Origin of the sequence: Arsenophonus endosymbiont of Crataerina pallida (genome assembly GCF_964020125.1) — a bacterium.
Classification (GTDB): Bacteria; Pseudomonadota; Gammaproteobacteria; order Enterobacterales; family Enterobacteriaceae; genus Arsenophonus; species Arsenophonus nilaparvatae.
In genome coordinates, this window is record NZ_OZ026540.1 from 1,707,089 (window position 1) to 1,822,431 (window position 115,343).

General features: G+C 38.0%; 92 protein-coding genes, 1 other RNA gene, 7 pseudogenes and 1 other annotated feature (2 of these 101 running past the window's edge). Of the genes and pseudogenes, 67 read left to right on the top strand and 33 right to left on the bottom strand.

Annotation, left to right across the window (positions count from 1 at the left end; genetic code table 11):
• The 9 genes and pseudogenes from fliB to deoD all read left to right on the top strand — a co-directional run.
• Window positions 1–328, top strand: the final stretch of a protein-coding gene (gene fliB, locus AACL31_RS09210) for a flagellin lysine-N-methylase (RefSeq protein ID WP_339053954.1). Its footprint begins 575 nt before the window's first position; the window shows 328 of its 903 coding nt (coding positions 576–903); its start codon lies beyond the left edge, outside the window; the stop codon is at window positions 326–328.
• A 639-nt stretch (window positions 329–967) separates the two neighbouring features.
• Window positions 968–1,804, top strand: a complete 837-nt coding sequence (locus AACL31_RS09215) for a triacylglycerol lipase (RefSeq protein WP_310511449.1) — start codon at window positions 968–970, stop codon at window positions 1,802–1,804.
• Between the two features lie 410 nt (window positions 1,805–2,214).
• On the top strand, window positions 2,215–3,804 hold the full coding sequence (gene prfC, locus AACL31_RS09220) for a peptide chain release factor 3 (protein ID WP_310511450.1): 1,590 nt from the start codon (window positions 2,215–2,217) through the stop codon (window positions 3,802–3,804).
• Window positions 3,805–4,002: 198 nt separating this feature from the next.
• Window positions 4,003–5,072: pseudogene (locus tag AACL31_RS09225) on the top strand (patatin-like phospholipase family protein).
• On the top strand, window positions 5,062–5,856 hold the full coding sequence (locus AACL31_RS09230) for a TatD family hydrolase (protein WP_310511505.1): 795 nt from the start codon (window positions 5,062–5,064) through the stop codon (window positions 5,854–5,856). Before AACL31_RS09225 ends, AACL31_RS09230 begins: the two are co-directional and overlap by 11 nt.
• Window positions 5,857–6,103: 247 nt before the next feature.
• Entirely contained in the window at window positions 6,104–7,390 is a 1,287-nt protein-coding gene (locus AACL31_RS09235) for a NupC/NupG family nucleoside CNT transporter (protein ID WP_310511451.1), read from the top strand.
• Between the two features lie 78 nt (window positions 7,391–7,468).
• Window positions 7,469–8,248: a deoxyribose-phosphate aldolase gene (deoC, locus tag AACL31_RS09240; RefSeq protein WP_310511452.1), complete on the top strand. Its 780-nt coding sequence runs from the start codon at window positions 7,469–7,471 to the stop codon at window positions 8,246–8,248.
• A 252-nt stretch (window positions 8,249–8,500) separates the two neighbouring features.
• Entirely contained in the window at window positions 8,501–9,724 is a 1,224-nt protein-coding gene (deoB, locus tag AACL31_RS09245; RefSeq protein WP_310511453.1) for a phosphopentomutase, read from the top strand.
• A 65-nt stretch (window positions 9,725–9,789) separates the two neighbouring features.
• The gene (gene deoD, locus AACL31_RS09250; protein ID WP_310511454.1) at window positions 9,790–10,503 is read left to right on the top strand and encodes a purine-nucleoside phosphorylase; all 714 of its coding nucleotides are present in this window, start codon (window positions 9,790–9,792) and stop codon (window positions 10,501–10,503) included.
• Between the two features lie 66 nt (window positions 10,504–10,569).
• Here the strand turns inward: deoD and AACL31_RS09255 are convergent, their stop codons facing one another.
• Window positions 10,570–11,211 (bottom strand): AhpA/YtjB family protein, encoded by a 642-nt coding sequence (locus AACL31_RS09255; protein WP_310511455.1) that lies wholly within the window; start codon window positions 11,209–11,211, stop codon window positions 10,570–10,572.
• A 120-nt stretch (window positions 11,212–11,331) separates the two neighbouring features.
• Here AACL31_RS09255 and serB point away from each other — a divergent pair, with 120 nt between their 5' ends.
• The 3 genes and pseudogenes from serB to nadR all read left to right on the top strand — a co-directional run bounded on the left by serB (window position 11,332) and on the right by nadR (window position 14,983).
• Window positions 11,332–12,309, top strand: coding sequence for a phosphoserine phosphatase (gene serB, locus AACL31_RS09260; protein WP_310511456.1), 978 nt, complete (start codon window positions 11,332–11,334; stop codon window positions 12,307–12,309).
• 33 nt (window positions 12,310–12,342) lie between these two features.
• A complete protein-coding gene (gene radA / locus AACL31_RS09265) occupies window positions 12,343–13,725 on the top strand; it encodes a DNA repair protein RadA (protein ID WP_310511457.1) in 1,383 nt (460 codons plus the stop codon).
• Between the two features lie 11 nt (window positions 13,726–13,736).
• Window positions 13,737–14,983, top strand: a pseudogene (gene nadR, locus AACL31_RS09270) (multifunctional transcriptional regulator/nicotinamide-nucleotide adenylyltransferase/ribosylnicotinamide kinase NadR).
• Window positions 14,984–15,026: 43 nt separating this feature from the next.
• On the opposite strand, the gene ettA reads toward nadR, so the two are convergent.
• Window positions 15,027–16,694, bottom strand: coding sequence for an energy-dependent translational throttle protein EttA (ettA, locus tag AACL31_RS09275; RefSeq protein ID WP_310511458.1), 1,668 nt, complete (start codon window positions 16,692–16,694; stop codon window positions 15,027–15,029).
• A 436-nt stretch (window positions 16,695–17,130) separates the two neighbouring features.
• Here ettA and sltY point away from each other — a divergent pair, with 436 nt between their 5' ends.
• Together sltY and trpR are read left to right on the top strand one after the other, a co-directional pair.
• A complete protein-coding gene (gene sltY / locus AACL31_RS09280; protein ID WP_310511459.1) occupies window positions 17,131–19,053 on the top strand; it encodes a murein transglycosylase in 1,923 nt (640 codons plus the stop codon).
• Between the two features lie 73 nt (window positions 19,054–19,126).
• Window positions 19,127–19,447, top strand: a complete 321-nt coding sequence (trpR, locus tag AACL31_RS09285) for a trp operon repressor (protein WP_409013907.1) — start codon at window positions 19,127–19,129, stop codon at window positions 19,445–19,447.
• Between the two features lie 95 nt (window positions 19,448–19,542).
• On the opposite strand, the gene yjjX is transcribed toward trpR, so the two are convergent.
• Entirely contained in the window at window positions 19,543–20,058 is a 516-nt protein-coding gene (gene yjjX / locus AACL31_RS09290; RefSeq protein WP_310511460.1) for an inosine/xanthosine triphosphatase, read from the bottom strand.
• 51 nt (window positions 20,059–20,109) lie between these two features.
• Between yjjX and gpmB the strand changes: the two genes are divergently transcribed.
• Window positions 20,110–20,757, top strand: coding sequence for a 2,3-diphosphoglycerate-dependent phosphoglycerate mutase GpmB (gene gpmB / locus AACL31_RS09295; protein WP_310511461.1), 648 nt, complete (start codon window positions 20,110–20,112; stop codon window positions 20,755–20,757).
• A gap of 93 nt (window positions 20,758–20,850) precedes the next feature.
• On the opposite strand, the gene robA is transcribed toward gpmB, so the two are convergent.
• Window positions 20,851–21,756: an MDR efflux pump AcrAB transcriptional activator RobA gene (gene robA / locus AACL31_RS09300; RefSeq protein ID WP_310511462.1), complete on the bottom strand. Its 906-nt coding sequence runs from the start codon at window positions 21,754–21,756 to the stop codon at window positions 20,851–20,853.
• 167 nt (window positions 21,757–21,923) lie between these two features.
• On the opposite strand from robA, the gene creA reads away from it, so the two are divergent.
• Window positions 21,924–22,406 (top strand): protein CreA, encoded by a 483-nt coding sequence (gene creA / locus AACL31_RS09305; protein ID WP_310511463.1) that lies wholly within the window; start codon window positions 21,924–21,926, stop codon window positions 22,404–22,406.
• Window positions 22,407–22,458: 52 nt separating this feature from the next.
• On the opposite strand, the gene arcA is transcribed toward creA, so the two are convergent.
• Together arcA and AACL31_RS09315 are read right to left on the bottom strand one after the other, a co-directional pair.
• On the bottom strand, window positions 22,459–23,175 hold the full coding sequence (gene arcA, locus AACL31_RS09310; RefSeq protein ID WP_310511464.1) for a two-component system response regulator ArcA: 717 nt from the start codon (window positions 23,173–23,175) through the stop codon (window positions 22,459–22,461).
• Window positions 23,176–23,789: 614 nt separating this feature from the next.
• Window positions 23,790–23,942, bottom strand: coding sequence for a hypothetical protein (locus AACL31_RS09315; RefSeq protein ID WP_339053955.1), 153 nt, complete (start codon window positions 23,940–23,942; stop codon window positions 23,790–23,792).
• Window positions 23,854–23,981, top strand: a sequence feature (Thr leader region). Its footprint overlaps the gene before it by 89 nt.
• Window positions 23,982–24,006: 25 nt before the next feature.
• Here AACL31_RS09315 and thrA point away from each other — a divergent pair.
• The 3 genes and pseudogenes from thrA to thrC all read left to right on the top strand — a co-directional run bounded on the left by thrA (window position 24,007) and on the right by thrC (window position 28,696).
• Window positions 24,007–26,472, top strand: a pseudogene (gene thrA / locus AACL31_RS09320) (bifunctional aspartate kinase/homoserine dehydrogenase I).
• 1 nt (window position 26,473) lies between these two features.
• Complete coding sequence (gene thrB / locus AACL31_RS09325; protein ID WP_310511466.1) at window positions 26,474–27,403, top strand: homoserine kinase; 930 nt, start codon at window positions 26,474–26,476, stop codon at window positions 27,401–27,403.
• A 2-nt stretch (window positions 27,404–27,405) separates the two neighbouring features.
• Window positions 27,406–28,696 (top strand): annotated as a pseudogene (gene thrC, locus AACL31_RS09330) (threonine synthase).
• 37 nt (window positions 28,697–28,733) lie between these two features.
• Here thrC and yaaA read toward each other — a convergent pair.
• Complete coding sequence (gene yaaA, locus AACL31_RS09335; protein ID WP_310511467.1) at window positions 28,734–29,510, bottom strand: peroxide stress protein YaaA; 777 nt, start codon at window positions 29,508–29,510, stop codon at window positions 28,734–28,736.
• A 259-nt stretch (window positions 29,511–29,769) separates the two neighbouring features.
• Here yaaA and tal point away from each other — a divergent pair, with 259 nt between their 5' ends.
• Together tal and mog are read left to right on the top strand one after the other, a co-directional pair.
• Window positions 29,770–30,723: a transaldolase gene (tal, locus tag AACL31_RS09340; RefSeq protein ID WP_310511468.1), complete on the top strand. Its 954-nt coding sequence runs from the start codon at window positions 29,770–29,772 to the stop codon at window positions 30,721–30,723.
• A 185-nt stretch (window positions 30,724–30,908) separates the two neighbouring features.
• Window positions 30,909–31,484 (top strand): molybdopterin adenylyltransferase, encoded by a 576-nt coding sequence (gene mog, locus AACL31_RS09345; RefSeq protein WP_310511469.1) that lies wholly within the window; start codon window positions 30,909–30,911, stop codon window positions 31,482–31,484.
• A 192-nt stretch (window positions 31,485–31,676) separates the two neighbouring features.
• On the opposite strand, the gene satP is transcribed toward mog, so the two are convergent.
• Window positions 31,677–32,243, bottom strand: a complete 567-nt coding sequence (satP, locus tag AACL31_RS09350) for an acetate uptake transporter (protein ID WP_032115081.1) — start codon at window positions 32,241–32,243, stop codon at window positions 31,677–31,679.
• Between the two features lie 351 nt (window positions 32,244–32,594).
• Here satP and dnaK point away from each other — a divergent pair, with 351 nt between their 5' ends.
• The 5 genes from dnaK (at window position 32,595) to nhaR (ending at window position 39,485) form a co-directional block, all read left to right on the top strand.
• Window positions 32,595–34,520, top strand: coding sequence for a molecular chaperone DnaK (gene dnaK, locus AACL31_RS09355; protein WP_032115082.1), 1,926 nt, complete (start codon window positions 32,595–32,597; stop codon window positions 34,518–34,520).
• A 116-nt stretch (window positions 34,521–34,636) separates the two neighbouring features.
• A complete protein-coding gene (gene dnaJ, locus AACL31_RS09360) occupies window positions 34,637–35,773 on the top strand; it encodes a molecular chaperone DnaJ (RefSeq protein WP_310511470.1) in 1,137 nt (378 codons plus the stop codon).
• 353 nt (window positions 35,774–36,126) lie between these two features.
• On the top strand, window positions 36,127–37,035 hold the full coding sequence (locus tag AACL31_RS09365; RefSeq protein ID WP_310511471.1) for a hypothetical protein: 909 nt from the start codon (window positions 36,127–36,129) through the stop codon (window positions 37,033–37,035).
• 168 nt (window positions 37,036–37,203) lie between these two features.
• A complete protein-coding gene (gene nhaA, locus AACL31_RS09370) occupies window positions 37,204–38,397 on the top strand; it encodes a Na+/H+ antiporter NhaA (RefSeq protein ID WP_310511472.1) in 1,194 nt (397 codons plus the stop codon).
• A 176-nt stretch (window positions 38,398–38,573) separates the two neighbouring features.
• Complete coding sequence (gene nhaR, locus AACL31_RS09375; RefSeq protein ID WP_339053956.1) at window positions 38,574–39,485, top strand: transcriptional activator NhaR; 912 nt, start codon at window positions 38,574–38,576, stop codon at window positions 39,483–39,485.
• Window positions 39,486–39,550: 65 nt separating this feature from the next.
• On the opposite strand, the gene rpsT is transcribed toward nhaR, so the two are convergent.
• Window positions 39,551–39,811 (bottom strand): 30S ribosomal protein S20, encoded by a 261-nt coding sequence (rpsT, locus tag AACL31_RS09380; RefSeq protein ID WP_026821429.1) that lies wholly within the window; start codon window positions 39,809–39,811, stop codon window positions 39,551–39,553.
• A 336-nt stretch (window positions 39,812–40,147) separates the two neighbouring features.
• Here rpsT and ribF point away from each other — a divergent pair, with 336 nt between their 5' ends.
• From ribF to carB, 8 genes are all read left to right on the top strand, one after another.
• Window positions 40,148–41,077 carry a bifunctional riboflavin kinase/FAD synthetase gene (gene ribF, locus AACL31_RS09385; protein WP_310511474.1) on the top strand — a complete coding sequence of 310 codons (930 nt, stop codon included), beginning with the start codon at window positions 40,148–40,150 and terminating at the stop codon, window positions 41,075–41,077.
• A gap of 38 nt (window positions 41,078–41,115) precedes the next feature.
• On the top strand, window positions 41,116–43,932 hold the full coding sequence (gene ileS, locus AACL31_RS09390) for an isoleucine--tRNA ligase (RefSeq protein ID WP_310511475.1): 2,817 nt from the start codon (window positions 41,116–41,118) through the stop codon (window positions 43,930–43,932).
• Window positions 43,932–44,432, top strand: coding sequence for a signal peptidase II (lspA, locus tag AACL31_RS09395; protein WP_310511476.1), 501 nt, complete (start codon window positions 43,932–43,934; stop codon window positions 44,430–44,432). Before ileS ends, lspA begins: the two co-directional genes overlap by 1 nt.
• A 61-nt stretch (window positions 44,433–44,493) precedes the next feature.
• Window positions 44,494–44,964, top strand: a complete 471-nt coding sequence (gene fkpB / locus AACL31_RS09400) for an FKBP-type peptidyl-prolyl cis-trans isomerase (RefSeq protein ID WP_310510265.1) — start codon at window positions 44,494–44,496, stop codon at window positions 44,962–44,964.
• Window positions 44,945–45,895, top strand: a complete 951-nt coding sequence (gene ispH / locus AACL31_RS09405) for a 4-hydroxy-3-methylbut-2-enyl diphosphate reductase (protein ID WP_310511477.1) — start codon at window positions 44,945–44,947, stop codon at window positions 45,893–45,895. The genes fkpB and ispH overlap by 20 nt, the downstream gene beginning before the upstream one ends.
• Before the next feature lie 179 nt (window positions 45,896–46,074).
• Window positions 46,075–46,896, top strand: coding sequence for a 4-hydroxy-tetrahydrodipicolinate reductase (gene dapB, locus AACL31_RS09410; protein WP_310511478.1), 822 nt, complete (start codon window positions 46,075–46,077; stop codon window positions 46,894–46,896).
• Window positions 46,897–47,329: 433 nt separating this feature from the next.
• Entirely contained in the window at window positions 47,330–48,496 is a 1,167-nt protein-coding gene (gene carA / locus AACL31_RS09415) for a glutamine-hydrolyzing carbamoyl-phosphate synthase small subunit (protein ID WP_310511479.1), read from the top strand.
• 13 nt (window positions 48,497–48,509) lie between these two features.
• The gene (gene carB / locus AACL31_RS09420; RefSeq protein WP_310511480.1) at window positions 48,510–51,734 is read left to right on the top strand and encodes a carbamoyl-phosphate synthase large subunit; all 3,225 of its coding nucleotides are present in this window, start codon (window positions 48,510–48,512) and stop codon (window positions 51,732–51,734) included.
• A gap of 74 nt (window positions 51,735–51,808) precedes the next feature.
• Here the strand turns inward: carB and AACL31_RS09425 are convergent, their stop codons facing one another.
• Window positions 51,809–52,465 (bottom strand): DedA family protein, encoded by a 657-nt coding sequence (locus AACL31_RS09425; protein WP_032115093.1) that lies wholly within the window; start codon window positions 52,463–52,465, stop codon window positions 51,809–51,811.
• 407 nt (window positions 52,466–52,872) lie between these two features.
• Here AACL31_RS09425 and exbB point away from each other — a divergent pair, with 407 nt between their 5' ends.
• Window positions 52,873–53,811 (top strand): tonB-system energizer ExbB, encoded by a 939-nt coding sequence (exbB, locus tag AACL31_RS09430; protein ID WP_310511481.1) that lies wholly within the window; start codon window positions 52,873–52,875, stop codon window positions 53,809–53,811.
• Between the two features lie 6 nt (window positions 53,812–53,817).
• Window positions 53,818–54,246 (top strand): TonB system transport protein ExbD, encoded by a 429-nt coding sequence (exbD, locus tag AACL31_RS09435; protein WP_310511482.1) that lies wholly within the window; start codon window positions 53,818–53,820, stop codon window positions 54,244–54,246.
• A gap of 1,169 nt (window positions 54,247–55,415) precedes the next feature.
• Here exbD and rdgC read toward each other — a convergent pair.
• Window positions 55,416–56,324, bottom strand: coding sequence for a recombination-associated protein RdgC (gene rdgC / locus AACL31_RS09440; protein ID WP_310511483.1), 909 nt, complete (start codon window positions 56,322–56,324; stop codon window positions 55,416–55,418).
• A 637-nt stretch (window positions 56,325–56,961) separates the two neighbouring features.
• Between rdgC and AACL31_RS09445 the strand changes: the two genes are divergently transcribed.
• Window positions 56,962–57,921 carry a porin gene (locus AACL31_RS09445; protein WP_310511484.1) on the top strand — a complete coding sequence of 320 codons (960 nt, stop codon included), beginning with the start codon at window positions 56,962–56,964 and terminating at the stop codon, window positions 57,919–57,921.
• Window positions 57,922–58,382: 461 nt separating this feature from the next.
• Here the strand turns inward: AACL31_RS09445 and AACL31_RS09450 are convergent, their stop codons facing one another.
• On the bottom strand, window positions 58,383–58,979 hold the full coding sequence (locus AACL31_RS09450) for a nitroreductase family protein (protein ID WP_310511485.1): 597 nt from the start codon (window positions 58,977–58,979) through the stop codon (window positions 58,383–58,385).
• A gap of 283 nt (window positions 58,980–59,262) precedes the next feature.
• Here AACL31_RS09450 and phoB point away from each other — a divergent pair, with 283 nt between their 5' ends.
• The 3 genes and pseudogenes from phoB to brnQ all read left to right on the top strand — a co-directional run bounded on the left by phoB (window position 59,263) and on the right by brnQ (window position 62,967).
• A complete protein-coding gene (phoB, locus tag AACL31_RS09455; RefSeq protein WP_310511486.1) occupies window positions 59,263–59,952 on the top strand; it encodes a phosphate regulon transcriptional regulator PhoB in 690 nt (229 codons plus the stop codon).
• 25 nt (window positions 59,953–59,977) lie between these two features.
• Window positions 59,978–61,282, top strand: a pseudogene (gene phoR, locus AACL31_RS09460) (phosphate regulon sensor histidine kinase PhoR).
• A gap of 374 nt (window positions 61,283–61,656) precedes the next feature.
• Window positions 61,657–62,967 (top strand): branched-chain amino acid transport system II carrier protein, encoded by a 1,311-nt coding sequence (gene brnQ / locus AACL31_RS09465; RefSeq protein ID WP_310511487.1) that lies wholly within the window; start codon window positions 61,657–61,659, stop codon window positions 62,965–62,967.
• Between the two features lie 61 nt (window positions 62,968–63,028).
• Here the strand turns inward: brnQ and AACL31_RS09470 are convergent.
• Window positions 63,029–63,642: pseudogene (locus tag AACL31_RS09470) on the bottom strand (ACP phosphodiesterase).
• A gap of 106 nt (window positions 63,643–63,748) precedes the next feature.
• Here AACL31_RS09470 and queA point away from each other — a divergent pair.
• From queA to pgpA, 11 genes are all read left to right on the top strand, one after another.
• Window positions 63,749–64,819 carry a tRNA preQ1(34) S-adenosylmethionine ribosyltransferase-isomerase QueA gene (gene queA / locus AACL31_RS09475; protein WP_310510280.1) on the top strand — a complete coding sequence of 357 codons (1,071 nt, stop codon included), beginning with the start codon at window positions 63,749–63,751 and terminating at the stop codon, window positions 64,817–64,819.
• A gap of 89 nt (window positions 64,820–64,908) precedes the next feature.
• On the top strand, window positions 64,909–66,027 hold the full coding sequence (tgt, locus tag AACL31_RS09480; protein WP_310511488.1) for a tRNA guanosine(34) transglycosylase Tgt: 1,119 nt from the start codon (window positions 64,909–64,911) through the stop codon (window positions 66,025–66,027).
• A 107-nt stretch (window positions 66,028–66,134) separates the two neighbouring features.
• Window positions 66,135–66,467 (top strand): preprotein translocase subunit YajC, encoded by a 333-nt coding sequence (gene yajC, locus AACL31_RS09485; RefSeq protein ID WP_032115103.1) that lies wholly within the window; start codon window positions 66,135–66,137, stop codon window positions 66,465–66,467.
• A gap of 27 nt (window positions 66,468–66,494) precedes the next feature.
• On the top strand, window positions 66,495–68,342 hold the full coding sequence (secD, locus tag AACL31_RS09490) for a protein translocase subunit SecD (RefSeq protein WP_310511489.1): 1,848 nt from the start codon (window positions 66,495–66,497) through the stop codon (window positions 68,340–68,342).
• 11 nt (window positions 68,343–68,353) lie between these two features.
• Complete coding sequence (secF, locus tag AACL31_RS09495; protein ID WP_310511490.1) at window positions 68,354–69,322, top strand: protein translocase subunit SecF; 969 nt, start codon at window positions 68,354–68,356, stop codon at window positions 69,320–69,322.
• 105 nt (window positions 69,323–69,427) lie between these two features.
• On the top strand, window positions 69,428–69,877 hold the full coding sequence (nrdR, locus tag AACL31_RS09500; RefSeq protein WP_026821453.1) for a transcriptional regulator NrdR: 450 nt from the start codon (window positions 69,428–69,430) through the stop codon (window positions 69,875–69,877).
• An 8-nt stretch (window positions 69,878–69,885) separates the two neighbouring features.
• Entirely contained in the window at window positions 69,886–70,995 is a 1,110-nt protein-coding gene (ribD, locus tag AACL31_RS09505; RefSeq protein ID WP_310511491.1) for a bifunctional diaminohydroxyphosphoribosylaminopyrimidine deaminase/5-amino-6-(5-phosphoribosylamino)uracil reductase RibD, read from the top strand.
• 189 nt (window positions 70,996–71,184) lie between these two features.
• Window positions 71,185–71,655, top strand: a complete 471-nt coding sequence (gene ribE / locus AACL31_RS09510; RefSeq protein ID WP_032115107.1) for a 6,7-dimethyl-8-ribityllumazine synthase — start codon at window positions 71,185–71,187, stop codon at window positions 71,653–71,655.
• Between the two features lie 23 nt (window positions 71,656–71,678).
• Complete coding sequence (nusB, locus tag AACL31_RS09515; protein WP_310510285.1) at window positions 71,679–72,092, top strand: transcription antitermination factor NusB; 414 nt, start codon at window positions 71,679–71,681, stop codon at window positions 72,090–72,092.
• 98 nt (window positions 72,093–72,190) lie between these two features.
• Window positions 72,191–73,180, top strand: a complete 990-nt coding sequence (gene thiL, locus AACL31_RS09520; RefSeq protein WP_310511506.1) for a thiamine-phosphate kinase — start codon at window positions 72,191–72,193, stop codon at window positions 73,178–73,180.
• Complete coding sequence (gene pgpA / locus AACL31_RS09525) at window positions 73,173–73,664, top strand: phosphatidylglycerophosphatase A (protein ID WP_310511492.1); 492 nt, start codon at window positions 73,173–73,175, stop codon at window positions 73,662–73,664. The genes thiL and pgpA overlap by 8 nt, the downstream gene beginning before the upstream one ends.
• Before the next feature lie 71 nt (window positions 73,665–73,735).
• Here pgpA and dxs read toward each other — a convergent pair whose 3' ends face one another.
• The 3 genes from dxs to xseB form a co-directional block, all read right to left on the bottom strand.
• A complete protein-coding gene (gene dxs / locus AACL31_RS09530; protein ID WP_310511493.1) occupies window positions 73,736–75,601 on the bottom strand; it encodes a 1-deoxy-D-xylulose-5-phosphate synthase in 1,866 nt (621 codons plus the stop codon).
• Window positions 75,602–75,717: 116 nt separating this feature from the next.
• On the bottom strand, window positions 75,718–76,638 hold the full coding sequence (gene ispA, locus AACL31_RS09535) for a (2E,6E)-farnesyl diphosphate synthase (RefSeq protein WP_310511494.1): 921 nt from the start codon (window positions 76,636–76,638) through the stop codon (window positions 75,718–75,720).
• Between the two features lie 3 nt (window positions 76,639–76,641).
• Complete coding sequence (gene xseB, locus AACL31_RS09540; RefSeq protein WP_032115113.1) at window positions 76,642–76,896, bottom strand: exodeoxyribonuclease VII small subunit; 255 nt, start codon at window positions 76,894–76,896, stop codon at window positions 76,642–76,644.
• A gap of 211 nt (window positions 76,897–77,107) precedes the next feature.
• On the opposite strand from xseB, the gene thiI reads away from it, so the two are divergent.
• Complete coding sequence (thiI, locus tag AACL31_RS09545; protein WP_310511495.1) at window positions 77,108–78,556, top strand: tRNA uracil 4-sulfurtransferase ThiI; 1,449 nt, start codon at window positions 77,108–77,110, stop codon at window positions 78,554–78,556.
• A 74-nt stretch (window positions 78,557–78,630) separates the two neighbouring features.
• Here the strand turns inward: thiI and yajL are convergent, their stop codons facing one another.
• A complete protein-coding gene (yajL, locus tag AACL31_RS09550) occupies window positions 78,631–79,221 on the bottom strand; it encodes a protein deglycase YajL (RefSeq protein ID WP_339054001.1) in 591 nt (196 codons plus the stop codon).
• A gap of 220 nt (window positions 79,222–79,441) precedes the next feature.
• Here yajL and AACL31_RS09555 point away from each other — a divergent pair, with 220 nt between their 5' ends.
• A complete protein-coding gene (locus AACL31_RS09555) occupies window positions 79,442–79,885 on the top strand; it encodes a YajQ family cyclic di-GMP-binding protein (RefSeq protein WP_310511496.1) in 444 nt (147 codons plus the stop codon).
• Window positions 79,886–79,971: 86 nt separating this feature from the next.
• Here AACL31_RS09555 and AACL31_RS09560 read toward each other — a convergent pair whose 3' ends face one another.
• The 9 genes and pseudogenes from AACL31_RS09560 to AACL31_RS09600 all read right to left on the bottom strand — a co-directional run bounded on the left by AACL31_RS09560 (window position 79,972) and on the right by AACL31_RS09600 (window position 89,879).
• Entirely contained in the window at window positions 79,972–81,336 is a 1,365-nt protein-coding gene (locus AACL31_RS09560; protein ID WP_310511497.1) for an MFS transporter, read from the bottom strand.
• Window positions 81,337–81,513: 177 nt separating this feature from the next.
• Window positions 81,514–82,398, bottom strand: a complete 885-nt coding sequence (gene cyoE / locus AACL31_RS09565) for a heme o synthase (protein WP_310511498.1) — start codon at window positions 82,396–82,398, stop codon at window positions 81,514–81,516.
• A gap of 15 nt (window positions 82,399–82,413) precedes the next feature.
• A complete protein-coding gene (locus AACL31_RS09570; RefSeq protein ID WP_310511499.1) occupies window positions 82,414–82,746 on the bottom strand; it encodes a cytochrome o ubiquinol oxidase subunit IV in 333 nt (110 codons plus the stop codon).
• Window positions 82,743–83,360 carry a cytochrome o ubiquinol oxidase subunit III gene (locus AACL31_RS09575; RefSeq protein ID WP_310511500.1) on the bottom strand — a complete coding sequence of 206 codons (618 nt, stop codon included), beginning with the start codon at window positions 83,358–83,360 and terminating at the stop codon, window positions 82,743–82,745. The genes AACL31_RS09570 and AACL31_RS09575 overlap by 4 nt, the downstream gene beginning before the upstream one ends.
• A complete protein-coding gene (gene cyoB, locus AACL31_RS09580; RefSeq protein WP_310511501.1) occupies window positions 83,350–85,341 on the bottom strand; it encodes a cytochrome o ubiquinol oxidase subunit I in 1,992 nt (663 codons plus the stop codon). Before cyoB ends, AACL31_RS09575 begins: the two co-directional genes overlap by 11 nt.
• A gap of 5 nt (window positions 85,342–85,346) precedes the next feature.
• Entirely contained in the window at window positions 85,347–86,294 is a 948-nt protein-coding gene (cyoA, locus tag AACL31_RS09585) for a cytochrome o ubiquinol oxidase subunit II (protein WP_310510295.1), read from the bottom strand.
• 376 nt (window positions 86,295–86,670) lie between these two features.
• Window positions 86,671–87,402 carry an outer membrane protein OmpK gene (locus AACL31_RS09590; protein WP_339054002.1) on the bottom strand — a complete coding sequence of 244 codons (732 nt, stop codon included), beginning with the start codon at window positions 87,400–87,402 and terminating at the stop codon, window positions 86,671–86,673.
• A 278-nt stretch (window positions 87,403–87,680) separates the two neighbouring features.
• Window positions 87,681–89,218 (bottom strand): annotated as a pseudogene (locus tag AACL31_RS09595) (AmpG family muropeptide MFS transporter).
• 73 nt (window positions 89,219–89,291) lie between these two features.
• Window positions 89,292–89,879, bottom strand: a complete 588-nt coding sequence (locus AACL31_RS09600; protein ID WP_310511503.1) for a YajG family lipoprotein — start codon at window positions 89,877–89,879, stop codon at window positions 89,292–89,294.
• A gap of 293 nt (window positions 89,880–90,172) precedes the next feature.
• Between AACL31_RS09600 and bolA the strand changes: the two genes are divergently transcribed.
• Together bolA and tig are read left to right on the top strand one after the other, a co-directional pair.
• On the top strand, window positions 90,173–90,475 hold the full coding sequence (gene bolA, locus AACL31_RS09605) for a transcriptional regulator BolA (protein WP_310511508.1): 303 nt from the start codon (window positions 90,173–90,175) through the stop codon (window positions 90,473–90,475).
• 362 nt (window positions 90,476–90,837) lie between these two features.
• Window positions 90,838–92,142, top strand: coding sequence for a trigger factor (tig, locus tag AACL31_RS09610; RefSeq protein ID WP_310511504.1), 1,305 nt, complete (start codon window positions 90,838–90,840; stop codon window positions 92,140–92,142).
• 280 nt (window positions 92,143–92,422) lie between these two features.
• Here the strand turns inward: tig and AACL31_RS09615 are convergent, their stop codons facing one another.
• A complete protein-coding gene (locus AACL31_RS09615) occupies window positions 92,423–93,385 on the bottom strand; it encodes an IS110 family transposase (RefSeq protein WP_339053949.1) in 963 nt (320 codons plus the stop codon).
• A gap of 186 nt (window positions 93,386–93,571) precedes the next feature.
• Here AACL31_RS09615 and clpP point away from each other — a divergent pair, with 186 nt between their 5' ends.
• The 5 genes from clpP to ppiD all read left to right on the top strand — a co-directional run bounded on the left by clpP (window position 93,572) and on the right by ppiD (window position 100,699).
• Window positions 93,572–94,195, top strand: coding sequence for an ATP-dependent Clp endopeptidase proteolytic subunit ClpP (gene clpP, locus AACL31_RS09620; protein ID WP_310512948.1), 624 nt, complete (start codon window positions 93,572–93,574; stop codon window positions 94,193–94,195).
• Between the two features lie 116 nt (window positions 94,196–94,311).
• Window positions 94,312–95,598: an ATP-dependent protease ATP-binding subunit ClpX gene (clpX, locus tag AACL31_RS09625; protein WP_310512947.1), complete on the top strand. Its 1,287-nt coding sequence runs from the start codon at window positions 94,312–94,314 to the stop codon at window positions 95,596–95,598.
• A gap of 191 nt (window positions 95,599–95,789) precedes the next feature.
• Window positions 95,790–98,150 (top strand): endopeptidase La, encoded by a 2,361-nt coding sequence (lon, locus tag AACL31_RS09630; protein WP_310512946.1) that lies wholly within the window; start codon window positions 95,790–95,792, stop codon window positions 98,148–98,150.
• Window positions 98,151–98,380: 230 nt separating this feature from the next.
• Window positions 98,381–98,668 carry an HU family DNA-binding protein gene (locus AACL31_RS09635; RefSeq protein ID WP_409013959.1) on the top strand — a complete coding sequence of 96 codons (288 nt, stop codon included), beginning with the start codon at window positions 98,381–98,383 and terminating at the stop codon, window positions 98,666–98,668.
• A gap of 159 nt (window positions 98,669–98,827) precedes the next feature.
• Entirely contained in the window at window positions 98,828–100,699 is a 1,872-nt protein-coding gene (ppiD, locus tag AACL31_RS09640) for a peptidylprolyl isomerase (RefSeq protein ID WP_310512944.1), read from the top strand.
• A 231-nt stretch (window positions 100,700–100,930) separates the two neighbouring features.
• On the opposite strand, the gene AACL31_RS09645 is transcribed toward ppiD, so the two are convergent.
• Entirely contained in the window at window positions 100,931–101,899 is a 969-nt protein-coding gene (locus tag AACL31_RS09645; protein ID WP_339053957.1) for an IS110 family transposase, read from the bottom strand.
• A gap of 188 nt (window positions 101,900–102,087) precedes the next feature.
• On the opposite strand from AACL31_RS09645, the gene AACL31_RS09650 reads away from it, so the two are divergent.
• Complete coding sequence (locus AACL31_RS09650) at window positions 102,088–102,456, top strand: ComEA family DNA-binding protein (protein ID WP_310511895.1); 369 nt, start codon at window positions 102,088–102,090, stop codon at window positions 102,454–102,456.
• 200 nt (window positions 102,457–102,656) lie between these two features.
• On the opposite strand, the gene queC is transcribed toward AACL31_RS09650, so the two are convergent.
• The gene (gene queC / locus AACL31_RS09655) at window positions 102,657–103,358 is read right to left on the bottom strand and encodes a 7-cyano-7-deazaguanine synthase QueC (RefSeq protein WP_310511896.1); all 702 of its coding nucleotides are present in this window, start codon (window positions 103,356–103,358) and stop codon (window positions 102,657–102,659) included.
• Between the two features lie 487 nt (window positions 103,359–103,845).
• On the opposite strand from queC, the gene AACL31_RS09660 reads away from it, so the two are divergent.
• The 3 genes from AACL31_RS09660 (at window position 103,846) to ffs (ending at window position 107,782) form a co-directional block, all read left to right on the top strand.
• Window positions 103,846–105,594 (top strand): SmdA family multidrug ABC transporter permease/ATP-binding protein, encoded by a 1,749-nt coding sequence (locus tag AACL31_RS09660; RefSeq protein ID WP_339053958.1) that lies wholly within the window; start codon window positions 103,846–103,848, stop codon window positions 105,592–105,594.
• The gene (locus tag AACL31_RS09665; protein WP_310511898.1) at window positions 105,587–107,368 is read left to right on the top strand and encodes a SmdB family multidrug efflux ABC transporter permease/ATP-binding protein; all 1,782 of its coding nucleotides are present in this window, start codon (window positions 105,587–105,589) and stop codon (window positions 107,366–107,368) included. The genes AACL31_RS09660 and AACL31_RS09665 overlap by 8 nt, the downstream gene beginning before the upstream one ends.
• A gap of 317 nt (window positions 107,369–107,685) precedes the next feature.
• Window positions 107,686–107,782, top strand: an RNA gene (gene ffs, locus AACL31_RS09670) — signal recognition particle sRNA small type.
• Between the two features lie 546 nt (window positions 107,783–108,328).
• Here the strand turns inward: ffs and AACL31_RS09675 are convergent.
• The 4 genes from AACL31_RS09675 to AACL31_RS09690 all read right to left on the bottom strand — a co-directional run bounded on the left by AACL31_RS09675 (window position 108,329) and on the right by AACL31_RS09690 (window position 113,809).
• Window positions 108,329–108,532: an HHA domain-containing protein gene (locus AACL31_RS09675; RefSeq protein WP_032115134.1), complete on the bottom strand. Its 204-nt coding sequence runs from the start codon at window positions 108,530–108,532 to the stop codon at window positions 108,329–108,331.
• 56 nt (window positions 108,533–108,588) lie between these two features.
• The gene (gene tomB, locus AACL31_RS09680; protein ID WP_310511899.1) at window positions 108,589–108,957 is read right to left on the bottom strand and encodes an Hha toxicity modulator TomB; all 369 of its coding nucleotides are present in this window, start codon (window positions 108,955–108,957) and stop codon (window positions 108,589–108,591) included.
• Between the two features lie 520 nt (window positions 108,958–109,477).
• Window positions 109,478–112,597, bottom strand: a complete 3,120-nt coding sequence (locus AACL31_RS09685) for an efflux RND transporter permease subunit (RefSeq protein ID WP_310511900.1) — start codon at window positions 112,595–112,597, stop codon at window positions 109,478–109,480.
• A 48-nt stretch (window positions 112,598–112,645) separates the two neighbouring features.
• Window positions 112,646–113,809, bottom strand: coding sequence for an efflux RND transporter periplasmic adaptor subunit (locus AACL31_RS09690; protein WP_310511901.1), 1,164 nt, complete (start codon window positions 113,807–113,809; stop codon window positions 112,646–112,648).
• A gap of 136 nt (window positions 113,810–113,945) precedes the next feature.
• Between AACL31_RS09690 and acrR the strand changes: the two genes are divergently transcribed.
• The 3 genes from acrR to mscK form a co-directional block, all read left to right on the top strand.
• On the top strand, window positions 113,946–114,581 hold the full coding sequence (gene acrR, locus AACL31_RS09695) for a multidrug efflux transporter transcriptional repressor AcrR (RefSeq protein WP_310511902.1): 636 nt from the start codon (window positions 113,946–113,948) through the stop codon (window positions 114,579–114,581).
• Window positions 114,582–114,632: 51 nt separating this feature from the next.
• The gene (locus AACL31_RS09700; RefSeq protein WP_310511903.1) at window positions 114,633–114,974 is read left to right on the top strand and encodes a DsrE/DsrF/TusD sulfur relay family protein; all 342 of its coding nucleotides are present in this window, start codon (window positions 114,633–114,635) and stop codon (window positions 114,972–114,974) included.
• A gap of 89 nt (window positions 114,975–115,063) precedes the next feature.
• On the top strand, window positions 115,064–115,343 hold the start of the coding sequence (gene mscK, locus AACL31_RS09705; RefSeq protein WP_310511904.1) for a mechanosensitive channel MscK. Its footprint extends 3,149 nt past the window's final position; 280 of the gene's 3,429 nt are visible here — the first part of the coding sequence; its start codon is at window positions 115,064–115,066; its stop codon lies off the right edge, out of view.

Here is a 115,343-nt window from a genome sequence, read left to right on the forward strand (position 1 = left end):
TTATGCGCTTACGCAGTTTATTGTGTTTTTACAATCAATTGATTATCAAATAGAAGCAAATTATCCAAAAGTTGAAAATATATTTATGTCATTAGTGGAAGGATTAATTAATGGAGAAATATATCAACAGAGAAAACAGCTAACATCCTCAGTTAGGCATCAGTTAAAGTTTTCTTTATTATTGATTATGTCACGTTTTTTTACTACCACAGCTCGCTCTAAACATTATTTATTACCGGCTTTTAGCAAAACTATGCATTTTTTTGATTTAGAGTCAGAATCACTAAATGAAAATATGGCGGTTAATTGGGAAAAACTGGATAGTTAATGACAAAAAATTCTATCAACTAGTTGCTTAGCTGAACCATATGTATTAAAGAACTATTTTCTTTATCGAATATATAATGAAAAATTTGGTTTATATGATTTAAAAAAGAGTTTACGATCACTTTACTATTATATTGTTGATTATTTTTATATTAAAACATTATTGTCTGTCCAGTCAGCTTATGATATTGAGGTGTCAATGGAGAGTATTCAATTAATGTTTTGTCATTATTCGACCGTAACTCAGCATACTTTTAATTTACACCAACAGCTTGATGAGTTAATTGATAAACTTAATTATGGTGATGATTTATCTTGTTTGCTGTTATTAAATTAATTACCTTTTTTAGAAATGTTTTTTCAATGCCATCTTAAATTGATGGCATTTTTATATTATTTCATATTTTTATTAGGTAATGATTACATTTATATTATTCACTTTCATAAATAATATTAACTTATCAAATATTAATTTAAATTTTTATACCAGTGAGTTTAAGTTGCTTGTTATATAATATTATTTAGCTTACCTTTTATCAGCATAAATTGTCTAATGTGATAATCCTATTTTGTAATTAATTATTTTTATAAAGTATTAGAATCTATTTTTAATATTAAACTACCTTAATAAGGAGAGATTATGTCGACGAAATATCCTATTATTTTAGTTCATGGATTCTTTGGTTTCGATAGAATAGTTGGCTATCCATATTTTTTTTCTATTGAAAGTCGATTGCAAGAACAAGGTTATAATGTATATATACCTACGTTGTCTGGAGCTAATTCAAATGAAGTAAATGGAGAGCAACTTTGGGAATTCATCGATGAGATCAAAAGAAAAGCAGGCTGTGAAAAAGTCAATTTGATTGCTCATAGTCAAGGGGCTTTATATGCACGTTATGTTGCTGCAAATTATCCAGCCAATATTGCTTCAGTAACAACAATGAATGGAGTCAATTATGGTTCTGAAATCGCTGATCTGCTTAGAAAAATTTTGCTACCAGGCATGTTAGCAGAAAGATTGGTTACTACTACTGCTGAAGTATTTTTCAAATTTATTTCTCTTTTGTCATCGGGTACATTGAAACCGCAAGACGGTGTCAAGGCATTAGAATCATTGACGACAAAAGTGGTCAATGAATTTAATAAAAAATATCCGCAAGGTTTGCCAACAGTATGGGGAGGGGAAGGTGATGAGGTTGTTAATGGCGTGCATTACTATTCATACGGCAGTTTTATTAAAAATTCATTGCTTGATATAGGAATAAATATGTTTGATATTTCTCATCTACCATTGCGACAGTTGAATAAACTTTTTGTAAAAGAAAAAGATGGGCTTGTAGGACGTTATAGTATGCGGTTAGGTAAATTAATCCGTGATGATTATAATATGGATCATTTTGATATCGTTAATCAAATTGCTGGATTTGTTTCAAATAAATATGATGTCCCTCAAATTTATGTCAATCATGCATAAATATTAGCAAAAAGAGGCTTATAAAATAAAATAGTAAAGAACACCATTTGGTAATAATATTAATCGATTATTTATTAAATTTATTCTTAATAGCTATTAATCATATATATTATAAGAGTAATATGTTAATATCTGACATATTATGTAAAAAATTTTCATTTAATCGTCTTGTTTATTCTAATAAATATTTTAATTAGTGACTTTAATATAATCAGTAATAGATTTTCTGATTTAATTAAATAATCTATATTTAGTTAAAAACAATTTTCTTTACTTTTTTTATATTTAATTTTATCGGCTAACTAAAAAATATTTTTTAATGAGTTAGTAATTGTTTTCAAAATGGCTTTGTCAGTGTAGAATTTTTACCAATTTTTTATACATCATGTTGTGTATGTTGGGTAGTTATAATGAAAGAGAATAATTTTTGTCAGAAAATAGCGCGGCGCAGAACCTTTGCTATCATTTCTCACCCTGATGCAGGGAAAACCACGATCACAGAAAAAGTACTGTTGTTTGGCCAAGCTATTCAAAAAGCGGGCACAGTGAAGGGGCGTGGTTCGAATCAACATGCAAAATCTGACTGGATGGAAATGGAAAAACAGCGCGGGATCTCGATTACCACTTCGGTAATGCAATTTCCTTACCAAAATTGCTTGATTAATTTGCTTGATACCCCAGGGCATGAGGATTTTTCGGAAGATACTTATCGGACCTTAACGGCGGTCGATTGTTGTTTGATGGTGATTGATGCAGCTAAAGGCGTTGAAGATCGTACGCGTAAATTGATGGAAGTAACACGGTTACGTGATACACCTATTTTAACCTTTATGAACAAATTGGATCGCGATATTCGCGATCCAATGGAATTAATGGATGAGGTTGAAAGTGAATTGAGTATCGCTTGTAGCCCGATTACCTGGCCAATTGGTTGTGGCAAGTTATTTAAAGGGGTTTATCATCTTTATCGTGATGAAACTATTTTATACCAGAGTGGGCAAGGGCATGCTATTCAAGACGTTGTTGTTATTAAAGGATTAAATAATACCGAATTGGACAAAGTTATTGGAGACGATTTTGCTGCTCAGCTACGAGAAGAGCTTGAACTAGTAAAGGGTGCTTCTCATGAATTCAATTTAGACGCATTTTTACAAGGCAAGTTAACACCCGTCTTTTTTGGCACCGCTTTAGGTAACTTTGGTGTTGATCATATGTTAGATGGTTTGGTCAATTGGGCGCCAACTCCTATGCCTCGGCAGGCTGATAGTCGTATCGTTAATGCCGAGGAAGAAAAATTTTCTGGTTTTGTGTTCAAAATACAAGCCAATATGGATCCCAAACATCGTGATCGGGTGGCTTTTTTGCGGATTGTGTCAGGTTGTTATCAAAAGGGTATGAAACTTTATCAGGTACGAAATAAAAAAGAGGTGGTTATTTCAGATGCGCTTACTTTTATGGCCGGTGATCGTTCCCATGTTGAAGAAGCGTTTCCAGGTGATATCATTGGCTTGCATAATCATGGCACTATTCAGATTGGTGATACTTTTACCCAGGGAGAAGTGTTAAAATTTACCGGTATTCCTAATTTTGCGCCTGAACTATTCAAACGCATCCGTTTACGTGATCCGTTAAAGCAGAAACAGTTACTTAAAGGATTGGTTCAGTTATCCGAAGAGGGTGCGGTTCAGGTATTTCGTCCTTTAGCCAATAATGATCTTATTGTTGGTGCTGTTGGTGTGCTTCAGTTTGATGTGGTGGTAGCGCGCTTGAAGAGTGAATACAATGTTGAAGCTATTTATGAGCCAGTAAATGTGTCAACCGCACGTTGGATCGAATGTGATGACGTAAAAAAATTAGAAGAGTTCAAACGTAAAAATGAACAAAACCTGGCTTTAGATGGTGGCGATAACCTCAGTTATATTGCCCCAACGATGGTAAATCTTAATCTAACCCGCGAACGCTACCCTGAAATTCGGTTCTGCAAAACGCGAGAGCATTAATTTATGGCATATTGATTTTTTATTACATTACCCTCACTTGTTATTAGTGGGGGTATGACTATTTTTCAATTGCTGTATTTATTGGTTTCTCCCAAATTTTTAAGCCGCTAAAAATCTCACTATTAAACCCAATAGTAGATTTTGAATAGCAGATTGTATTTAGAGGGTCTACTATCAGTTTTAAGGGGGGAAAGCAATATGGGAAGACATATATCAGTCACATTGGGTAATATTGAGCCTTTAGCCTTCGAGGATAATGCATTTGATCTCGGTAAAATAGCATTAGTCTGTGAGGGGGGGTGGACAGCGTGGTATTTTTACTGCCGGTGTATTGGATGAATTTCTCCGTGTTGGTTTCAACCCATTTAACATCATGATAGGGACATCGGCCGGCGCACAAAATTTATCGGCCTATCTTTGCCAACAGCGTGGTTATGCCCGTAAGGTGATTACTGATTATACCACTAAATCTCAATTTTTTAATCCACTACGTTTTATTCGTGGTGGCCATATGATTGATTTAGATTGGCTAATTGATATTACCTCCCGTGAATTACCCCTTGATTTCTCTCTACTGGATTGTCTTACTTAGACAGCGGGCGTCAATTTTTAATCAGTGCATGTCGCTACGAGGATTTTAGTCCGGTTTATTTTCAACCAACACAAGATAGTTGGCTAGATATTATTCGGGCGTCAAGTGCTATCCCCGGCTTTTATCGCCAGGGAGCAGTATTTAATGGGGAGCTTTATCATGATGGTGGTATAACGGCTTCAATTCCTGTTGAAGAAGCTTATCGTCGTGGGGCAAAACAATTGTGGTAATTAGAACGGTTCCTTCGGGAATTTATTATACATCTGAATGGTTAAAGAGGATGACTCGCTGGTTGGAACACCGCAATATACGGCGGATGGCTAAGATGATAAAAGTACATATTAAAAGCTATCAACAGACACAAAAATTTATTGCTGCGCCACCACCAGGTATCCAAATTTTTGAAATTTATCCACCGAAACCTTTAATGAGTTGTGCATTAGGTAGCCGTGCTTCAACCTTAGAGACTGATTATCATATTGGGCGTCAATGTGGCAGCTATTTTTTAACTAGTTTAAAACACTATTTTTCTACTGATAATTTAGCATCTTACCCGTATTCTATTGAAAATAATCAGGTTGCTAATTCGGCATCTTTGTCTGCGGAGATAATTTCGAATCAACAAGATGAAGAACCAAAATCAGGTGATGAAGGATTAGCCATTGATGTTCGTTGACACCCATTGTCATTTTGATTTTCCTCCTTTTATCCATGATATTGAAGATAGTTTTTCACGCGCGGTGAAAGCTGGCGTGACTGATATCATTGTCCCGGCGGTTGGTATTGAGAATTTTGAGCGAGTATATTCACTGGCACAACAATATCCGCATTTGTATGCCGCATTAGGTTTTCATCCTTTGTATATCGCAGATTTTTTATCTGATCATTTTGCTAAATTAGTGGCATTATTGCAGCAAAACAGCAATAAATGTGTTGCTATTGGTGAAATAGGTTTAGATTATTTTGTTACTAATGCTGCGGTTAAGCAACAACAAGCATTGCTGATCCAGCAATTACAGCTGGCTAAACAGTATGATTTACCGGTTATTCTTCATTCGCGTAAAAGTCATGATCAACTAGCTGCTTTATTAAGACGATTTGACGTGCCGAAAAAGGGAGTCATTCATGGATTTGCAGGCAGTTTGTCGCAAGCGAATGCTTTTATCCGTTTAGGTTATTTTATCGGTATTGGTGGCGTTATCACCTATCAACGGGCTAAGAAAACCAGAGCAGTAGCTGCGCAATTGCCGCTGTCGTCATTAGTACTTGAAACTGATGCCCCTGATATGCCATTAGCTGGATTTCAGGGGCAGGTTAATCGTCCTGAAAGAATAGGTTTGGTATTTGAGGCACTATGTAACCTTCGGCAAGAGTCAGCAGAGGAAATTGCAACACAGCTTTATAACAATAGTTTGCAACTCTTTAATATTAAAAAAGAGCAGACTAATATGGCTAAATAATCATACCAATAAGTTATTTAATTATAATTATGGTATTTTTTAGATAATTTTTGCCGGCAATATCGCTTTTCGTAAGTGATATGTGTCGCAAAATTTATTTTTTCGTGATTTTTCGTTATGATTATTTGTGATACCGACTGTCAGTTATTAATGAGAAATCGTTATAATGTCTGCGCATTAAACTGGCAGTTTATTTTTTAAACTATATAAATTTTCATTTGTTATATAATACACAGGGATATTATTCATGCAACTCATTATGAGCCTGCTAGGGATGGTAGTATTGATTTTCATCGCTATCATTTTTTCCAGTAACCGTCGGGCAATTAAATTCCGTACCGTATTTGGTGCTTTTGTTATTCAAATGGCAATTGGCACATTTGTTCTTTATATCCCTGCCGGTCGCCGCACTTTGGAAACTGTATCAGATGCAGTCTCTAGTGTGATTGGTTATGGACAAGTTGGCATGGATTTTGTCTTTGGTGGTTTAGTCTCTAATAAAATGTTTGAACTGTTTGGCGGTGGTGGTTTTATTTTTGCCTTACGTGTCTTACCGGTCATTGTTTTCTTCTCGTCATTGATAGCCGTACTTTATTATCTTGGTATTATGCAGTTTTTTATCAAAATCTTAGGTGGACTTTTGCAATGGATATTAGGCACCTCACGTACTGAGTCACTATCAGCGACCGCTAATATTTTTGTCGGTCATACAGAGGCGCCTTTGGTTGTCAGACCCTATATTGCCACCATGACAAACTCTGAATTATTTGCTGTTATGTGTGGTGGATTAGCTTCGGTTGCTGGCTCGGTATTGGCCGGCTATGCGCAAATGGGGGTGCCAATGGAATATCTGATCGCAGCATCTTTTATGGCAGCACCGGGGGGATTGTTATTTGCCAAATTGATGGTACCGGAGACAGAGAAAACACACGATGCAGTGAATATGGTCAGTGTGGCGAGCGGCGAAGAACGCCCAGTTAACATTATTGATGCTGCCGCCACTGGCGCTTCTTCCGGCATGCAACTTGCTCTAAATGTCGGTGCGATGTTGCTGGCATTTGTTGCATTGATAGCGTTACTTAACGGTATTTTATCGGTGATTGGTGGCTGGATCCATATACCAGGCTTATCATTAGAATTGATTTTAGGCTGGATCTTTGCGCTAATTGCCTATTTGATTGGTATACCCTGGCATGAAGCGACAATTGCCGGTTCTTTTATTGGGCAAAAGTTAGTGGTCAATGAATTTGTTGCTTATATGAATTTTGGCGAATACTTAAAACCTGATAGTGAAGTTATTGCCGCTGGTAAGCAAGTACTTTCTGAACATACTAAAGCCATAATCTCTTTTGCATTGTGTGGTTTTGCTAATTTAGCGTCAGTAGCCATATTACTGGGTGGTTTAGGTGGAATTGCCCCGAACCGTCGTAAAGATGTTGCTCGATTAGGTTTGAAAGCGGTATTAGCCGGTTCGTTATCTAATTTGATGAGTGCCACTATTGCTGGCTTCTTTTTATCGTTAGCGACTATGTAACTTAATCTGCTTGGTATATTAAACATTGAACGATTGTTTAATCGCTAAAGCAATAATGTCAGTAGCTTTGAGAATTATATGATGGAATTAAAACTTGCTGCACAACGCACATTAAATTTGATGGATTTAACTCTGCTAAATGATGACGATACTGATGAAAAAGTGAAGATTTTATGCCATAAAGCCAAAACTGCACAAGGAAATACTGCCGCGATATGTATTTATCCTCGCTTTATTCCATTAGCACGTAAGATGCTAACCGAACAAAAAACCCCGAATATTCGTATTGCCACGGTAACTAATTTTCCATTTGGTGGCTATGATGTTGCGATTGCTACAGCTGAAACACAAGCTGCTATTGCTTATGGGGCAGACGAAGTTGATGTTGTTTTTCCCTATCGAGCATTAATAACCGGTAATAAGCAAATTGGTTTTGACCTGGTTAAAGCGTGTAAAGAAGTTTGTCTACCGAGAGGTGTCTTACTGAAAGTTATTATTGAAGCCGGTGAATTAAAACAGCCTGATCTTATTCGACAGGCAGCAGAAATTGCTATTGCTGCCGGCGCTGATTTTGTTAAGACATCAACGGGTAAGGTTGCGATAAATGCCACCCTAGAGAATGTTGAAATTATACTTAAAGTTATTCGAGATATGGACGTCGCTAGTCAGGTGGGTTGTAAGGTGGCAGGTGGCGTTCGTACGGTAGAAGAAGCTGCCCAATATCTGGTTTTAGCCGATCGAATCATGGGAAAAGAATGGGTAAATATTCGTCATTTTCGTTTTGGGGCGTCAAGCTTATTGTCTAGTCTATTAAATACATTAGGATGCCCAATAGATAATTTTACTGGCGACTATTAATTTTTATTGATCTTTTTATGCACTGTTTCAGTAATTATTGGCTGGCAGAAAAATGAAAATGTCTATTTTAATAATCTATGAAAATGATTGTTAATAAATGATCGTTAATAAAAGAAGTTTTTAGATAATAGCATCGATTAGTATTTTGTATTTATTGACGATAGTAAATAGTTATTATGAGCTCGAATTATGGAATGCGTTATTTTTTGTTTAATAATGGATTAATTGAATTTGGACTAACCAAGGGTAGTTATGAAACGTGTATTCATTATGGTGCTTGATTCTTTCGGTATTGGCGCTACGCAGGATGCGGATAGATTTGGTGATGCTGGGGCGAACACTTTAGGCCATATTGCGACCGCTTGTGCGCAAGGGAAGGCTGATAAGGGTCGTAAAGGTAAACTCTTTTTGCCCAATTTATCGCGTTTAGGGTTAGCAAAAGCCGCTGAGGGGTCATCAGGAACATTTCCAATCGGCCTGGATGAAGACGCTGAGATTATCGGTGCCTATGGTTATGCGAGTGAGTTATCTTCCGGCAAAGATACCCCATCAGGTCATTGGGAGATTGCCGGGGTACCGGTTTTATTTGAATGGGGATATTTTAAACAGCAAAAAAATAGTTTTCCGCAACAATTATTGGATAAGTTAGTTGAAGCGGCTAATTTGCCCGGTTATCTGGGAAATTGTCACTCGTCAGGCACCGTGATCTTGGATCAATTAGGTGAAGAGCATATGAAAACAGGTAAACCTATTTTCTATACTTCAGCCGATTCAGTCTTTCAGATAGCATGCCATGAAGAGACTTTTGAGGTTAAAAATCTTTATCAGCTTTGTGAAATAGCGAGAAAGACGCTAGATGAAGGTGCTTATAATATTGGACGTGTTATTGCTCGTCCTTTTATCGGCAATAAAGCTGGCTGTTTTCAGCGTACCGGTAATCGTCGAGATTATTCAGTTGAACCACCTGCACCAACCATCCTGCAAAAACTGGTTGAAGAAAAAGCCGGCCAGGTGGTTTCAATTGGCAAAATTGCAGATATTTATGCCAATGTCGGCATTACTAAGCAAGTGAAAGCAACCGGTATTGAAGCGCTATTTGCGGCAAGCCTTGAGGAGATCAAAAAAGCGGCCGACAATACCATTGTGTTTACTAATTTTGTTGATTTTGATTCTTCATATGGACATCGTCGTGATGTTGCGGGTTATGCGGCAGGATTAGAGTTATTTGATAGTCTTTTACCTGAAATGCTGGCATTAATTGAGAATGAGGATGTTTTGATTATTACCGCAGATCATGGTTGTGACCCGACCTGGCCAGGAACTGATCATACGCGGGAAAATATTCCTATTTTAATTTATGGTCCGAAAGTAAAACTTGGGGCACTAGGTCATCGACAGACCTTTGCTGATATTGGTCAAACCGTTGCGCAATACTTTGGTTTATCGCCAATGGCATATGGCAAAACGCTATTTTAAGTATGATGGGAAATATTTGTTCATATTCCCGATTTTATCGATAAGTAATAAAAGGAAATTTATTTATGGCCACCCCACATATTAATGCTGAGATGGGCGATTTTGCGGAAGTTATGCTGATGCCAGGCGATCCTCTACGCGCAAAACATATTGCAGAAAATTATTTGACCGACAGCCGTCAGGTAAATGATGTTCGTGGTATGTTAGGTTTTACTGGTAATTATCAAGGTCGTAGCATTTCTGTGATGGGGCATGGTATGGGGATCCCTTCCTGTTCAATTTACATGAAAGAGCTAATTAGTGACTTTGGTGTTAAAACAATAATACGAGTAGGATCCTGTGGTGCTATTAGCCATCAAGTAAAGTTACGCGATATTATTATCGGCCTGGGAGCATGCACCGATTCTAAAGTTAATCGACTAAAATTTGATGATAATGATTTTGCGGCTATTGCGGATTATCAGCTGGTTCATAATGCTGTAACTGCGGCTAAAGCAAAAAATCTCAACGTTCTGGTAGGTAATATTTTTTCTACTGATCTTTTTTATACGCCTCAAATGCAAGTGTTTGATACAATGGAAAAATATGGCATTTTGGGGGTGGAAATGGAAGCTGCTGGTATGTATAGCATTGCGGCGGAATATGGTGTCAAAGCACTAACTATTTGTACGGTTTCTGATCATATTCGTCGAGGTGAAAAGACAACTTCAGCAGAACGGCAAACGACATTTAATGAGATGGTTGAAATTGCGTTAGAATCAGTATTATTACTGGATTAAAAATAAATCATTAAATTTAAATCAAGCAAGAAAGCAGATTTTAATCTGCTTTCTTTTTAGCAATTTTTATTTCTTTTGCTGATTGTTTGCCGAGCGACTATTGCTTATTGATAAAAAAGGTAACTTTGGCCAGTGTATTGAAATTGATCTAGATAAAATATTAGCCAGAACAAAACCGATAGTGAGTGCTAAAAGTAACATAATCCTTAATAAATTAGCCATATTATCTATTTGTTTAGATCCTATACTAAATTGATGCGCATCAATGGTTAAACGTAAAAAGCCTTTTGGTTTTTTGGTATCGAAGATTGGAACAACCAATTGATAGTTAACATAGTTGTGGCATGGAGGGTGATTAAGGGATAATCGCTCTCGTAAAGCAACTTTTTCACCTGCATGCTGAATTTTGGTTCCATCATTAAGATAAACACTTGCATCGAGAATATGTTCATTAATAGTTAATTGATTAAGAATGGCCAGGATCTGTTTATTATTAAAATTCTTACCATCACTTTGTATATAATTGGATAAGCTAAAAGCAACTTGTTCAGCATGTGTATGAGCCAATTCTTTAAACTGCTCGACTCTGATTTTCTGATGTAACTGACTAAAATAACTAACCTTTTGGATTAGAATAATGAGTAAGAAGAGGCAAATTAAAATGATAACAGTTTTATGTAATCGAAACTTTAATTTCGTTTTAATCATAATCGGCTCTTTTAAACTTAGTTCATTATCATATTGCCAGAGGTTAAGATGATAGGATAGTTTGAAAAGCCGTTTTTTTGTTGGCTAATTGTCGTGATTGGATGACAGGAGTATGAATTAATGTCGACGAGTTTAACCTATTGTTATTTGCCTAATGAGATCCAAAAATGGCCTGGATTACCGCTTTCACTAAGTGGTGAAGAGGTTATGCCTTTGGATTATCGGGCTGGAGATAGTGGTTGGTTGCTTTATGGACGAGGACTGAATAAGCAACGTATCAGTCAATTTCAACAACGCTCTGGTAATGCGATTGTGATTGTTTCTTCTTGGCGTATTGATGATTATCAAGTCGTTCGTATCGCGGGTAGCTTAAGCGCAAAAATAAAGAAAATAGCTGAAGAGTGTGGTTTAGATGTTGTACCGCTGGGTAATATTCCCCGTTTACGTGCGCCAGGCTTGTTGGTGATGGATATGGATTCAACGGCAATTCAGATCGAATGTATTGATGAAATTGCTCGTTTGGCGGGAGTTGGCCAGCAGGTTGCTGAAATTACAGAACGCGCAATGCAAGGGGAAATTGATTTTAGTGAAAGTTTAAAAGCTCGGGTTAAGTTACTTGCTGGAGCCGACATGCAAATTTTGCAAAATGTATTAGAGCATATGCCACTGACACCAGGCTTAACCAGTCTTGTCCGTAAGTTGCAGGCATTTGATTGGCATGTTGTTATTGTTTCAGGTGGATTTAATTTTTTTACTAATTATTTGAAGGAAAAATTAAAATTAACCGCTGCGGTGGCTAACAAACTTGAAATTAAAGATAACAAATTGACCGGTAAGGTGAATGGCAACATTGTGGATGCTAAAGTCAAAGCACAAACCTTAATAAAATTAGCTAGACAATTCTCTATTCCAATCGAGCAAACCGTTGCTATTGGTGATGGCGCAAATGATGTAAAAATGATCCGTAAGGCGGGATTGGGTATTGCTTATCATGCTAAATCTAAAGTACAGGCCAGGGCAAAAGTAGCGATTCAACATGCAGATTTGATGGGTGTACTTTTTGCTTTAAGTGGTGGCTTAAAGCATGAAGAGCGTTAACGATCAAATCAATAAATAAAAGAGGCAATAACGGTGGCAAAAGCAATAAAAAGAGCATTTGTCTGTAATGAATGTGGTGCAGATTATCCACGCTGGCAAGGCCAATGTATCGCTTGTCATACCTGGAATACGATCACCGAGGTAAGATTAGCTGCCAGTTCTACCTCGCGAGCAGAACGCCTTAATGGTTATGCCGGTAGTGCTACAGATAACCAAGTACAGAAATTGTCTGCCATTAGTTTAGAAGCATTGCCACGTTTTTCTACTGATTTCAAAGAATTTGATCGTGTTCTCGGTGGTGGTGTGGTACCTGGTAGCGCGATTTTAATTGGTGGTAACCCAGGTGCTGGTAAAAGCACATTGCTTTTGCAAACTATATGTCGGCTTTCATCACAGATGAAAACTTTATACGTCACCGGTGAGGAGTCTTTACAGCAAGTGGCGATGCGAGCGCATCGATTAGGGTTACCGTCCGATAATCTCAATATGTTATCTGAAACCAGTATTGAGCAGATTTGTTTGGTTGCAGAGCAGGAACAGCCAAAATTGATGGTGATTGATTCTATTCAGGTCATGCATATCGCGGATATACAGTCATCACCTGGTAGTGTGGCACAAGTCCGAGAAACTGCGGCTTATCTTACCCGATTTGCCAAAACACGAGGGATCGCCATTATTATGGTAGGGCATGTCACAAAAGATGGTTCTTTGGCCGGCCCGAAAGTACTTGAACACTGCATTGACTGTTCGATAATGCTCGATGGTGAAGCAGATTCACGATTTCGTACCTTAAGAAGTCATAAAAATCGATTTGGTGCGGTTAATGAACTGGGTGTATTTGCCATGACAGAAAAAGGGTTAAAGGAAGTGAGTAACCCATCGGCTATTTTTCTCAGTAGAGCAGAAGAGATCACTTCGGGCAGCTCGGTGATGGTTGTTTGGGAAGGAACGCGACCATTGCTGGTGGAAATTCAGGCGTTAGTGGACTATTCAATGCTAGCTAATCCGCGACGCGTTGCTGTCGGTTTAGAGCAGAATCGATTAGCGATTTTGCTGGCTATTTTGCATCGGCATGGTGGATTACAGATGTCGGATCAAGATGTTTTTGTTAATGTTGTTGGTGGGGTTAAAGTGACGGAAACCAGTGCTGATCTTGCTTTACTCTTTTCTTTAGTATCCAGTTTCCGTAATCGTCCATTGCCGCGTGATGTTGTGGTTTTTGGTGAGGTTGGATTGGCGGGTGAAATCCGTCCAGTACCTAGTGGCCAAGAGCGGATTATTGAGGCGGCAAAACATGGTTTTAAACGAGCGATTGTTCCTTATGCTAATGTGCCCAAAAAACCATTACCCAATATGCAGTTATTTGGTGTGAAAAAACTGTCAGAGGCATTAACGGTTATGGAAAACTTTGATTAACCGGAGAAGCGATGAAACAGTTTGATTATTTGAAACAGGCTATTAAACAAACAGGTTGTACTTTACAACAGATTGCGACTGCTTGCGGCATGACAAAAGGTTATTTAAGCCAATTAATTAATGAAAAAATTAATAATCCTAGCGCGCGCAAAATTGCCACATTGCATCGTTTTTTAAATATTGAATATCCATTAAAGCCTAAACGTATTGGTGTGGTATTTGGTAAGTTTTATCCATTGCATACAGGCCATATTTACCTGATACAGCGTGCGTGTAGTCAAGTTGATGAATTATATGTCATTCTTTGTCATGATGAACCTCGTGATCGGGCGCTTTTTATCGACAGTTCGATGTCACAGCAACCGACAGTGAGCGATCGGCTACGATGGTTATTACAAACTTTCAAATATCAAAAAAATATTTATATTCATTCCTTTGATGAGCAAGGCATAGAACCATACCCACATGGCTGGCAAGTATGGAGCGAAGGAATGAAAAAATTTTTAATGGCAAAAAATATTCAACCACAATTTATTTATTCTGGCGAAGTGGATGATATTGCGCATTATAAAAAATATCTTGGTGCAGAAGTGGTGCTTATTGATCCTGAGCGCACATTTATGAATATTAGTGGCAATCAAATTAGGCAAGCGCCATTTCGGTATTGGGAATATATTCCAACGGAAGTAAAACCATTTTTTGTGCGTAAGGTAGCCATATTAGGTGGGGAATCAAGTGGTAAATCGACTTTAGTTAATAAGCTTGCGAATATTTTAACACCACCAGTGCATGGGAATATGGTCGTGATTATGTTTTCTCTCATTTAGGTGGCGATGAGATGGCGTTACAATATTCTGACTATGACAAGATAGCATTGGGTCATGCAAAATATATTGATTTTGCCGTTAAATATGCCAATAAAGTTGCCTTTATCGATACTGATTTCATTACCACCCAAGCTTTTTGTAAACGATATGAGGGGAAACCACATCCTTTTGTGCAAGCATTAATTGATGAATATCGTTTTGATCTGGTTATTTTATTAGAAAATAATACCCCATGGGTTGCTGATGGATTACGCAGTTTGGGTAGTGATGAGGAACGTATAACATTTCAAAATTTATTGATTGAACTACTGATTGAAAATCAAGTGGAATTTGTGGTGGTTGATTCGCCTAATTATGATGAGCGTTTTTTACGTTGTATTGAGTTGGTTCAGCAACTGCTTATGATGGATGAAAAATCTCCGAATTTTTAAATGATAAGGCTCGCTTTAGCAAGCCTTATCTTATTTGGCCTATTTATTTGCTCATCTTTTTATATTTGATGCGATGAGGTTCTAGCGCATCAGCGCCCAATGTCCGTTTTTTATAATCTTCATATTCACTAAAATTACCTTCAAAGAAAGTGATTTTTCCTTCATCTTGATAATCAATAATATGAGTGGCAATACGGTCAAGAAACCAGCGATCGTGGGAAATAACTAATGCACTGCCAGGAAATTCCAGTAATGCGTTTTCTAACGCGCGTAATGTTTCGACATCCAAATCGTTAGTTGGCTCATCAAGTAGTAGCATATTACCACCAACCTGAAGTAGTTTTGCCAAGTGTAAACGGCCACGTTCACCACCAGAGAGTTCTCCAACTCGCTTACCCTGATCAACTCCTTTGAAATTAAAGCGTCCGACGTAAGCTCTACTTGGAATTTCGAAATTACCGATACGCATAATATCTTGTCCGCCGGAAACCTCTTCCCACACGGTTTTATTATTGTCCATGGTGTCACGAAATTGTTCAACTGAGGCAACTTTAACGGTTTCACCTAAGGTTATTGTGCCAGAGTCAGGTTGTTCTTGACCTGAAATCATGCGAAAAAGGGTTGATTTTCCCGCGCCATTTGGGCCGATAATACCCACGATAGCCCCTTTAGGGATCGAGAAACTAAGGTTATCAATTAAAACCCGATCACCATAGGATTTACTGAGATTTTCAACCGTTAAAACTTTGTCTCCTAGACGAGGTCCTGGCGGAATGAAGAGCTCGCTGGTTTCATTACGTTTTTGATAGTCAACACTGTTTAACTCTTCAAAACGGGCTAAACGGGCTTTTCCTTTTGCTTGCTGGCCTTTAGGATTTTGTCGGATCCACTCAAGTTCTTTTTCGATCGATATGCGGCGAGCAGCTTCGCTGGAAGCCTCTTGTGCTAAGCGAGTCTCTTTTTGTTCTAACCAAGAGGAATAATTACCTTCCCATGGAATACCCTCTCCGCGATCAAGTTCCAGGATCCAACCTGCTACGTTATCTAAGAAGTAGCGATCGTGAGTGATAGCAACAACAGTGCCTTCGTAATCATGTAAAAACCGTTCTAACCAGGCGACGGATTCTGCATCCAAATGGTTAGTTGGTTCATCAAGTAATAGCATATCGGGTTTTTCCAGCAATAAACGACAAATAGTTACCCGACGCCGCTCTCCACCTGAAAGTTGTTCTATTTTTGTCTCCCAGGCTGGTAGGCGTAATGCATCGGCTGCACGCTCCAACTGGTTATCCAAATTGTGTCCGTCATGTGATTGCAAAATGGCTTCTAACTGGCCTTGCTCTTTTGCCAGTTTATCGAAGTCAGCATCAGGTTCAGCATAGGCCGCATAGACTTCATCAAGGCGAGTAAGAGCATTTTTTATTTCACTAACTGCCTCTTCGACTGCTTCACGTACGGTATGATCAGGATTAAGTTTTGGTTCCTGGGAGAGATAGCCAATTTTGATCCCTGGATTGGGGCGTGCCTCACCTTCAATTTCAGTATCGATACCAGCCATAATACGAAGTAATGTTGATTTACCCGCTCCATTAAGGCCAAGAACACCAATTTTGGCACCTGGAAAGAAACTAAGAAAGATATTTTTTAAGATATGTCTTTTCGGTGGGACAATTTTTCCCACTCGATGCATGGAATAGATGAACTGTGCCAATTTATTCTACCTTTTAGCTAATTGAATAATTTTAGATATCAACGGGTTGCTTATCTCATTTGAAGAAAATATTCAGGCATTTAATTAAACTCTGCCTAAATTACGATTAATAATATTAATAAGATCTAATCAAAAATTTATTGCAGATCTTTAGCATAAAGTTTTATTAAAATAAATGATTACCTTATTCACATTGTAATGAGCCATGTAATTAAGCGGGTAGGTTGCTGAGTGGTTATTATACACGATCCTATTTACTAATATTAAAAGTTTAATTTTTATGTAGGATATTGTTCATCAAGCGTACTGGCAATCATTTTGCAATCCTAAGGAATTATATTTTTATGATCTATTTTCTTAAATTAGTTCAGTAATTATATTTGTTTTGGATAATAATATTTTATATAGATATAGTTATCTTAGACAGGAGTAAATAATGGCGTCGAGAAAATGGTGGCCAGAGATAATATTGCTGATAATACTCTGGTTACCTTTCCATGTTCTGGGTGATTCATTAGCCGCTCAACGTGAGCGTTATCAGGCAATTAAGCAAGCCTGGGATGCTAATGATAATCATCGAGTCGCAAGTTTGATGCCAACATTAACCGAATATCCGCTTTATCCTTATCTGGCATATCGGCGATTGACGCAAGAGCTTAATACCATTTCTGGAGCGCAAGTTGAGACTTTTATCAAACAATATCCCCATTTTCCCCTCAATCAAAAGTTGTCTACCCTTTTTGTCAATCAGCTTGCCCAGCGTAAAGAATGGCATAGCTTGCTAGCTTTTAGCCCTTCACCGCCGAGGCCGATTATTGCTCGTTGTAATTATTACTATGCCAAATGGCAAACAGGTAATAAGCAAGCGGCGTGGCAGGGAGCGAAACAGATTTGGTTACACGGCTATCTACTACCCCAAGCGTGCGAACAGCTTTTTACCCGTTGGCAACAAGCTGGACAATTAACCACTGAATTGATTTTGCAACGTATTTTTTTAGCTATTAAAAGCAATGATGCTGCTCTGGTTACCAGCCTAGTCAATCGGTTGCCAACTAAAGATCAAATTATCGGCCAGCGCTTGGCCAAATTACAGCAAGATCCCTCTTTAGTGGTGAAATTTGCCAGCCTGGTCAAGCCATCGGCGTTTAATCGACAAGTGATATTGTTGTTTTTTAACCGCTTTGCCAGCCAGTCGGTAGAGAAGGCTAAGGCTGCGATACCGATTATTATCCAAGCACAGAAAATGAGCCCTTTACAACAGCAGCAATTGAAGGATGATATCGCCTGGCAATTATTCGGAGAGGTGACGCTACAACAAGCTAAGTGGCGTGATACTGTTATTCAACACTCATCTTCAATTTCTTTACGTGAACGAAGGGTGCGTTTAGCTCTAGCAAGCAATGATATGGTTTCGCTTGCGCAATGGTTAAAGCGATTACCTAAAGAAAGCCGAAATAAGGAAGAGTGGCAATATTGGCAGGCTATTACCCTAATCGCTCAAGGTAAGCCTAAACAAGGTAAAAAGATATTATTCAACTTGGTGAAACGGCGCGGATTTTATCCTATGGTTGCGGCACAAAAATTGAACATTCCGTATCCTATAAATATTGCGGTTGCCGCTAAACCTGAAAATGATATCGATTTATTGCCTGAGGTACAGCGAATAGGTGAATTGTTGTTTTGGAAAAAGGAAAATTTAGCCCGCACTGAATGGATTAATCTGCTTATCAGACAGAAAAAAATCCGCCAACAGCAACTAGCACGCTATGCATTTGAACATCGGTGGGCTGATTTGAGTGTACAGGCGACAATTATTGCCAAACTATGGGATCATTTAACAGAGCGTTTTCCTATTGCCTGGGAACGTGAATTTGAACGGCACACAAAAGATAAAAAAATTGATAAAAGTTTTGCCATGGCGATTGCCAGACAAGAAAGTGGTTGGAATCCACAAGTGCGTTCTGCTGCGGGTGCGATTGGTTTGATGCAATTAATGCCACAGACAGCACAACAAGTGGCAAAATTGAATGGCATTGCAGATTATACCGATAGTAGTAAGTTAATTGATCCAGAAAAAAATATTGAGCTTGGTACCGCATATTTGGAGACAGTTTTTCAGCAATTTGGATTTAACCGGGTATTAGCTTGTGCTGCTTACAATGCTGGACCTGCCAGAGTGGCGCGTTGGTTAGCAATCAGTAACGGAAAATTAGATGTTATCTCTTTTATTGAAAGTATCCCATTTTCTGAAACGCGACGTTATGTTAAAAATGTACTTGTCTACAATCTTTTTTATCAATATTTTCTCGCTAAATCAGTTAAAATTTTAACAAAAAGCGAATGGATGATGAACTATTAGTGCTCTTTATGTCCATCACCGAGCTGTTTATGTTATGCTATTGTACTAGTTAAATAGTATGGCGGTATATATTATGGAAAACTATCTTATTGATCCAGCTCTTCAACCAGAAGAAAATAGTGATTGGCAACGCTTTGTCGAATTATTGCGTAGTGCTTTCCAACAAGAGTTACAGCAACCCATTTTACAATTATTTTTAACCCCAGATGAACGTGTGGCATTGGGGACTAGAGTTCGGATTATTCAGGCATTAATGGACGGTGAAATGAGTCAGCGAGAGCTTAAAAGTGAGTTAGGTGTCGGAATTGCAACCATCACGCGGGGTTCTAATAGTCTGAAGAGTGCGACTAAAGAGGTGAAAGTTTGGTTGGAACAGCAGTTACTCAAGCCATAAACATCTTTTATTAAATTGTAAAATGTACACCTTTAGCCACTCTTTATACGATTTGGTTACGCTGACATGAGTTAGCCGTCATGTAGCACATTAAGTTATTTATAAATTTCATGTTGGATAGGTGCTAATGCTAAAATAAGCGCTTGTTGGTAGACACTGGTACGGCTGAGTAAACCATTGGTAAAAAAACCAGTTGCGCCTTCGTTGTGTTTAATATTAGCCATACCAGTGATATTCGCCATCACATCGCCTAACTCGCGGCCTTGTTGAATACTAAACAAAATTTGCTCCGGTAACATAATACTGGCAGAACGCGATTCACCGCGAATTTGTTTATGTTCAATGGTTATCCAGGCAAAAGTCATTTCATCTTCAACCCCAGCTTCAATACCTACCCAAAAATCGGCTTCAGGCCTAACTTGACGTGAAGCCATAACACGCTGGCGTGCACCTGTGCGGGTTTCCGTATTACCAATTGGTTGTTGGGCTACATTACTACTAACATTGATACTTTCTATTTGATAATTGCCAGCACCAAAAACAGCTTCAAATGCTAAATGAATAGCGTTTATTTTGGCTGGATTTGCGGTTGCTGCGATTACTTTATACATTAATTAGTATCCTTTAAAATATTATTTTGTGAAGTATAATGGAAAATTATTATGTTACAGGTCTATCTTGTTCGCCACGGAGAAACTGAATGGAACGTGGCTCACTGTATTCAGGGACAATCTGACAGCCCACTCACTGAAGTTGGCATTGGACAAGCTAAATTGGTTGCTGAAAGAGTGAAATCAATTGGCATCACTCACATTATATCCAGCGACTTAGGGCGCACGCAGAAAACGGCAGAAATTATCGCGCAAGCTTGCCATTGTAACATTATTCTTGAGCCACGGTTAAGAGAATTGAACATGGGGATCCTTGAAGGGCGGGCAATTAGTTCGTTAAGTGACGAAGAAGAGCGTTGGCGTCGAAATTTAGTTAATGGCTCTCCTGGAGCACGTATTCCCGATGGTGAATCTATGGGAGAGATAACAGAACGCATGTTTACTGCGCTAGAGAAGTGTCGTTCTTTACCAGCAGGGAGTATACCTTTATTGGTTAGTCATGGGATAGGGTTAGGAGCACTACTTAATCGCATACTGGGTGTGCCGACTTACGCTGAAAGGCGTTTACGTTTACGTAACTGCTCTATTTCAAAGGTAGATTTTCAGGAAACGCCTTGGTTGGCCAATGGCTGGGTAGTAGAAACCGCAGGGGATATCTCTCATTTAGTTGAGCCAGCATTAGATGAACAGCAAATTTAACTCTGGTAATAATTAAATAATGTAAGAATAATTTTGCCAAGGGAAATATTCCCCTGGATTTGATTAGGGAGTAACTATTATAATCAATTCATTTTAGCTGGTGGAAGGCGTTCTTTTAATCGGCACAAAATAATCAAATGAGACCATATGGTTTTCTGGATTATTGTAGTTACATTCAGGATTATTAGGATCTTTCAGCTGATAATGTTCTATATCGTGTCCCGAGCGACGGGTTAGATTGAGATTAGGCATATAAACACCATAAATCATATATAAAAACTGTTGTAGATCACTTTTTGTTGGTTTTCCTTCAAAAGTAAAGCGGGCATAATCACCGCCTTCGATGATAACTGAATGGTATAAATTATTTTCATTATCAGCATATTGCGGTTCGACTGCAGTGATATATGAAACCGTTTGTTCATCATCCTTTTCTGAGCTATGCACGACACGATATAATCCATAAACTTCATTAGGTATAATTTTTGTTTTATCTTGATAATATTGCCAGAAATGTTGGCGCATTTCCGCACAGGCAGTAGACCATTTTTCTAATATATATGAGCAAGTTTGTTCTATTCCCATTAAATGTTTCGGTGCTAGTGTGACAAAGGACACATTTGGTAATTTTTGTTCTTCTAGAGTGATTGGTGGTTGCATACCTGTAGCACACCACTCTTCACTGCGACGATAGAGAGCTGGTGTAATGCCAAATTGTTTTTTAAACGCACGAGTAAAGGTTTGCTGTGAATCAAAACGGTATTGCAGTGCAATATCAAGAATTGGCCGACTAGTCAGCCTAAGAGCAACAGCCGCACGGGAAAGTCGGCGAGCACGGATATAAGAGCCAATAGCTTGCTGAGTAATGTTCTTAAACATCCGCTGTAAATGCCATTTTGAATAACCAGCTTTAGCTGCGACGTTATCGAGAAATAGCGGCTGATCTAGATGTGTGTCTATCCAATACAGTAAATCGCGGATAATATTGCTTTGATCCATAGAAGTACCTGGTTTAAATAATCACCTATAAATAGTATAAAGAATTTATAATAAACATCCATTTAATACTAAATTGCTTTATATAGCTATTTTATTATTTTTATGGATATTAATAATGTAAAAATAATTTTATTATTTAATGAGTGTTATTAAGGAAAATTGATATCATGCGAAATTTATCAAAATTACTATCTATTTTAATAATATTTTTTCTACCAAATTCAATATTGGCAGAAGAAATCGGTTCAGTTGATACGGTATTTAAACTTTTTGGTCCTGATAATAAAATTGTTATTGAAGCATTTGACGATCCGGATATTAATAATATAACTTGTTATCTGAGTCGAGCAAAAACAGGCGGTATTAAAGGAGGTCTCGGCCTGGCAGAAGATACTGCTGATTCGGCAATTTCTTGTCAACAGGTTGGGCCAATAATTATAGATGACAAAATTAAATTAAATAATAAAAAGGGGCAAGTTGTTTTTCAAAAACGTACTTCATTTACTTCATTGATTTTCAAAAAACTACAAGTAGTACGTTTCTACGATAAACAACGGAATGCACTTATTTATTTAACTTATTCAGACAAAATAATTGATGGATCGCCTAAAAATGCTATTAGTGCTGTGCCAATTATGCCATGGCATTAATATATTTATTAAACCCCCCAACACCTAAAAAAAGGGGTTTAATATGTTATATTTATTCTTCAATATCACCACAGAAGCGATAACCTTCACCATGGATGGTGGCAATAATTTCTGGTGTATCGACTATCGATTCAAAGTGTTTACGAATACGGCGGATAGTCACATCAACAGTTCTATCGTGGGGCTTTAATTCACGTTCGGTCATTTTTTTCAATAGTTCTGCACGTGTTTGAATTTTGCCTGGATTTTCACAAAAATGTAACATAGCTCTGAATTCACTACGTGGTAATTTATATTGATCACCAATCGGGCTGACTAAAGAGCGACTGTTAATATCCAGTTCCCAGCCATTAAATTTATAACTTTCTACCTGGCGGCGTTCACCACTGATTTGGCAAAGATTCATTGTGCGCGAAAGTAAATTTCGGGCACGAATTGTTAATTCGCGAGGGTTGAAAGGCTTAGTTATATAATCATCGGCCCCAATTTCTAATCCTAATATCTTATCAACTTCATTATCACTCCCGGTAAGAAACATCAGCGCAACATGAGCTTGCTCACGTAATTCGCGCGCAAGTAGCAGACCATTTTTGCCTGGCAAATTAATATCCATAATGACCAGGTTAATATCATTATCAGATAAAATATTGTGCATTTCGGCTCCATCAGTAGCTTCATGTATAATATAGCCTTCTGCTTCGAAAATGCTTTTTAAGATATTGCGTGTGACAATCTCGTCTTCAACAATCAAAATATGTGGGGTTTGCATATGTGCTACCTAACTCTCTACAATATAAATTACCAGATTTACACACTAATGTTTCAAGAGCATGCTTTCTCTAATTTCGTTTTATAATACTAATGAAAGCTTAGCGAATATCATTAAAGTTCATATAATTTTTTTGTAACAAAAAAAACAATTATGCCGAACCTAAAAGAAATTTACTAAACAATTCTTTTCTCATTTTATGTTAACAGCAATATAACAGCTAAAAGCCTATTTACCACCTAAAAAAATGACTTTTGTTGATACACGTCAAAATCGAAATAAAGCTATTATAAAGATTATTACTTAAATTATATGATTTTTTGTGTCATAAAATATTGTATTTAAATTAATATAGGCACTAATGTAATTTATATGAAAAATATAAACGCCAAGCTTCATATTATTATTTATCTGTTAACATACAAGCGTTGCTGATTGTAAATAGATAAAAATTCTCATTTATTCGGTTATGTTTGTTTTTTTATCTGCTTAAAGTGAAATGTATTCTATTGGTAATAGTTACTTAACAAAGAAATGAATATGTTTAATTAGTTTTAGTAATTAAAGAACAAATTATTTGACTTTGCATTAAAATTGTTTTAACCAGTATATAGCTAAATATTTTTTAATAGAAACTTAGGACAGTGATGCGTAAGACCAGCTTCAATACCACTATTATTACCACTATTATTACCACTATTATTACCACTACCGTAACCATTGGTTATGGGGCGGGCTGACTCATAACTAAAATCAAAATCGAACATAAAGCCCGCATCCAAGCAAATGATGCGGGTTTTTTTTTAACGCAATTTCAGGAGGAAAAAACCAGTGCGTGTGCTCAAATTTGGTGGAACGTCGGTTGCTAATGATAATAAAATGCTCAACGTTGCTAATATTGTCGCGGATAAATTTACACAAGGGCCGGTGGCTTTAGTTTTATCGGCACCAGCGAGGATCACGGATTATCTTGTTGCTATGATCGATGCGGCGACGTCGGGCGCTGATATTACTGTGCATATCAAGGCGGCGAAGGACATTTTTTCTACCTTGCTGTCCGGTTTGAAGAATAAGCAATCTGATTTTGAATATGAAAAAGTCAGGCAAATGATTGAAAATGAGTTTATTCAAATTGAGCAAATCTTACATGGCATTTTGCTATTAGGATTGGGACAATGCCCAGAAAGTATTCATGCCGGATTAATATGTCGCGGCGAAAAAATTTCGATTGCTATTATGGCATCGATACTGCGTGCCCGTGGCTATCTAATAACGATTATTGATCCAGTAGAAAATTTATTCGCTGAAGGGCACTATCTTAGCGCGACAGTGGATATCCGTGAATCTAGCCAGCGCATTAGCGCGTTGAATATACCTAAAGATCATCTTATTTTGTTAGCGGGTTTTACCGCCGGTAATTTGCACAATGAACCAGTAATATTAGGACGTAATGGCTCAGATTACTCAGCCGCTGTTCTTGCTGCTTGCTTACAGGCAGATTATTGTGAAATTTGGACCGATGTTGATGGTGTTTATACTTGTGATCCCCGTATTGTACCAGAGGCTCGTTTGCTAACAGAAATATCCTATCAAGAAGCCATGGAGCTCTCCTATTTTGGCGCTAAAGTCCTCCATCCTAGAACAATTGCTCCGATTGCCCAATTTCAGATCCCATGTTTAATTAAAAATGCCTCAGTGCCTAATGGCAATGGCACTTTGATTGGTAATGTTGAAAACCGTGAGTGTATGCTAATTAACGGGATCACCAGTCTAAATAATATGGCGATGATTAATGTCTCTGGGCCGGGTATGAAGGGTATGGTAGGTATGGCTGCTCGCATCTTTTCCACCATGTCGTATAAGGGAATTTCAATTGTATTAATCACGCAATCTTCTTCTGAATATAGTATTAGTTTTTGTCTGCATCAGGATCAATTAGCTGAGGTATATAAAGCACTGACTGAAGAGTTTTATTTGGAATTAAAGGAAGGTTTGCTTAGCTCATTGGATATCATTGAGCAGCTTGCTATTATCTCAGTCGTTGGTGATGGAATGCGAACTTTCAAGGGAATATCAGCCCGTTTTTTTTCTGCCTTGACGCTTGGTAATATTAACATTGTCGCTATTGCACAAGGCTCTTCTGAGCGTTCAATTTCTGCTGTGATTGATAATAATATGACTACAATCGCTGCGCAATTATGTCACCAAATGTTGTTTGATACCGCTCAAATTATCAATGTTTTTGTTGTTGGTGTTGTTGGTGTTGGCAATGCTTTACTTGAACAAATTTATCGGCAACAAAATTGGTTGAAAAAGAAACATATTGATCTGCGAGTTTGTGCAATTGCTAATTCGCGGGTGATGTTAACTGATATTAAAGGCTTAACGCTGGATAATTGGCAAATAGCATTATCACAATCTAAACAAGCTTTTAGTTTAAGTGATCTGTGCCAATTACAGGATAAACACTGTTTTCTCAATCCAGTCATCGTTGATTGTACTGCTGATCAGCAAATAGCGAAGCACTATGCTTTTTTGCTTAAGGCGGGGTTTAATATTGTTACGCCAAATAAAAAAGCCAATACAGATAGTATGGATTATTATCACCAGCTCCGATTGGTTGCTGAGCAATCAAAACGTAAATTTCTGTATGAAACGAATGTTGGTGCTGGTTTACCGGTTATTGAAAATTTGCAGAATTTACTCAATGCCGGTGATGAATTGCTAGAGTTTAGCGGAATTCTTTCTGGCTCACTTTCCTATATTTTTGGTTTACTCGATGAAGGGGTGTCTTTATCGCAGGCGACGCTGTTAGCAAAAGAAAAAGGTTTTACTGAACCAGATCCTCGAGATGATCTTTCTGGTATCGATGTTGCTCGTAAGCTGTTGATCCTAGCGCGTGAAGCCGGTTATTGTCTTGAACTTAATGATATTGAAATTGAACCTATATTGCCCGCCTCTTTTGATGTTAGTGGTAACGTTAACCATTTTCTTCAACAATTAACACAATTAGATCAAGATTTTAAAATAAGGGTTAGCCAAGCAACGGCACAGGGAAAGGTTCTTCGTTATATCGGGTTAATTAAAGACGGTTGTTGTCAGGTAAAAATGGTAGCAGTCGATGAACACAATCCACTTTATAAAGTTAAAAATGGTGAAAATGCTTTAGCATTTTATACCCGCTATTATCAGCCTATTCCATTAGTATTAAGAGGTTAAGGTGCGGGTAATGATGTTACTGCCGCAGGGGTATTTGCCGATATATTACGGACGTTAACAAGGAAAATAGGAGCATAAAATGGTCAAGGTTTATGCACCCGCATCGATAGGTAATGTCAGTGTTGGGTTTGATGTATTAGGTGCGGCTATCTCTCCGATAGATAATAGGCAATTAGGTGATTGTGTCTCGGTCGTGAAGGCAGATAAGTTTAATTTGAAAAATAGCGGATCTTTTGTTGGCAAATTGCCCCAGCTGCCGCAGCAAAATATTGTCTATCAGGCCTGGCAACTGTTTTGTCAAGAATTGGGTGAATCTCTCAATGTTGAAATGACATTAGAAAAGAATATGCCGATTGGTTCTGGATTAGGCTCTAGTGCCTGCTCAGTGGTAGCAGCGCTGATGGCATTAAATGAATATAGCGGTCGCCCTTTTGATAAAAACAGCTTGTTATTAATGATGGGACAATTGGAAGGGCGTGTCGCTGGTAGTATTCATTATGATAACGTTGCGCCCTGTTATTTGGGCGGTATGCAACTGATAGTCGAACAAAATAATGTGCTGAGTCAATCAATCCCTATTTTTGCGGATTGGATTTGGGTAATGGCTTACCCAGGAATCAAGGTTGCCACAGCAGCAGCGAGGGCGATTCTGCCGAGCCATTATCAACGGCAGGATACGATTAATCATGGTCGATTATTAGCCGGTTTTATTCATGCCTGCCATACCCAGCAAACTGATTTAGCGATCGATATGTTACAGGATGTGATCGCTGAGCCTTATCGTGCTCAAATATTGCCCGGTTTTATCGCAGCCCGCGAAAAAGTAAAAAATATCGGCGCAGTCGCTTGTGGTATCTCTGGCTCTGGGCCGACATTATTTGCAATTTGCTATGAAAAAAAGACAGCAGAAAAAGTAATGCAATGGCTGACACAATATTACCTACAAAATGGAACAGGTTTTGTGCACATGTGTCGTTTAGATCAAGTTGGTGCAAGAGTGATAGGCTAAAAATGAAATTATATAATTTAAAAAATCAAAGTGAGCAGGTCAGTTTTGTGCAGGCAGTTAAACAAGGGCTTGGTCAGCAGCAGGGCCTTTTTTTCTCGCTTAATGTACCAAAACTGAATGATGAACAGCTAGCTAAATGGTTACAGTGCAATTTTATCACCCGTAGTAGCTATATTTTATCAGCCTATATTGGCGATGAAATGCCGTTAGAACAAGTGACAGAGTGTGTTAAACAGGCGTTCAATTTTCCGTTAGTTGTTAGACCAATAGAAGAAAATATTGCCAGCCTGGAGTTGTATCATGGCCCAACCTTAGCATTTAAAGATTTTGGTGGCCAATTTATGGCACAAATATTGGCACAAATTGCCAGTAACCAACCCATTACTATTTTAACCGCTACTTCAGGTGATACTGGCGCCGCCGTAGCCCATGCTTTTTATCGTCTTAAAAATGTTCAGGTTATTATTCTCTATCCGGAAAATAAGATCACGCCTTTACAGGAGAAATTATTCTGTACACTAGGGGAAAATATCCACACTATCGCAATCAAGGGTGACTTTGATGATTGTCAAAGGCTGGTAAAACAGGCTTTTGATGATGAAGAATTAAAACGGCTATTATGTTTAACCTCCGCGAATTCTATCAATATTAGCCGGTTATTGGCGCAAATTTGTTATTATTTTGAGGCTGTTGCACAGTTAGCGGTTGAAAACCGTCAACAGTTAGTTATTTCCGTACCCAGTGGTAAATTTTGGTAATTTAACCGCCTGCTTATTTGCCAAAGCAATGGGGCTACCGGTGAAGCGTTTTATAGCTGCTACTAATGTTAATGATACTGTTCCACGCTATCTGTCTGAGGGCAAATGGTTGCCTAATCAAACGATAGCGACTCTGTCAAATGCAATGGATGTCAGCCAACCCAATAATTGGCCACGGATAGAGACACTTTTCCAGCGCCAAAAATGGGGACTTGATGAGCTTAGTTATGGTGTTGTTGATGATAGAATGACCGAAAAAACCGTTCAACAACTGGCTAGTAAAGGCTATATATCTGAGCCACATAGCGCAGTTGCTTATCGTATTTTACGTGATCAGTTGCAAGATGATGAATATGGGCTGTTCTTAAGTACCGCACATCCAGCAAAATTTAAACAGAGTGTCGATCGTATTCTTGCTAAAACATTACCATTACCAGCTGCTTTAGCAAAACGAGCTAATTTACCGATATTTTCCCATCAATTACCCGCTGATTTTGCTTTGTTGCGTAAATTTTTATTTATGCATGCGACTTAATAACAATGATCTGAAATGGAAGCGTTAGCTTCCATTGTTAACCATGTTGTGATCGTTTAAACACTAGCTGATTATCTTTGGAAGCGGCGTTATCAAATTGATAACCGGCTAAGTTAAATTCAGTCAGTTGTTCAATATTTTTTAGTTGATTTTGAATAATAAAGCGACTCATTAATCCGCGCGCTTTTTTCGCATAGAAACTGATGACTTTATATTTCCCCTGTTTTTCATCTAGAAAAATAGGTTTCACAATATGAGCATCCAGTTTTTTGCTATTAACGGCATTAAAATATTCATCTGAAGCTAAGTTAATCAGAATATTATCACCTTTCTTGCTTAAGGCCTGATTAAGATTTTCAGTAATGATATCCCGCCAAAAGGCATAAAGATCTTTTCCTTGTTTATTATTGAGTTTAGTTCCCATTTCCAATCGGTAAGGTTGCATCAGATCAAGTGGCCGTAATACACCGTATAAGCCTGATAGAATACGAAGATGTTTTTGGGCAAAGGTGAAATCTTTTGGCTTAAAATTTTCCGCTTGCAGGCCGGTATAGACGTCACCTTTAAAAGCTAAAATAGCAGGTCGGGCATTTTCTGGGGTAAAATTAGCATGCCACTGTCCAAAACGTGCTGCATTTAAACCGGCTAATTTATCACTAATATGCATTAGACTGGCAATTTCTGCCGGTGTCAGTTTACGACATATCTGAATCAATTGCTCAGCCTGTGATAATAGGGTTGGCTGACTATATTCTGTGGTGGCAAGCGGACTTTCATAATCAAGTGTTTTGGCGGGTGAAATCGTGATAAGCATAATTAATACCTAGTAAAATTCATAAATAAACAACTTTAATCAAAATAGTAAATGGCTATCATTAGGCTTATTTGTAGCATTTAACGTTAATTATTGCTATTTAAACGATAGTAGGGTGTGAAAATAAGCTAACAAAATTTGTTATCGACAACAAAACAATGGTGGTGAATTTATTTGTTGTAATATCAATGAATGATATTATCACAGCAAGATAGGATTTTGAGCCTCGGCTTCATCTCAATAACAACGGGATTAAAAAATGACCGATAAATTAACCTCTTTACGAAAAATAACGACGGTTGTAGCAGATACAGGTGATATAAGCGCAATAAAGCTTTATAAACCTGAAGATGCAACAACTAACCCTTCTTTGATCCTTAATGCGGCTCAGATCCCAGAATATCAGGCACTCATTGATGAAGCGATCTCATGGGCACGGCAACAAAGTCAATCACGTGAGCAACAAATTATTGATGCGTGTGATAAATTGGCTGTTAATATTGGGTTAGAAATCCTGCAATTAATTCCCGGAAGAATTTCAACGGAAGTTGATGCGCGCCTTTCCTATGATACCGAAGCCTGTATTAATAAAGCGCGGCATATTATTGAGCTTTATAATCGTGCCGGCATTAAAAATGAGCGTATTTTGATAAAATTGGCTTCAACCTGGCAAGGGATCCGCGCGGCAGAGCAGTTGGAAAAAGAGGGTATTAACTGCAATCTAACGCTATTATTCTCTTTTGCTCAGGCACGAGCTTGTGCTGAAGCCGGTGTTTATCTGATTTCACCTTTTGTCGGTCGTATTCTTGATTGGTATAAAGCGAATACCGATACAAAAGAGTATGCGCCACAAGAAGATCCTGGCGTTATTTCTGTTACACAAATTTACAATTATTATAAGCAGCACGACTATAAAACGGTTGTCATGGGGGCAAGTTTCCGCAATAGCGGTGAAATTTTGCAACTGGCAGGCTGTGATCGTTTAACAATTTCTCCAGCATTACTTAAAGAGCTTTCTGAAGCCCAAGGTGAAGTGCCCCGCAAATTGGCATTTAATGGTCAAATTCAGTCACCGCCTAAGCCGATGACAGAAGCAGAGTTCTATTGGCAACATCATGCAGATGCCATGGCAACGGACAAACTGGCTGATGGTATTCGTAAATTTGCTATTGATCAGGAAAAATTGGAAAAAATGGTTGCCCAGCAGCTGTAATTAACATTTCTCTGTTATAACCTAAAAGCCTAGTGGATTATCGTACTGGGCTTTTTGCTTTTACTTGCTGGTCTGATTGTGCTCAAGGGCAGTAAACAATATTATTTGCCTTTTTATCGCTACAGCATAAGTTGAATAGATTTAGTATTAAACATCTTGTTTTCAATATCGAATTTGAGGATCTCATGGATAAATTGCGGATAGGTTTAGTTTCTGTTTCAGATCGGGCAGCCAATGGAATTTATCAAGATCAGGGGATCCCTGCACTTAAAAACTGGCTTTCAATGGCACTAAAAACCCCTTTTACGGTTGAGCCACGTTTGATCCCTGATGAACAAAAAATTATTGAACTTACACTCTGTGAGCTGGTTGATGAATTTGCTTGTCATTTAATTTTAACCACCGGTGGCACTGGCCCAGCGCTGTGTGATGTAACACCGGATGCGACACTGGCGATTGCTGATCGGCAAATGCCTGGTTTTGGTGAACAAATGCGGCAAATTAGTTTGTATTTTGTGCCAACGGCGATCCTCTCACGCCAAGTTGGCGTGATCCGCAAGCAAACATTGATTTTGAATTTACCTGGACAACCAAAATCAATTACAGAAACATTAGCCGGTTTAAAAGATGAACAGGGACGTGAAATTGTTACCGGAATTTTCGCTAGCGTGCCTTATTGTATCCAATTACTAGAGGGTCCCTATGTTGAAACCGATCCCAACGTGATTAAAGCATTTAGACCTAAATCAGCCATGCGATAAAATGGATTAATCTGGCTATTTTCGGCATTAGGAAATAACTTTAGTAATGATTAAAGCCGTTGTTAAATTGCGCTGCCATCAATTAGCGTCAATTTTAAAGCCAAAAATTCTCTAGTGTCGTCATAGTGGCGAATAGAGCAGGGTGTTAATAAAGCAGTATAAAACTGCTTTATTAATGTGGCAGGATGCTGTTTAAGACCTATTACCAATAGGTAATATTGTACGGCCAAATTGTTCATTAATGACTTCTGCCATAGCAAGGTAAAAAGCGCTGGCGCCACAAATGATACCTTCGTAACCAGCAATAGTAAGAATGGTTTGATTTCCATACATATTACCGATTGCTAACAGCGCAAAAAGTACGGTCAGACTAGCAAAAACGAATTGTAGTGCGCGATTAGCCTTTAACGTGCCAACAAACATAAATAAGGTAAAGATACCCCACAATGCCAAGTAAACTGCCAGAAAATCTGCGGATGTTACTTGCACCGACGCTATTTCAGGCAGCATTAATAAACCAACTAAGCTGAGCCAAAACAAGCCATAAGATGAGAATGCCGTTGCGGCAAAGGTATTTCCTTTTTTATATTCAAAAATACCGGCAATAATCTGGGCAATACCACCATAGAAGATACCCATACTTAGTATTACTGAAGTTAATGGAAAAAATCCAGCATTGTGAATATTTAATAAAATTGTTGTCATACCAAAACCCATCAAACCTAATGGGCCTGGATTGGCAATATTATTTGAACTCATACATTCCTCTAAATGTCATTAAATATATAATATTCAATAGGATATAAATTTTTATATGCTATCAGGGCTTACATAAAGCAAGTATAATAGGTAGTGTTTGGTTCAAAACAAAGATTAAAATGACTTTTCATTTAAAAAATATTTTTTTACTTTCCCCTTGATGAATATTTTTATGTCCCCACTTTAATGAATAGCGTAGTTACCAATGGTCAATCTATCAACCTGTCACAAGGTGTCTCGTTAGGTAGATTTTTTTTGAGGTCAGGGAAAAAATCCCTTGAAAAAAATTCATTGAGCCTCATATAGGTTGGTAACTAGATTGGTTAAGAATTCCCTTTGGAGGCTGTTTAGATGGGTAAAATTATCGGGATTGACCTGGGTACAACTAACTCTTGTGTAGCTATTATGGATGGCACAAATGCGCGGGTATTGGAAAACAGTGAGGGTGATCGTACCACACCTTCTATTGTTGCATATACTCAAGATGGTGAAATTCTTGTGGGGCAGCCGGCAAAACGTCAGGCCGTGACAAACCCACAAAATACATTTTTTGCCATTAAGCGTCTGATTGGACGTCGCTTTGAAGATGAAGAAGTTCAACGTGACATTTCTATTATGCCTTATAAAATCATTGCTGCAGATAATGGTGATGCTTGGTTGGATGTTAAGGGGCAAAAAATGGCTCCTCCTCAGGTTTCCGCTGAGGTGTTGAAAAAAATGAAAAAAACGGCTGAAGATTATCTGGGTGAACCCGTTACTGAAGCTGTTATTACTGTACCGGCTTATTTTAATGATGCTCAGCGTCAAGCAACTAAAGATGCAGGTCGCATTGCTGGTTTAGATGTAAAACGTATTATTAATGAACCAACGGCAGCGGCGCTTGCTTATGGTTTAGATCGTGAAGTAGGTAACCGTACCATTGCGGTATATGACTTAGGTGGTGGTACTTTTGATATTTCAATTATTGAAATTGATGAAGTTGATGGTGAAAAAACCTATGAAGTGCTGGCCACTAATGGTGATACTCACTTAGGTGGTGAAGACTTTGATAATCGTCTGATCAACTATTTGGTCGATGAATTTAAGAAAGAACAAGGTTTTGATCTACGCAATGATCCACTAGCAATGCAACGCTTAAAAGAAGCAGCAGAGAAAGCCAAAATTGAGCTCTCTTCTGCTCAGCAGACTGATGTCAATCTGCCTTACATTACTGCAGATGCAAGTGGTCCTAAGCATATGAATATTAAGGTGACTCGAGCGAAACTTGAATCACTGGTGGAAGATTTGGTTAAGCGCTCAATGGAGCCGCTGAAAGTTGCACTGCAAGATGCCGGCTTAAATGTTAATGACATAAACGACGTCATTCTGGTTGGTGGTCAGACGCGCATGCCAATGGTGCAAAAAGCGGTTGCTGACTTTTTCGGTAAAGAACCTCGTAAAGACGTTAACCCTGATGAAGCGGTTGCTATGGGTGCGGCGGTGCAAGGTGGTGTATTAGCTGGTGATGTGAAAGATGTCTTGTTACTTGATGTAACTCCACTATCTTTAGGTATTGAAACCATGGGTGGTGTAATGACAGCGTTAATTGCCAAAAATACCACTATTCCGACTAAACATAGTCAGGTGTTTTCAACTGCAGAAGATAACCAGTCGGCAGTAACCATTCATGTATTGCAAGGTGAACGTAAACGCTCAGGTGATAACAAATCATTAGGGCAGTTCAATTTGGATGGTATTCAAGCGGCACCGCGTGGTATGCCACAAATTGAAGTTACCTTTGATATTGACGCTGATGGTATCTTACATGTATCAGCTAAAGATAAGAATACTGGCCGCGAGCAAAAGATTACCATCAAGGCATCTTCTGGTCTGAAGGAAGATGAAATCCAAAGAATGGTAAGCGATGCAGAAGCAAATGCGGAATCAGATCGTAAGTTTGAAGAATTAGTTCAGGTACGTAATCAGGCTGATCAATTGATTCATGGTACGCGTAAACAAATTGAAGAAGCGGCTGATAAGTTACCTGCTGATGATAAAGCTAACATAGAGAAAGCCATTTCTGAGTTGGAAACTGCGGTGAAAGGTGAAGATAAAGCCATCATTGAAGAGAAAATTCAAGCTTTAGTTCAAGCTTCGGCCAAGCTACTCGAGTTAGCTCAACAGCAGGCTCAAGCAGGCACCGCTGATGCTGGCGCAGGCGCCCAACCTAAACAGGATGATAATGTTGTTGATGCTGAATTTGAAGAAGTCAACGACAAGGATAAAGATAAAAAATAGTGGCCCTTAGCGGGCACAGTAATGGTGTTAAGGATCATTTCCTCTGTTACTGAAAACCGAGTACGGGCGTTGGGGGAACTCTACGCCCGTTTCCGTGTGTTAAGGGTAAAATAAATATGGCAAAAAGAGATTATTATCAAGTTTTAGGCGTTACTAAAACCGCTGACGAGAAAGAGATCAAAAAAGCGTATAAACGTCTGGCAATGAAGTATCATCCAGATCGAAATCAGGGTGATAAGGAAGCAGAAAGTAAGTTTAAAGAAATTAAAGAAGCTTATGAAATTTTAACTGATGCGCAAAAACGCGCTGCTTATGATCAATATGGACATGCAGCTTTTGAACAAGGTGGCATGGGCGGTGGATTTAGCGGCGGTTTTGCTTCGGGCGCTGATTTTAGTGATATTTTTGGTGATGTATTTGGTGATATTTTTGGTGGTGGTAGGCGTCAGCGATCGGCTCGTGGGGCTGATCTCCAGTACGAAATTACCTTAACCTTAGAGGAAGCAGTTCGCGGTGTCAGCAAAGAGATCCGTATCCCGACTTTAGAAAAATGTGATGTTTGTAACGGCAGTGGCGCTAAACCAGGCACTAAACCAGAAACTTGTTCAACTTGTCATGGGGCAGGTCAGGTTCAAATCCGGCAAGGATTTTTTGCAGTTCAACAAACTTGTCCAACTTGCCATGGTCGTGGTCAAATCATCAAAGAACCTTGTATTAAATGTCATGGTCATGGCCGAGTAGAGAAATACAAAACTTTATCAGTAAAAATTCCACCAGGGGTTAATACAGGCGATCGTATTCGCTTAAATGGTGAAGGTGAGGCCGGAGAAAACGGCGCGCCAGCCGGTGATCTATATGTTCAGGTCAATGTCGCAAGACATGCTATTTTTGAGCGCGATGGCAATAACTTATATTGCGAAGTACCCATTAATTTTGCGATTGCGGCTCTAGGTGGTGAAATTGATGTACCGACACTTGATGGTCGGGTAAGTCTCAAAATTCCAGCTGAAACACAAACAGGAAAAATTTTCCGCATGAAAGGAAAAGGTGTGAAGCCTGTTCGTGGTGGTATGACGGGAGATTTAATGTGCCGTATCCTGGTGGAAACGCCGGTTAAACTAAATGAAAAACAAAAAGCATTGTTGAAGGAATTTGGTGAATCTTTGAATGGCGAAAGTGATGGCAGGAACAGCCCTCGTTCAAAGAGTTTCTTAGATAGTGTGAAAAAGTTTTTTGATGATCTGACCAAGTAACGATATTTAGCTAAATAGATAGAGCATCGATAGTCAGTGATCGGTGCTTTTTTTATTGATTAAAAATAAGAACATTCAATTTGATTTACGGAATAGAAGAGGTAGTTATAAAATCGCAGGTTAATTGTGGTTATTTAATTAATGTAAGTTATTTAATTCGTTCAATTTATGCAAATTATATTTAAAAATTTTAATTTTCAAGATTAATTTTGCCTGTTTTATGCAAGTTTCCTGCTTAAATTTCTATATAAAAATAAATTAAGATTAATTCCAACAAGTTAAACGTGAGCTTAACAAAACTTTCTATACAATTTAGTTTTATTTTTAATTAATTTATTGGATTGGAAATAGTTATGTCAGCATCATTTGGAATGATAATCAGAGATTCGTTTAGACAATTTTCTTTTAACAGACCCGCTATCACTACACAAAATTGTGAAGAATATTTGACAAATAAATTAACTAGCAGGTTTGAATCTGAATTAAAAAATAGTAACTACGTTCATAGAATTGATAAAAGACTTATTAGTGCGGCTAATCTATATTGTTCTGTAGATAACAGTGAATTAGAAGCGATTTTTAATCGAAAATTTATTGCACTCAATTTGGATAAGGTAGATATAGGAAATTTGCAAAAATTTCAGCATTTATTAGATTGCATTAAGGGTGTAAAAAATACAGGAGAATTGGGTTGTTCAGTATCTAAAAATATTAGTGATTTAATAGAACTAAAATCTATCTATGTAAATAGAGATAAAAATAATAATATAGATGATAAGAGTCCAAATATTGAGAATAAAATTGGTCATACAACAATAGAATATCAACAGGGAGATGAAGAAGAAGGTTTAACAGCAGCTGAATTCAATCGAATAGAATGTTATCTTGAACAAAATCGATCACTCGCAGAATTAGAGGGTAAAGAATCAGAATATTTTATTAGGGTTTATCAAGAAATAAAAGAAAATAGGGATAAGAAAAATGAACAATTAATTGTTACTAATCAAACCGGCCAGCCATTGCAAAGCGGAACGACAGAGTTAAAAATGGAATTGGTAGTAGATAAAGAAATAGGACAAAATATAGCGAGTGTGGAATTAAAGCAAAATAATAAGATAGGGACAAAAGAAGCCGTAGGTTCAACTTTTTGGCAAAAATTAAGCCAAAAAACCAGCCAATTATTTGCAACATCATGGAGTTTTATCAAAACTAAACTTATCGGATTTTTATTACCTACTTTTTTTAGTACCAAGATTAACTAATTGTTTTTCAATGCTAGCCTAATTTTAAACAGCTAATCGGCTAAATAGCGTCAAAATAGTTAGTAACTACTCGGTATAAACGAATTATTTACGTTAAAAAAAATGGTTTTCCGAATTGTATGGATTAGCGTAAAATTAATTAAGCTAATTAACACTGAGGTTATAGTAATGACAGCAATTATACGACAGTTTTTAAAATTAGAAGCAGCAAGTGGGGTGCTGTTAATTATTGCTGCCATCTTAGCTTTGATTATGGCTAATACCCCATTGCAAGGTATTTACCAGCAATTTCTTAATATTCCCATTGCGGTTAAAATCAGCGTATTAGATATTGATAAACCTTTTTTATTGTGGATCAACGATGGTTTAATGGCCATTTTCTTTTTGGTTGTTGGCCTGGAAGTTAAACGAGAACTGATAGAAGGCTCGTTAGCCGGTCGTGATAAAGCAATATTTCCTGCTGTTGCTGCGGTAGGCGGTATGTTATTACCCGCTTTGGTATATCTATTTTTTAATTTGAATGATGAAATTGCCCGGCAGGGTTGGGCGATCCCAGCGGCGACAGATATTGCATATGCATTGGGTATCATGGCGCTATTAGGTAAACGTGTACCAACAGAGTTAAAAGTATTTCTACTGGCGTTGGCGATTATTGATGATCTTGGCGTAATAATCATTATTGCTCTCTTTTATACTAAATCTGTTTCTATCATGGCATTAGGGTTAGCTATGCTTTCTCTATTGGTATTAATATGGATGAATTGGCGTAAAGTTGAAAATACTTCTGCTTATTTGGTTGTTGGTGTCATCTTATGGGTTTGTATTTTAAAATCAGGTATCCATGCAACGTTAGCTGGTGTCATAGTGGGCTTTTTGATACCGCTTAAAGGGGGACAAAATAATTCACCCTCTGAACAGTTAGAACATCTTTTACATCCTTGGGTTGCTTATTTAATTTTGCCACTATTTGCCTTTGCTAATGCAGGCATACAACTTGATGGTGTTACCCCAACTAATCTTGCCAGTGCTTTACCGATCGGTGTCGCGTTAGGCTTATTAATTGGTAAACCAACAGGTATTTTTCTGTTTAGTTGGCTAGCGTTAAAATTAGGCGTTGCAAAATTACCCGCCAAAATTAACCTTAAGCAGATATTTGCTGTTTCAGTACTCTGTGGTATTGGCTTTACCATGTCAATTTTTATTGCCAGTTTAGCATTTGAAGGTTTAGATAATTTTAGTACTTATGCACGGTTGGGGATCCTAATCGGTTCGACGCTAGCGGCTATCTTAGGATTATTATTATTGAATAGTGTATTACCTAAAAAGCCAATTAGCACTAAAGCAGCTAATCAGGCAGGATAACGTTAATTTTAAGTTATATTTGCGTGAAATAAATAGTATTTTTGTGTTCGCAATACAATATTTTATTTTTGTAGCGAGAGTATCTTATTTAGGTAAAATGATATGAATCGTTTATCTTCTAATGTTCAGAAAATAACGAATATAAACAGTTATCGGTGGTACAAAAAGGAATCGATATGAGAGTGTCGCATCTCAATTTTAATCATCTCTATTACTTCTGGTATGTTTGTAAAGAGGGATCGGTTGTTGGCGCCGCTGAAGAACTTTATTTAACGCCTCAGACAATAACGGGTCAGATTAAGGCATTAGAAGAACGTTTGAATGGTAAATTATTTAAAAGGCAAGGCAGAGGGCTGGTTCCTTCGGAACTAGGGCAACTAGTTTTTCGTTATGCTGATAAAATGTTTGTGCTAAGCCAGGAAATGCTAGATATTGTTAATTATAGTAGTGAAACGAATTTGCTATTTGATGTTGGTGTTGCTGACGCTTTATCGAAACGGCTGGTAAGCCGTGTCCTTGAAACAGCTATTGTTGAGCATGAGCGGATCCATTTACGCTGTTTTGAATCGACACACGAGCTTTTATTGGAGCAATTAAGTCAACATAAGTTAGACATGATCTTATCTGATTGCCCGGTTGATTCGTCCCAACAAGAGGGGTTATTTTCCGTCAAGCTTGGAGAATGTGGCGTTAGTTTTTTCTGTCGCAAACCAATACCGGAGAAACCTTTTCCACTGTGTCTAGAAGAGAGGCGATTATTGATCCCAGGTCGGCGTTCTATGTTAGGTCGTCACCTGCTTTCTTGGATCCAAAATAATAATTTGCAGGTAGAAATCCTGGGCGAGTTTGATGATGCTGCATTGATGAAAGCATTTGGCATGTATCATAACGCAATATTTGTTGCGCCATCGCTCTATGCTAGTGAGATTTTTTTAGATAATGAAGTAGTTGAAATTGGTCATATGGATAAAGTAAAAGAAGAATATTATGTTATTTTTGCTGAACGTATGATCCAGCATCCAGCAGTGCAACGTGTTTGTAATAAGGATTTTTCTGGTCTATTTGATCAAAGCTTTTATAAACAATAAGAGCCATTTTTTAATAATAATAAAAAAACCGGCTGAAGCCGGTTTTTTAGCAAAATCAAAATAAATTACATTGATTTGATTTGCGCTACTAAATTTGCTTTATGACGTGCAGCTTTATTTTTGTGGATCAAGCCTTTGCTAGCATAGCGATCAACAATAGGTTGCATGTCGTTAAATGCTTTTTGTGCTGCTTCTTTATCGCCAGTAGCGATAGCGGCATAAACTTTTTTGATAAAAGTACGCACCATAGAACGACGGCTAGCATTATGCTGACGACGTTTCTCTGATTGTATGGCACGTTTCTTAGCTGATTTGATATTAGCCAAGGTCCAACTCCCAAATATTTATTCTATCGAGGACAATCTAAAGGCCGAGGAATATGCCTTTTTAGCCTTCATTTGTCAATGAATTTGTGTAAATAAGCATCGTGTACAGCAATGCGATCTGTTGTGATGACCCGGGATTTTACCAGTTTACTGAGTGAGAATACAGTTTTAAATGTGAAAAACCGGATGAAATTGTAGGAAAGTGGTTAGATTAAGTATTTTTTTACTGACAAACAACCATTTATTATCTTTGTTATAAATATTAATCAAATGGTGACTTAACCTTCAAGGTAGTAAGCGGTATAATCCAGCAATTTTTATTATATTGAGCCGATTATGAAGTTAGTACGTGGTATACATAATATTCGCGCATATCATCATGGTTGTGTGTTGACTATTGGCAATTTTGATGCTGTTCATCGAGGGCATCAGGCATTATTGAAACATTTAAAACAACAGAGTCAGCGTCTCGGGCTGCCAACGATGGTCATGATTTTTGAACCTCAACCATTGGAGTTTTTTTTGGGCGCAAATGCGCCAGCACGTTTAACGCGTTTACGTGATAAGATAAAATACTTTACCGAATATGGCGTTGATTATTTACTGTGTGTTAAATTTAATCCAATATTTGCTTCATTGACACCGCAGGCTTTTGTTTCACAATTGCTGGTGGAAAAATTGGGGGTTAAATTTTTGGCGATAGGTGATGATTTTCGTTTTGGCAAAGATAGACAGGGTGATTTTAAATATCTTCGTGAGGCAGGAAAACAATATGGTTTTGAAGTGGCCAATACTGAAAGTTTTTGTGACGCCGGCCAGCGAGTTAGTAGTACGGCTGTCAGGCAAGCACTATTAAGTGATAATCTTACCCTTGCTGAGAATCTTATGGGACACCCCTACCGATTGAGTGGTCGAGTGGTACATGGTCGCCAGCTTGGTAGTGCGATCGGTTTCCCAACCGCGAATATACCATTTAAATGTTTAGTTATGCCTGTTAAAGGCGTTTATGTGGTAGAAGTATATGGATTAGCCGATCACCCTTTGCAGGCAGTGGCAAATATTGGCACACGCCCAACCGTGAATGGGGTTGATCAGCAAATTGAAGTTCATTTAATAGATGTGCATATGGATATATATGGACGTCATATTGATGTTGTATTGCGTAAAAAATTGCGTAACGAGCAGCGACTTGCTTCTATTGATGAATTAAGACAGCAAATCGGTAAGGATATAATGGCTGCGAGACAATTCTTCCAGTCGTCATAATTTAGATATTTAGCAGAAAATTGGAACTGAGAATTTAGATGAGTGACTATAAAAATACCCTGAATTTACCGGAAACAGGGTTCCCTATGCGCGGTTATCTCGCTAAACGAGAACCACAAATGTTAGCCCGTTGGTATAAAGAAGGTTTGTACCAAGCTATTCGCCAGGCCAAAACAGGCAAACAGATGTTTATATTGCATGATGGTCCTCCTTATGCAAACGGTAGTCTTCATATTGGTCACTCAGTTAATAAAATTCTCAAAGATATTATCATTAAATCTAAAGGACTGGCCGGATTTGATTCGCCATATATTCCTGGTTGGGATTGCCACGGTTTGCCAATTGAACATAAAGTTGAACAAATTATCGGTAAACCCGGTGACAAGGTTTCTGCAGCTGTTTTTCGTGAAGAATGTCGCAAATATGCCAAAGAACAAATTGAGGGCCAGAAAGCTGATTTTATCAGAATGGGCGTACTTGGTGATTGGGAACAGCCTTATTTAACCATGGATTTTAGTACCGAAGCCAATATTATTCGTGCGTTAGGTAAAGCGATTGAAAATGGCCACTTAGTGAAAGGTGCTAAACCGGTTCATTGGTGTACTGCTTGCGGTTCTTCCTTAGCGGAAGCGGAAGTTGAATATTATGATAAATCATCACCTTCCATTGATGTACGCTTTAGCGCGGTGGATGCTAACGCTGTTTATAGTAAATTTGACGTAAAATCGTCGGCTTTGCCGGTTTCAGCCGTGATCTGGACGACCACACCTTGGACGTTACCCGCCAACCGTGCGATTGCGGTTAACGCTGATTTTGAATATCAATTAGTGAAAGTCAATAATAATGAATGTTTAATTTTGGCAAAATCACTGGTTGAAACAGTAATGCAGCGTATTGCAGCAACAGAGTGGCAAATTTTAGCACAATGTAATGGCTCTGAATTGGAATTACTGCGCTTTCATCACCCATTTATGAATTTCGATGTGCCTGTTATTTTAGGTGATCACGTTACTTTAGACGCGGGTACCGGGATTGTACATACGGCACCAGGCCATGGTCCGGATGATTATATTGTTGGGCAGAAATATAAACTTGAAATAGCAAATCCCGTCGGTCCAAATGGGTGTTATTTACATAATACTTATCCTGGTTTGGACGGTGTTTTTGTATTTAAAGCAAATGAATTAATTATCGAACTTTTAGCGGCAAAAGGGGCATTGCTACATAAAGAAATATTACAGCATAGTTATCCTTGTTGCTGGCGGCATAAGACACCGGTTATTTTTCGTGCTACACCTCAGTGGTTTGTTAGTATGGAAAAAAATGGTTTACGTGAACAATCGCTAAAAGAGATTAACGGGGTTAAATGGATCCCAGATTGGGGACAAAGCCGGATTGAATCTATGGTTGCAAATCGTCCAGATTGGTGTATTTCTCGTCAGCGCACCTGGGGTATGCCGATGGCATTATTTGTGCATAAGCAGACAGAACAATTACATCCACGGACGTTAGAATTGATTGAAGAAGTCGCTAAACATGTTGAAAAAGCAGGTATCCAGGCGTGGTGGGATCTTGACCCCGTTGCCCTATTAGGAAGTGATGCAGCTGATTATGTTAAAGTCCCGGATACGCTTGATGTCTGGTTTGATTCTGGTTCTACACACTATGCGGTTGTAGATGTTCGCCCTGAATTTAAAGGCCATTCTGCTGATTTATATTTGGAAGGCTCTGATCAACATCGTGGTTGGTTTATGTCGTCTCTAATGCTATCAACTGCGATGAAAGGAAAAGCGCCTTATCGAGAAGTATTAACCCACGGTTTTACGGTTGATGGACAAGGCCGTAAAATGTCAAAATCTTTGGGTAATACCATTAGCCCACAAGACGTCATGAATGATTTAGGGGCTGATATTCTGAGGCTATGGGTTGCTTCAACCGATTATACTAGTGAGATTGCTGTTTCAAATGAGATTTTAAAACGTTCTACCGACAGCTATCGGCGTATTCGTAATACAGCACGCTTTTTATTAGCCAATTTGAACGGTTTTGATCCTGCTTCACATCAAGTTAAACCAGAAGATATGGTGATATTAGATCGCTGGGCAGTAGGGCGGGCGAAAGCCGCTCAAGCGGAAATCGCTATGCATTATGCTAATTATGATTTTCATGCAGTCGTTCAGCGTTTGATGCAGTTTTGTTCAGTTGAAATGGGTTCTTTCTATTTAGATATTATAAAAGATCGTCAATATACGGCAAAAAGTGATAGCTTGGCACGTCGTAGTTGTCAGACAGCCTTATTTCATATCATAGAGGCCTTGGTACGCTGGATTGCGCCGATCCTTTCTTTTACGGCCGATGAAATTTGGCAGCAATTGCCTGCTAGACAGAGCAAATATGTCTTTACTGATGAATATTATGCTGACTTGTTTGGCTTGGATGTTAATGAAACGCTTAATGATGAATTTTGGAATAAGTTATTAATTATCCGTAGTGAGGTTAATAAAGTTCTCGAACAAGCGCGTGCAGACAAACTTATCCGTAGCTCGTTGGAGGCCGCAGTGATTTTATATGCTGATACAGAACTGGCTGAAATACTTAATCGTTTAGGTGATGAGTTACGTTTTGTATTGTTAACTTCGCAAGCTAAAGTAATTGATATTAGCCAAGCCCCAGTTCAGGCACAGAATAGTGAACTGAGTGGATTGAAAATTGCTCTCCAGCAGGCGGAAGGTGATAAATGTCCTCGTTGTTGGCATTATGCAACGGATATTGGTCGGGAGGCGGAGTATGCAGAATTATGCAGCCGCTGTGTTACTAATGTAGCCGGTAACGGTGAAATACGTAAGTTTGCCTAATGAAAAATCCTATTTGCTCTACTGGCTTACGCTGGTTATGGTTAACGGTTGTGATATTAATTGTTGATCTTGGTAGTAAGCAACTCATTTTGAATAATTTTCAATTATATGAGTCGATACCATTAATGCCTTATTTCAATTTGGCTTATGCTCAAAACCCTGGTGCAGCATTTAGTTTTCTAGCTGATAAAGGGGGATGGCAGCGTTGGTTCTTTGCCTTGGTTGCGATTGTCATTTGTGTGGTGCTTATCGTAATGATGTATCGCCAAAGCGTGAATAAAAAATTGAGTAATATTGCTTATGCATTAGTTATTGGTGGAGCACTAGGGAATTTGTGCGACCGCTTAGTCCATGGCTTCGTAGTTGACTTTATTGATTTTTATGTTGGTGACTGGCATTGGCCAACATTTAACATTGCGGATATGGCGATTTGTCTTGGTGCGACACTCATCATTCTTGACAGTTTCATCAATACAGATAAAAAAGCGAGTGGGTCTTAGATTATCGTTCGTTTACGTTGATAACAGGTTGATTTATTTTTAACAGTGGGTTTTTATTGTCATGTTAACCTTAGTACAAGCAAATAGTGCCGTGTTGCTGCATTTCACGATCAAACTTGAGGATGGTTCAATTGCTGATTCAACCTATAATCAGGATAAACCGGCACTTTTTCGCCTTGGCGATAAAAGCCTATCGCGAGCACTTGAAAAACAATTAATTGGTTTAAGTGTTGGTGAAAAAAAGACATTTACTTTAGGCGGAGAGGACGTTTTTGGTAAACCAAACCCAGATATGATCCAATACTTTATGCCAAAAGATTTTATTCAGGTCGGTATACCTGAAGTCGGTGCCATCATATTATTTACCACGATAAATGGCAGTGAAATGCCAGGGATCGTAACAGCAGTGACGGAAGAGTCTATCACTGTTGATTTTAATCACCCGTTAGCGGCTCAGAATATCATTTTTAACATTGAAGTGTTGGAAATTGACCCGAAATGGGAGGAATCAAATGCAAATATTGCTGGCTAACCCTCGGGGTTTCTGTGCAGGTGTTGATCGGGCAATTAGTATTGTTGATAGAGCACTGGCGCTTTATGGTGCGCCGATTTATGTTCGTCATGAAGTTGTTCATAACCGTTATGTGGTTGACAATTTACGGCAACGTGGTGCGATTTTTATTGAACAAATCTCTGAAGTCCCTGATGGTGCTATTTTGATCTTTTCTGCTCATGGTGTCTCTCAAGCAATTCGACAGGAAGCTAAGCAACGTCATCTGACCATGTTATTTGATGCAACTTGTCCATTGGTGACTAAAGTGCACATGGAAGTTGCGCGTGCCAGTCGTAAAGGTAAAGAAGCGATTTTAATTGGTCATGTTGGGCATCCTGAAGTAGAAGGCACAATGGGGCAATATAATAATCCGGCTGGAGGTATGTATCTGGTTGAATCGCCGGAGGATGTCTGGAAATTACAAGTAAAAGATGAAAATAACCTCTGTTTTATGACCCAGACTACCTTATCGGTTGATGATACTGCTCATGTTATTGACGCGCTAAATACTCGTTTTCCAAATATTATCGGGCCGCGTAAAGATGATATCTGTTATGCGACAACCAATCGTCAGGAAGCAGCGCGTGAATTAGCTAATAAGGCTGATATTGTACTAGTTGTCGGCTCTAAAAATTCTTCTAATTCCAATCGTCTTGCTGAATTGGCTCAAAGAGCAGGCAAGCCGGGCTACCTGATTGACTCTGCTGATGATATTCAAGAACATTGGCTGGAAAATATGCAGATTATTGGTCTTACTGCTGGCGCATCTGCACCAGATATTCTTGTTCGTCAGGTTATTGAACGCTTAATGGTTTTAGGTGCCAGTGAAATGATCGAACTTGCTGGTCATGAAGAAAATATTGTTTTTGAAGTACCAAAAGAGCTACGTGTTGAAATCAAGCAAATATAATAATAGCTATTTGGGCATTTTATTAAATGAATTTTTTAGCGCAGCAATTTATCTATTAATTAAGCCAACTCTAATGGCTTTTTTTGTCACTGACGGTTGCTGTATGCGTTAAGCTAGGATGATTGTTAACCTTATCGAACTCAGGATACTTAATCTGCTTTTAATCAAGAGAGATAAACATGACTAATTCAGATATTCGTGTTGCCATCGTTGGTGCGGGTGGCCGCATGGGACGTGAACTAATTAAAGCAGTTTCACAACAGAATGGCGTTGTTTTAGGGGCTGTGTTAGAAAGAAAAGGTTCAAGTATAGTAGGTACTGATGCTGGTGAATTAGTCGGTATTGGCGGTTTAAATGTTATAATTAGTGATGATCTAATTAATGTTTTAGATAAATTTGATATTTTGATCGATTTTACCCGTCCCGAAGGTACGCAATATTACCTGTCAGTTTGTAAAAAATATGCCAAAGCGATGATTATTGGCACTACAGGTTTTAATGAAACTGAACAGAAGTCGATTGAAGAAGCGGCGAAAACGATCCCTATTGTATTAGCAGCCAATTTTAGTGTTGGCGTTAATTTGATGTTGAAGTTATTAGAAAAAGCCGCAAAAGTGATGGGCGAATATAGTGATATTGAAATTATTGAAGCTCATCACAGGCATAAAGTCGATGCGCCTTCAGGAACAGCTTTAGCAATGGGTGATGTTATTGCCAAGTCAATTGGCCGTGATTTAAAAGATTGTGCAGTGTATGGTCGCCAAGGTATTACTGGTGAAAGAGAAAATAACAGCATTGGCTTTGCAACGATTAGAGCTGGCGATATTGTTGGCGAGCATACGGCGATTTTTGCTGATATAGGTGAAAGAATAGAGATAACTCATAAAGCATCAAGTCGGATGACGTTTGCAAATGGGGCTGTGAAGGCCTGTTTGTGGTTAAAAGGAAAAAAAAGTGGTTTATATAGCATGAAAGATGTATTAAATTTAGAAAATATTTAATTTTTTATATATCTATCTATTTGATAAATAAAGGTTAATTTTAAGATCGTGATTTTTTTGGCGGTTATTAAGTTTTTTATTTGATAACTTTTATTTCTATTATTTAAAATAAAAATTTTATTGATTTAAGATGATTTTTTGCGCATTTACTATAATGAAATTTATCTAAACCATACTTTTACAATTATCATGCTATGCAATCGATTATTTTGCTAAGATAATTTATCATTTTACTAGTTACATTGATTTTTCATTATAAATTAACTAAAAAAGTAATAAAAAATTATTTTTTACTAGACAATCACTCTTCTCATCATTAGATTGCGCGCAATTTGCCAAAAATTTGCTTAAATTCCATTTTGGCACGAATTTATTGGCTTACGCATGAATAAATATGCTCAATAAATGTTTTTTTATTCTCCTGGAGGGTATTTTGATTAAGCCAGCTATATTGGTTCTGGAAGACGGAACCCAGTTTCATGGTCATTCCATTGGGGCTGAAGGAATTGTTGTTGGAGAAGTAGTTTTTAATACATCAATAACTGGATATCAAGAAATCCTCACTGATCCTTCCTACTCCCGCCAAATTGTTACACTTACTTATCCCCATATTGGAAACACAGGAATTAACCCAGATGATGAAGAGTCCGCCATCATTCATGCTCAAGGGCTTGTTATACGTGATTTACCGTTAATTTATAGTAACTTTCGTGGAAAAGAGAGTTTATCTGATTATTTAAAACGCCATAAAACAGTCGCCATTGCTGATATTGATAGCCGTAAGCTTACGCGGCTATTAAGGGAAAAAGGCGCGCAAAATGGTTGCATTATTACTGGTGAAAATTTAGACATCGATTTAGCATTAGAAAAAATTAAATTATTTGGTGGAATAAAAGGGCTGGATTTAGCTAAAGAAGTTACTACTAAAGACATTTATACTTGGCAGCAACAGAGTTGGCATCTTGGTGCCGATGGATTATCGGCTACTAAGGCACGCGAGCAACTGCCTTATCATGTCGTTGCTTATGATTGTGGTGTTAAACGAAATATTTTACGTTTACTCGTTGATCGTGGCTGCTATTTGACGGTTGTGCCAGCAACAACAGCGGCTGATGAAGTATTAAAAATGGCACCTGATGGCATTTTTCTTTCTAATGGTCCGGGTGATCCAGCAGCCTGTGATTATGCAATTAAAGCAATTAAACAGTTTTTAACAACAGAAATACCTATTTTTGGTATTTGCTTAGGTCATCAATTACTGGCATTAGCCAGTGGGGCTGATACCGTTAAAATGAAATTTGGCCACCATGGTGGTAACCATCCAGTAAAAGATTTAGTTAATAATCGCGTTATGATCACTGCACAAAATCACGGTTTTGCAGTCGATGAAGCAACCTTATCTGACAAATTGCGCGTGACCCATAAATCACTGTTTGATGGAAGTTTACAAGGCATACATCATACCGAGAAGCCTGTATTTGGATTTCAAGGGCATCCCGAAGCAAGTCCAGGCCCTAAAGATGCAGAACCCCTATTTGATTATTTTATTGAATTGATTAAAAAATATCGTCAAACAAATTTAGATACTCAAGTTGATTGATCAGGAGCGAAAAATGGCGAAGCGGACAGATATCAAAAGCATCCTGATTTTAGGTGCAGGTCCAATTGTTATTGGCCAAGCTTGTGAATTTGATTATTCAGGTGCACAAGCGTGTAAAGCACTACGAGAAGAGGGTTATCGAGTTATTTTAGTTAATTCCAATCCGGCGATAATCATGACGGATCCGGATCTAGCTGATGCGACTTATATTGAGCCAATTCAGTGGGAAATGGTACGCAAAATTATTGAAAAAGAACGTCCTGATGCGATTTTGCCTACGATGGGAGGGCAAACTGCTTTAAACTGTGCTTTAGAATTAGAGCGTAAAGGCGTATTGAAAGAATTTGCTGTTACCATGATTGGCGCAACGGCTGATGCAATTGATAAGGCAGAAGATCGTCAGCGATTTGATAAAGCAATGAAGAAAATCGGCCTTGAAACAGCACGTTCAGGAATTGCTCATTCCCTGGAAGAAGCGTTAGACGTAGTAGCAAAAGTAGGTTTCCCATGTATTATTCGCCCTTCATTTACCATGGGCGGCTCGGGTGGTGGTATTGCATACAACCGTGAAGAGTTTGAAGATATTTGTCTGACAGGTTTAGATCTTTCACCGACCAACGAATTATTGATAGATGAATCGCTGATTGGTTGGAAAGAGTATGAAATGGAAGTGGTGCGTGACAAAAATGATAATTGCATCATTATCTGTTCTATTGAAAATGTCGATGCAATGGGGATCCATACGGGAGATTCTATCACTGTCGCACCCGCTCAAACATTAACTGATAAAGAATATCAAATCATGCGCAATGCATCGATGGCAGTGTTGCGAGAAATTGGTGTAGAAACTGGTGGTTCAAATGTTCAATTTGCCGTTAATCCTAAAACTGGCCGCTTAATTGTTATTGAAATGAATCCACGAGTATCACGTTCTTCGGCCTTGGCATCTAAAGCAACCGGTTTTCCTATTGCTAAGGTTGCAGCAAAACTTGCCGTAGGTTATACACTTGATGAATTAATGAATGATATTACCGGAGGACGGACACCTGCTTCTTTTGAACCTTCTATTGATTATGTCGTGACTAAGATCCCACGCTTTAACTTTGAAAAATTTCCGGGTAGTAATGATCGTCTGACAACACAGATGAAATCTGTTGGTGAAGTAATGGCTATTGGGCGAACTTTTCAAGAATCAATGCAAAAAGCATTGCGTGGATTAGAAGTTGCCGCAACGGGTTTTGATCCTAAAGTAGATTTGGATGAATTCGACTCGTTAACAAAAATTCGCCGTGAATTGAAAGATGCTGGTGCTGAACGTATCTGGTATATAGCCGATGCTTTCCGCGCAGGTATGTCTGTGGATGGTGTATTTAATCTAACCAATATTGATCGTTGGTTCTTGGTACAAATTGAAGAGCTTGTTCGTTTAGAAGAGAAAGTTACTGAATTTGGCATTAATGGCTTATCAGCAGAATTCTTGCGGCTATCGAAACGAAAAGGGTTTGCTGATATTCGTTTGGCTAAATTAGTCGGTGTTTCTGAAGCTGAAATCCGTAAATTACGCAAAAATTATAAACTGCATCCTGTTTTTAAGCGAGTTGATACTTGTGCAGCAGAGTTTGCTACAGATACCGCTTATCTCTATTCCACTTATGAAGATGAATGTGAAGCCAACCCTGACAATAGCAAATCTAAGATTATGGTACTCGGTGGTGGACCAAACCGTATTGGTCAAGGAATAGAGTTTGATTATTGCTGTGTTCATGCTGCGTTGGCGTTACGTGAAGATGGCTATCAGACAATAATGGTAAACTGTAATCCTGAAACGGTTTCTACTGATTATGATACATCTGATCGTCTTTATTTCGAACCAGTAACGTTAGAAGATGTATTAGAAATAGTCAGGGTCGAACAACCTGAAGGTGTAATTGTGCAGTATGGTGGCCAGACACCTTTAAAATTGGCGCTTGCCTTAGAAGAAGCGGGGGTTCCAATTATTGGCACTAGCCCGGATGCGATTGATCGCGCTGAAGATCGAGAACGTTTTCAACAAGCAGTGGCCCGTTTAGGACTTAAGCAACCAGAAAACGCCACGGTTACGACAATTGAACAGGCTATAGAAAAGGCTCACAGTATTGGTTATCCATTAGTTGTACGTCCTTCCTATGTTTTAGGCGGGCGAGCAATGGAAATTGTTTATGATGAAACTGATTTACGTCGGTACTTTCAGACCGCGGTAAGGGTTTCCAATGATGCACCAGTATTGCTCGATCATTTCCTGGATGATGCCATTGAGGTTGATGTAGATGCCATTTGTGATGGGGAAACCGTATTAATTGGTGGTATTATGGAGCATATTGAACAGGCGGGCGTTCACTCTGGTGATTCGGCCTGTTCCTTGCCACCTTATACCTTGAGTCAGAATATACAAAATGTCATGCGTGAACAGGTAAAAGAACTGGCCTTTGAACTACGCGTTCGAGGATTAGTGAATGTTCAATTTGCGGTTAAAGATAATGACGTCTATTTAATCGAGGTGAATCCCCGTGCTGCGCGTACAGTGCCTTTTGTATCAAAAGCAACAGGAATACCACTGGCAAAAGTAGCCGCTCGTGTCATGGTCGGGCAATCCTTAGCTAAACAGGGTGTAACGAAAGAAATTATCCCACCTTATTATTCGGTAAAAGAAGTCGTATTACCATTTAATAAATTCCCTGGTGTTGATCCTATTTTAGGGCCAGAAATGCGTTCCACCGGTGAAGTTATGGGTATTGGTCGCACTTTTGCCGAAGCATTTGCTAAAGCTATGTTTGGTTGTTCTTCTACTATGAAAAAATCTGGCCGCGCATTACTTTCAGTAAGAGAGAATGATAAAGCCAAGGTTGTTGATTTAGCGGCTAAATTAATTGCGCATGGTTTTGAGTTAGATGCAACTCATGGTACCGCAATTGTACTGGGTGAGGGCGGAATTAACCCGCGTTTAGTTAATAAAGTGCATGAGGGACGGCCTCATATTCAGGATAGAATAAAAAATGGTGAATACAGTTATATTGTCAATACTACCGCGGGCCGTCGTGCAATAGAAGATTCTAAGCTGATTCGTCGTAGTGCATTACAATATAAAGTAAATTATGATACCACTATCAATGGCGGTTTTGCGACCGCGATCTCTCTCAATGCTGATCCTACAGAGCAGGTTATATCTGTCCAAGAGATGCATAAAATGATCCAGCATTAACTATTACTGACTATTTGAAATGGCCTGTTTAACCGGGCCATTTTCTTATTCTGGGCGAATAAAATCCATAATATTTAACTGCTTTTTTTATGTTTCCAATATACGACAAGTGAGCCGATAAATCCGCTAATGAGTAGCAGTATCGGTAAAAATATTAAAATATTCATAACGATATTCTCATGGCGTTTTATAAAAGGAATTTGATTTATTGCGTAACCCAGAGAAACAATGATCCCAATCCATAATAGGCCGCTAAGCCAATTGAATAATTGAAAGCGCCGGTGGCTTAAAGTCGAAAGTCCTGCTAAAACTGGCAATAGTGTTCGCACAAAAGCTAAAAAACGACCGATCAAAAGCGCATACAAGCCTTGGTTGTTAAATAATCGGTTTGCACGATCGTGATACTCTTGTGGGATCTGTTTTAACCATTGTTTTACTAAATGGGTATCACTAAGCCAGCGTCCTTGTAAAAAACCTAACCAGCAACCTAAGCTAGCAGCAATAGTTAAAATAATAATTGTGGGAATAAAAGAAAGAACACCTTTTGCAATCAAAGCACCGGAAAGAATAAGCAACGTATCTCCTGGCAGAAATGCGGCAGGAAGAATACCGTTTTCTAATATAATAATGGTAAAAAGTACAGCATAAATAATCCATAAAATATTGGGATTATTTAGTTTAGCAAAATCATGATGCCAAATTGCCATCACGATCTCATTGAGAACTTGCATAGCTTACCCTGTTAGGAACAACCAAATGAAAAATCGATATAGTTGCCAGTTTACCTTAAAAAACTGAATTATGTTGGATTTATTCAAGCGTTAAGTATAAAAGCCAGTTAGATAAAAAATGTTTATTTGAGATAAGGAAGTATTAAAAATGGCAAATATCTGTTGCGATTATCAGTTATTAGAACAAGTCAAATTGCAGCAAAACTTATTGATAGCAGTTAAATAAATAAAAAATTCATCAAATAGTAATGATAATTACTATCAAATGATTTAATGTCTGGTATGATCACTCAGTTTTTCATAATGTAAGCGTGGTAAATCAAAATTTACTACCGATAGACTAGCTGGCATAAGTTATGATCAGCTAAAAGGATCACATTAAATAACCGAAGAGTGATAGCCAACTGATGCGTAAATTGATAGCTTCTATTTTATTGGCAATGAGTTTGATAAATATAACATTCGCCGAGACAAATCCGGCAGGTCTGTCTGAGCAGTTTCAGCCTGTTAATACACCTAATCAGCAAGATATATCCACTACAAATCAAATCCAAACGACTTCAGCTAATGAAGAGCAATCGAGCGAGAAACAGCTTGCTGCGAAAAAAAATTTAGTGAGTCTACAGCTGGAGCCTAATTTATTAACCGCACAAGGAGGATTTGATCAAGATCTTTCGATTTGGAGTATGTATCAGCATGCTGACATGGTTGTAAAGGTAGTAATGCTAGGATTAATTGTTGCTTCAATCATTACCTGGGCACTGTTTTTCTCAAAAGGCATCGAATTGATTGGAGCATACCGACAGCTACGAAAAGAACAGCAAAAATTATCTAAAGTAAAATCACTCGATGATGCGGTAGAAATTGCTGTAACATTTAAAAAAACTAGTGTTACTAGAAAATTATATGATGAAGTCGTGGCAGAAAAAACATTATCAGCTGGCAGTCATGATTTAAATGGAACCAAAGATCGCGCCAGTTTTCGCCTTGAAAGAGTGGTTGCTTCAATTAGTCGTTACATGGGACGAGGTAATGGTTATTTAGCAACTATAGGGGCAATTTCTCCCTTTATCGGTTTATTCGGTACGGTTTGGGGAATTATGAATAGCTTTATTGGTATAGCCCATTCTCAGACGACAAATTTAGCAGTTGTTGCGCCTGGTATAGCAGAAGCTTTGTTAGCCACAGCAATAGGGCTGGTAGCTGCGATACCGGCGGTGGTTATTTATAATTTATTCGCACGCATGATTAATACTTACCGTGGTCAACTGGGTGATGTAGCTGCTCAAGCGACGGTATTATTAGGTAGAGATTTGGATTTAGCTGATAGTAAAAAAGAAAGGTAAGTGCTTATGGCGATCCGTTTAAACGATGATTTAAATGATAATGGTGAAATGCATGAAATTAATGTTACACCATTTATTGATGTAATGTTGGTTTTACTGATTATCTTCATGGTTGCTGCACCTTTAGCGACAGTAGATATTAAAGTTGATTTACCGGCTTCTGCAGCTAAACCCCAACCTAGACCGGAAAAACCGTTATTTTTGACAGTGAAAGCGAATGGTCAAATGTATGTTGGAGAGCAAAATGTCTCTCAAGAACAATTGGCATCAGCATTGGATCTAATAACCGGTACAAATAAAGAGACCACTATTTTTTTTCAAGCAGATAAAACAGTAGATTATGAAAGGATAATGGATGTAATGAACTTATTACGTAAATCTGGCTATCTTAAAGTGGGATTAGTTGGCATGGAAATGTCACAGAGTACAAAATAGAGTATTGCTAATAATGTCAAAGCTGGGTAATTAAATACCCAGTATTTATTCAATTATGTTATTAATAAATCAATAGAGTTATATATTTTTATATTTCATATCCATGTTAGTTATATGGTTAATAAGTAATATAATTAATAATTCCAAATTTATTAATGTAGCAAAATAATAAACTATTAATTGAAGTTAAAATACCACAACAAAAAATTTACATTCATATTTTATATTATTTAAGGTTATTAATTTCATTTTTCTTAAGCTAATAAATGAGAAGTAAACATTAGCAATTTTTTATTCATATACTAGTTAAATTCTATTCATAATATATATAATTCTAATGAATGCACTAAGTAAGATCAGTTTAATGTACAGTATAATTACCTATAAAAAATAAGGTAATTTAATTGCGTTATAAATTGACAAAATAATTTAACAAAAAACACTTGCATCAAAATAGATTTTAATTATAGAATAATTATTATAAATATTAGATAATATATTATTAATACTGCGGATAATCACTATTGATAGTAGAATCTTTGTATTTATAAATCATTTGTGTAAATAATATAGTTATGTTTACAATAGATTTTATATCTAATTGTATTTATTAGCTAATTAATATAAGCATTTCCTAAGCTAGCTATGATTTACAGCTATTTTTTAGAAATTTTAATGGGCTGACTGTTTAATCACTACATACAGCAAAGTATATCAATAATATTTAACTATATTAGTATTAACGTTATCTAGCCAAGATAACGTTTTTTTTAATCTATTTAATATTTTCAATATAAAAATTGGTATATTCAATTCTCTGTTAAGTAAATAAGAAAAATTCTTATTTGCTTTTTAATATATTTATATTATTGATTTTAATAAAACTGCCGGCCTTATATAACTAAAACAGTTATTGCTATTATTTTTAGCGATAAAATCCTAATCTGAGAACCATAAATAATAATCTATATAGTTGGCAATTTTGTAATAAAAAATATATAAGTTATTACAAATAATTATATTTATTCATTTAAACAAGTAAAGGTATAGCGATATGAGTTTATTTATCATTCAGCCCATAAGGGGGAATTTACCTAGTCGATAAAATTAAATTGGCGATTAAAAATCGCCATTCCCAGTGATTTTAGTGCATTAACAAGCCAATTACATTAAGTATTCATTTCTGCACCTAAAGCATCAATTAGGCATTTTATCAACGCACTTATTTCGTTTGTCATCAAGATATAATCAGCATCAAAACATTGGGCAAAATCTGTTTTATCAATATCATCATTTTGTTCTTTTATTAGATCACTAAATTTTAGTCTTTTAACAGTTCCGTCGTCCGAAAGAATGAATTGAATACGCTCTTCCCATTCTAATGCTAATTTTGTTACCCGTTTTTTAGCTTCAATATGGGCAATAATTTCATCGCAGCATAAATCTTGTTTTTTACAACGGATCACGCCCTCTTCTTCAACAGGTGCTTTTAATTCAGCTTCGTCCAATAAACTAAAACCATTGGCTGGTTGGCCCGAGCGTACCCACTCAGTTAATGTCAGTTCGATCGGATTTTGATAACTTAAAGGAACAACTGGTAGCGAACCTAATGTTTTACGTAAAAAAGCCAGGTTATCTTCAGCACGCTTAGTACTGGCTGCATCTACGATAATCAGGTTATTGATTATATCTAACCAGATATAAGTATGACTGATTTTACTAAAAGCTCTGGGCAAAAGCGCATGAATTACTTCGTCTTTCAATGGATCTTTTTCGCTTTTTTTCAGTTTTCGCGCCTGAGCTGTTTCTAGTTTTTTAATTTTTGCTTGTAACTCTTGTTTGATAACTTGTACTGGCAACAGTTTTTCTTCTTTCTGTGCACAAAGTAGAATTTGATTATTAACCGAGTGTATTAGCGCTTCACTGTGAGGTCCCATCGGTGATGTCCAACCTATTTTCATCATATCTTGGCTTCCGCATGGGCTATAAGCCAGTGTGGCAAGTTGTTTTTCAAGCTTATCGACGGATAATGTAAATTCCCGATTTAAGCGGTAGATCATTAAATTTTTAAACCACATCTCAAGGCTTCCTCGCTATTCCATTTCAAAAAATCGTGGATATAATAACGGATCACACACTTCTACCCTAGTTTTCAATTGCAATTTTTATTGCTTAAGTCAATTTTAATGGGTTTTAACCATCTGGATATGTCACTCTTATCTTAAATAATAATGTATTTATAGTGATAAATTGATTTTAAAATTAAACTTTTGCAATATAAGGTAATATTTTTTTATCCATTATGATTAAAATAAACTTCTAACAATAAAAGGATAATTTTAATAATAAGAAAAAGAATAAAAACAATATCTTGTTTTACTGATTAAATTTAATAAATAGATTGATTAATTATAATATAAGCTTTTATACCAACAAATAGAATATAAATATAATGTTATTTTAAACATAAAAATAATTTTTTTATTGTATTATCACATTTGCTTTATTAGTAACTTGCTGATTTTATTTGTTAGTTTCTCATTTAACTAGTGGTGATATTTTAATAAACCCTTATTCTTTGTTTATTTTTCAAAATATTTTCTATTTATTATTTCAGTGTGAATTTTTAAATTACCTTAAAGCAAATGGATTAACTTTATTATTTGAAATGAGATTTTTAAATTATTTTATTAGCTTAAATTAATGGGTGTTCTTATGGTAAGAAAATTAAAACCCATCATAACATTTATTGTTACTTTCTCTTTAGCACAGATTACACAGGCAACAAGTATTTATGATGATCAATATACACGTTTTGATATTTATGGGCACATTAGATTAATAAATAGTTGGGATACTGAAAAGAATAAAACCATTATTGGTGATGATGGAAGCCGTATTGGTTTTTATGCCGAGCATAAGTTGCCTCATGAGGTTAAAGTATTTGGCAATATTGAATTAGGTTTAGATACGCAAAAATCGAATAGTAATAATCCCAACAGTCGGTTTGAGCTCTATAATCGCGTTGGATATATTGGTGTTTCCCATGCAGAATATGGTAAAGCACAATTTGGCCGTACTTATATGCCTATCGATTCCGTTGCAAAATCTAATTTAGGTTATAACAATACTGGAGTGCTTTATTTTGCTGATGTCCTTGGTCGTAATACCGGTATATCTTTCGGTTTTGTAGCGCAACAAAATGGTAATACCATCTATCGTGGTACTGGACAGGATAATTTTACCCTACGTTTACCTCATACAATTTTTTTAGAAACACCGGCATTTAAAGGCGTTACGCTAGCAGGTAGTTATTCTAGACCCGCAGAAGGCAGTGTTGAACGTGATTTCGGTGATATTATTCATGCATATTCATTGGGAATTTTTTATCAGAACGCTTTAGGTTTCGAACTGGCTACTGGTTGGGCAGAAGCGGTAGGTGAAAAAAACCGCAAGACAATATGTTTGCATTGGGTGTCAAATATGTTTTTCCTGATAAAACCGCTTCGATCGGAGTTGATTATGGTCGATTACAATCAACTAATGTTGTGGTTGCAGGACAAAAACTATCGCCAACTGCTGTTACCGGGGATTGGGCGGCTCCCCTTTATGGCATTACTGCAAAGTGGTACTGGCCTCAATCCGAGACAGGCTTATATGCTGGTTATGGACTAAGATCGGGCGATAAAAAAACCTTTGACTATACAAAGCAGACTTATACGTTAGGGATAGATAAAGACTTTGCAGTAATAAAAAGTTCGCAATTACTTTTATATATGGAGATGGCCTATAACCATGTTCATAATAAAAATCACGCTTACGAAAAAGATAATTGGCTTTTGGTTGAGACCGGTCTACGTTTCTTTTTCTAGTCAAATCGGTAAATATTTACCTTATTGGTCAAAGCGATTTAGTTTATTACATAAAAGTAAAAATTAATAACAACAGCCATTTTGGCTGTTATTTTTTATTTTCGATTCAATGACCAGAGTTAATATATTTGGCAAACTTTATCTTATTAATTGATATCTTATTATTATAAGAATGGCACTAAAAAAACATTTAGTTTTGTTACCCTAATGCCGTTTTGCTAATAGTTGTGACTATGGGCAAAATAAATTTTGCCGCAAATTGAGTTAATTTTTTCCAAAGACTTTGAAACGCACGTCATCGTCAATATATGTTTTTTCATTGGCTGGTTGTTTAATTGCACCAAAAACTAATTGAGCGCGTAATTTCCACGAGTTTGGGATATGCCAACTAGCATGCACTTTTTCATCAATTAATGGATTGTAGTGTTGCAGTGATGCACCCACTTTTTCTTGCGCCAGGCTAGTCCAAACCGCATATTGTGCCATACCACTACTCTGTTCTGACCAAACTGGAAAATTATCGGCATAAAGTGGAAATTTTTGCTGTAATTGTTCGATAACATTTTGTTCTTCAAAAAATAATACCGTACCTGCGCCGGCAGTAAAACTATCGATTTTTTTCTCTGTGGTGGTAAATATCTCTTTAGCCACAATTTCTTTTAGTGTTTCTTTGGTAATGTTATGCCACAGTTTTTTATGTTCATCACCAAATAGAATAACTACACGCGATGTTTGCGAATTAAATGAAGAGGGCGTTTCTTTAACCAATGTAATAAGTCTTTCTTCAGAGATAGGTAATGAATTATCTATATTATAAATAGTTCTTCTTTTTTTCATCATTTCAATAAATTTGTTTGGCATTATATACTCCTTATATTAATAAGGTCATAAATTAATTATGGGTAGATAGGTTATTGATAACTATAATCTGGTCGATAAAAAATCATAGATAAAAATTTTAACCATATCGTTCAAAAATTCAGTTATTAATTAATTTTGTGAATTAGATATCAAATCTCATATCTCATATTTAGCCTGAAAATTTGCAACTTGACGAAATTCGCCACAATATTTCATAAAATGGTCATAAATATGAAATAATGGCGCCTACTAATTTGATAATGAAATAATGATAGGATCAATCATGGTAAGACGTATTCTGGTCGTCGAAGATGAAACCGCGATCCGTGAGATGGTTTGCTTTGTATTAGAACAGAATGGATTCCAAACCATTGAGGCTGATGATTATGATTCAGCTATTGCGCAGCTCATAGAGCCTTATCCGGCACTCATCTTGCTAGATTGGATGATCCCGGGTGGTTCGGGTATCCAGCTTATTGCCCATATAAAGCGTGATCAACTGATCCGAAATATCCCGATTATGATGTTAACTGCAAGGGGAGAAGAAGAAGATCGGGTGCGAGGTTTAGAAATTGGGGCAGATGATTATCTGACAAAACCTTTTTCACCTAAAGAGCTGATTGCTAGAGTAAATGCAATTTTGCGTCGTGTTTCAGCTATGGTTAGCGACAATGTTATTGAAATGAAGGGATTGAAGCTAGATCCTACCTCTCATCGGGTAACGAGTGATACAACGTCGATAGAAATGGGGCCGACAGAATACAAATTACTGCATTTTTTTATGACCCATCCAGAACGAGTTTATAATCGTGAGCAATTATTAAATTATGTTTGGGGTGTGAATATTTATGTTGAGGATCGGACAGTAGATGTGCATATTCGTCGTTTACGTAAAGCACTTGCTGTGGGTGGTCATGATAAAATGATCCAGACAGTTCGAGGTACAGGCTATCGTTTCTCTGTCCGTTATTGATTGTTGGTTATAAGGAAAAGTCGGCGTGCTTGAACGTTTGTCGTGGAAAAAATTAGTGGTTGTTCTGATTTTATTCTGTTTACCGGCATGTGGATTATCACTTTTTATTGGTCATCTATCTTGGTTGCTCGTGATTTCACTATTAGCCGCTTTGTGTTGGCATAGTTATCATTTACTGAAATTATCTGATTGGCTTTGGCTTGAACGTCGTTTACTGCCACCAACTGGACAAGGTGTTTGGGAGCCGATTTTTTATGGTATTTATCAATTACAGCAACGCAATCGTAAACGTCGGCGTGAATTGGTACAGATTATTAGGCGATTTCGGAGTGGTGCAGAATCTTTGCCTGATGCCGTTATTATCATGACAGCAGAAGGTAATATTGTTTGGTGTAATCGTTTAGCTGAATATTTATTGGGGTTTCGTTGGCCGGAGGATAGTGGGCAATCTATTTTCAATTTACTCCGTTATCCTGATTTCAACCGTTATTTTATGTTAGCCGACTATTCTGTGCCGTTTACGATAGCATTAAATAACGGTGCGATGGTTGAATTTCAAATTATGTCTTATGTTGACGACCAATTATTAATGGTTGCAAAAGACATAACGGAAAAGGTGAAATTGGAAAAATTACGCGGCGAATTTTTTGCTAATGCTAATCATGAATTACGTACACCATTAACTGTTTTACAAGGTTATTTGGAAATCATGGATGAGCAAATCGATAGTCATTCGGCTAACAAAAAAGCTTTACACTCAATGCGTGAACAATTGGCACGCATGGATAGTTTAATTAATCAATTACTTCAGCTTTCCCGCATTGAAATAGCACCACATATTAATTTGAATGAGCAGATAAATATTCCGGCAATGCTAAATACAATAAAACAAGATGTAATAAATTTAAGTTTGGGAAAGCATGAAGTTATTTTTGATGTGGATAAAAAATTACAAGTTTATGGTAATGAAGAGCAACTGAGAAGCGCCATTTCAAATCTTATCTATAATGCGATTAACCATACACCGGTTGGAACATCTATTCATATTGGTTGGCAACAAATTAAACAGGGAGCACTTTTTTCTATTCGCGATAATGGTCCGGGAATTGCTTCAGTGCATTTGACTCGGTTAACCGAACGTTTTTATCGAGCAGATAAATCGCGTTCACGTCGAATGGGGGGGTAGCGGATTGGGATTGGTAATTGTCAAACATGCATTAATACACCACCATTCCCAATTAGATATTGAAAGTCAATTAGGTAAGGGGCGGTGTTTAGTTTTATTTTACCGTCTAGTTTAATTGTAACAACAAAAAATGGCCAAAATTAAATTTCATTTGCTGAATTTTAGTTAAACAGATTTAGCTAAATAATGCATTTGCATGAATAGATGTTAGTGTTGATTAAATTTTATGCAAATCATATAACGTATATTGAGTAAACACTAAAACCAATCACTAAATAAAAAATTTATTTCAGATGTTTATTCTGCTTTTTCGATTTACTATTGCCTTTTATCATTATAAAAGTTTTACTTGTAGCCTGTTATTGGCGGATTTTTCTGTTTTTACTAAATTTATCAGGTTAATTAAATATTCTTATTGATTAAAAATCAGCAGAGATCAGCGTCAATAAATAATAAGTGGTTTAGGTTTTGGTTCTACTTAAGCTGAATTATAAATAACAACAAATTAACAAATAATTATGGCATATCGTTTAACATCTCGAGATATTTTAGCGTTAGGGTTTATGACCTTTGCGTTATTTGTAGGGGCAGGAAATATTATTTTTCCTCCTATGGTTGGATTGCAAGCTGGTGAACAAGTATGGACAGCGGCAGCTGGATTTCTGCTAACAGGTGTCGGTTTGCCTGTTATTGTAGTTATTGCGCTAGCAAAAGTAGGTGGTGGCATCGAACAGCTTAGTGCTCCAATTGGTAAATGTGCGGGGTTATTGTTAGCTATTGTCGCCTATTTATCTGTTGGGCCATTATTTGCCACACCTCGTACGGCAACAGTTTCTTATGAAGTCGGAATTGCCCCACTAGTAGGCGGTGTTTCATCAATTTCATTGTTTATCTATAGCCTAGTTTATTTTGCTGTGGTGATAGCTATTTCACTCTATCCAGGACGACTACTCGATAGCGTAGGGCATATCTTAGCGCCAATAAAAATGCTTGCATTGGCTATTTTGGGCATTGCTGCGGTACTTTGGCCGGCAGGTGAACCCATTATATCAACGCCATCATATACTGAAATGGCATTTTCTAATGGTTTTATTAATGGTTATCTGACAATGGATACCTTGGGTGCGATGGTGTTTGGCATTGTTATTGTTAATGCTGCCCGTTCACGTGGTGTCGAAAATTCTGCTCTTTTAACCCGTTATACCATGTGGGCTGGATTAATTGCCGGCGTGTTATTAACATTGGTTTATGTTTCACTGTTTAAACTGGGTGAGAATAGTGGCACCTTATTACCTAATGCCAGCAATGGTGCTGATATTTTGCATGCCTATGTGCAACATACTTTTGGTAATTTTGGTAGCTTTTTCTTAGCGATACTCATTTTTGTTGCTTGTCTGGTAACTGCGGTTGGACTCACTTGCGCTTGCGCGGAATTTTTTGCGCTTTATGTGCCGATTTCTTATCGTAAATTAGTCTGGATACTTGGCATCTTTTCTATGGTGATCTCGAATTTAGGATTGAGTAAACTGATTGAATTTTCTATTCCTGTATTAATCGCGATTTATCCACCATGTATTATATTGATTTTAATGAGTTTTACCTTGAAATGGTGGAAGTGCCCATCCAGGGTGGTTGCGCCAACTATGCTGACCAGTCTAATCTTTGGCTTATTAGGTGCGATGAAATCTTCTGAGCTTTTGCAAGCATTTATTCCTGATGTTGCGAAGAAATTACCACTTTATGTTCATGATTTAGCCTGGTTGGTACCTTCATTAATCGTTTTAGTGATTTTTGCACTCTATGATCGTATTAGCACTAAACAACACTGATATAAAGCGAGCTACCTAAAGAGTGTTATTTAATCGGTAATAAACCCTAGCCTCTAATCAGCTAGGGTTTATTTGTTTTCATTAATGGCGCTCTTTTTTCTGATAGAGTTTCGGCAAAAGCGATCATTGCTGGATAAAGTTGCCAAAAAAAGCAGAAAAATCGTGGTAATGCAGAATAAAATCATCAAAGGAGCCGATTAAATTAGCCAGTTTAGGACGCCTGCGCGCCATGCTGTTTAATACATTATTAATATATTCAGGTTCTGCATAATGGATCAGCCAGTTTTGTGACCATAAATACTCATTTAATTCTTGAAATTTTTCTGGGGTATAATATAGGTTTGGTTCAATTTGCTGGCGAGCATAATGAACAAATTGGGGTAGAGTCTGTTTTGCTTCGATTTGATCCCAATATAAAGCGAGAAAATGATCCCAAACTAAATCGAGAGTGATCGCTGCGACTCGGCGGTATGGCGGTCGAAAAAGTTGCTTGGCATTAATCACAATGGGGTGCTGGTCGGTGAATTTATCTACCTGACGATGCATTCTGATCCCGGCCACAACATCTGGTGAATATAAGCCTTCAGGATCACCGCGAACGAAATCCGCCATTAAATTTCCTAATAAGGAACTTTGTGCTCGTTGAGCTAAATGTAAGTGTGCAAGAAAATTCATAGTGTCATTATAAGTGAATTTTTAATTTTCGTGATGCTTATTTGTTGCACTGTTTTTATCGCCGCACTAGACTAGTGCGCTTGTTTTGATCAAATAGTGTAAAGAAATGCGTGTCTCTGATTTTGCTTTTAAATTACCTGATGAGTTAATAGCCCATTATCCCTTAGCCAAACGTAGTCATTGCCGGCTACTTTCTTTGAACGGTTCAACAGGTGAACTGGCACATGGTATATTTACTGATATTGTTGATAAATTAGAATCAGGTGATTTGCTGGTTTTCAATAATACTCAGGTTATACCGGCTCGTCTTTATGGTCGTAAAATGTCTGGCGGCAAAATTGAAGTATTGATTGAACGCATATTGGGAAGTCATCGGGTGTTGGCGCATATTCGTGCTTCTAAAGCACCCAAGGTAGGAACCGAATTATTATTAGGTGATGATGAAAGTGTTAAAGCCATTATGTTGGCAAGACACGATACGCTATTTGAAATTGATTTTCAGGATAAGCGAGATGTGTTAGCTATTTTAAATGATATTGGTCATATGCCATTACCACCTTACATTGACCGCCCTGATGAAGAGGTTGATAGAACACTTTATCAAACAGTTTATGGCCAACGGCCTGGTGCCGTTGCTGCGCCGACGGCAGGATTACATTTTGATGAATCATTACTAGCGGCGCTGCAGCAAAAAGGGGTAGCAATGGCGTTTGTGACGCTACATGTTGGTGCCGGCACATTTCAACCTGTGCGGGTGGAGAATGTCGCTGAACATACCATGCATGCAGAATATGTTGAAGTATCGCAACAGGCTGTTGATGCAATATTGGCGTGTAAAGCGAGAGGTAAACGGGTTATTGCAGTTGGCACAACTTCGATTCGATCATTAGAAAGCGCGGCTTGTGCATGTAAAGAAGGTATTATTGGCCCCTTTTTTGATGATACTCGAATTTTTATTTACCCAGGCTTTCATTTTAAAATTGTTGATGCATTAATTACTAATTTCCATTTACCTGAGTCTACTTTGATTATGTTGGTATCTGCTTTTGCTGGCTATCAAAATACGATGAATGCCTATCAACAAGCAATCGCAGAAAAGTACCGTTTTTTTAGTTATGGTGATGCCATGTTTATCACGCACAATCCTAAAGCAGAAAGTGAAAAAGTGGCTAACTAGTTGTTAACTATTAAATTGATATCAGCAATTTATTTAACTGAATATGTAACTAACCCATCAGACTGTTTTTCTGATGTTAGAGAGGCAAAGTGAAATATGAATTACAAAGCCAAGACGGCCAAGCTCGTCGTGGTCGCTTGATTTTTGAGCGTGGGATTGTAGAAACGCCTGCTTTTATGCCGGTTGGCACTTATGGTACAGTCAAAGGGATGACGCCAGAAGAAGTTAAACAAACCGGGGCCCAAATCCTGTTAGGCAATACTTTTCATTTATGGTTGCGTCCTGGACAGGAAATAATGAAATTACATGGCGATCTGCATGATTTTATGCAATGGCAAGGACCAATTTTGACTGATTCCGGTGGATTTCAGGTTTTTAGCCTTGGTGCCATGCGTAAAATTAAAGAAGAGGGTGTTTATTTTCGCAATCCAATCAATGGCGAAAAGGTTTTCCTGAGCCCTGAAAAGTCGATGGAAATTCAGTACGATCTTGGTTCGGATATTGTCATGATTTTTGATGAGTGCACACCCTATCCGGCTGAGTGGGATTATGCCAAAAAATCGATGGAAATGTCTCTTCGCTGGGCAAAACGTAGTCGCCAACGATTTGATGAGTTAGCTAATAAAAATGCGTTGTTTGGCATTATTCAGGGCAGTGTTTATCCGGATTTACGTGATATATCCGTAAAAGGCCTGGTCGAGATTGGTTTTGATGGTTACGCTGTTGGTGGTTTAGCTGTCGGTGAACCTAAAGCGGATATGCACCGTATTTTAGAGCATGTTTGCCCACAAATCCCGCACAATAAACCACGCTATTTAATGGGGGTCGGTAAACCGGAGGATCTGGTTGAAGGGGTTCGGCGCGGTATTGATATGTTTGATTGTGTAATGCCAACCAGGAATGCTCGAAATGGCCATCTATTTGTCACTGAAGGTGTAATTAAAATCCGTAAGGCTAAATACAAATCGGATACTTCGCCGTTAGATGCCCATTGTGACTGCTATACTTGCTCTCACTATAGCCGTGCTTATTTACATCATCTTGACCGATGTAATGAAATTCTTGGTGCCAGGCTTAATACCTTACACAATTTGCGTTATTATCAACGGCTAATGGCTGAAATTCGACAAGCGATTGAAAAAGGTGAATTTGAGGCTTTTGCAGTAGATTTTTATCGACGGATCAATAAATCGATTTCATCAAACTAGAGTATAATTTCAGTCGTGCTAATTGAATCAAATCAGTGTAGGATTTATAGGCTTGGATTAATTTTTTGAGCTAGAAATATTGTTTTAATCACAATGAGGAAATTTTGATGAGTTTGTTTATTTCTGAAGCAGTCGCTTCAGCTGGTGGTCAAGCGCAAGGAAACCCATATTCTTTGATCATCATGCTGGTTGTTTTCGGATTGATTTTTTATTTTATGATCTTACGCCCACAGCAGAAGCGAGCTAAAGAGCACAAAAAATTAATGGATTCTATTGCTAAAGGTGATGAGGTACTAACAACCGGTGGATTAATTGGCCGCGTCACTAAAGTATCTGAAACGGGTTACATTGTTGTTGCATTAAATGACACCAATGAAGTAACCATTAAACGTGATTTCGTTGCTGCTGTACTTCCAAAAGGTACAATGAAATCTATCTAATTTCTGATTTTCCCGAAGGGAATTGCCGTGCTAAATCGTTATCCTTTGTGGAAGTATTTGATGCTGATCGCTGCGTTGCTCATCGGTCTGCTGTATGCGCTTCCCAATCTTTATGGAGAGGATCCGGCTGTTCAGATTACTGGCGTGCGGGGAACCGCAGCCAATGAACAGACTTTGGATCAAGTTCGCAATATTTTAAAGAAAGAGAAAATCGAAAGTAAATCAATTGCACTAGAAAGTGGTGTAATTCTTGCTCGTTTTAATAATCCAGATGTCCAGCTACATGCACGCGAAACTTTAGTTGCCGGTTTAGGAGAGCAGTATATCGTAGCGTTAAATCTGGCACCTGCAACCCCTCATTGGTTAAGAGCATTGGGCGGTGAACCAATGAAATTAGGGTTAGATTTGCGTGGTGGCGTTCACTTCTTAATGGAAGTGGATATGGAAACAGCCTTAGGTAAATTGCAAGAACAGAATATGGATGGCCTGCGTAGTGATTTACGTGAAAAAGGGATCCCATATTCAACTATACGTAAAATAGACAATTACGGTGTTGAAATTCGTTTTCGTGATGATAGTGGGCGTTCGCAAGCGGAATCTTATTTGACACCACGTTATCGCGATTTGGTTTTTACTGCTGGCAACAACAATCTATTAACGGCAGTAATGACAGATGAGCGGATCCGTGAAGCACGTAATTATGCAGTATCACAAAATATTAATATTATCCGTAATCGTGTTAACCAATTAGGCGTTGCTGAACCATTGGTACAGCGTCAGGGCGCTGATCGTATTGTCGTTGAATTACCGGGTATTCAAGATACGGCACGAGCAAAAGAGATCCTTGGTGCTACTGCAACGCTGGAATTTCGCTTAGTTAATGTCGGCATAGACAGCTCGGCTGTTCAACGTGGCCATATTCCGGGTGATTCTGAGATAAAATATATTCGCGATGGTGAGCCTGTTGTTCTTTATAAACGCGTTATTTTGACAGGCGATCATATTACTGATTCGACATCGGATTTGGATGAAATGGGCAGCCCGCAGGTAAGCATTGGTCTGGATAGCGCTGGTGGCTCAATTATGTCTGATTTTACCCGTGATAATCAGGATAAATTGATGGCAACCCTATTTGTTGAATATAAAGATAGCGGGCGAAAGGATGCCAATGGTCGTGCTATTTTGGTAAAAGATGAGAAAGTCATTAATGTCGCCAGAATTTCTGCCCGCTTTGGTAGCAAATTTCGTATTACTGGTATCAGTAATCCAACTGAAGCTCGTCAATTATCTTTATTATTACGTGCTGGCGTATTAATTGCACCTATTCAAATTGTTGAAGAACGCACAATTGGGCCAACATTAGGATTGCAAAATATTGAGCAAGGAATGAAAGCATCATTAGCCGGTTTGCTAGCTTCAGTTCTATTTATGGTCATTTATTATCGCAAGTTTGGTCTGATTGCCAGTTCTGCATTATTAGCAAACTTGATCCTCATTATGGGGATTATGTCGCTATTACCGGGGGCTACTTTAACCATGCCGGGAATTGCTGGTATTGTTTTAACGCTTGCTGTTGCCGTTGATGCGAATGTGTTGATTAATGAACGTATTAAAGAAGAATTAAAGAATGGTCGTTCAATACAGCAAGCGATACATGAAGGTTACAAGGGGGCATTTTCCAGTATCTTAGATGCGAATTTGACAACTGTGATCACGGCAACCATTTTGTATGCGGTAGGCACCGGCTCAATTAAGGGTTTTGCCATTACTACGGCGATTGGTATTGCCACCTCCATGTTTACTGCAATTGTAGGAACACGTGCTATCGTGAACTTATTGTATGGTGGTAAACGTATTAAAAAGCTGTCTATTTAAGGAGCGTGGTTGTGGCGCAAGATTACACAGTAGAACAGTTAAATCATGGCCGTAAAGTTATCGATTTTATGCGTTGGGATTATTTAGCTTTTGGTATCTCAATTGCTTTATTTATTCTTTCGGTTACGGTTATTTCATTGAAAGGATTTAACTGGGGATTGGATTTCACCGGCGGGACTGTTATTGAAATTAATCTCAGTCAACCTGCGGATCTTGATAAAATTAGAGCTAGTTTAGCGAATAATGGCCATCAAGAGCCGTTGATTCAAAATTTTGGTAGTAGCCGAGATATTATGATCCGATTGCCTCCTATTGAAGGCGTGGCAGGTCAAGAAATCGGTAAGTCCATTATTTCAGTCATTAACAAAAATGTTGATGATCAAGCAACGGTTAAGCGCATCGAATTTGTCGGGTCGAGTGTAGGCAGTGAATTAGCTCAAACCGGTGCAATGGCACTGTTAGCTGCTTTGATCTGTATTTTGATTTATGTAGGTTTCCGCTTTGAATGGCGTCTGGCTGCTGGTGCAGTAATATCATTAGCGCATGATGTGATTATTACATTAGGCATTGTATCGCTTTTTCAGATTGAAGTTGATATGACTATCGTTGCTTCATTAATGTCGGTCATCGGTTATTCATTAAATGACAGCATTGTTGTCTCTGATCGTATTCGTGAAAATTTCCGCAAGATCCGCCGCGGTACTTCTTACGAAATAGTTAACGTTTCATTGACCCAAACATTGAGTCGAACACTTATTACATCAGGAACTTCTTTGTTAGTGGTATTGATGCTCTATCTTTTTGGTGGGTCAATACTGAAAGGATTTTCTCTAGTTATGTTAATTGGCGTGACGATTGGAACCGTTTCTTCTATTTATGTTGCTTCTGCTCTAGCATTAAAGATGGGAATGAAACGAGAGCATTTGCTTCCTCCTAAAGTAGAAAAAGAGGGAGCGGATCAACATTCTCTGCTGCCGTAAAGGCGAATTTTGTTAACTCACACCCTGTTAGATTGCGCTAGCAGGGTGTTTTTCATTGATAGCTGAGTTAAACTGAAAAACCGAACCCTAAAATCAGGAAATTTTATGCATTGCCCATTTTGCACCGCTGTAGATACCAAAGTGATTGATTCACGTCTGGTTGGCGATGGTTCGCAGGTTCGTCGTCGTCGACAATGTCTTGAATGTCATGAACGTTTTACTACTTTTGAAGTGGCTGAATTAGTCATGCCGCGTGTGGTAAAAAGTGATGATGTACGTGAGTCATTTGATGAACACAAACTTAGACGAGGTATGCAAAAAGCATTAGAAAAACGCCCGGTAAGTTCCGATGATGTGGAAACAGCTATTAACAATATAAAATCGCAACTTCGCGCAACCGGAGAGCGAGAAATTCCGGCGAAGATGATTGGAAAAATTGTCATGGATGAGTTGAAAAAGCTGGATAAAGTTGCTTATATACGTTTTGCTTCGGTATATCGTAGTTTTGAAGATATTCGTGAATTTGGCGAAGAAATTGCTAAGTTACAGGATTAATAGTAAAAATGACCACGTTAGATAAGCAGTTTATGAGCCGTGCGTTGTCATTGGCCAAGCAAGGACGATTTACTACCTCACCAAACCCGAATGTAGGCTGTGTCATTGTACGCAACGGTGAAGTTGTGGGTGAAGGTTTTCATTGCAAAGCAGGCGAGGCGCATGCTGAGATTCATGCCTTACAAATGGCGGGTGAAAAAGCGAACGGAGCAACTGCTTATGTCACATTAGAACCCTGCAGTCATTATGGTAAAACCCCACCTTGTGCAGATGCGTTAATTAGAGCAGGTATTCGGCGAGTTGTTGTGGCTATGCAAGATCCAAATCCACAGGTTGCAGGACGTGGTTTACTTAAATTACAGCAGGCTGGCATCGAAGTATTACATGGTTTACTGATGGATGAAGCTGAACAATTAAATCAAGGCTTTCTAAAAAGAATGCGAACAGGGTTCCCCTATGTTCAACTTAAGTTAGCCGCATCACTTGATGGGCGGACGGCCCTTGCATCAGGTGAAAGTAAATGGATCACTTCGCCAGTAGCTCGCCAAGATGTACAAAGTTTCAGGGCTCAGGCGAGCGCAATTTTAACTACCAGTGCTACTGTTTTAGCTGATAATCCAGCTTTGAATGTTCGTTGGACAGATTTTACGCCTGAGCTACAAAATATTTATCCTAAAGAATGTCTTCGACAACCAATAAGAATTGTTTTGGATAGTGAGAATCAAGTAAAATCAGAACATATTATAACAAAATCAGATGGTGAATGTTGGCTTATTCGCCCTAATCCCATATCGCAAAATTGGTGTGGTGATGTTGAGCAAATCGCCATCCCAACCTACGAAAAATGCATTGATTTAGTTTTGCTGATGATGCAGCTAGCTAAACGTAATATTAATTCAGTTTGGGTTGAAAGCGGTCCAACACTTGCCGGTGCTTTGTTAACACTAGGATTAGTTGATGAATTGATTGTTTATATTGCGCCTAAAATTTTAGGTGGAACCGCAAAAGAATTAATTAATATTCCAGCATTACAAAAATTGAAAGATGCACCTGCATTTGAATTTATTAATATTGAACTTATTGGACCTGATTTACGTTTAACACTTCGACCATTGTAATGTCATATTCATTAACTGGTTAGCTTAATATAGTAAAGCAGTATAGTTAAAGTAATGTAACATTTAATTGATTAAATTTAGCGTTCCTAATGACTGTTTTAAAGTTAGCTAAATTCAGCAGCGCAGTATAGAAAAGAATATGATAAAATTGTCGTTTCTGTAAAGAATAATTAGTATTTAAGGAAGGCTATGAAGGTAATAAAAGGTACGGTAGCAGCACCCAAAGCTCGTATAGCAATCGTTGTTGCACGTTTTAATCATTTCATCAACAATAGCTTGCTGGAAGGCGCTATTGATACCTTGGAACGTGTTGGCCAAGTTGCAAAGGAAAATATTACGGTAGTTTGGGTGCCAGGTGCTTATGAACTGCCTTTGACGATTAAAACATTAGCAGAAACCAAAAAATATGATGCAGTTGTTGCACTTGCTAGCGTTATACGTGGTGCAACCTCACATTTTGAATATGTTGCCGGTGAGTGTAGTGCTGGACTTTCTAATGTTGCGATGACAAGTAATATTCCTGTTGCCTTTGGTGTATTAACCACCGAGGATATTGAGCAGGCAATTGAGCGCGCAGGTACAAAAGCGGGAAATAAAGGTGCAGATGCTGCATTAGCTGCACTAGAAATGGTTAATGTAATTCAAGCCATTAAAGGCTAACTATTTTATTTAAGGGGAATTTTGTGAAACCTGCTGCTCGTCATCGCGCGCGTGAGTGTGCTGTTCAGGCGATTTATTCTTGGCAATTATCGGGTAATAGTATTGCTGATGTTGAAGTGGAATTTTTATCTGAACAGGATATGTCAGATGTTGATGTAACTTATTTCCGTGAACTACTTAATGGCGTTTCAACTCATGTGTTAGAACTGGATAAAAAAATGGCTCCTTATCTTTCTCGTCAGCTTGGGGAGCTTGGTCAGGTAGAGAAAGCGGTTTTACGTTTAGCGATGTTTGAACTCTGTTATCGCGATGATGTACCTTATAAAGTTGCTATTAATGAAGCGATTGAATTAGCAAAAGTTTTTGGTGCCGAGGAGAGTCACAAATTTATCAATGGTGCGCTCGACAAAGTTGTTGCTACTGTGCGTAAGAAGTAATGGTGTTCAGGCTTTTCGAATAATCTGATGTTCATTTTGATTATAAGGTGCAGTGATAGCCTTATAGCAATCGGAGCATGGTATATTGGAATATTATTATGGTTTGTGGCGAATTTGATATCATCGCGCGTTATTTTAATCGTCAACAGCAAAATCGGCATGACGTTAATATCGGTATTGGTGATGATTGTGCATTGATAACAATACCGGAAAGACAGCAATTAGCGATTACTACCGATACACTAGTTGCAGGTATCCATTTTCTTGATAGTATTTCACCTGAAGATTTAGCCTATAAATCTTTGGCGGTTAATTTAAGTGATTTAGCCGCTATGGGAGCGGATCCTGCCTGGGTTTCTCTGGCGTTGACATTGCCACAAATCAATGAAGATTGGCTGGCAAGATTTAGCTCTAGCCTATTTGAACGGCTTAATTACTATGAAATGCAACTTATTGGTGGCGATACAACACGAGGGCCAATGAGTTTAACCTATACAGCCCATGCTTTGATTCCGACAGGAAAATCACTAACCCGGTCTGGAGCCTGTAATGGTGATTGGATTTATGTTACTGGAACATTGGGTGATAGTGCTGCAGGTCTTGCGATTTTACAATCACAGCTGGTTGTCGATGATGTAAAAGATCGTCATTGGTTGATCCAGCGTCATTTAAGGCCACAGCCTCGTATTTTGCAAGGGCAGGCTTTACGTCATCTTGCTTCTTCGGCGATAGATATTTCTGATGGCTTGATTTCTGATCTTGGACATATTCTCAAAATCAGTGGCCGTGGCGCTAAAATTAAATTAGATTCTTTGCCACTATCAGAGGCATTGCGCAGACAAGTTACCTCAGAACAGGCGTTAACCTGGGCGTTAAGTGGTGGAGAAGATTATGAACTGTGCTTTACAGTGCCTGAGATAAATCGTGGTGCATTAGAGTCAGCACTAGCGCATACTGGGGCAAATTTTCATTGTATCGGCCAGATAACACCAGAATCAGATGGGATCCGCTATTTTTATGGGAATAAAGAGGTTTCACCTAATTTAACTGGTTTTGATCATTTTATTGTGGAAGCTTGCTATGATTGATGCAAAATCTCGTTTAAAGCTATCAAATCCCTGGCATCTATTGGCAACCGGATTCGGTAGTGGTTTATCACCCATCATTCCTGGAACAATGGGATCGTTAGCTGCTATTCCATTCTGGCTACTGATGTATTGGTTATTACCCGTTTGGTTATGTTGGTTTATTATTTTATTTGGTTTTGTTGTTGGTATTGTTATTTGTCAACGGACATCCGATGATATGCAAGCTCACGACCACGGTAGTATTGTGTGGGATGAATTTATTGGCATGTGGATGACTCTGATGGTGATACCGTTAGTTAGTTGGCAATGGGTATTGATAGCGTTTGTGCTTTTCCGCTTTTTTGACATGCTAAAACCTTGGCCTATAGGTTGGTTTGATCGGCAAGTAGGTGGCGGGCTAGGTATTATGTTAGATGATATTATCGCGGCTATTTTTGCTATGGTTATCGTGGCTGCGCTTGCACACTGGTTACCCGTTTTATAATGTAAGTGAATTACTAAAAATCAAAAGCGCTTGGTAAACCGCTGCTTTTGATTTTCAACATATTTATTAATTTATTTGGCGTAATAGTTGTTAATTGATTTTACAATTCCTTCCGCATTAAGTCCTAATTCAGCCTGAATTTCTGTTTGATTTCCTTGTGCGATATAGTGATCAGGCAAGCCGAGGTTAATGATAGGCATAATGTGATGGGCTTTTAATAAAAATTCATTAACACCGCTACCGGCTCCCCCCATAATTGCATTTTCTTCTAATGTTACTAATAGCTTATGGTTGTGAGCTATTTCCAATACCAATGTTTCATCCAACGGTTTTACAAACCGCATATCGACCACGGTGGCATTGAGTAATTCTGCGGCTTTCATCGCTTCACTAAGTAATGTGCCAAAATTTAGGATGGCAACTTTTTTTCCTTGGCGGCGAATTATTCCTTTACCGATTGGAATTTTTGCTAAAGGTTGTAGAGTGGCGCCAGAGCCTGTTCCCCTTGGGTAACGAACCGCAACAGGGCCATCCTGATAGTGATAACCCGTATGTAGCATTTGCCGGCATTCGTTTTCATCACTCGGCGACATAATGATCATATCCGGTAGACAACGTAAAAACGATAGATCGAAAGCACCTTGATGGGTTTGTCCGTCGGCACCAACAATGCCTGCTCTATCTATAGCAAACAGGATAGGCAATTTTTGAATGGCGACATCATGGATCACTTGATCATAGGCGCGTTGTAAAAAAGTAGAATAAATAGCAACGACAGGTTTATAGCCTCCAATGGCAAGGCCAGCAGCAAAAGTCACAGCGTGTTGTTCTGCAATAGCAACATCAAAATATTGTTTGGGATAGGTTTTGGAAAATTCAACCATTCCCGATCCTTCTCGCATGGCTGGTGTGATAGCCATCAGTTTAGGATCATCGGCTGCTTCTTGGCATAACCAATCGCCAAAAACTTGTGAAAATGTTAATTGACTATTATTGTTTTTTGGAAGGCTAAAAGTTGCTGGATCAAATTTAGGCACCGCATGCCAGCTGATAGGATCTTTTTCGGCGGGCTCATACCCCTTGCCTTTTTTGGTCATGATATGTAAAAACTGCGGGCCTTTTAACTTACGCATGTTTTTTAATGTTTGTACTAATGTGAGTACATCATGGCCGTCAATAGGACCAATGTAGTTAAAGCCTAGTTCTTCGAACATAGTACTAGGGATCACCATACCTTTAAGGTGCTCTTCGGTTTTCTTTAACAATTCTTTGATTGAGGGAATATTGGAAAATACCTTTTTCCCCCCTTCACGTAAACTAGTATATAGATTGCCCGATAACAGTTGCGCTAAATGATTATTTAACGCCCCAACGTTTTCTGAAATTGACATTTCATTATCATTGAGGATCACTAACATATCTTTATGAATGTCACCCGCATGGTTCATTGCTTCAAAAGCCATACCTGCGGTAATAGCGCCATCACCAATAACACAAACCGTTTTACGATCCTTATTTTCATATTCAGCAGCTACCGCCATACCAAGTCCAGCACTGATAGAAGTCGAAGAATGACCGACACTGAGAATGTCATATTCACTTTCTGCTCGCCAGGGGAAAGGATGTAAGCCATTTTTTTGTCGTATGGTATCAATCCGGTCGCGGCGGCCAGTTAATATCTTATGTGGATATGCCTGGTGACCGACATCCCAGATAAGATTATCAAATGGGGTTTTATAGACATAGTGTAAAGCGACAGTGAGTTCAATGGCTCCTAATCCAGAAGCAAAATGTCCACTGGAACGGCTAACACTATTTAATAAAAATTGTCGCAACTCTTCACATAATTTGACCAGACTTTCTTTTGGTAAAAGTCGCAATTCTTCCGGCGTTTCTATTAATGCTAAAGTTGGATAGGAAGTGATATCAATGCTCATGTCTGCCCATTAAATAATTGTTTTTTGTTTATACCCATGACGCTGTAGTAGGCCGCCAAAAGATTATTTTGAATTTTTTATTACTGGTAAAATATTCTGTTTTTTAATCAAGAAAATTAGCTTTTTCGTTCGATAATAAAGTGTGTTAAATTTTGTAGTGTTTCCGTATTTAATCCATACTGTTGTTCTAACCTATAAAGCGCATCCAGTGCTTGTTCAAATAAATTGTTGGCTTTTTTTTGTGCTTGTTCAACACCGATTAATGATGGATAGGTGCTTTTTTTATGTTTTTCATCAGATCCCTGATTTTTACCTAAGGTGTCTGTATCACCAGTAACATCGAGAATGTCATCGTGGACTTGGAATAGCAGTCCAATCGCATTGGCATAATTATCTAATAATGGTAGTAATTTGTAGCTTTGGCTGCCAGCCGCAAGTGCACTCATTCTGATGGCGGCACGAATTAAAGCGCCGGTTTTATGATGGTGAATAGATTCTAAGGTTGCTATATCAATTTGTTGACCTTCTGATTCCATATCGAGTGCTTGACCAGCACACATGCCGGCTGCTCCACTAGCAGTAGCCAGCTCAGCTATCATTGCCAGCCGATTAGTATCACTAACATCAGGCATAGCGGAACGAGACAAGATGTCAAAGGCAAGTGTTTGCAGGGCATCACCAGCCAAAATGGCATGAGCTTCACCGAAGGAAATGTGGCAGGTAGGCTGGCCACGACGTAGATTATCGTTATCCATTGTGGGTAAATCATCGTGGATTAATGAATAAGCATGAATACATTCAATGGCCACAGCAGGTACATCCAGGTTTTCCACGGCAACATTTAACATATCACCTATAGCATAAACTAAAAAAGGCCTTAGTCGCTTTCCACCAAGTAATGTGCCATATTTCATCGCTGTGACCAGTTGACTTTGATTAAACGGTAGGCGCTGGAATTGCTTTAGTAGTGTTTTATTGACGCGATCTTGTACCCATTGGCGTTGATCCGCAAAAGAAAGTGTCACTATTTCAGACATGATTTATTTATCTTCCGGCGTAAAGTTGTCTAGTGGTGCATGGTCATCGGCTTGTAACAAAATTTGGACGCGTTGTTCTGCCTGTTGCAACGCTTTCTGGCCTTGTCTGGCTAATTGGATCCCTTGTTCAAATTCACTTAATGCTTTTTCCAGCGGAAGTTCGCCTGATTCTAAGCGTGTGACTATCTGCTCTAATTCTGTCAGAGAAGTTTCAAAAGATAGCGGATCTTGTCTATCAGATATTTTCTTTTTAGCCATAATCGTTTTACTTGCCTTAATATCAGGTGAATATGCGCGTCAGGCGATTTATTTTACTACATTTATGCAGACAATTTATTCTTTTTGTGATTTTTAGCGACGAACAGCAATATAGTGATATACTTCCCGTCTTAAAATCAAATGCTCTGCTAATAAATATGCATAATATGCGTTTATTCGCAAAAATAAAAACCGACTTTTATATAAAATTATGAAGTTTATTATTAAACTATTTCCTGAAATTACCATTAAAAGCCAATCAGTGCGCTTGCGCTTTATTAAGATCTTGGCTAGCAATATTCTTAATATATTGAAGGTGTTAGATGCGGAAATAACCGTTATTCGCCATTGGGATAATATCGAAGTTCGCACCAAAAAAAACACATATCATGATGAAATTTGCGATGCCTTAACCAGAATTCCTGGCATCCACCATATTCTGTTAGTTGAAGAATATCAATTCCGCGATCTCCATCATATTTTTGAGTTAGCTTATGCAACTTATGCTGAATGGCTAACCAATAAAACTTTTTGTGTACGCGTTAAGCGTCGTGGTCAGCACGACTTTACTTCAATTGAAGTAGAACGTTATGTTGGTGGGGGATTAAATCAACATATTTCATCAGCTAAGGTAAAACTCAATCAGCCTGATATCACCATCAATCTTGAAATTGAAAAGGATAAAGTCATGCTTGTTAAATCCCGTATTCAAGGGATTGGTGGCTTTCCTATTGGTACTCAAGAAGATGTTTTGTCGTTGATATCGGGTGGCTTTGATTCAGGTGTGTCTAGCTACATGTTAATGCGGCGTGGTTGCCGAGTTCATTATTGCTTTTTTAATCTGGGTGGCGCCAGTCATGAAATTGGCGTCAAGCAGGTTGCTTACCATCTTTGGCATCGTTTTGGTCGTTCACATAAAGTGCGTTTTGTCGCGATAGATTTTGCTCCGATTGTAAGCGAAATTCTTGAAAAGATTGATGATGGCCAGATGGGCGTGGTATTGAAAAGGATGATGGTTCGCGCCGCATCTATTATAGCAGAACGTTATGGGGTTCAGGCTTTAGTAACAGGAGAAGCGTTAGGACAGGTTTCTAGCCAGACATTAACCAATCTACGTGTAATTGATAATGTTACCGATACATTAATTTTGCGGCCATTAATTTCACATGATAAAGAAAATATTATTAACCTTGCTCGCGAGATAGGAACGGCAGATTTTGCCCGTACTATGCCTGAGTTTTGTGGCGTGATTTCGAAAAAGCCAACTGTGAAAGCAGTAAAAGCTAAAATTGAAGCGCAGGAAACTAATTTTGATTTTTCTCTGCTTAATCATGTTGTTAGTACAGCACAAAATATTGATATTCGTCAGATAATGAATGATAGCGAAGATAAAACGCCAGAAGTGGAAATTGTCACTACATTTTCAGGCGATGATATTGTGCTGGATATTCGTTCCCCTGATGAACAGGAAGCGCGTCCACTCAAGCTTGAAGGTGTTAAAGTAAGGTTACTGCCATTTTATAAGTTAAATAACCAATTTGGTGAGTTACCACAAGAAAAACCCTATTTGCTTTATTGTGAGCGCGGTGTTATGAGCCGCTTACAGGCACTTTATTTACATGAACAAGGTTTTAAAAATGTAAAAGTGTATCGTCCTTAGTGGTAATCTATTGACTTTTTCGTCTCAAGGATAGGCGAGTTTCAAGTGAATATGCACAATTTGCCATATCACCGTTAGTTGGCATAGTTGTAAATACCAGGCGGCAGGACAAGCTGCGAAGCAACTTCCGCTGCCTTTTTTTTGCCAACTAATAGCTCGATAAGTTTAAGTGAAAAGTCAATAGCTGTGGCAGGCCCTTGGCTAGTAAGTAGTTTTACCCGTTCATCATAGTAGACACGACAATCAACGCGTTTGTGACTGGCAATTTTACTTTGTAAAGCCGGATAACCGGTCATATTGCCAATTAGAAATAAATTATGGTGTTCTAGTACGAGTGCCGGCACGGCACAAAGAGCGGCAATGATTTTACCCTGATGATGAGATTGGCGAATTTTTTCAATGATCAGCGGATTATCACGAAACGCCTCCGCGCCTTTTAATCCACCAGGTAATACAATAGCAGCAAAATCCTGTTCAATGATATTGACTAACTGAGTGTCAGCAACAATTTTTACTCCACGTGAGCAAGTTAACACCAATTCGCCATTATCTGCGGTACTTGCAGTTGTTACTGGGATCTCGGCTCTAGTTAACAGATCAATCACTGTTACGGCTTCTATTTCTTCGCTACCATGCGCCAGGCAGACGAGAACGGTTGGTGACATTAGAGTTTCTCTCGGTCTAATTAATGGATAAATAATCGGATTTAGCATGATGTCAGCCATAACTTGCTAACAGCGCCAGCACTAAAGATCGCTATTGTTTTTTATCTGACTGAATCAATTATGCTTTTTGGGAAATTTATTTAACATTAAGTATAGAGCTTTTGCTGATAATAAAAAGTAGTATTATGCTATTTTATGAGTAATAAGGAGGTCATGAAATATGCCATCATTTGATATAGTTTCTGAAATTGACATGCATGAAGTGAGTAATGCCGTTGAAAATGCGCAACGTGAATTGGCTAGTCGTTGGGATTTTCGCAATGTTGAAGCCAGTTTTGAACTCAATGAAAAGAATGAGTCGATTAAAGTAACGAGCGTGTCCGACTTTCAAGTAAACCAATTGGTAGATATTTTACGCGAGAAATTAGCTAAGCGTGGAATAGATGGTGCTGTCTTGAATATACCTGACGATATTGTTCATAGTGGCAGAACTTATAGCCTCGAGGCTTCGTTACTGCAAGGCATTGATTCGGTAATGGCAAAAAAGATCATTAAACTAATTAAAGAAAGTAAATTGAAGGTTCAGGCGCAAATTCAGGGAGAACAAGTGCGAGTGACCGGTAAGTCACGCAATGATTTACAATCTGTGATAGCGCTAGTGTGAGAGGCTGAACTTGGGCAACCTTTTCAATTTACTAATTTTCGTGACTAAATTTATCATTCCTGCTGTATCCTACAGCAGGTAGTGTGTTATTGGTTATTAATAATAGTTTCCAACTGTTGCCGACTGATAATTTTTTTATCTATTTTAATGTAGGCACTAAGCGCTTTAAGATCGAACATCACTTCGCACACACCGGGCTCATTCATTAATTGGCTTTGTAGTAAATTAACATCTTTGATCTGTTGGGGTAAAAGTAAACGAATGCTACTGGTATAAGCAGGTTGATGCATATTTAAGCTAATAAAAAACCAACATGTACAAAGTATCAGTCCAGCCATAAAGACCAAGGAAGCACCATTTAATTGAAAAAACCATCCCCCTAAGATCCCGCCTAAAGCAACGCCTAGAAACTGACTGGTTGAGTAGAGACCCATCGCGGTTCCTTTATATCCGGCAGGCGCTTCTTTACTGATAAGTGAAGGCAATAATGCCTCCATAACATTAAAGGCAATAAAAAATAGCTGAAGACCTAATACGATTAACCAAAATTGTTGTTTGGAAAAACAAAATGTTAATTCAGAGATAAATAAGATGCCAATGCATAATAGAAAAACTTGTTTCATTCGACGCTGCTTTTCAGCATAGATAACAAAAGGTAGCACCGTAATGAAAGCAAGAAGTAAAGTTAGTAAATATATTTTCCAATGTTGATTAGCTGCCAGACCTGAATCGATCATCACTAACGGTAAAGCAACAAAATTTGCCATCAACAACGTATGTAAACAAAAAATGCCAAAATTAAGTTTAACTAGTTGGCGATTATTAATGACTGTTTGTACACTATTTTTTATAAAATGGGTTTCGCGATTAACGCTATGATATCGGCTATCTGGTACGGCAAAGCGAGTTATTAATATCCCGCCAAAGGCAAGTAAGCTTATTCCCCAAAAAAGGCCATGTAAACCGATAGCATGGGTGATAATTGGGCCGAAAACGAGTGCAATAGCAAAAGTGATGCCAAAGCTTATTCCCATAAAAGCCATCGCTTTAGTTCTATTTTGTTCACTAGTCAGATCGGACAGCAACGCCATAATTGCAGCAGAAATAGCCCCTGCGCCTTGTAACGCGCGACCGATAATGATACCCCAGATAGAATCTGTCATCGCGGCAATCACACTACCGGCAATAAAAATGAGTAAGCCGGCGATAATTAATTGCTTACGACCAAATCGGTCGGACATTAAACCAAATGGGATTTGGCAGATAGCCTGACTGATACCATAAATGCCAATAGCCAGACCAAGTAACAATTCATTGGCATCTTTCAGTTCGCGCCCATAGCTGGCTAAGATGGGTAATACCATGAACATGCCTAACATACGTAATGTGAATACCGCCCCTAACCCCCAAGTTGCCTTTAATTCAGTAGGCGTCATTTTACTATCATTCATGGTTTATCTCAGAAATTTTACAAGTGAACATTGTAAAATGGTTTAATCGATTAGTTAATCTATTTGTCGAGTAAGCATTAGCAAGATATAGATAAAAAAGTGGGGAATTCATTCGCATATTGGATGTTTTAACCGTGAAGGTAGTGGCAATTATCTGCCACTATTTAAGATAAATTATTATTTGAGATAGACAAAAATCTGTTCAGCGGTAACAGTTGGATCAATCGACATCATGACACTGAGAGAAGTAATTGCCACGATAGAGAATATAAACAGTTTCCGTGCCCAAAGGCGATCATCATTCTGATTTTTAAAGCCAGAAATTGCCATACCAAGCCACCATAAACTCACCGCGGCGGTAACAATAAGATATTTGTAGCCGGCATAGCCACTAATGGTGAGCATAATGGTTGCTACCATAAAAGCAAGGATATATAAAAAGATATGAGTTTTGGCGACCGAAATTCCTTTAATCACTGGTAATACGGGAATATTGGCGGTTTGATAATCTTTGAAGCGAAAAATAGCAATTGCATAAGAGTGTGGCATTTGCCATAAGCTAAAGATCAATAGCAGAATCAATGCTCCCATATCAAATTGATCAGCAACAGCGCAGTAACCAATAACTGGCGGCGCAGCGCCGGACAAGCTACCTACCAGGGTGCCATAAACCGATTTACGTTTCATATAGAGACTATAAATACCGACATATATGATAAAACCGATAACGGCCAGTAGTGCCGCTAAGGCATTGGTGGCAATATAAAGTAAAGCTATGCCAGCAATACCCAGTAGGGTGGCATAAATTAGGCAAAATTTCGGCGCAATAAGTCCTTTAACTAAAGGTCGATTTTTGGTTCTCTCCATCATTCGGTCGATATCTCGGTCAATATAGTTGTTAAAAACACAACCGGAAGCGATAACCAGAGATACGCCGAGTAATGTGGCAATAAATAGTGGGTAATCTATTATACCTTTAGCTGCGAGCAGAAAGCCGCCAATAACAGAAATTAGATTACCGAAAATAATGCCTGGTTTGGTCACTTGTAGATATTGCTTCATTAGATCCACAACTCTTTAGTCGAGCATCATATTGATGTTCAGGTTATACATTATCCACAGCGAGCCAATAACGATAATGCCTATAATTAGCATTGTGAACAGGAAGGCAACCAGATTCCAACGGTCATCTGAAGAGGTATTCATATGTAAGAAACAGACAAGATGTACCAGAATCTGGCTAATTGCCGTACCAACAACTATCCATAAGATAGTGTCATGGGATGCAGTACTATTCATTACCATCCAAAAGGGGATGACCGTTAAAATGACCGAGAGTATAAAGCCAATTAAATAAGTCTTCATACTGCCGTGGCTAGCACCAGAGTGCGGTGTATTTGTGTAACTCATGCAAGTGCCCCCAGCAGATAAACAACGGTGAATACACAGATCCAAACAACATCTAAGAAATGCCAAAAAAGACTTAAACAACTTAAACGGGTTTGATTGACGGCAGTGAGGCCATGACGTGAGATATGGATTATCATGGTGATGATCCAGGCTAAACCAAAGCTTACATGAATACCGTGAGTACTAACTAACGTAAAGAAAGCGGAAAGGAAAGCGCTGCGATCAGGCCCATAACCTTCAGAAATGAGCTCATGAAATTCGTAAATTTCCATGATAACAAAGCCGAATCCGAATAAAAAAGTAATCAGTAGCCATAATTTCACCAGATTTATTTTCTGCTTATGCATCGCAAGCATGGCAAATCCATAAGTGATGCTACTAAACAATAACAGGAAGGTTTCGACCAAGACAAAATTGAGGTTGAAAATCTCCTTTCCTGTCGGGCCTCCGGCAGTACCATGAACTAGAACAACGTAGGTAGCAAAAAGGCAAGCAAACAGGATCAGATCGCTCATTAAATAGATCCAAAAACCAAATATTTTTGTTGCGCCTATGTCATGATGCCCATGATTTTCATGGGCAATATGTTGATTAGCTATTGAATTAGTTGACATGATGGATACCTGCTTTTTTCAGTTCATCGTAATGCTGTTTTTCAATATGTTTAATTTCTTCTACAGGGACATAATAATCAACATTGTCATCAAAACTTTTACCAATCCAGGTGGCGATAATACCAGCAAAACCAATAATCGCTAGCCACCAAATATGCCAGACCATAGCAAAACCGAAGATTAAACAAAACGCTGAAATAATTATTCCGGCAGCAGTATTTTGTGGCATATGAATGGGTTCATATTTGGTTGGTTGTTGATATGCAATCCCTTTTTCTTTCATATCCCACCAAGCATCACGCGTATCAATTTGTGGTTCTTTCGCGAAGTTATAAAAAGGTGCAGGGGACGATGTTGACCATTCTAATGTACGACCATCCCATGGATCGCCGCTGAAATCGCGATTTTTGTGGCGATCGCGAATACTGACAATTATTTGAATGACTTGGCAGAGAATTCCGATAGCGATAAGCGCAGCACCGAGTGAAGCGACCATCAGCATTGGATGATATTGTGGATCAATATTTTGACTTAAACGACGAGTCATTCCCATAAAGCCCAGTATATAAAGTGGCATAAAGGCAATAAAGAAACCACTGATCCAAAACCAAAAAGCACGAACGCCCCATTTTTCATTTAATGTAAAGCCAAATGCTTTCGGGAACCAGTAGGTCATACCAGCAAAGCAACCAAAGACCACTCCACCGATAATGACATTATGGAAATGGGCAATCAGAAATAAACTATTGTGCAGCACAAAATTTGCACCGGGAACGGCCAATAGTACGCCAGTCATCCCACCAATCGAAAAGGTAACAATAAAACCAATCGTCCAGAGCATTGGTGTTTTAAATTCGATACGGCCATGGTACATGGTAAATAACCAATTGAATATTTTTACTCCAGTTGGAATAGCAATAATCATGGTAGCTATACCGAAGAAGGCATTGACATTTGCCCCACCTCCCATGGTAAAGAAGTGATGTAACCAGACGACAAACGACATTACAGTAATAACAATGGTCGCCCAGACCAGAGACGTATAACCAAATAAACGTTTTTTACAGAATGTCGCTGTGACTTCCGAAAATACGCCAAAAACAGGTAACACTAATATATAAACTTCAGGATGTCCCCAAGCCCAGACCAAATTGATATACATCATCATATTGCCGCCCATATCATTAGTGAAGAAATGGGTGCCTAAATATCGGTCAAGTGTGAGTAGTGCGATAGTAACGGTTAGGATAGGAAATGCTGCAATAATCAGTAGATTAGTACAAAGCGCTGTCCAAGTAAAAACAGGCATTTTCATCATTGACATACCAGGCGCCCGCATCCGTAGAATGGTGGCAAAAAAGTTTATTCCGGTTAGGGTGGTGCCAATGCCTGATATTTGTAAACTCCATATCCAATAATCTACCCCGACACCAGGATTGTATTCTTTACCTGACAATGGGGGATAAGCTAGCCAACCGGTCTGCGCAAATTCCCCGACACCTAATGATAGGTTAATCAAGATAACACCAACGACAAATAACCAAAGACTGAGAGAATTTAAAAACGGAAAGGCTACATCGCGAGCACCAATTTGCAATGGCACAACTAAATTCATTAAGCCAACCACGAAAGGTGTTGCCATGAAAAAAATCATGATCACACCGTGAGCGGTAAAGATTTGATCATAATGATGAGGAGGTAAAAAACCGGCCTCGCCGGCTGACGCTAATGCTTGTTGACCTCGCATCATTATGGCATCAGCAAAACCGCGTAGTAGCATTACCATGGCAACGATAATATACATAATGCCAATTTTTTTATGATCTACACTAGTTAGCCATTCGCTCCACAGCCACTTCCATTTACCAAAATAGGTGATAACGCCTAAAATAGCTATGCCAGCTAATAAAATACAGATCACAGTGATGACAATAATTGGCTCGTGAATAGGGATTGCATCGAGCGTTAATTTACCCAACATACTATTTATTCCTTAGCATCGACATGAGCAGAGTGGTTCATATGCATTATTTGATTGCCAGACATTTCATGTTCGGTTTTGTTAGCATGATTGATATGATGTTCATGGCCGAATTTTAATATCAGTTCTTCATAGAGATTTGGTTTCACGCTTGAAAAATAGGTAACAGGGACATTGTGGCTAGGTTTAGCTAATTGATTAAATGTAGCCATGCTATCTAGCGTTTTGGTAGATGTTTTTACTTTTTGCACCCATTTATCAAAGCTTGCCGTATCAGGTGTTGCAATTACATTAAATTTCATGTCTGAAAATCCGTGACCGCTATAACTTGATGAGAAGCCTTTATAGGTACCAGGTTCATTAGCGATTAAGTGAAGCTTCGTTTGCATACCAGCCATCGCATAAATTTGACCACCAAGTGCAGGGATAAAGAAAGAATTCATCACTGACTCGGCTGTCACTTTAAAGTTAATTGGCACACCGACAGGAATGGCGATTTCATTAACGGTAGCGATATTTTCTTCTGGATAGACAAACACCCATTTCCAATCGGTAGAAATGACCTGAATGGTAATCGGTTTTTTATCGCTTTCTAATGGTTTATAAGGATCCAGTTGATGCGTTGTTTTCCAGGTTATCACGGCAAGAATGATGATGATGATGATAGGAACTGTCCAGCAAACTAACTCAATTTTATTTGAATGTGCCCAATCTGGCCGGTAGGTTGCTTGTTTATTGCTTGCTCGATATTTTCTGGCGAAGATAATTGCCATAAAAATGACTGGAATGACAACAATTAACATTAAACCAAGCGCAGTCAGTATCAGTCTTTTTTGTTCAACACCAATGGCGCCCTTGGGATCCATTAATACCATATCGCAACCAGTTAGCAGGAAAACAATAGCAAGCAGTGAGATGACTCCAATACTTCCTTTATATTTTATAAGTCTCATTTAGCGACCCCAAATGACAAAGATGGTTATTGTCGTTTTGTTCAGTGTGGGTATTTTACGGTAAGGTTATATTAGTGTAAACAATTGTAAGGCGCACAAATATAATTGTTATTACTTTCTGTTAAAGTGATCACAAGTAAAATTGAATTCATTATAGAACTGTTTAAATGATTATTTTTTGGTTCACAATTATTTACATTAAATAATTTTATTATTAATAAAAAGAAGCAGATAAAAGGAAATCAAAATGTGATTTTATAGATCGAAAATTAATTATTATGCTAAATAATAGTTAGTTTTAAATATTTATTATTTAGCATTAGTTAAAAAATGGTATTTATTTTCAAATAAGCTGGCTTTACGTTAGCTTACGTGATTAAAAATTATATTTGATGGTATAAATGATCCCATCGTGATAAAAATCATCACCAAGTTTGTTATCAGCATAGCGATATTGAATACCTGCAGATAAGGTTTCAAAAGGTGTCCACCATAAGGCTATCGCACCGTTAATACCTTCTTTGCCGCCATTGCCATAGCCTTTTGCGCGATTAAATTCCATCTCATGCCAATTAGTGATAGAAAAGTTTTGTGACCATAATTGAAAACTATAGCCGGCAACCCAACCAATGACATAGCCATTGTTGCCAGGATAGAAAATTTGATCAACATAATGTAAGGCTAAGAAGGGTTTTAGCCAAAAATCGCCTAGTGAGAAATTGTAGCCAAAACCATAAAGTGTATTAATTTCGTGGAAATTACCACCGTATTTATAACCGGGTAAAGACCAAATACCATAAAGATGCCCATAGAGATTAAAGCCACTGTCACCTAAGTAGAAACGACCGGTTGTTTTAACGGCGTAGCGTTGGTTTTTGCTGGGCTCTGTTTTACGTTGATGAAATGGATTTTCAACATCAAAGAAACCATAGAGTTCACCCCAATTAAAGTTAGCGCCTCCTTCCAGTTCAAGATAGACAAAATCTTTTTTACCGGTAGTGTGAGCCGATTTATTTTCTGCTCGTTGTGACCAGTTAAAATAATTTAGACTGATATTAGCGAAACCATTTTGATAACCAAGGGAATTTTCTGTTGTAGTACTAGCCATGGTAAACGGAGTTAGCGACGTCAATATCGCAATAGGTAAAAACTTTTTACTCATAAAATTTGTTAACTTAATTTTAAATAAATTTAAACGTATTTTAATATAATGAAATGCGAAAGTGAAAGCTGCGAGATGATAGAGTTTGTTTTTGTAAATAGAAATCTGATCTTTTGCATACAGTGATAAAGATCACTCTGTATCAATGATTATTTTATAGCAGTCAATAACAAATCATTAATATAAATATTTTGTAATATAACTATTTGTATTTTATATATATTCTAATGGCTATTGTGGCATTGTTTTGGTATGCCTGTTTTACGTATCGCCAGATAATCCAGGGTTCCGCCTAAAATAAAACCAACAGTCCCAATTATGATACTTAAATTAATCAGTTGATCTTTATAAATTAACATTTTAAACCATAGTTCAATCGGTTGTGTAAATAAATTGATCTTGCCTGCCGAAAAATAACTTAAAATTGTTATTATTAACCAAAATATAAATATACCTGCTGAGACGGCAAGACACACAATAGCTAATTTATAGGATTGCTTAAAATAAGTCCGACGCATAAATTTGCCGGTTTGTTGGATATAAGATAACGATTGTTTGCATATCAATATTAAAAAAATACTCGGTAATGAAATAACGACAGAAATAAGATAAAAAGTGGGCCAATCATATTTGCTCACTAGCGCGCTTGCCATGGGCCCAACATAGACCCGCCCAATAGCCGATAAGGCCGATAGTAAAGCAAATTGAGTTGCAGAAAGCGAATGATTGCAAAGCGTCATTAGTAGTGCGACAAAAGCGGCAGTGCCCATGCCAGAAAAGATATTTTCAATAAAGATAACGCCGCTGGTGGTATGAATATTGGCGGGAGTTACTGCCAGAAACCAATAACCAAAATTAGAAATAGTCTGTAAAATACCGAAAATAAGTAAGGCTTTAAATAACGACATTTTTTGCATAATATAGCCACCATATAAAGCGCCAAGAATAGTTGCAAATAGCCCAAAAGTTTTATTAATGGTGCCAACTTCAGCCAGCGAAAAGCCAAGTTTATTTAATAGGAAATTGGTACTCAGTGCCATAACAAATGCATCACCCATTTTATAAAAAATGATCAATAACAAGGTGATCCAGGCATTATTACGACTAAAAAATTCGACAAAGGGTTCATAGATAGCTTCATACAGTGTTTTGGGTGGTGGCGATTTTATTAGTGGTTCTTTAGCGGACAGTGTTGCATAGACACCAATTAGCATTAGGCTGGCCATCAGTAGATAGAGTTGCTGCCAAGTAACAAAATGGTCGACCAACCATAAAGCTAATCCGCCTGAAACCAACATACTAATACGATAACCCATAACGGATATTGCCGCGCCGGCGCCGCGCTCTTCTGTTGACAATAAATCGGTTTTATAAGCATCAAAAACAATATCTTGTGAGGCGGAACAGAAAGCGACCAGCACCGCAGCAGCTGCCAACCACCAAAGATGCTCTTTGGGATCGATAAATCCCATCGCCGCAATGCTGATAATCAGTAAAATCTGAGTGGTTAATAACCAACCACGCCGGCGACCTAGCCAGGGCAGGGTGTAGCGATCCATTAATGGTGACCAAAGAAACTTTAATACATAAGCCTGGCCGACTAATGAAAAAACCCGATCGTTTTAATATCAATATTTTCGACGGTTAACAAGGCTTGCAAAGTACTTGCGGTAAGTGCCAGCGGTAACCCTGACACAAAACCTAGCAAAAGCAGCACTCGGGAACGATGTTGGGTAAAAACGGTCAGGTAGTTTTTTTTCATAGTCGTCCTGTTGCTCTGTTATTGTCAGACTGAGCTATTGCTGGCAGCACTCTCACTTAACACGCTGAAAAATTCATTGTGCGTTTTGTTTTATAAACTGGCTTGTTTCAGGATCATTAGCCATATCAGCAATAATGTCGGTTAACGCTTTATTGAGAGCAGAAGCAATTTTTTCGTTACTAGCATCAAGAGGCCCTTGCTCATTATAGCTACGCGTATAGGTACGTGTACCGGTTGACCCATTAGATGCCATAGCTACGACACTAATCGCAACATCGACAGTGATATTATGACGTAAGCTGCCTTCTTGTACATCGGCATACAGCTTATTTAGCGCAATTTGTAAATTAATATTAGCCGGTGCACTAACCGTATAACCTCTGGCGATCATCTGTTTTTCTAATGCTTCTTGTAAAAGATAGCGTAAATCGCGAGAGGGTTTTAATACCGCTAGTGCTGCATTACGATTAACTTCGGCAAGTGCCGTTGAGCTTCTTTTATCAATGCTAGTAATATTTATTGAAACTGCTCTTATGGTTGGATCTTGAGTTGGCAGGGTAATATTTGGCTCGATAGACAGGGTGTTACTTGGGGCAACACATCCTATTAAACTCAATGAGATTAACAGAGCAATGATTAGATGAAAGGTATTTTTTAACATGTTTTCTCAACCTATTTTGGTATTACTTGATTTAATCGTTACCATACTTTGGTATTTTACTGTTAGTATGCCAGAAAGTTATCGGCATTTGGTGAAGAAACCTACTAAAAAATTGGTCTGGATTATGCTTTAATCGTAATTTAGTAATATCTAATCCTATTTCTAACCGATATTGGATAAATCGTAGTGAGTCATAATAAAAAACAGATTAATCATTTTTGCTGGCATGTATATTTACTTAGTAAATTAAGTCGAAAGAGTCTATTAATATGGTAACTAAACTTATGCAAACCATGTGTAAGCAAATTGAAGAAAAACTGGAATACGCTTTTTCGCCGGTATATTTGATGGTATTAGATGAAAGTAATCAACATAATGTTCCGCCAGGTAAGGAAAGTCACTTTAAAGTTATTTTAGTGACAGAAAAATTTGCAGCACAAAGGATGGTTGCTCGTCACCGAGCTGTTTATCAATTATTAGCAGATGAATTATCTAATAGTGTTCATGCATTGGCATTACATACTTATACTCCAACTGAGTGGCAACAGCGCCAACAGCAGGCTTTTTCTTCACCAGCTTGCCGTGGTGGAGAGTAGGTCAATCGAGGTTAAGAAATAGATAATTTGCTGACTTAACCAAATATTATTTAGCAGTAATTGCTGGTATAAAATATTTTTATCGTTATATCTTATACCGTGTTAGTCATATCAATTTTGCTACAAAAGCCAGTATTTAGAACGTTTACTATTTATTATTCACCTTTGCTCGACTCACCCCATATGCATCTGTATAATGTCGCGTCTAATTTTCTATAAGGTTTCGGAACGCTTCTACTTAACAGGGAGCCTCAAAAAATAGAGGGTAAACCCGGGTTTGGGGAGCAGTATGTTATTAGGAGATGTCTGATAACATTCACTCTGGAGTTGTCCGAGTACTAAGATTCTTTTGAGGTAACAAGATGCAAGTTTCTGTTGAAACAACTCAAGGCCTGGGGCGTCGTGTAACAATTACCGTTCCTAATGCTGATATTGAAAAAGCGGTGAATAGTGAATTAATTAATGTGTCAAAAAAAGTGCGCATTGATGGTTTTCGTAAAGGCAAAGTGCTAATGAATATCGTTAAACAACGTTATGGTACTTCTGTATTGCAGGACGTGCTGGGCGATATAATGCAGCGTAATTTTGTCAGTGCAATCATAGAACAAAAAATTAATCCAGCTGGGGCACCAAAATATCAACCTGAACAATTTAAAACGGGTGAAGATTTTACTTATACCGTTGAATTCGAAGTCTATCCAGAAATTGAGTTAAAGGGTTTAGAAAATATCAAGGTTGAAAAACCTATTGTTGCGGTAAAAGATGAAGATGTTGACACCATGCTGGAAACATTACGCAAGCAACAAGCTACTTGGCAAGAGATAAAAGAAAAAGTTGCTGCAGATTCGCGAGTGACTATCGATTTTAAAGGCACAATTGATGGTGAAGTGTTCGAAGGTGGTAATGCGAACGATTTTGTGCTGGTAATGGGTGAAGGTCGTATGATACCTGGTTTTGAAGATGGTATTATGGGTCATCAGGAAGGTGAAGAATTTACTATCGATGTCAATTTTCCAGCCGATTATCACGCAGAAAATTTAAAAGGTAAAGCGGCTAACTTTGCTATCACTTTGAAGAAAGTGGAACAACGTGTATTACCAGAACTGACTGAAGAATTTATCAAACAATTTGGTGTTCCTGACGGTTCGATGGAGAGTTTACGTGCAGAAGTACGCAAAAATATGGAACGTGAACTAAAAACAGCTGTTCGTAATCGAATTAAGACGCAAGTACTTGATGGTTTAGTTAAGGAAAACGAAATTGAGGTGCCTATTGCTGTTGTTGACAGTGAAATAAATGTACTACGTCGACAAGCTGCACAACGTTTTGGTGGCAACGAAAAACAAGCGTTAGAATTACCACGTGAAATATTTGAAGAGCAAGCTAAACATCGTGTTATTGTTGGTTTATTATTAGGTGAAGTTATCAATAAAAACTCGCTAACTGCAGATGATGTTCGTGTAAAGTCACTGATTGAAGAGATGGCTTCAGCTTATGAAGATCCCTCTGAAGTGATCGAATACTATAGCAAAAATAAAGAGTTAATGGATAGTGTCCGTAATTTGGCGCTAGAAGAACAAGCCATTGAAATATTATTAGAAAAAGCGGAAGTAACAGATAAAGAAACTCAATTCCAAGAGTTAATGAATCAAGCTCAGATGAGGTAATTGCTGAGTAGTGAAATGCTATTATCTGGTTTTGTGAAAACCCGTGGTTTTATGCTACGGGTTTTTTATCGTTAAAAAACTTTTCTTTTTTCTTGAAAAAAGAAAAGAATAACCCCAAATAATTTTCTATATTGTTGTATGACTTTCTTCATAAGGGCGAATATCCCTTTATGAATAATGGTTAAGTTTGTAATTATAGTCATTCTTATTTATCTCGAGTAGAATTAGATAGATTGGGCACCATAAAGCGTTTAATTAGCAACTGTCTTGAACGTTAAAATTATGGAGAAACGTGATGGTACGACTCATTCCATTCTTCGTTCTTTCTGAGCATCGCGTTCAGGATAGTCAGCAGCTTGCGCATACAGGCGACCAGCGCCACTTTTTTGGCTTTTCCCGCTGCAAGCAGACGCATGTAAAAGGCTTTTATCACCGGATTAAAGCGAGTTGCTCCAAGCGCGGCCATATAAAGTGCTGTTCGGACTCCGTCCCTTCCGCCAAATATGGTTCGCCGACCACGCATGGTACCCGAGTCCCGGTTTATGGGGGCAACGCCTACAAGCGCGCTAATAGCTCGCCTCGAGAGGCTGCCCAGTTCGGGAAGCTCCGCCAACAACGCAGCAACTGTCATGGTACCAACCCCTTTAATGCTGCTCAGCCTAGCGGCCAGATCCTTAAAGTGGTTCCTTATGTGGTTGTTCATATCCTCATCGATTCTGGCAAGTTCATCTTCCAGCGCCTTGATGATGATGCTTTTTCTATTCTGTGGATGTGCGGTATACAGCCTATTACGTTCTGCCACCAACATTGTAATCAACTGGCGTCTGCGTACGACCATCGCAGCAAGAACCTGACGTTCTGCATTTGGCAGAGTCCGGATAAAGCGCTCTCGCTCCGGATGTCGATTAATAACCTCTGCCATTTGTGCAAGCACTTTGGCATCAATACGGTCAGTTTTTGCCAGATAGCCCATAGCGCGGGCAAAGTCTCGGGATTGTCTGGGATTGATCACAGTGACGTCAAAGCCTTCAGCCTGGAGCGAGCAGGCCACAGTAGCTTCAAGCCCGCCAGTTGCCTCCATCAGAACCAACACCACCGAATGCTTTCTCAATTCGGCGATAATGGCATCAAAACCGTCAGAGTCATTACTGACCGTAAACTGTGCAATATCACAGCTGGCTGCTATGTCCAGCGTTGCTTTAGAAACATCAATACCCACACAAAGTGGATTTGGCTGACTCATGATTACCCATCCTTGCAAATGCGTTATGGAGTACGGACAACTGTTCGGGTTTCAGATGAGTGGCTCAGTGTATGCGCCGGTCGCTAATTAACGGGCTTAAAACCCTAGGAGGAATCGGGCTGCATGCACCTTGCCAAATCTAATCGTAACTATTTTAAACCGTTTTCAAGATACAAGGAGATGGAAATGTCATATCATAACAATCAAGATCAACTTGCGCCGCATATGGCATTGGTGCCAATGGTAATCGAGCAGACTTCACGCGGTGAACGTTCTTATGATATTTATTCGCGCCTACTTAAAGAAAGAATTATTTTTTTAACAGGTCAGGTCGAAGATCACATGGCAAATTTAGTGGTTGCTCAAATGCTGTTTTTAGAAGCTGAAAACCCTGATAAAGACATTCATCTTTATATTAATTCACCGGGTGGCGTCATTACGGCAGGTATGTCAATTTATGACACGATGCAATTTATTAAACCTGACGTTAGTACAATTTGTATGGGGCAAGCGTGTTCGATGGGCGCTTTTTTGCTTACCGCCGGTACTAAAGGAAAACGTTATTGTTTGCCCAATTCTCGTGTCATGATCCACCAACCTTTAGGCGGATTTCAAGGACAAGCGTCGGATATCGAAATTCACGCCAAAGAAATTTTAAAAATTAAATCGCGTATGAATGAATTAATGGCTAAACATACGGGTAAAAAAATAAAAGAGATTGAGAACGATACCGAACGGGATCGTTTTTTATCTGCAGAGGAAGCAGTTAGTTATGGTTTGGTAGATAAAATTTATACTAATCGTAATTAATTTACATAAATGTATGGCATGCCTGATATAGTTATATACATGATTAATTAGTAACAGTTTTCTGTTACCCTCTTTGTTGAAATTAGGGTGATGGTTAAAAAAGTGAGGTTATCTGAATGACAGATAAACGCAAAGAGAGTTCAGGAAAGTTGCTGTACTGCTCCTTCTGCGGAAAAAGCCAGCATGAAGTTCGTAAGTTAATTGCTGGTCCGTCAGTTTATATCTGTGATGAGTGTGTTGAGCTCTGTAACGATATTATTCGAGAAGAAGTTAAAGAGATTGCACCACATCGTGAGCGCAGCGCATTACCGACACCCCATGAAATTCGTTATCATCTTGATGATTATGTTATTGGCCAGGAAAATGCCAAGAAAGTATTGGCGGTAGCCGTTTATAACCATTATAAACGCCTACGTAATATTTCTAACGAAGGGATGAATGGTGAAGGGGTAGAGCTAGGTAAAAGTAATATTTTGCTTATTGGGCCGACGGGCAGTGGTAAGACACTATTGGCTGAAACTTTGGCTCGTTACCTGGATGTACCATTTACCATGGCTGATGCGACAACATTAACGGAAGCGGGTTATGTTGGAGAAGATGTAGAAAATATTATTCAGAAACTTCTACAAAAATGCGACTATGATGTAGAGAAAGCACAGCGTGGTATCGTCTATATTGACGAAATTGATAAAATATCGCGTAAATCTGACAACCCGTCAATTACACGCGATGTTTCAGGTGAAGGCGTTCAGCAAGCTTTACTTAAACTTATTGAAGGTACAATTGCAGCAGTGCCCCCTCAAGGAGGCCGTAAACATCCACAACAGGAATTTTTGCAAGTCGATACTTCTAAAATTCTATTTATTTGTGGTGGTGCATTCGCAGGTCTTGATAAAGTGATTGGCCAACGGTTAAATACACGTTCAGGTATTGGTTTCTCTGCTGAGGTCAAAAGCGAATCCGAGCGAGCGACTGAAGGTGAGTTACTTTCTCAAGTGGAACCAGAAGATTTAATTAAGTTTGGTTTGATTCCTGAATTTATTGGTCGTTTACCTGTCGTAGCTACTTTAGGCGAATTAAGTGAAGAAGCATTAATTCAGATTCTGAAAGAGCCTAAAAATGCGCTGACTAAACAATATCAAGCACTTTTTGAACTTGAAGGCGTTAATCTTGAGTTTCGTGAAGAAGCATTGAAAACAATTGCAAAAAAAGCCATGTCGAGGAAAACCGGAGCACGTGGTTTACGTTCTATTGTGGAAGGCGCTTTGCTAGAAACTATGTATGATTTGCCATCAATGGAGCATGTTGAGAAGGTAGTGATTGATGAAATGGTGGTTGCCGGTCAATCAGAACCTTTAGTGATTTATAGTCAACCTGATATACAAGCATCAGGTGAAAAATAAATCTTAATGCTTTTCTTAGTTGAATTGTGTAATGCAAAATGAGGGTTTTCCCCTCATATTGTGTTTAATACCGAATCAGGCTATTGAATATCAAAATTTTGTCCCCATGTAACTCTATATTTAAACTGAGGTTTCTCAAAACTTTTAAGGAAACCCTAAAATTGGCATAAGCTAAACGAAGAGAGAACCTTATGAATCTTGAGCGTTCCGAACGCATTGAAATTCCTGTACTGCCTCTGCGAGATGTCGTGGTTTATCCACATATGGTGATCCCATTGTTTGTTGGCCGCGAGAAATCGATTCACTGTCTTGAAGCTGCAATGGATCAGAATAAACAGGTCATGTTGGTGGCTCAAAAAGAAGCATTGACTGATGAGCCAGGAGTAAATGATCTTTTCTCTGTAGGGACAGTTGCTTCTGTTTTGCAGATGCTAAAACTACCAGATGGTACGGTTAAAGTCTTAGTTGAAGGTCTGCGTCGTGCAAAAATCACTACGCTAACGGATAATGGAGAATATTTCATTGCCCAGGCTGAGTATTTTAGTTCTCCGACTGTTGATGAAAAAGAGCAAGAAGTCTTAAATCGGACAACCATTAATCAGTTTGAAGGCTATATTAAACTGAATAAAAAGATCCCACCTGAAGTATTAACATCATTGCATTCTATTGAACAATCGGACAAATTGGCTGATACAATCGCTTCTCATATGCCGTTAAAACTAGCGGATAAACAGCGTGTATTAGAAATGGCTGATGTGGTTGAGCGCCTTGAATATTTGATGGCAATGATGGAGTCTGAAATTGATTTACTGCAGGTTGAAAAACGTATTCGTAATCGCGTTAAAAAGCAGATGGAGAAAAGTCAGCGCGAATACTATTTGAATGAGCAGATGAAAGCAATTCAGAAAGAATTAGGTGAGATGGAAGACGCGCCTGATGAATATGAAATGTTCAAGCGCAAAATCGAAGAAGTTAAAATGCCTAAGGAAGCTCGGCAAAAAGCGGAGGCAGAATTACAAAAATTGAAAATGATGTCACCTATGTCTGCTGAAGCGACAGTTTTACGGAGCTATATTGATTGGATGGTGCAGGTCCCGTGGAATGCTCGTAGTAAAGTTAAAAAAGATTTGCTGAAAGCTCAGGAGACACTGGATAGCGATCATTATGGTTTAGAGCGTGTTAAGGAACGTATTCTTGAATACTTAGCTGTGCAAAGTCGCGTGAGTAAAATTAAAGGGCCAATTTTATGTTTGGTGGGGCCGCCTGGTGTTGGTAAAACATCATTGGGTCAATCAATTGCTAAAGCGACAGGGCGTAAATATATTCGTATGGCACTTGGTGGTGTCCGTGATGAAGCAGAAATTCGTGGACATAGACGAACATACATTGGCTCTATGCCCGGGAAACTTATTCAAAAAATGGCAAAAGTGGGTGTTAAGAACCCCTTATTTTTGTTAGATGAAATTGACAAAATGTCTTCGGATATGCGTGGTGATCCGGCATCGGCTTTACTTGAAGTACTTGATCCAGAACAGAATGTTGCGTTTAATGATCACTATTTAGAAGTTGATTATGACCTTTCTGATGTGATGTTCGTTGCGACTTCAAATTCGATGAACATTCCAGCACCGTTATTAGATCGTATGGAAGTGATTCGTCTTTCAGGTTACACCGAAGATGAAAAACTTAATATTGCCAAAAAACATTTGTTACCTAAACAGATTCAGCGAAATGCATTGAAAAAAGGCGAGCTTACGATCGACGATAGCGCAATTATTGGTATTATTCGTTATTATACCCGCGAGGCTGGTGTTCGTGGTTTAGAACGTGAAATTTCCAAATTATGCCGTAAAGCAGTAAAAGCACTACTGATGGATAAATCATTGAAACACCTTGTCATCAATGAAGATAATCTAAAAGACTATCTTGGTGTGCGTAAAGTTGATTACGGTCGTGCAGATACCGAAAATCGTATCGGTCAAGTGACGGGTTTAGCTTGGACAGAAGTTGGTGGCGATTTATTAACTATTGAAACCGCTTGTGTACCTGGCAAAGGTAAACTCACTTATACCGGATCGTTAGGTGAGGTTATGCAAGAATCGATTCAAACGGCGTTAACTGCAGTTCGGGCGCGAGCAGAAAAGCTAGGTATTAATGCTGATTTCTACGAAAAACGGGATATTCATGTGCATGTACCTGAGGGGGCAACACCAAAAGATGGTCCCAGTGCAGGAATTGCAATGTGCACAGCGTTAGTTTCTTGTTTGACCGGTAATCCTGTACGAGCAGACGTAGCGATGACAGGTGAGATAACATTACGAGGATTAGTGTTACCAATTGGTGGTTTAAAAGAAAAATTGTTAGCCGCTCACCGTGGTGGTATAAAAATCGTGCTAATTCCCGATGAAAATCGTCGAGATTTGGAAGAAATACCCCAAAATGTTATCGCAGATCTAAAAATTTACCCGGTAAAGACCATTGAAGAGGTTTTTTCCATTGCACTACAAAATCCACCCTTTGGGATGGAGATAGTGACTAAAAAATGCTCTTAATGCATTGATTTAAATTAAAAATTTTACATAAACTTAAAACTGATAAATCTTAAATGATTTATCAGTTTTTTTATCTACTAAATAAATTAAGTAAACAAATCTATAATTATTTGGCTGTAATATGTTTTCTTGCCATACTTTTGTAGTATTGATACGACGGTGTCATCTTTTTGTGAACCGTTAGCAATATGTTTGTTTAATCCATAATTAATAAAATGGGGATGATAAGCGTGAAAAAGAAAGAGCTAATAGAAAAAATTGCTAAAGAGTCAAAGGCTGCTAAATCAGTCTCTGAGAGCGTGTTAAATGCATTTCTCAAAATTGTATCTCAAACTCTCAAAAAAGGAGATAAAATTCAGTTAATAGGCTTTGGAGCTTTTGAAACTAAAAATCGCCCAGCACGTACTGGACGTAATCCTCAAACAGGTAAGGCTATTAAGATAGCTGCGGCAAAGGTACCGACATTTAAAGCCGGCCAAGGATTAAAAGATGCTGTTAACGGCCACAAGAAAAAATAAGGATTGCGGCATACTGTTAACGGATAAACTAAAACCGAATCAATTGTTTTAGTAAGTTAGGATCGAGCGCATCATAAAGGTGATGCGCTTTTTTCTTTTACGCTAAAATAGCGTATTATGCGTCTATTTACTTTGACTAAAACGGAGAGTAGCCTCTTTATGATGGACAACCTACGCACGGCGGCGAATAGTCCTGTGCTAAAAATAGTATTTGTGATTATTATCCTATCTTTTGTGCTTACCGGCGTTGGTGGTTACCTGATTGGCGGTTCAAGTAATCACGCGGCGAAAGTGAATGGCACAGCAATTAGTCAAGCTCAATTACAGCAAGCTTTTCAGCAAGAAAAGCAAGCATTACAAGAACGACTAGGTGATCAATTTGCTGAAATTGCCAGCAGCGAGCAAGGGATCCAGATGTTGCGTCGTCAAGCTTTAGAACGTTTAATTGGTGTGACATTGCTTAATCAATATTCAAATCAATTGGGCTTAACGGCGAGTGATGAGCAAATTAAGCAAGATATCTACAACATGCCGATATTTCAGACTGACGGGCATTTTGATAGTGAAAAATATCGGGCTATTTTATCTCAACATAATGTTAATGCCGATGATCTTGCCCAAGAAATACGACAAAATTTGATTAACCGTCAACTCACTAAAATGTATATGACAGATGAATTTGTCTTACCTGAAGAAATTAAGTCCTATGCTGAGTTACTTTTACAGCAACGTGAAGTGAAAACAGCAACTATATCGCTTGCTAACTATCAATCTAAACAAACGGTTACAGATAAAGAATTACAAGATTACTATAATGCACATCAGAACAGTTTTATTTCACCCGAACAGGTACAGGTTAGTTATATTAAGTTAGATGCCGCTTCTCAACGTGAAAATGTGGCAGTCAAAGATGAAGAGCTGAAAAGCTATTATGAGCAAAATATAGCTAATTTTACGCAGCCTGCGCAAAAACATTACAGCATGATCCAATTGTCAACAGAAAAAGAAGCCGATTCCGTTGCTAAAGAATTGGCTGGTGGGGCTGATTTTAAGCAATTAGTTGCCGAAAAATCGACAGATAAATTTAGTGCAGCAAATCATGGTGCTCTTGGTTGGATGGAGGCGACTTCAACGCCAAGTGAAATTATTGCTGCGAATCTAACTAAAAAAGGACAGGTTTCTGGCGTAATAAAATCGGCTAGCAATTATATTATATTTCGTCTTGATGATATTAAACCTGAAGTAATAAAACCTTTTCAGTCAGTAAAAACTGAGATTGCCGATAGCCTAAAAAATGAAAAAGCGATTAATGCATTTTATTCATTACAACAAACTGCAAGTCGCGCGGCGATGGATGATAACGAATCGTTAGCAGCAGCTGAAAAAGTTACTGGTATTAAAGCGGTAACAACAGATTGGTTTAGTCGTAATAATCTTCCTGAAGAAATAAGATTTGATAAAGTGGCTGATTCTTTTTTTAACGGCAACTTATTAGATAAAAATGGGCCAACAGGTATTAACTCAGATGTTATTAATGTCGATGGTGATCGTGCGTTTGTTATTCGAGTTGAAAAATATAAACCAGAGGTAACACAACCATTCGATGAGGTGAAAAAATCAGTAGCTGAATTAGTCAAGCTTAATAAAGCTACAAAAGAGATGGAAGCAGAGGGCAATAAATTGCTGACCGCATTAAAACAAGGGACAGGTGCAGCGGCTTTGGCAAAACAGGGTATTACCTTTGATGAGGCAAAGATTATCAAACGTTTTGATCAAAATGACTCATTGGCTGAGCAAATTTTTCAGATGCCAATTCCTAAAGAAAATACACCGACTTATCTCAGTAGCAAAGATAGCAAAAATAATTTAGTGATTATTCAATTGGTCAAAGTTACTCAGGGGCAACCGACGGAAGATGAATTAAAAGTCTTTTCGCAACGCTATAAAATGATACTTGGCGATGTGATGATGGAATCACTGATGTTGAATTTACGTGATAAGGCTAAAGTCGATTTAGGCCGAATTGAGTAATTTGCGATCGACTTCCACATAATTTTATACAATTACATAAATTAGAGGCTGCGCTTGTGCAGCCTCTTGCTGTTATATCATTTTATTGTCGTAATGTTTTTTTATTCTTGTATCTTATTCATTGCTTAGCAAACTGTCATAAAGCGTATACATCAGGGAAATATAATATCAATTTTGGTAAATAAATATTGATTTTTACTAATTAACAAGCAACTGTCTTGAACGTTAAAATTATGGAGAAACGTGATGGTACGACTCATTCCATTCTTCGTTCTTTCTGAGCATCGCGTTCAGGATAGTCAGCAGCTTGCGCATACAGGCGACCAGCGCCACTTTTTTGGCTTTTCCCGCTGCAAGCAGACGCATGTAAAAGGCTTTTATCACCGGATTAAAGCGAGTTGCTACAAGCGCGGCCATATAAAGTGCTGTTCGGACTCCGTCCCTTCCGCCAAATATGGTTCGCCGACCACGCATGGTACCCGAGTCCCGGTTTATGCGGGCAACGCCTACAAGCGCGCTAATAGCTCGCCTCGAGAGGCTGCCCAGTTCGGGAAGCTCCGCCAACAACGCAGCAACTGTCATGGTACCAACCCCTTTAATGCTGCTCAGCCTAGCGGCCAGATCCTTAAAGTGGTTCCTTATGTGGTTGTTCATATCCTCATCGATTCTGGCAAGTTCATCTTCCAGCGCCTTGATGATGATGTTGATGCTTTTTCTATTCTGTGGATGTGCGGTATACAGCCTATTACGTTCTGCCACCAACATTGTAATCAACTGACGTCTGCGTACGACCATCGCAGCAAGAACCTGACGTTCTGCATTTGGCAGAGTCCGGATAAAGCGCTCTCGCTCCGGATGTCGATTAATAACCTCTGCCATTTGTGCAAGCACTTTGGCATCAATACGGTCAGTTTTTGCCAGATAGCCCATAGCGCGGGCAAAGTCTCGGGATTGTCTGGGATTGATCACAGTGACGTCAAAGCCTTCAGCCTGGAGCGAGCAGGCCACAGTAGCTTCAAGCCCGCCAGTTGCCTCCATCAGAACCAACACCACCGAATGCTTTCTCAATTCGGCGATAATGGCATCAAAACCGTCAGAGTCATTACTGACCGTAAACTGTGCAATATCACAGCTGGCTGCTATGTCCAGCGTTGCTTTAGAAACATCAATACCCACACAAAGTGGATTTGGCTGACTCATGATTACCCATCCTTGCAAATGCGTTATGGAGTACGGACAACTGTTCGGGTTTCAGATGAGTGGCTCAGTGTATGCGCCGGTCGCTAATTAACGGGCTTAAAACCCTAGGAGGAATCGGGCTGCATGCACCTTGCCAAATCTAATCGTAACTATTTTAAACCGTTTTCAAGATACAAGGAGGTTATAAGATGTTTCTAATAATAAAAAAGAAACTAATATATACAACTAGGATCTTAATTTTTGCGATAGGATTTTCTCATACCGCATTTGCCCAATCTGATCAGCTAAAAGTAGTTAATGATCAAACGCAAACTGGAACGAAATCATTTATAAATAAAACAGTCAAGCGACAGTTGATGGATGATAAAGTTAATATCAATACTGCATCTGAAGAGGAGTTGGCGGAGAAATTAAATGGGATCGGATTGAAAAAAGCACAGTTAATCGTGTTACATCGTAAGAAATTTGGAGAATTTAAGTCAATCGAACATCTTCAAGATGTGCCAGGTATTGGTTTGGGTTTTATTGAAAAGAATCGTGAGAAATTAACCTATTAATACATAATAGGAGCTGAGAGGGAATTATTAATCTCAGTTCCTTATTCATTACACCAGTATACGCTAGAAGTGTAAGATTATATTTAAGCCAAAAGTACTAAAAATAATTTATTGTATCTTGTATTAATTAATATAGTGGCATTGATTGTAAGTTAAATTGGCTTATTGTTTAAATATCGTTAAATAGTATCTATTTAAAATCATTTAAGGTGCATTTTTTGTTTTAAAGAGGACATGATTGCTTGTCGATGATTAAGATAATATTTTAATCCTTCTGCACGCAGATGGCAGGCAGCACATTGTTGACAACCATTGCCTATAATACCATTGTAACAAGTAAGGGTTTTATTTTGTACTAATTTTAATGAGTGGTAATAATCGGCTAGTGCCCAAGTCTCGGCTTTATTTAGCCACATAAGAGGGGTTTCAAAGCGAATTGGTTTAGCTATACCCAGACAAATAGCTTGATTGAGCGCTTTAACGAATTCATTCCTACAATCAGGGTAACCAGAAAAGTCTGTTTCACAGACACCGGTTATAACCACCTCAGCTTGAACTTGGTAAGCATAAATAGCAGCAAGTGTTAGAAATAAAATATTACGTCCTGGAACGAAAGTATTGGGTAATTCACTTTCAATACTTTTTTCATAGGAAGGTATTGGAATGTTGTCGCGAGTTAGGCTACTGATAGCAAGTTCATTTAATAATCCGACATCCAGTATTTTATGTGCTGCGATGTTAAAATGCTGGCATATTTTTTGAGCAGCAACAATTTCAGCACTATGACGTTGAGCATAATTGAAAGTGATACAATGAACTTCGTTATATTGTTTTATTGCTTGTATAAGACAAGTGGTCGAATCTTGTCCGCCACTAAATACAATAACTGCTCGTTTCGTCATGCTTAATGCTATCCATCGATAAAGTACAAGTAAAAAATTTTGCTAGTGAAGATGATACGTTATGTTACCGAGTTTAATCTAGTTTAGATAGCCTTAATTGGGAAGAAATATTCATAGTATTATATTATTTGTTTAAATTATAAAATATGAATTATTTTATTCTGACTATTTATTATCGGTAGCATATTAATTTTATGTAATTATGCGATAAAAATGCCATGATTTGTTGAATACATCCTGATATTACATTGCTTATAAAGCTGATAAAATCAGGTTGTTAAAAATATTTTATATAACATTATGAGATTTTGTGGGTTACGATAGTTTTTATAAACATATAGTCAACAATATAGCTAATTGAATTGATCATTTTTATTTTTGATTGAGAAAATAAAATATATCACAATTTTGTTTGTATCTGATTAATTTATTGAGCTGTATTTTATTATATTTTTTGATGCAATTTTCAATATCAGGATAAAAAAATGTGGGATTATTTTCTCAATTACGTTGGTATTTTTTAACTGAGTGGCGCCGGTATTTTGGTGCTGTCATGTTATTAATTTTTATTGCAGGGTTACAACTTATTCCACCATGGCTTGTTGGCTTTATTATTGATGGTATTAGTAAGCAAACCATGAGTATTAAACAACTTTTGGGCTGGATAAGTGTGATGGTGCTTATTGCATTTATTATTTATGGATTGCGTTATATTTGGCGGTTATGGTTATTTGGCGCTTCTTATAAATTAGCTGTACAGTTAAGACAAAAATTTTATCAACAATTTAGTCGCCAAACTCGCGAGTTTTATTTACGACATCGAGTAGGCGATCTTATTGCACGTACAACAAATGATGTTGATCGAGTTGTCTTTGCGGCGGGAGAAGGTGTCCTGACACTAGTCGATTCTTTGGTGATGGGTTGTGCTGTGTTAATTGTCATGAGCATAGAGATTAGTTGGCAACTGACCCTGCTTTCATTGCTACCAATGCCAATCATGGCAGTCATTATTAAGCGATATGGTGAGCAACTGCATACACGCTTTAAATCTGCTCAAGCGACATTTTCTTCTCTCAATAACCATGCCCAGGAAAATTTAACTAGTATCCGTATGATTAAAGCGTTTGGTATCGAAGATCACCAATCCCATCAGTTTGAGATTGCCGCATTAGAGGCTGGACGTAAAAATATGCATGTTGCTAAAGTTGATGCGAAATTTGACCCTACAATCTATATTGCGATAGGTGCTGCAAATTTTTTGGCGCTAGCTGGTGGTAGCTGGATGGTTTTGCATAATAAAATGACATTAGGTGATTTGACCAGTTTTGTTATGTATTTAGGACTTATGATATGGCCAATGTTAGCAATTGCTTGGATGTTTAATATTGTTGAGCGTGGAAGCGCTGCGTATAGTAGGATTTGTGTTTTATTTGAACAACGCCCATCAATTATTGATGGAAAACAGTGTTTACAGCAAAGAGCTGGTCAATTGAAGGTGAATATTCGGCAATTTAATTATCCAGGTGCGGCAATATCTTCCTTACATAATATTGTATTTCATATACAGCCAGGGCAATTAGTTGGAATTTGTGGTCCAACCGGGGCAGGAAAAACAACATTATTATCATTATTACAGCGCCATTTTGATGTTATTGATGGTGAAATATTGTTCCAATCTATTTCTCTGACTGATATTCAGCAGGGAGAATGGCATACCAGACTGGCAGTGGTGAACCAAATACCATTTCTATTTTCCGATACCATAGCGGGTAACATTCCTTTAGGTAAACTGACTGCTAGCCAAACAGAAATAGAGGAAGCGGCGAGACTAGCTGATGTACATGAAGATATTTTGCGTTTACCTAATGGGTATAACACACAAGTTGGTGAGCGTGGCATTATGTTGTCTGGTGGACAAAAACAGCGTATTTCTATTGCAAGGGCACTATTATTAAATACTGAAATTTTGATATTAGACGATGCTTTGTCTGCGGTAGATGGAAAGACTGAAAATAGAATTTTAAAAAATTTACGCCAGTGGCAAGGGTGTCATACTATCATCATTAGTGCCCACAGATTGTCTGCATTAGTGGATTCAGATCAGATACTTGTATTGCAGCAAGGTACTATCTTATCTCAAGGTACTCATCAGCAATTAATTGCAAAACCTGGTTGGTATCGAGATATGCATAGCTATCAGCAAATTGAAGCCTCATTGGAAAATGAGCATGAATAATCGTCGTCGTTTATGGCCATCTTTAAAACGCTTACTAATTTATGGAAATTCATTTCGTAAACCGATAATTATTGCCGTTTTGATATCCTGGATAGCAGCTGGGGCAGAAATTTGTGGGCCCCTTTTGGTGAGTTACTTTATTGATAATATGTTAGCAACAGGTTACATGCCGTTGAAAAGCACGGTCATATTAATAATAATTTTTTTTGCATCACAAATTATTGCTGCCATTTCACACTATTATCAAACAATCTTATTTAATCAAGCCGCTATCGGAGTTGTTCAAACATTACGTACAGATGTGATGAGTGCCGCTATCAGGCAGCCATTGAGTATTTTTGATAATCAACCAGTAGGACAACTGATTTTTCGAGTGACAAATGATACTGAAGTGGTTAAGGATCTATTTGTAACCGTTATTCCGACTATATTTCGTAGTGTAGCGCTAATTATTGCCATGTTAGTAGCGATGTTTTTTTTAGAGTGGAGAATGGCAATAGTTGCTAGCTTAATTTTCCCTGTAGTATTTTTGGTCATGGTAGTTTATCAGCGTTTAAGTACACCAATTGTTCGTCGAGTACGTACTTACCTAGCTGATATTAACGATGGTTTTAATGAGATAATTAACGGCATGACTATTATTCAACAATTTAGGCAACGAGCCCGATTTGGTGAGAAAATGTTAGCAGTGAATCGCCAACACTATATAGCCCGGATGCAGGCATTAAAGTTAGATAGTATTCTTTTACGCCCACTATTGAATTTATTTTCTGCACTAACTCTTTGTGGATTAATTCTATTATTTGGATTTAAGGGAATAGATGTTATTGGTGTTGGAGTATTGTATGCGTTTATTAATTATCTTGGGCGTTTAAATGAGCCATTAATTAAATTAACCTCACAACAATCTGTATTACAACAAGCGGTAGTTTCAGGAGAAAGAATTTTTGAATTGATAGATAACCCTCGACAATGTTATGGCTGTGATCAATTACCTTTATTGTCAGGGCGCGTGGATATGAAAAAGCTTTCTTTTGCTTATCGTGATGATAAATATGTATTGTACGATATTGATCTGCAGATAGAGGATAACGAATTTGTCGCATTAGTTGGGCATACAGGTAGTGGAAAAAGCACGATTACTAACTTATTAATGGGATACTATCCATGGCAAAAAGGACAAATATTACTCGATGGACGCCCGTTATGCTCACTTTCTCACCATGTGTTGCGTAATTCTATTACTATAGTGCAGCAAGATCCGGTTATTTTAGCAACGACTTTGTTTGACAATATCGCTCTGGGAAGAAAAATTTCAGAACAGAAGGTTTGGCATATTTTGGCAACTGTGCAGCTTGTTGATTGGGTATATAAATTGCCTGATGGCTTAAATACGCTGTTAGGTGAGCAAGGTAACATGCTATCTGCGGGGCAGAAGCAATTATTGGCATTAGCGCGTGCTTTAGTACGAACGACGAAAATTTTAATATTGGATGAAGCAACGGCCAATGTCGATTCGGGAACTGAGAGAGCGATCCAAAAAGCTTTACAGTTAATTCGTCGGCAGACAACATTAATCGTTATTGCTCATCGACTTTCTACCGTTATAGACGCGGATAAAATTTTTGTTTTACATCGTGGAAAAATCGTTGAGCAAGGCAAACATAATCAATTATTACGACACTCGGGGCTTTATGCTCAGATGTACCAATTGCAACAAATTGGTAATTTATTACATACTGATAGCGTAGAACATCTAGATGTGGTTAATTAATCTTTTTTCTATTTTATTCTTACTTATTTGTGGATTTTTTATTAATATATTTTTACATTTCATATTGAAAATTGTTTTTTCATCACTTCGAGGATTGGTAAATTAAGATTATACTAGATTAGATACTTATTTTGTTGTAAATAAGGTCAACTTTAATCTTTTTTGTTATTATTTATATACTGTTAAACTATTTGTATGTTTAATATTATCTATTTGAATAAGAAAACAACACTTGATTTCTGTTTTCTTGCTATTTGAATATGAATAGCGCATAATGCGTGCTTCTATTGTTCATATAGAGCCATTCAATGGGGTCCTGTTGGTTCTCCCGCAATGCTAACTTGTTAACTTGGTCAGGTCTGGAAAGAAGCAGCCATAGCAAGGGGTGTATGTGCCGGGATGTCGCTGACAGGACTCCGCCAGTTTAACACTTCTAAGATATTTATATTTTTTCAGATAAAATTAATCCAGTTAACAAAAATTGTTTTTATGTTGAAAATTGCTAAATTAATTCAATATGGTTGGTTTTTTACATAGAGAAAAATTTCAATTAATTTGATGAATTTTCATTTTAATCTAAATGCCAGTTTTTGGTTTAGTTTTTATAGAAAAATAAGATTATGTGAAATTAAGAATTTTGATTAATGATGCAATTGAATTATTAATTAAAAAATAAATAGCATTGCATTGATTGTTTTCATAAATAGTTATTGTTTAGGTATGGTTTTTATTAATGAAAAAGAGCTATGGTTGAGTGAGGATAATTATAGGGTTATTTTTTGATTAAGTGAAAATATAAATATGGTTCATTGTTTAATCTAATAACGTAAGCAACACCACGATATAATTATCCGTGCAATGAATGAATATTTTAAGTTATATAGTTATTAATAAAAGCCGATAACGTCTATCGGCTAAAATTATAACCATATCCTATCTGATAAAGGAAAGACTTACTTATTAACGAACATATTTCCAAACTGACGAAGGAATTTTGTCATAAAGTTTATTCATTGTGAGCTCTGCTAACCTATGGTCTGCGGCAGAATAAAATAATTCAAGTTCGTCTTCAGATAATTCATATTTGTTTTTTTCGATTACGCGCTCCAATGTTTCGATAGTCGTACATCTTCTTAAGCGCCTCAGATAGTCAATTTTAGTCATAATTTCCTTTCTTTAAATTATAGATGTATAAAATATGAATGTTATTGGCTGTTGCGTCAAGTGTTACTTAATGAATATTTTATATCATTTGTTAATATTTCAGCCAAATGCTCATTCATTTTTTGCCAATCAGAAATATCTGTTAGGCTCATTACAGGTTTACCAAATAGGTTATAAGTTTCATCCAAATATTCGTCAATAAAAATAAAAAGGTTTACGTTATTCGGATATTTTAATTTAAATTGACCAATAAAATCTGTGATATGATCAATTAATACATTAAGTTTAACGCTTTGATCGGAACCAAGATCATTTTTCCAATGGCTTTTTGTCCTATGCAAAGTTAACATCGCTTCACGATATAGAGCATCACATAAATACTTTAGCACTAAGATATCATAACTCCTTGGTGAGTACTCATCCATAATCACCTCCATTTAAACCACAGATTACGGGTTATTACTCATTTTTATTGCATAATACTGCTAAAGATGAAGAAATTACCATTGAATTAATATATTGTTTTATTTTTTGTAAAATCAAAACACTATTAATTATGATTGTTACCAAAATTATAAATGGGTGTCGATAAACAATCAGAAGAATGTAGATAATTTATAAAATTTATACTTGTGTGAGTATAGCAAAAGTAAAGCAAACAACCTACTGGATATTAATATAGCACTATTATCGCATAAGTCACTATCTCTGTATAAAGTTTTTTGTTATATGATGTTAATCAAGGAACTAATCTAGAGCAAAATATCAAATATATACAAAAAGTTACAGTATTACTGTGTTATTTTATTATTATTTATTTTTTTATTAAAAAATAAGTTCTAGTCATATATTTAGAGTTATTTTTCATTTATTAAAAAACATGTTTACTTAAAAGGCCAGAATATCTGGCCTTTTAATGGAAATATTACTAATAATCTAACTAAGCTAATATTTATTTGTGAAACGTCTACGTATAACGACAAAAAATACTGGAACGAAATAGATTGCTAATGTGGTTGCTGCAATCATTCCTCCAAGTACACCGGTACCTACAGAGTTTTGCGCGCCTGAACCTGCACCGTTACTAATAACGAGCGGTAAAACGCCAAGCATGAATGCTAATGATGTCATTAAAATAGGCCGTAAACGCATTCTGACAGCATCTAGCGTCGCTTCAATCAATCCTTTTCCTTCTTTTTCCATTAAGTCTTTAGCAAACTCAACAATTAAAATGGCATTTTTGGCAGATAGACCAATAGTTGTTAATAAACCTACCTTAAAGTAAACGTCATTTTCTAATCCCCGAATTGAAGTGAAGAGTAATGCCCCAATAACTCCTAATGGTACAACTAGCATAACAGAAAAAGGAATTGACCAACTTTCATATAAAGCGGCTAAACAGAGAAAGACGACAATAAGAGAAATTACATATAAAGCAGGTGCTTGATTGCCAGAAAGACGTTCTTGGTAAGACATACCGGTCCATTCATAACCAATACCTTCAGGTAATTTTTCAGTAAGTTGCTCCATTAATAGCATGGCATCACCGGTACTTTTCCCTGGTGCCGCAGAACCTTGGATTTCCATTGCAGGTAAACCATTATAGCGTTCCAGACGTGGTGAACCATATAGCCATGGATCTTTGCTATGATCAATCAATGCAGAAAAAGGTACCATTTTTCCTTGATTATTGCGGACATAAAGTTTTTCAATATCAGCGGGCAACATCCGGAATGGGGCATTGGCTTGTACATAAACTTTTTTAACGCGTTCACGATCAATAAAGTCATTTACATAGATGCCGCCAAACATGGTACTTAACGTTGCGTTAATATCATTGATAGAAACACCTAATGCTTCCGCTTTCTGTTGATCAATATAAAAACGATATTGAGAAGTATCATCTTGCCCGTTAGGACGGACATTTTGCAATATATCAGGATGTTGAGCGATAAGCCCTAGTAGTTGATTACGAGCAGCCATTAATTTCTCATGGCCTAAATTACCCTGATCAACAAGTTCATAATCAAAACCACTGGCAGTACCTAGTTCAGGTATAGCAGGGATATTGAAAGAGAAGATAATAGCTTCTTGTATTTTTGAAAAGGCAAGATTGGCACGATTAATAATTTGAGAAACATGGCTTTCAGCACTATGACGTTCTTTCCAATCTTGTAGTACGACGAAAGCAAGCCCCATGTTTTGTCCCTGTCCTGCGAAGCCAAAGCCACTTACGGTAAAGACAGATTTAACATTCGCTTTTTCTTTGGTGCGATAATATTGGTCAATATCATGAAGCACTGCGACTGTTTGTTCCTGGGTTGAACCAGGTGGTAGCTGAACCATAGTCAAAAGTACCCCTTGATCTTCCTCGGGAAGAAATGAAGAGGGCAACTTTAGGAACAAAAATGCCATACCGGCAACTAATATAACATAAATAACCAGGTAACGGCCCGTGCCTCTAAGCATATGGCCAATACTATTGGTATAGTGATGCGCGCTTTTTTCAAATGTACGGTTAAACCAACCGAAAAAGCCAGTCTGTTTACCATGAGTACCTTTAGGGATAGGTTTTAATATTGTGGCGCACAGGGCGGGAGTTAGGATCAACGCGACCAGAACGGAGAGCACCATTGAGGCGACAATAGTAATCGAGAATTGACGATAGATTGCGCCCGTTGAGCCACCAAAAAAAGCCATAGGGATAAATACCGCCGATAATACTAAGGCTATACCGACAAGTGCCCCTTGAATTTGCCCCATCGACTTTTTGGTAGCTTCTTTAGGTGATAATCCTTCTTCTTGCATTACACGTTCGACGTTTTCTACTACCACAATCGCATCATCGACTAAGAGTCCGATAGCGAGCACCATTGCGAACATGGTAAGCGTGTTAATTGAATAACCCATCGCAGACAAAATAGCGAATGTACCAAGCAAAACAACAGGAACTGCGATCGTTGGGATCAAGGTTGCACGGAAGTTTTGCAGGAATAAGTACATAACAACGACGACTAGCATGATAGCTTCGATCAGCGTTTTCACTACTTCGTTAATTGAAATTTTTACAAACGGCGTGGTGTCATAAGGGTAAACAATCTCTAATCCGTTAGGGAAAAACAGCTCCATTTCAGCGAGCGTAGCACGTACGGCTTTTGCGGTATCTAAGGCATTGGCACCGGTAGCCAATTTGATACCAATACCGGCTGACGGCGTGCCATTATATTTTGCTTTGATGCTATAGTTTTCCGCACCTAACTCAACGACGGCAACGTCTTTTAAACGAACCTGAGAACCATCCGGATTAACTCGTAACAGGATATTGGCAAATTGTTCGGCATTATTTAGCCGCGTTTGAGCAATAATCGAAACATTCAGTCGTTGGCCTGCGATCGGTGGTGTGCCACCTAGCTGACCGGCAGCAACTTGGTTGTTTTGAATTTTTATGGCATTGATAACATCCTGAGTGGCCATATTGTATTTAACAAGTTTATCTGGATCTAACCAGATCCGCATAGCGTACTGAGTGCCAAACAGCTGGGTTTCACCGACCCCTTTTACTCGACTGATAGGATCTTTAATGTGAGAGTTAACATAATCAGCGATATCCTCTTGATTCATAGAGCCATCTTTAGAAATAAAAGCGACTACCATCAAGAAAGAACCGGTAGATTTATTAACATGGATGCCTTGCTGCTGTACTTCTTGGGGCAGTAATGGCATGGCCAATTGTAATTTATTTTGTACCTGTACTTGTGCAATATCGGGATCTGTTCCAGCTTCAAAGGTAAGTGTCAGTGACATGTTACCCATTGCATCACTGGTTGACGACATATAAACCAGATTATCAATCCCATTCATATTCTGTTCGATAACCTGAGTAACGGTATTTTGTACAGTGGTGGCGTCAGCTCCAGGATAGGTTGCTGAAACCGATATAGCAGGTGGTGCAATGGTTGGATATTGCGCCACCGGTAATTTGATAATTGCCAATAGACCAGCAAGCATGGTAATAATGGCTATTACCCACGCGAATATTGGCCGTTCTATAAAAAACTGAGGCATTAATTATCGACTCCCTTAATTTAAGATTAAGACTTTTGCGGAGAAAATTTATTTTTCTGTTGTATTTGGAGTTAATGATGTCTCTTTAGCTACCACTTTCATGCCAGGCTTGACTTTTTGTAGCCCAATAACAATGACACGCTCTCCAGCTTTTAGTCCTTTAGCTATTAGCCATTGATTACCAATTGCTTGCGCAGTAATTACCGTACGGGTTTCGACTTCATCATTGGTATTAACAATCATCACTTGGGCTTCACCACGAGGTGTCCGACTTACACCTTGTTGTGGCACTAAGATCGCATTTTTTTTCACGCCTTCTTCTAAAACAGCACGAACAAACATACCAGGCAGTAATTGTTTTTCTGGATTTGGGAAAATAGCCCGCATTGTGATAGAACCCGTACTTTCATCAACGGTTACATCGGAAAATTGAAGAACACCTTTTTGTGCATAAACTTCACCATTATTCATTTTTAAACTAACAGGTGCTTGCTGTGATTCTTTAGATAAATTGCCGCTAGCAATCTCATTTTTTAAACGCAGATAATCGTCACTGGATTGGGTAACATCAACATAGATAGGGTCTAACTGTTGAATGGTTGTTAGCACAGTAGTTTGTCCGGTCGTGACTAATGCACCCTCTGTGACGCTGGATTTACCGGAACGGCCTGAAATAGGTGCTGCTACTTTGGTATAATCAAGATTGATACGCGCGGTTTCAACTGCCGCCTCAGCAGCCTTAAGAGAAGCTAATGCCTGAGCATAATTAGCGTTTGCAGTATCATACTCTTGTTTACTGATGTAATTTGTTCCTAATAGAGGCTTATAACGGCTTACAGTTAAACGAGTAATTTCTGCATTGGCTTTTGCTTTTGCTAAATTAGCTTTTGCACTGTCATAATTTGCTTTATAGGTTGCAGGATCTATTTGATATAAAGAAGCTCCAGCTTCAACATCACTACCTTCTTTATAATTTCTTTTTAATATAATACCCTCTACTTGAGGTCTTACCTCGGCAATACGAAAAGCATTAGTACGGCCAGGCAGTTCAGTTGTAACTGTCAATGGCTTTACTTCCAATGTTACGACATCAACTTCAGGTGTTGGAGGTGCAATATTACCTTGCTGGGAATTATCGCCACATGCTGTCAAGATCAAACAGCTTGAGAGTAGTAATATTACCAGAGGTAAGACCCCTCTGTTTTTTTGCATAAATAAACCTCAATATTCAAATATCAATTTCAAATCTGAAACCTAGTGAATTATTATGTTATAAGTCTCCTATTTTATTGCACAAACATACATGAATGTATGTAAATTTACTTCAATAAGAAGAAAGTAAGTTAAAATGGCACGAAAAACTAAGCAACAAGCGAAAATAACTCGCCAAGAAATAATTGATGCAGCAATTAGAACATTTTCTAAGTATGGTGTTTCATCTACCTCATTGTCTAATATAGCAGAGGTTGCAGGTGTAACTCGTGGTGCTATTTATTGGCATTTTAAAAATAAAGTCGATCTTTTCTCTGAAGCTTGTAAATTCACTGATGAACAAATAGCTGAAACTCAGAAAAAGTATCAGTTAAAATACCCCAATGATCCACTTTTTGTATTGAGAAAATTATTACATTATATTTTATTTACTTTTTTTGACGATACTAAAAACAGGGAGCTAACTGAGATTTTTTTTCATAAATGTGAATTGATAGGTGAAATGGCGCAGTTTGCTGAATTACGGCGTGAAATTTATATGATTAACCATCAACGACTAGTCACTCTGTTAAGTGCCTGTGTGGAAAAAAAACAGTTGCCTGCCAATATCGATGCCCAGTGCGCAGCAATTATGATACGTGCAGCGATTACTGGCCTGTTTGAAAATTGGTTATGTGTACCAGATAGTTTTAGTATCAAAGAAAATGCGATTCGTTATGTGGATACGATGATTGATATGATGAAATACAGTCCATCAATAAGAAACAATTGAAATGTTTTATTACATAATTACGGAGAATTTGATGCCAGAAAAAAACTATTTTTGATTATTGCTAATGGTGCCGCTTATGGTGATGAAAATCTTTTTAATGCGCTACGTTTGGCGATTGCAGTTAAGGAACAGGCAGCGACAACTGCAATGAAAATTTTTTTAATGTCTGATGCGGTTGTTGCAGGTCTTGATAATCAAAAGCCAATTGATGGTTATAATTTAAAACAGATGTTAGAAATTTTGCTTGCGCAGCAAGTGGAAATAAAATTATGTAAGACTTGTACTGATGCACGAGGTATCAGTGAATTACCGTTAATTAAAGGGGTCAGCATCGGCACTTTGGTAGAGTTAGCTCAGTGGACATTAGTAGCCAATAAAGTTTTAACTTTTTAGATATAATAATATTTGAGGCAAGGAAAGAAATCCTAAGGAGAGATTTTTAACTGTTTTTTTATTTTTAATCTAACTTAGTGGATACTACTATGTTTTCATTTAGTCGAAGGTTGCAAAGCAGAACATGTTGCCAGTGGTTAGTTTCTTTCTTGTCCTTATCTTGTGGTTTATTCTTTCTTTTTAATGCTACGTTAATTGAGAGTGCCACCTTAACCAATATAACCTCAAGGCAAACTATTCAAAACCAATTAAATGCCTTAAGTAATCGTAGCAATTTAACTGCGTATGAAACGCTAGCTTTATCTGACTACAAAAAAGCCATCCAATTTTATGATGAATTAGCTGGATTAGAAAAACAAGCTGAATTAA

Excerpts from the sequence above, each read along its gene's own strand:
- AACL31_RS09215 (WP_310511449.1), top strand. The coding sequence starts at position 968 with ATGTCGACGAAATATCCTATTATTTTAGTTCATGGATTCTTTGGTTTC.
- prfC (WP_310511450.1), top strand. The coding sequence starts at position 2,215 with ATGAAAGAGAATAATTTTTGTCAGAAAATAGCGCGGCGCAGAACCTTT.
- AACL31_RS09230 (WP_310511505.1), top strand. The coding sequence starts at position 5,062 with ATGTTCGTTGACACCCATTGTCATTTTGATTTTCCTCCTTTTATCCAT.
- AACL31_RS09235 (WP_310511451.1), top strand. The coding sequence starts at position 6,104 with ATGCAACTCATTATGAGCCTGCTAGGGATGGTAGTATTGATTTTCATC.
- deoC (WP_310511452.1), top strand. The coding sequence starts at position 7,469 with ATGATGGAATTAAAACTTGCTGCACAACGCACATTAAATTTGATGGAT.
- deoB (WP_310511453.1), top strand. The coding sequence starts at position 8,501 with ATGAAACGTGTATTCATTATGGTGCTTGATTCTTTCGGTATTGGCGCT.
- deoD (WP_310511454.1), top strand. The coding sequence starts at position 9,790 with ATGGCCACCCCACATATTAATGCTGAGATGGGCGATTTTGCGGAAGTT.
- AACL31_RS09255 (WP_310511455.1), bottom strand. The coding sequence starts at position 11,211 with ATGATTAAAACGAAATTAAAGTTTCGATTACATAAAACTGTTATCATT.
- serB (WP_310511456.1), top strand. The coding sequence starts at position 11,332 with ATGTCGACGAGTTTAACCTATTGTTATTTGCCTAATGAGATCCAAAAA.
- sltY (WP_310511459.1), top strand. The coding sequence starts at position 17,131 with ATGGCGTCGAGAAAATGGTGGCCAGAGATAATATTGCTGATAATACTC.
- trpR (WP_409013907.1), top strand. The coding sequence starts at position 19,127 with ATGGAAAACTATCTTATTGATCCAGCTCTTCAACCAGAAGAAAATAGT.
- yjjX (WP_310511460.1), bottom strand. The coding sequence starts at position 20,058 with ATGTATAAAGTAATCGCAGCAACCGCAAATCCAGCCAAAATAAACGCT.
- gpmB (WP_310511461.1), top strand. The coding sequence starts at position 20,110 with ATGTTACAGGTCTATCTTGTTCGCCACGGAGAAACTGAATGGAACGTG.
- robA (WP_310511462.1), bottom strand. The coding sequence starts at position 21,756 with ATGGATCAAAGCAATATTATCCGCGATTTACTGTATTGGATAGACACA.
- creA (WP_310511463.1), top strand. The coding sequence starts at position 21,924 with ATGCGAAATTTATCAAAATTACTATCTATTTTAATAATATTTTTTCTA.
- arcA (WP_310511464.1), bottom strand. The coding sequence starts at position 23,175 with ATGCAAACCCCACATATTTTGATTGTTGAAGACGAGATTGTCACACGC.
- AACL31_RS09315 (WP_339053955.1), bottom strand. The coding sequence starts at position 23,942 with ATGTTCGATTTTGATTTTAGTTATGAGTCAGCCCGCCCCATAACCAAT.
- thrB (WP_310511466.1), top strand. The coding sequence starts at position 26,474 with ATGGTCAAGGTTTATGCACCCGCATCGATAGGTAATGTCAGTGTTGGG.
- yaaA (WP_310511467.1), bottom strand. The coding sequence starts at position 29,510 with ATGCTTATCACGATTTCACCCGCCAAAACACTTGATTATGAAAGTCCG.
- tal (WP_310511468.1), top strand. The coding sequence starts at position 29,770 with ATGACCGATAAATTAACCTCTTTACGAAAAATAACGACGGTTGTAGCA.
- mog (WP_310511469.1), top strand. The coding sequence starts at position 30,909 with ATGGATAAATTGCGGATAGGTTTAGTTTCTGTTTCAGATCGGGCAGCC.
- satP (WP_032115081.1), bottom strand. The coding sequence starts at position 32,243 with ATGAGTTCAAATAATATTGCCAATCCAGGCCCATTAGGTTTGATGGGT.
- dnaK (WP_032115082.1), top strand. The coding sequence starts at position 32,595 with ATGGGTAAAATTATCGGGATTGACCTGGGTACAACTAACTCTTGTGTA.
- dnaJ (WP_310511470.1), top strand. The coding sequence starts at position 34,637 with ATGGCAAAAAGAGATTATTATCAAGTTTTAGGCGTTACTAAAACCGCT.
- AACL31_RS09365 (WP_310511471.1), top strand. The coding sequence starts at position 36,127 with ATGTCAGCATCATTTGGAATGATAATCAGAGATTCGTTTAGACAATTT.
- nhaA (WP_310511472.1), top strand. The coding sequence starts at position 37,204 with ATGACAGCAATTATACGACAGTTTTTAAAATTAGAAGCAGCAAGTGGG.
- nhaR (WP_339053956.1), top strand. The coding sequence starts at position 38,574 with ATGAGAGTGTCGCATCTCAATTTTAATCATCTCTATTACTTCTGGTAT.
- ribF (WP_310511474.1), top strand. The coding sequence starts at position 40,148 with ATGAAGTTAGTACGTGGTATACATAATATTCGCGCATATCATCATGGT.
- ileS (WP_310511475.1), top strand. The coding sequence starts at position 41,116 with ATGAGTGACTATAAAAATACCCTGAATTTACCGGAAACAGGGTTCCCT.
- lspA (WP_310511476.1), top strand. The coding sequence starts at position 43,932 with ATGAAAAATCCTATTTGCTCTACTGGCTTACGCTGGTTATGGTTAACG.
- fkpB (WP_310510265.1), top strand. The coding sequence starts at position 44,494 with ATGTTAACCTTAGTACAAGCAAATAGTGCCGTGTTGCTGCATTTCACG.
- ispH (WP_310511477.1), top strand. The coding sequence starts at position 44,945 with ATGCAAATATTGCTGGCTAACCCTCGGGGTTTCTGTGCAGGTGTTGAT.
- dapB (WP_310511478.1), top strand. The coding sequence starts at position 46,075 with ATGACTAATTCAGATATTCGTGTTGCCATCGTTGGTGCGGGTGGCCGC.
- carB (WP_310511480.1), top strand. The coding sequence starts at position 48,510 with ATGGCGAAGCGGACAGATATCAAAAGCATCCTGATTTTAGGTGCAGGT.
- AACL31_RS09425 (WP_032115093.1), bottom strand. The coding sequence starts at position 52,465 with ATGCAAGTTCTCAATGAGATCGTGATGGCAATTTGGCATCATGATTTT.
- exbB (WP_310511481.1), top strand. The coding sequence starts at position 52,873 with ATGCGTAAATTGATAGCTTCTATTTTATTGGCAATGAGTTTGATAAAT.
- exbD (WP_310511482.1), top strand. The coding sequence starts at position 53,818 with ATGGCGATCCGTTTAAACGATGATTTAAATGATAATGGTGAAATGCAT.
- rdgC (WP_310511483.1), bottom strand. The coding sequence starts at position 56,324 with ATGTGGTTTAAAAATTTAATGATCTACCGCTTAAATCGGGAATTTACA.
- AACL31_RS09445 (WP_310511484.1), top strand. The coding sequence starts at position 56,962 with ATGGTAAGAAAATTAAAACCCATCATAACATTTATTGTTACTTTCTCT.
- AACL31_RS09450 (WP_310511485.1), bottom strand. The coding sequence starts at position 58,979 with ATGCCAAACAAATTTATTGAAATGATGAAAAAAAGAAGAACTATTTAT.
- phoB (WP_310511486.1), top strand. The coding sequence starts at position 59,263 with ATGGTAAGACGTATTCTGGTCGTCGAAGATGAAACCGCGATCCGTGAG.
- brnQ (WP_310511487.1), top strand. The coding sequence starts at position 61,657 with ATGGCATATCGTTTAACATCTCGAGATATTTTAGCGTTAGGGTTTATG.
- queA (WP_310510280.1), top strand. The coding sequence starts at position 63,749 with ATGCGTGTCTCTGATTTTGCTTTTAAATTACCTGATGAGTTAATAGCC.
- yajC (WP_032115103.1), top strand. The coding sequence starts at position 66,135 with ATGAGTTTGTTTATTTCTGAAGCAGTCGCTTCAGCTGGTGGTCAAGCG.
- nrdR (WP_026821453.1), top strand. The coding sequence starts at position 69,428 with ATGCATTGCCCATTTTGCACCGCTGTAGATACCAAAGTGATTGATTCA.
- ribD (WP_310511491.1), top strand. The coding sequence starts at position 69,886 with ATGACCACGTTAGATAAGCAGTTTATGAGCCGTGCGTTGTCATTGGCC.
- ribE (WP_032115107.1), top strand. The coding sequence starts at position 71,185 with ATGAAGGTAATAAAAGGTACGGTAGCAGCACCCAAAGCTCGTATAGCA.
- thiL (WP_310511506.1), top strand. The coding sequence starts at position 72,191 with ATGGTTTGTGGCGAATTTGATATCATCGCGCGTTATTTTAATCGTCAA.
- pgpA (WP_310511492.1), top strand. The coding sequence starts at position 73,173 with ATGATTGATGCAAAATCTCGTTTAAAGCTATCAAATCCCTGGCATCTA.
- dxs (WP_310511493.1), bottom strand. The coding sequence starts at position 75,601 with ATGAGCATTGATATCACTTCCTATCCAACTTTAGCATTAATAGAAACG.
- ispA (WP_310511494.1), bottom strand. The coding sequence starts at position 76,638 with ATGTCTGAAATAGTGACACTTTCTTTTGCGGATCAACGCCAATGGGTA.
- xseB (WP_032115113.1), bottom strand. The coding sequence starts at position 76,896 with ATGGCTAAAAAGAAAATATCTGATAGACAAGATCCGCTATCTTTTGAA.
- thiI (WP_310511495.1), top strand. The coding sequence starts at position 77,108 with ATGAAGTTTATTATTAAACTATTTCCTGAAATTACCATTAAAAGCCAA.
- yajL (WP_339054001.1), bottom strand. The coding sequence starts at position 79,221 with ATGTCACCAACCGTTCTCGTCTGCCTGGCGCATGGTAGCGAAGAAATA.
- AACL31_RS09555 (WP_310511496.1), top strand. The coding sequence starts at position 79,442 with ATGCCATCATTTGATATAGTTTCTGAAATTGACATGCATGAAGTGAGT.
- AACL31_RS09560 (WP_310511497.1), bottom strand. The coding sequence starts at position 81,336 with ATGAATGATAGTAAAATGACGCCTACTGAATTAAAGGCAACTTGGGGG.
- cyoE (WP_310511498.1), bottom strand. The coding sequence starts at position 82,398 with ATGAAGCAATATCTACAAGTGACCAAACCAGGCATTATTTTCGGTAAT.
- AACL31_RS09570 (WP_310511499.1), bottom strand. The coding sequence starts at position 82,746 with ATGAGTTACACAAATACACCGCACTCTGGTGCTAGCCACGGCAGTATG.
- AACL31_RS09575 (WP_310511500.1), bottom strand. The coding sequence starts at position 83,360 with ATGTCAACTAATTCAATAGCTAATCAACATATTGCCCATGAAAATCAT.
- cyoB (WP_310511501.1), bottom strand. The coding sequence starts at position 85,341 with ATGTTGGGTAAATTAACGCTCGATGCAATCCCTATTCACGAGCCAATT.
- cyoA (WP_310510295.1), bottom strand. The coding sequence starts at position 86,294 with ATGAGACTTATAAAATATAAAGGAAGTATTGGAGTCATCTCACTGCTT.
- AACL31_RS09590 (WP_339054002.1), bottom strand. The coding sequence starts at position 87,402 with ATGGCTAGTACTACAACAGAAAATTCCCTTGGTTATCAAAATGGTTTC.
- AACL31_RS09600 (WP_310511503.1), bottom strand. The coding sequence starts at position 89,879 with ATGTTAAAAAATACCTTTCATCTAATCATTGCTCTGTTAATCTCATTG.
- bolA (WP_310511508.1), top strand. The coding sequence starts at position 90,173 with ATGTGTAAGCAAATTGAAGAAAAACTGGAATACGCTTTTTCGCCGGTA.
- tig (WP_310511504.1), top strand. The coding sequence starts at position 90,838 with ATGCAAGTTTCTGTTGAAACAACTCAAGGCCTGGGGCGTCGTGTAACA.
- AACL31_RS09615 (WP_339053949.1), bottom strand. The coding sequence starts at position 93,385 with ATGAGTCAGCCAAATCCACTTTGTGTGGGTATTGATGTTTCTAAAGCA.
- clpP (WP_310512948.1), top strand. The coding sequence starts at position 93,572 with ATGTCATATCATAACAATCAAGATCAACTTGCGCCGCATATGGCATTG.
- clpX (WP_310512947.1), top strand. The coding sequence starts at position 94,312 with ATGACAGATAAACGCAAAGAGAGTTCAGGAAAGTTGCTGTACTGCTCC.
- lon (WP_310512946.1), top strand. The coding sequence starts at position 95,790 with ATGAATCTTGAGCGTTCCGAACGCATTGAAATTCCTGTACTGCCTCTG.
- ppiD (WP_310512944.1), top strand. The coding sequence starts at position 98,828 with ATGATGGACAACCTACGCACGGCGGCGAATAGTCCTGTGCTAAAAATA.
- AACL31_RS09645 (WP_339053957.1), bottom strand. The coding sequence starts at position 101,899 with ATGAGTCAGCCAAATCCACTTTGTGTGGGTATTGATGTTTCTAAAGCA.
- AACL31_RS09650 (WP_310511895.1), top strand. The coding sequence starts at position 102,088 with ATGTTTCTAATAATAAAAAAGAAACTAATATATACAACTAGGATCTTA.
- queC (WP_310511896.1), bottom strand. The coding sequence starts at position 103,358 with ATGACGAAACGAGCAGTTATTGTATTTAGTGGCGGACAAGATTCGACC.
- AACL31_RS09665 (WP_310511898.1), top strand. The coding sequence starts at position 105,587 with ATGAATAATCGTCGTCGTTTATGGCCATCTTTAAAACGCTTACTAATT.
- AACL31_RS09675 (WP_032115134.1), bottom strand. The coding sequence starts at position 108,532 with ATGACTAAAATTGACTATCTGAGGCGCTTAAGAAGATGTACGACTATC.
- tomB (WP_310511899.1), bottom strand. The coding sequence starts at position 108,957 with ATGGATGAGTACTCACCAAGGAGTTATGATATCTTAGTGCTAAAGTAT.
- AACL31_RS09685 (WP_310511900.1), bottom strand. The coding sequence starts at position 112,597 with ATGCCTCAGTTTTTTATAGAACGGCCAATATTCGCGTGGGTAATAGCC.
- AACL31_RS09690 (WP_310511901.1), bottom strand. The coding sequence starts at position 113,809 with ATGCAAAAAAACAGAGGGGTCTTACCTCTGGTAATATTACTACTCTCA.
- acrR (WP_310511902.1), top strand. The coding sequence starts at position 113,946 with ATGGCACGAAAAACTAAGCAACAAGCGAAAATAACTCGCCAAGAAATA.